Origin of the sequence: Magnetovibrio sp. PR-2, assembly GCF_036689815.1 — a bacterium.
Lineage (GTDB): Bacteria > Pseudomonadota > Alphaproteobacteria > Rhodospirillales > Magnetovibrionaceae > Magnetovibrio.
The window spans coordinates 224,481-339,196 of record NZ_JBAHUR010000001.1 but is presented as its reverse complement, the minus strand read 5'-3'; the positions used below and the strand labels follow the sequence as shown (position 1 = coordinate 339,196).

Genomic DNA, 114,716 nt, shown 5'->3' with positions numbered 1-114,716 from the left:
CTCAAGCTCAAAGATGTTTTCGTTGGTCAGCACATACAGCGGGGCCAGACCTTCAATCTCCGGCACAAACGCGCGCGATCCTGTAGAGATGATGATCTTTTTCGCATGCACAGTTTGGTCGTTGACGGCAACTGTGTTGGGACCTGTGAAGCGGCCCGCACCTTGGATGACGTTAACGCCTAAGCCTTCGAACCGCTCCACACTGTCGTGGGGGGCGATGCCCGCGATGACGTCGTGCACGTGCGCAAAGACCTGTTTGGCGTCAATTCCCACATCCCCCACATCAATGCCAAAGCGGCTGGCGTGACGGGCGTCTTGGGCGGCGTGGCCAGCGGCCAACAGGGCTTTGGACGGCACACAGCCATAGTTCAAACAATCGCCGCCCATTTTGCCCTTTTCAATGAGCACCACGTCGGCGCCCATTTGCACGGCACCCGCAGCGACCGACAAGCCCCCTGAACCTGCACCGATGATGCAAAGGTCACACTTCACCAAATTCGACATGCATCAATCCTTATTTTGAGACTTAAATTTACGGTGCAACACGGGCACCACCGACAATCCTGCCAAGGCCAAAATGGGCAACAACACTTGGGGTTCAAAAATCAGCCCCAAATCGGGCTCGGCCCCGCTTTCAAAGACCGATCCCAGCCCCGCACCCACAAACGCAAACACGAAGGTGCCGGGAATGATGCCCAAAAACGTCGCCGTGACGTATGTGGACAGTTTCACATCCAACAACGCCGGAACCAAATTCACCAGCCAGAACGGAAACGCCGGAACCAGGCGCAAAAACATCAAATAGTGAAACGCATTTTTCTGAAAGCCGTCTTCCATGCGCTTGAGATTCTCGCCCGCTTTGGCGCGAAACAGATCGGCAAAGGCATAGCGCGCGGCCAAGAAAATCGCCGTGGCACCGACCGTCGCCCCCACCACCGTGTACAGCCCGCCAAGCCAGCCACCGAACACAAAACCACCGGCCAATGTCAGCCACACCCCGCCCGGCAGTGAAAACCCCGTCACCACGATATAAAGCCCGACGTAAACCAAAACGGCGCCAAGGGCATTGTCTTGGGCAAACCCAACCAAATCCGTGCGGTGGCGGGACAAGGCTTCGAAGCTGAGGTATTCATGCCAGCCCTGGGCAAAAAACAACACCAATCCCGCCGCCACGACGGTGATCGGCAAGAAGCGCATCAGTTGAGATGGTGTTTGCTTAGGCATTGTTTTTTCTAAACTATTCACGGTGTCGAATTCCTTTTCAGCGACGATTTGGCTAAAAGTACATTCGATCAAGTTTCCCCATTGGTTACAAATATCGGCTCTAGCGGCCCAGTTTACCAGCCAAGCTTAGCCAAATCCCTGGAATGGGTGGAAAAAAACCCGGAAAAAAGCCACGGTTTGCGTTGACTTCCGGCCTGTGAGCCCATATACAACGCACCTTGAATTTTAGATAACGGAGAAGACACGTGAAACGCACGTATCAACCGAGCAAACTGATCCGCAAACGCCGTCACGGCTTCCGCGCCCGCATGTCGAGCGTCGGTGGCAAGCGCATCTTGGCCGCTCGTCGCGCCAAAGGCCGCAAACGCCTGTCCGCTTAATCCCGGAGACATGCAGCCCCGGATTGAGCGTCTGAAAAAGCGTCCCGAATTTCTTCGGGTTGCTGCGACGCGCAAGAAGTGGGCGACACCTGGGCTAATCCTCCAGGTCAAAAGCCACCCTGCGAACGGCCACCCTGTGGAAGGGGCGAACCGCACGGATGGCTTTTTGCGTGTGGGGTTTACGGTGAGCAAAAAGGTCGGCAATTCAGTCGAACGCAACCGCGCCAAGCGGAGACTTCGGGCCCTTGTTGCAGATATTATGCCCACCCACGCGCAAGCGGGCTTTGATCTGGTGATCATTGGACGACGCGCAACACTGACCCGGGCCTACACCAAGTTGGCCGGGGATTTGATCAAAGCTCTGGATAAAACCGGAGTGAGCGTCAAAGGAGAAGAGAGCACATGAACCCCGTCGCGTATATCCTACGTGCCTTGGTCAAGGGCTATCAGTTGGTGATCTCCCCGGTTTTGCCGGCGAGCTGCCGCTACTATCCCACGTGCTCCAGCTACACACTGCAAGCGATTGAGACCCACGGCGCGCTGAAAGGCGCCTGGATGGGGCTAAAACGTATTGGCCGGTGCCATCCGTGGAACGACGGCGGTTACGACCCCGTTCCCGGCACGCCTGAACATCAAGACCATCACAAACAGACACACCATACGCATACGCACAGCTCTTGTGGGTGTGCTCCAGACGCAAACGTCTGAATTGGGGATAAAAAGACATCATGGATAACCGCAATCTGATTTTGGCCGTCGTGCTTTCCGTCGCGATCTTGTTTGGGTTCGAGCTGATCTTCCCGTCCAAGCCCGTGCAAACCACGGCAGAGCAGACGCAACAAACCGTCGGCCAAGACCCGGCTTTGCCCACCGCGCCCCAAATGCCGTCCGCCACACCACAAGCTGCCCAAACCACGGGCCAAGCCGGCACCATGGCCGGTGCGGATATGCAGCTGATGGACAAGCTGAACACGGCTGAAGAACTGGTCAAACAAGGCGCGCGTGTTTCCATCACGTCCCCCAGCGTCACCGGCTCCATCGCGCTCAAGGGTGGGCGCATCGACGACTTGATCTTGAACACTTACAACGAGACCTTGGACGAAGGCAGTGCGAAAATCCGCTTGCTGACACCGCGCGGCACCATGGACAGCTACTACGCCGAATACGGTTGGGTGGGCACCAACATCAAAACGCCGAACAATGAGTCCGAATGGACTGCGGATCGCACCGTTTTGGATCCGGCCAACCCCGTAACGCTGAGCTGGAACAACGGCGAAGGCTTGACCTTCAAGCGCACCATCGCCATCGACAAAGACTACATGTTTACCATCACCCAGCGCGTTGAAAACAATTCTGGCGAAGCGGTGACCATGAGCCCCTACGGCCTGGTGACCCGCTGGGGCACGCCGGAAGTTTCGGGCCTGTATATCCTGCACGAAGGTCCTTTGGGCGTGTTCGAAGGCGTGTTGGAAGAATTCGATTACGACGATCTTGTCGACGACGGCACCCTGACGACCACCGGCGGCATCCGCAACCAAACCACCGGCGGTTGGATCGGGTTTACCGACAAATACTGGCTCACCGCGTTGGTTCCGGACCAAAAACAAACGGTCAACACCCGTATGTTCTATACCCAAACGGGCATGATCCAAAAATACCAAACAGACTTCGTCGGCCAGCAATTCGCCGTCGCCCCGGGTCAAACGGCTGAAGCCACCACGCATTTCTTCGCAGGCGCCAAACGTGTGACCTTGTTGGATCAATATGCCCAAGAACACGGCATCGTAAACTTCGATTTGGCCGTCGATTTCGGCATGTTCTACTTCCTCACCAAGCCGATCTTCCATGCTTTGCACTGGCTGCATGGCGTGTTGGGCAACTTCGGTGTGGCGATCTTGCTGCTGACCGTGGCGATCAAGTTGGTTTTGTTCCCGCTGGCGAACAAGTCCTACACCGCCATGAGCAAAATGAAGAAGCTGCAGCCTGAAATCAAAAAGATGCAGGAACGCTTCAAAGACGACAAGATGCGCCTGAACCAAGAAATGATGGCGCTCTACAAAAAAGAAAAAGCCAACCCGGCAGCGGGCTGTTTGCCGATCTTGGTGCAAATCCCGATCTTCTTTGCTTTATATAAAGTGCTGTTGGTCACCATCGAAATGCGCCATGCACCGTTCTTTGGCTGGATTCAGGATTTGTCCGCGAAAGACCCGGCCACCATTTTGACCGGCTTTGGTTTCTTCCCCTGGGACGTTCCGGTGATGCTGTCGCCCTTTGACATCGGCGTGTGGCCGATCATCATGGGCCTGACCATGTACATGCAGCAAAAGCTGAACCCCGCACCGACCGATCCGGTTCAGGCCAAGATCTTCATGTATCTGCCGTTCATCTTCACCTTCATGCTGGCGCAATTCTCTGCTGGTTTGGTGATCTACTGGGCCTGGAACAACGCCCTGTCGATCTTGCAGCAATGGGTGATCATGCGCCGCATGGGCGTGAAAGTCGGCGGCTGATTTGTCATGAGCGATATCGCACCGCTCCCCGTTGAAGACAGCTTTTCGCAAGACGAGCTGGAGCAAGGCCGCAAGGTCTTCGCGGGCGAGTGCACGTTCGTGTTGGGTGCGGCGGGCCTCAACCAAATCCCCGACACGACGCTTCCCGAAATCGCCTTTGCCGGGCGCTCCAACGTCGGCAAGTCGTCGCTGGTGAACGCGCTGACGGGGCGCAAGTCCTTGGCGCGCATGTCCCACACCCCGGGCCGCACGCAGCAGGTGAACTTCTTCGATTTGGCCGGGCGCATGTTGATGGCCGACCTGCCCGGCTACGGTTACGCCAAAGCACCCAAAGACGAAGTCAAAAAGTGGACGCGTTTGGTCAACAGCTACCTCAAAGGCCGTGCTCAGTTGATGCGCGTGTTGGTGCTAATCGACAGCCGCCACGGCATCAAAGACGTGGACCGCGACATTTTCAAAATGCTCGACACGGCAGCGGTGTCTTATCAGATCGTGCTGACCAAAATCGACAAGGTCAAAGCCGGTGAGCTGGAAAAACTGAAAACCAAAGTCCAGGCAGAGCTCTCCAAACACGTGGCGTCTCACCCCGTGATCCGCGCCACCAGCTCGGCCAAAAAAATCGGCATTGAAGAGCTGCGCGCGGACTTGGCGCGCATGGCTGTCTAAGACCCTGGTATAGAAACTCTATTTGAGATAATTTGAGCGCATTATGGCAGACGAAGCAAAAATGAAAATCGATCCCGAGGCCCCGCCCGAAGCTTGGCTCAAGCAAGCCAAGACCCTGTCGGAGGCCCTGCCCTACATGCGCCGTTACGCGGGTGAAACCCTCGTGGTGAAATACGGCGGCAACGCCATGGGCGATCCGGAATTGGCCAAGCTGTTTGCGCGCGACATCGTTTTGCTGCGCCAAGTCAGCGCCAACCCCATCGTGGTGCACGGCGGTGGTCCGCAAATCGCGGCCATGCTGGACAAGCTCAAAATCGAAAGCGAGTTCATCCAAGGCCTGCGCGTCACCGACAAAGCCACCGTGGACGTGGTGGAAATGGTCTTGGCGGGCTCCATCAACAAACAAATCGTGACCGAGATCAACGGCGCGGGCGGCTTCGCCGTGGGTCTGTCCGGCAAAGACGGCAACTTGATCCGCGCGGAAAAACTGCACCGCACGGTGAAAGACCCTGACAGCAGCATCGAACAGGTCATCGACCTCGGCTTGGTTGGGGAACCCAAATCCATCACCACCCACGTGCTGGACAACTTCGACGAAAGCGACATCACCCCGGTGATCGCCCCCATCGGTGTGGGCGACGAAGGTGAGACCTACAACATCAACGCCGACACCGCTGCGGGTGCCATCGCCGGGGCCATGGTCGCCAAACGTTTGTTGATGTTAACCGACATCAAAGGTGTGCTGGATCAAAACGGCAAGCTGATTGAACGCATGACCGCCATGCATGCGCGCGAACTGATCGAACAAGGTGTCATCAAAGGCGGCATGATCCCCAAGGTGGAAACGTGCCTCAACGCCATCGACGAAGGCGTCGAAGCCGCCGTCATCATCGACGGCCGCATCCCGCACGCATTGCTGCTGGAACTGTTCACCAAGCATGGTGCAGGGACGTTGATTACGCGGGACTAACCGCGCCTGATCGCAAATCTAAAAGCCCGGCTCATGGGATTGAGCCGGGCTTTTTCTTTTCGGCTGGGTGGTTGTTTGCGTTGCCCCCCCTCACCCTCCCCCCCTCTCCCTTGAGGGAGAGGGGGTAAGTCGGGGGCTAGGAATTTGGGACTGAGGTTCCCATATCTCTACACAGACAACGGAGCCCCACCCATGCCCACCTACACCAAAAACCCCGACGCCATTGCAAAGCTCACCGAAGAACAATACCGTGTGACACAAAAGAGCGGGACGGAGGCGCCGGGCTCGGGTGAATACCTCGACAACAAGCGTCCCGGCATCTATGTCGACATCGTTTCCGGCGAACCGTTGTTTTCGTCCATTGATAAATTCAACTCCGGGTGTGGCTGGCCAAGCTTTGCCAAACCCTTAGAGCCCAAGCATATTCAAGAGCTGCAGGATTTCTCCCACGCCATGAGCCGGGTTGAGGTGCGCTCCACCCACGCAGACAGCCACTTGGGCCATGTGTTCACCGACGGGCCGCGCGCCCTGGGCGGTTTGCGCTACTGCATCAATTCTGCGTCATTGCGCTTCATTGCGCTGGAGGACATGGAAGGCGAAGGCTACGGTGCGTACATCGACATGATCGCGGCTAGCTAAGAGCGGTTCTCAACACACTTGTAACCCCGCAGGAATAGCCCTAATATTCGTAGGACAAAAGACTGAGGGGGTCTAAATGAGTGTGTACCAAAAGGCTTTGGCCTTAAGTTTTGTGCTTTGGGCCGGGCTTGCGAGCCTTTCCGAAGTGAACGCCGCTGATACCAAAAAACCGCTGAGCTTGGGCTTTATGCCTTACCTTAACGCCGAGTTGTTGGTGGAAAAATACACGCCCTTAGCAAGCTATCTATCAACTAAACTGGGCCGTGACGTCAACATCCAGGTCGCCAAAAACTATGGCGATCACATCGCCGCCACGGGCGAAGACCAGCTCGACATTTCGTTTTTGGGCGGCAGTCCCTATGTCGTCATCGCTGAGAAATACGGTGTGAAGCCCTTGTTGGCGCGCTATGAATTCGACGGTAAGCCGACCTTTCGCGCGGTGATCTTTGTTTACAAAGACAGCCCGCTCAAAGACTTGGCCGCGCTGAAAGGCAAAACCATGGCGTTCGGCAGTGCCAAATCGACGCTCAGCACCCAAGTTCCGCTGTACATGCTGATGCAAGCGGGGGCGGGTTTGGATCAGTTGGCCAGTTACAAGCACCTGCGCAATCACTCCAATGTCGTATTGGGGGTTGAGATCGGCGACTTTGACGCCGGGGCCGTCGCCGAAGAAGTCTTTAACGAACACAAAGCCAACCCCGTTCGGGTGCTGGCCTATTCGCCCGATTTATCCACCCACGTGTTTGTGACGCGCGCCAACATGGAAGCTAACCTCAAAACCAAAATCGCCAAGGCGCTTCAGGATTTAAAAACCGAACCCGAAGGCAAAGAGATCTTGGCCGCCATCGGTCCAACGCTCACCGGCTTCGTTCCCGTTCAAGACAGCGACTACGATCTTCACCGCACCATTTTGAAGGAAGTCCTGCCCGTCCTGGAACCGTAAAACACAATGATCACCAACCTGCACAGGCAAAATCGCTTCGTCTTCGCCGTCATGATCGGCTTGCTGAGTGCTGTTGTGTCGTTAGCCAGCCTCAAGGTCTTTGAGCAGCAAAAAGACCTGTTGCTAGGTGAGATTGAAGAAGCGACCCATACCGAGCTGGAACTTCTGGGCGGTGTGTTGAGCGATGCCATGTTGCGCAACGACTATTCCGAAGGACGCCGGGTCCTCGCAGAATGGCCCATCAATCATCACGATGTCGCTGCGTTACGCGTGGTTATGGACAATGGGCGCACCTTTTTTTCATACGCTGCTGAAGAAGACGCCCAAGCCGTGCATGAAAAATCGAAATCGTTTCAATATGGACCGCGCACACTGACCATCACCTTGACGCACAATGCAAAAGGGTTGGCACAAACCCTCACCCAACTCAGCCGCAATTTGTTGTATTTGACGCTGCTGATCATTGCCCTGTTGAGCGCCATTTTATGGTTCATTTTGTTCCACTGGATGATCAAACCCATGGAACAAGAAATCGCCCATCAGACCAAAGCCTTGCGCACCGCCAAGGACAACTTGGAACAACAAGTCGCAGAGCGCACGCAGTCCCTGTCCACCGAGGTCGATATCCGCAAAAAGGCCGAGCTGTCTTTGCGCAAACTGGTGCGCATCGTCGACCAAAGCCCGATTATCGTATTCATCACCGACACCGAAGGCACCATCGAATACGTAAACCCCAAGTTCGAAGAGGTCACGGGTTACAGTGCCGCCGAAGCCGTCGGCCAAAAGCCCAGCTTGCTGAGATCCCCCGACACACCGCCCGAAGTTCATCAACAATTGTGGGAAACGATTTTGGCCGGACACGATTGGTCGAGCGAGATCAAAGACGTGTGCAAAGACGGGTCAGATTTTTGGGCCAGCGTGCACATTTCCCCCATTCGCAACGAACACGGCGAGATTTCTCATTTTGCAGCACTGCATGAAAACATCTCGGAACGCAAAATGGCCGAAGAAGCCATGCATGACGCCCGTCGCGCAGCGGAAATGGCCAACAACGCCAAGACCGAGTTGCTCGCCAACATGAGCCACGAGCTGCGCACACCGTTGAACGCCATCATCGGCTTTGCCGACACCATCAAGCACGAGTTCTTCGGACCCATCGACAATCCGCAATACAAGGAATACATCAGCTTCATCCATTCGTCCGGCTCGCACCTTTTGGAGCTGATCAACGACATCTTGGACGTCACGGCCATCGAAGCGGGCAAACTGAAGCTGCGCGAAGAAGAGGTCGATATCCGCGAAATCTGCGACACGTCATTGCAAATTGTCACCAACCGGGCCGTCAGCGAAGCCGTCGACATCCGCGGCATCGACAATGCCAGCTTGCCCCGGCTTTACGCCGACCCGTTGCGTTTGAAACAAGTGTTCATCAATCTTTTGTGCAATGCGGTGAAATTCACCCCAGAAGACGGAAACATATCTTGCCATGCAAAAGTTACCGAAAGTGGGGATATGGTGGTTTCCATTGTTGATTCCGGCATTGGCATGAGCGACAAAGAGCTTGCCAAGGCCATGGATAAATTCGGCCAAGTCGATTCCTCCCTCGCACGCAAACACGAAGGCACAGGCCTGGGCTTGCCGTTGACCAAGGGCTTGATCGAGCTGCACGACGGGGTTTTTGAAATCAGCAGTGAACCGGGTCAAGGCACACAAATCAACATGCGCTTCCCCGCTGCCCGCGTCTTAAGCCAAGACGAAGCTGCAAACGCTTAACGCATTTAGGGTGTGGCCGCCTGCTTCAAGACTTTGCCAACCATGTCATGGAGCGTATCGACCATCTTCTGCGCACCCGCAGGCGCCTTCCCGGTCATTTTGTCGCGCATCACGCGGGTCATGGCTTGCACGTGGTACTCCATGACTTGAAGGTGCACAGGGGCGATGGTTTCAGCGTGTTCGATAAAGCGGCACAAATCGTTACCGACCACCGTAATCAGCCAATAATCATAAGTCCCAGCTTGGCCTTTTAAATCATGGACGCGGCGAAACAACACAGCGCGTCTCGCTGAGTTGGTGGGCTCCGCCTTCAAGCTTTCAAGTTCTTGCCCAATGGCTTTCAACTCTTCGGGTAAGCGGCGCACAAACTCTTGACCAAGCTGTTGAACAATGTCGTCCAAGGCGTCGAAGTCTGGCTCCGTAATTTCCTCGTCTATTTTCAAGACCTTGTCTTGCAGCTTGTTCGGTGGCGTGATGAATTGAACGCCTTCAGATTTTCCCATTGTGGCCACCTCTTCGTACTCTGGCCTAATCTCCAGAGTGAATATTACCATACTCCACACAAGGTTATGACTCCTTGCTCTGGTGCAAAAGAATGGGATGCCCACACAAATGGTGCGGGAGGGCGTGTTCAGTCTTGCATGACCTTGGCGGCCATGGTGTGCAAGGTATTGATCATGCGCTGCCCACCATCCGGATTCTTGCCGGTCATGCGCTTGGTAAAGACCATTTTCATCGCTTCAACGTGATAGTGCATCAGTTTAAAATGGCGCGGCGTCATCACCTGGGAGTGTTCAATAAAACGGCACAGTTCATTGCTGATCACGGTGATCAGCCAATAATCGTAGGTCCCGGCTTGGCCCTTTAAATCATGCACCCGACGAAACAAGACGGCGCGCAAAACGGTGCTGGATTCGTCTTCTTTGAGTTTTGCGAGGTCTTGTTCAATGACGAAGATGTTTTGGGGCAGACGCCGCACGAAATCACGGCCAAGATCTTCGATCACGTCTGCTGCAGCGTCAAAATTCGGTCGAACACCGTCATCTGTCAGAACCTTGTCCTGAACCGTGGTCGGCGGTTTGATAAACGTCACGTCTGTAGCTTTGGTCATATGGGTAACCTCTTCTTTTCCGTCCAAGCCCCCAGCCTGAAACGCCCAGCAAAAACTCCCCGAATGACGCGCCCCATGCGTCTCCCACCTATACAACCCATGGATTGGTCATATCGTCAGCTATACCAACTATCATGAGTTTGTATCCGCGAAAATCGCACACATTGCGTATGCATACACAGACACACACCCCTTTAGATGCATTTTGTGTATAACTTGTATGGGTGACGGATATGTGACCGTAAGCGGTATTGTTATACTTATGAAGAAACTTTAGCGTGCGCGTTTGACGGCTCGTTTGGCCCCGCGTTTGGCATTCTTCTTTTGCTGCCCAGTCTTTTTTGCCCCGTGGTTTTTGGCGCTGGCCCCTTGGTTTTCGCTATGACCGTGTCCGCCGTGGCCCTTATCACCATGGCGCTTGCCGTCGGTGGGGCGATGCCCTTTGGCCTTTTTCGCTTTGGACTTCGGGGCCGATGCGCGCGGCGCTCCCCGTCCGCCCGGTCGTCCACCGCCCGCGCGGCGCTGTCCGCGCTTGGGCGGGTCTTCGTCGGGCTGGGCTATGGCTTCAGCATGGAAAATATGGCTGTCGTCTAAAGGCACGGCTTGGCGAATGGCAACTTCAATGTCGCGCAGATAGCCGCGTTCTTGGGCATCGCAAAATGAAATGGCTTCGCCCTGTTCACCACCACGCGCCGTGCGCCCAATGCGGTGCACGTAGCTTTCGGGTTCGTTGGGCAAATCGAAGTTGATGACGTGCGTCACACCATCCACATCAATGCCGCGCGCCGCGATGTCAGTCGCCACAAGCGCGCGCAGATTGCCGGCCTTAAACCCCTTGAGCACGCGCTGACGCGCACCTTGAGGCTTGTCGCCGTGGATCGCACCCGAACTGATGCCAGCCCGGTCCAAATGACGCGCGACCCGGTCCGCACCATGTTTGGTGCGGGTGAAGACCAACACCTTAGAATACGCCTCGTCGGCAAAGATATGGCTGAGCAGCGTGCGTTTTTTGTCTTTGGGTACCATCAGAACGCGCTGTTGCACACGTTCCGCCGTGGTGGCGGGCGGTGCGACTTCAACGCGTGCCGGGTTGTTCAACAAACCGTTGGCCAAAGACTGAACGTTGTCGGGCATGGTCGCCGAAAACAACAAGGTCTGGCGCTTGTCAGGAACGGCGGCGCAGACTTTTTTGACGTCGTTGACAAAACCCATGTCGAGCATGCGATCCGCTTCGTCCAAGACCAAGGTTTCGATCTTGTTGAGCCGCACCTTGTCTTGGTTCATCAAATCCAACAAACGCCCCGGTGTCGCCACGACGATCTGAGCGCCGGCGTTCAAAGCCTTGATGTGTTTGTTGATGGGCACACCGCCGAACACGACGATGGCGCGGACCTCGGTAAACCTTGCATAGCTTTCTATGCTTTCTTGGATCTGCAATGCCAATTCACGGGTCGGCGCCAAGATCAAAACCCGGGGTGTTTTGCGTGCGGGTAAGATGTTGGCTTTAACCAAGCGGTGCAAAATCGGCAACACGAACGCCGCCGTTTTACCCGTGCCCGTTTGCGCGATGCCCAACAGATCGCGCCCCTCCAACAAGGTCGGGATTGCTTGGGCTTGGATCGGCGAAGGTTCGGTGTAGCCGACTTTCGCCACCGCTTTGTGCACAGCCTCGATCAGGCCGAGGCTCTTAAAATCAGTCATTAAATAGATGTCCAAAAAAGCGTGAAGGGGCGCGGACCGTCGGTCCAGCGCCCCCACACTGAAAATGTGCGTCTGTTCTTAGTCCAAAGCGACCAAGTTGTCAGCAGCCATTTTGCCGTTGCGGCCTTCTTGCAGATCAAACTCGACCTTTTGGCCTTCGTTCAAGCCGCTCAAACCTGCTTTTTCAACAGCAGAGATGTGCACAAATGCATCTTTGGAGCCGTCTTCCGGCTCGATAAAACCATAACCTTTGGTGGCGTTGAACCACTTCACGGTGCCTTTTGCCATAATCAAAGTTCCTTTGACTTTAGTGTGTGGGCGCAGGCACGCTTTGCCTGTGCTCCGGTAACGTTCGCGATCGTCAGGAAGAACTTGTTGGACGATGAGTTCAGCAGGGCATTCAAGACAACGGGTAACGCGCTGGCACGATAGGCTTATTGTGGCGTTTCGGCAAGATAAAATGGGCTCGCGCTTACTTCCAATTGCGCCCGGTGGTAAAGGCCGGATTGGGGAACAGGTGGATGTGTTTCGCCATATTGAAGGATTTGGTGTTGGCGTCGGGCTTGCCAAACAAATACCCCTGGGCATAATCGACGCCACATTTGCGCACAAAATCGAGCCCTTTTTGGTCGTCGATCATCTCGGCGATGGTCTCGATCCCTAAGTTTTTGCACAGCGTCGCCATGCTTTCAAACAGGGCCTTACCGCGCGGCGCGCGTTGTGCGTCTTTGACCACCGGGCCGTCCAATTTCACCACATCAACTTCGAGCCGCATCAAATAACCAAAGCTCGCCGCGCCTGCGCCAAAATCGTCCAAGCAGACCGGATAGCCGTCTTTGCGTAAACGCTGGATGAAGTTGTTGGCTTGTTCTAAGTCTTCCATTTTGGCGGACTCGGTGATTTCGAACACCATTCGGCCTTTGGCCCATTGATTTTCGGCCATCAAATTGTGGAGCCGCTCCACATACCAATCCGACGCCACGGATTGACCGGAAATATTGACGGCAATGGACATCGGCGAGTTGCGCGGGATGGTGTTTAAGAACTCCAACCCTTTTTCCACCACAACCAAGTCGAACTCGGGAATGAGCCCGGTTTCTTCGGCCATGGTGATGATTTCAAAGGGTGAAACGCCTTCTTGGAAACGCGTCAGCGCTTCGTAGTGATGGATTTCACCGGTCTTCAGATTGACAATCGGGTGATAGACCAAACTGAACGCGCGGTTGGCAACCGTGTTTTTAAAGGTGGTGACCTTTTCCGCCGCTTCGTTCACCAACGTCGACAGGTTCGACGTTAGATCCTTCATATTCATGTGGCCAGAGCCTTCTTTAAACCGGTTGATGGCGTAAACCAAACCGTTGGCCATGTCTTCTTCGGAAATGTTGTCGGCGTCCACCTCCATGGTGGCAGCTTCGATGGCTACGCCCTTGGATGTCGGGTCGAATTGTTTGGTGACATCGGCCAGCTGGCTTTCCAACTCTTCGACGCTCAGATCATCCGCGTGCACAATGCCGAACTTGCCACCGTCCAGTTCCGCAGCACTGTCGCCGTCAACGGAACTGGCGCGCAAATACGTGCCCAAGACCTTGTCCAGCTCGGCGGCTTGTTCCGGGGTCATGCGGGCCTTCAGCTCGTCCAAGCCAGGCATGTTGATTAAAGTCAGCTGACTGTCGTCTTCGCCGTCTTTGAGCTTGCCGCCCAAAACGTTGGCGAAACTGTCGGCGTCATACAAATTGCTGTCGGTGTCTTTGGCCCCCCCGTGGGTCAAACCCGCACCCGTATTGCGGGCCACGCGCAGGGCCAAGAAATAGTGGCTGCCCAAGTCTTCCAGAAAATAGCCGGCAAAACCGAACGGCAAGCCGCCACCGTGTTGGCCTTTGAAGCGGATGTCCACGTCTTCGATGCGCCCTTGGCGCCGCGCGACACCCAAGAGCGAGCGCATCAAGCCCATATCATCCGCCCAGACAATGTCATCCAAGCCCTTGCCTTGCATTTGATCGGTGGTCATGCCCGTGATCGCTTGCCACGGTCCGCCCGCGAACACGATCTTTTCGTCCATGTCCACTTCCAAAAGGAAATCCGCCCAGCAAAACGCCAGCGCCACGAACCGATCCCGGTCCGTTTTCGCGTCAGCCGGATTGGTTGCCGGAGGCGGAGCAGTTGCAGCGGCTGCGTGTGACATATAGTCCCCAAGGCTAGTTTTTCTTGCCTTTAAGTTTAGATCGAAAGGCACAATGATTGCTACACATTAGCATATCAGATCATACGAATCCCTACGCAGTCTAGCCTAATACGAGATGTACATACTTATGAACTTATTCAAGGGAAAAGGCCTTGCGTGTTGTATTGGCTCAGCGTCTAATGCGCTCCATGACTGACGACACGCCCTCCCTTCCCGGCGCAAGCAATTTGCGCCACACCCCGACCTGGGTTTTTGACCTGGACAACACGCTCTATCACGGCGTGCACGGTCTGTTCGAACAAATCGACGTGCGTATGCGTCAATATTTGTCGAAATTCTTAGACGTTGACGAAGACGAAGCCTACCGGGTGCAAAAAAGCTACTTCCGTGAATATGGCACCACACTTCGCGGCATGATGGTCAATTACAAGATGGATCCAAAGCCCTATTTGAACTTTGTGCACGACATCGACATCACCGCCATTCCGCCCAATCCAGCGCTGGACGCGGTGCTGAAAACATTGCCTGGACGCAAACTCATTTTCACCAATGCCGATCTCGCACATGCTGAGCGTGTTCTAACCCGGTTGGGGATAACGGACCATTTCGACGGTGTGTTTGACATCAAAGACGCCGATTTCGTGCCCAAACCGGAACCCGAAGTCTATGACCGCCTGGTGGGACGTTTCGATTTCGACCCCACCCAAGCCGTCATGGTCGAAGACATCGCGCGCAATTTAAAGCCCGCGCGCGCCCTGGGCATGACCACGGTCTGGGTGCGCCCGGTGACCGAATGCGACATCTGTAAAGAAGACCCCGAAGGCGACCACGTGGACATTGAAACCGACGATCTGGTGGGTTGGCTGGAAAGCCTGTAAAACCGGATTCAAATTAAGGCCTTGGGCGGCTTTACAGGCCAGTTCCCACACCTTATGTTGCACCAGACCTTCCCCCCCATATTTTTGTGCAAAATATAGAGTGAGCAATCATGAGCTACACCGATTTGGAAAACACCATCAACACCGCCTGGGATGACCGCGACAACGTCGGCCTGGACACCCAGGGCGAAGTACGCGAAGCCGTTGAACAATCCATGGAACTGCTGGACAGCGGCAAAGCCCGTGTGGCCGAACGCGTTTCCGTTGGCGATTGGAAAGTGAACCAATGGCTGAAAAAAGCCGTTCTGTTGTCGTTCCGCTTGAACGACATGGGCTTGATCGAAAACGGCCCCGGCGGCGCGCACTGGTTCGACAAAGTGGACAGCAAATTCAAAGGCTGGGACGACGCACGGTTCCGCGAAGCGGGCATCCGCGCCGTTCCCAACTGTGTCGCGCGCCGCGGCGCTTACATTGCGCCCGGCGTCGTGCTGATGCCAAGCTTCGTGAACTTAGGCGCCTATGTGGACAGCGGCACCATGGTTGACGGCTGGGCCACGGTGGGCTCTTGCGCCCAAATCGGCAAAGACGTGCACCTGTCCGGCGGTGCCGGTATCGGTGGCGTTCTCGAACCCCTGCAAGCCAACCCGACCATCATTGAAGACAACTGCTTCATCGGTGCACGCGCCGAAGTGGCCGAAGGCGTCATCGTCGAAGAAGGTTCTGTGCTGGGCATGGGTGTTTACATCTCCGCCTCCACCAAAGTTGTGGATCGCGAAACCGGCGAAATTTTCTATGGTCGCGTGCCGAGCTACTCAGTCGTGGTTGCGGGCTCCATGCCCAGCCACCGCACCATGCCCACGGGCGAGCCTGCGCCGAACCTGTACTGCGCCGTGATCGTCAAACGCGTGGACGAAAAAACCCGCGCCAAAACCGGCATCAACGAGTTGCTGCGCGACTAAGTTCAGGAGCGCCCTTGAGGTGGCACAGATCGATCCCATCGAACTCACCCAAGCGCTGATCCAGCGCCCCTCCGTCACGCCTGAAAATGCAGGCGCGTTGGAGGTGTTGGAGGGTGCGTTGAAACCTTTGGGCTTCGTCTGTCACCGCTTGGCCTATTCCGACACCGACACACCCGACGTAGACAATCTTTATGCCCGTTTAGGCACGGACGGCCCGAACCTGTGTTTTGCAGGACACACGGACGTGGTGCCCGTCGGCGACGAGGCCGCATGGACCTATCCCCCGTTTGGGGCCGAAATCCACGACGGTGTGCTCTATGGGCGCGGCGCGGTGGATATGAAGACGGCCATAGCTTGCTTTGTATCTGCCACAGCAGAGTTTTTGGACGAAAAGGTCGACGGCTTTGCGGGCTCGATTTCTTACCTGATCACAGGCGACGAAGAAGGCCCGGCCATCAATGGCACCGTCAAGGTTTTGGACTGGATGGTGCAAAATGGCGAAACCATCGATGCCTGCATCGTGGGCGAGCCGTCCAACACCACTGTGGTGGGTGAGACCATCAAAATCGGGCGGCGCGGATCGCTCAACGGCTGGATCGTTCAAAACGGATCCCAAGGCCACGTGGCCTATCCGCAGCACGCCGACAACCCCGCGCCGAAGCTGGTGAAACTGTTGAACGCCTTAATTGACGCGCCCTTGGACACCGGAACAGAACACTTCCAGCCGTCAAACTTGGAAGTGACCTCCATCGACATTGGCAATGAGGCGGTCAACATCATTCCCAATACCGCCAAGGCCCAGTTCAACGTGCGCTTCAATGACACGTACACGCCCGACAGCCTAAAGGCGGAAATCCAGCGCCGTTTGGACGGGGCGGGCGATAACTTCGACATTGAGATGCGCGCCAGCGGCGAAAGCTTTTTAACCCCGCCGGGAAAACTGTCAGACGTCATGAGTGCCGCCGCCACCAAAATCACCGGGCTCACACCAGAGCTCAGCACCTCGGGCGGCACATCGGATGCGCGCTTTATCAAAGATCATTGTGCAGTCGCTGAGTTTGGCTTGCTCAACCAAACCGCCCACAAGGTCGACGAGCACATCGCCACCGCCGACATCTTGAAGCTCACCGACATATATTACGAGATGATCAAAGGCTTTTTTGCGGGGCAATCGTAATGCTCAGTGCGCGCGAAGCCGTTCTCTCCATTGCCGGCGCTTGGCGTCTGGCCAAGCTCGACGCGCAAGGCCGTTATTTTTTCAGTGCCACAGTCGACAGTTTTTGGAACTCGTATTGGGTCGCCGCCCTGGTGTTCCCGCTGCACCTTTTGGACATGGTGCTGCAGTTCAATGAGCATGGGGCAGAGCTTGATCCCATACGCTTTTACAGCGTCGAAGTCATTGCCTACGCCATGGTCTGGTTCGCGTTTCCTTTGGCCATGTTTTTCATCACCGGATGGATTGGCAAACAACACCGCTTTTTGCGCTTTGTCATTGCATCGAACTGGACCGCTTTGATCGTGTCGGTGGTTTTAATCCCCGTGCAATTGTCCGTGTCTTTGGGATTGGTGGAAGGTGGTGTGCTGTCGTTTATGTTGGCCGCCGCATTGGTCTACGCCTTTACGGTCGGCTGGTTCGTTGCGCGCTATACGCTCAACTTAGGGGGATTGGCGGCCGTCGGCGTGGTGATCTTGGATTGGTTTATGTATTTCATCATCCAAGGTTTTGCCGGGACCTTAATGTAAGAGGCTCAAAAAAGACCGCCCAGCCAGCTCAAAAACGCGGCTGCGCCGATGATGCTCATCAACACAGGTGAGGTCACAATCCCCACCATGGCCAAAAGCAGCGACGTCAGGCCGAGGCCGATGTGACCCGCAAACACGGCAATCAGTCCCAAAATTAAAGACAGCGGCGCAAAAATAAAACCGCCGGGAACAAACGGCAGAACGCTTAACACCCCAAAGCCCACAGCAAATAGCCCCAAAAGCGGCAACTCTTTTTCTGGGAGAGCTGCGGAAGGGCTGCCGTCAGGTGCTGCAGCTTCGGCCACAGGCTCCGCCGAGGGCTTGGTTTTCAATGTCATCAAGGTCTTATCATCGGTCATGGCCCAATAATAAGCATGGATTGCGGGCCCTGCCAACACACATGCGTTCCTCACATAATTAATGAGGTATGCCAATGATTTACTGTACATTCATGTGAATGAAAAACGTTGCGCAATACGATTTTGTGGGTTGTTTCCCAACAAGCAATCCCGCTATCATCGGGGTGGGTAGGAGTAAAAAGAATTGTGGGCAAGCGCCAGACCACGGTCTGGTTGTGCGTGTCCACACAATAATGAACAGAACACACCCTTAAGGGAGGGGCTACCCATGACCAGTGTGGAGCTGAAGGCCGACCACTTAGAGCTGGCCGTAGACAACGAATCTACACCAACTGACGATTCACTAGACCAAGCAGAACTCGACGCCATGACCGAACAAGGTGATGTGTTCGGCACCATGGCCGCGCGCCAAATCGCAGGCGTATGGGGCGAGCTTGCCGAAATATCGCTCGATCTCGACGAAATCACCAATGCTGTCAGCGGCAAAACCGATCATCTCAACCAATTGCGCGACGAAATGGGTGAACTGCACACCTCAAACTCACAAATTGGCGAGCTGGCGACAACGGCGAACAACATCGCCAACGAAGCAACCGATAGCACGGCGGACACCACCCGCACGGTGCAAGACAGCACGATTTCCATCAAAAGCTTGATCGAATCGGTCTCGGGCATCTCCAGCCGCTTGGATGCGCTGACCCATGCCTTGGAACGCGTTTCGGGCGTGGCGGCGAACATCGAAGCCATCGCCAAGCAGACCAACCTGTTGGCCTTGAACGCAACCATCGAAGCCGCACGCGCTGGTGCGGCGGGCAAAGGTTTTGCCGTTGTTGCTGGTGAAGTGAAGAACCTATCGAAACAAACCAGCGATGCGACCACGGACATCACAGAAACCGTGGCCGAGCTGCGCACCCAAATCGACATGTTGTCACGCGATAGCTCCGACAGTATCGACAAGGCCGATCAAGCCAACAACGATACGATCAAAATCGCTAACGCTATGGACGATCTGCAGACCATCTTCGATTTGCTGAAAACCCACGTGGGCAACATTCACGAATCGTCCCAAACCAACATCAACGTCTGCACACATGTGTCCGAAAGCCTGGGCAGTTTCTCCGAAGACGTGATTGAAGAAAGCAGACGCTTGGACACCGCCAACGGCCACGTGTCGCAACTGTTGGAGCTCAGCGAAGATCTGATCGAACAGGTGGTCGAGGAAGGCATCGAAATTGAAGACACGCCGTTCATCACCGCTGTTCGCGATACCGCCAAACAAATCGGAGCGTTGTTCGAAGACGCGGTGCGGGGTGGCCAAATCACCATGCAAGACCTGTTCGACGAAAACTACGTCCCCATCCCGGGCGTGGAGCCGCAACAGGTCATGGGTAAAATGGTGAACTTGACCGACAGCATCTTGCCCCCGGTGCAAGAGCCGTTGCTAAAGCTCGACCCCAAGGTGACGTTCTGTGCTGCGGTGGACCGCAACGGTTATTTGCCGACCCACAACGCCCAATATTCCAAACCGCCGTCGGACGATCCGGTGTGGAATATGGCCAATTGCCGCAACCGCCGTGTGTTCAACGACCCCACGGGTCTGGGCGCCGGTCAAAACGCCACCAAGCCGTTCTTGCTGAAAACCTACAAGCGCGACATGGGCGGCGGGGTCACGGCTGTGATGAAGGACTGCTCAGCCCCCATCACCGTCAACGGCCAACACTGGGGCGGCTTTCGTATGGGCTATAAAGCGTAGAGCTAGCTTTCCCGAGGCTCAAACCCAACACGCACGAAGTATAACCCGTCCGCCGGAGCCGTTTGGCCTCCGGCGGAGCGGTCTTTGGCCTCCAGCGCCCGTTTGACATCTACGGACGTCCATCTGCCGCGACCGACCTCGCGCAAGGTGCCGACCATGTTGCGCACTTGGTGGTGCAAAAATGACCGGGCGCGGGCTTTGATGTGAATTTCGTCCCCCGCAGCCCGCGTAACCGAAAGTTCGTCCAGGGTCTTCAACGGACTGTCCGCCTGGCACATGGTGGCGCGAAAGGTGGTGAAGTCGTGACGCCCGACCAAGACCTGGGCGGCTTCGTGCATGGCTTGAGCATCGAGCGGCGTGGGCACCCACCAAACGTGCCCCTCCTCAACCGCCGGGCGCGCGCGGCGGTTCAAGATGCGATAGAGGTATTCACGCTCTGTCGCACTGAAGCGCGCATGGAAATCTTCATCGACAATTTCGCACGCCACAATCGCCACCGGGTGCGGCTTCATATGATAATTCAGCGCACCTTGCACGGCGTCCGCACTCAGGTCGTCACGCTCCAAATCGAAGTGCGCCACTTGGCCATAGCTGTGCACGCCCGCATCCGTGCGCCCCGAACACTGCACATGGGCGCTTTCGTGGGCGAATTTGGGAATAGCTTCTTCCACGACTTGTTGCACGCCCAAACCATTGTCTTGGCGTTGCCAGCCCACATAGGGACCGCCATCGTATTCAACTGTTAAACGATATCGAACCATGACGCCTTTTTAGAGCGAGATTTTTTAAATGTCATTCGATAACCGTATTTTATCAAATATGGCCTTTATATTGCTAAGCACACCAAACAGGCGTAAAACACCACTGTGCTTCACTTGTCGGCCCCCCGGTCATCCGAAAAACCTCAAACAATATGGGGCCGGGGCGGTATAGGAAACGTAATGTCGGACAGCCTGCAAAAAGATCTCGATGCGCTGCACATTATGCCATTGAGCATTGTGCCCTTCGAAACGAAGACGCTGAAACGCGCGCGCATGATCAAAAACGCGCGGCTGCATTCCATGATTGAGCTGTTTCGCGATGAAGACGCTGGCAGCGGGCAGATGACTGTGGACTCCGCCGCGCGCCAACTGCGCGAAGAATTCAATGCCCCGCCCACCGACATCACCATGCTGCGCAAACTGTCGCGCATGCCGTCATACGACGTCTACAGCTTGCGTGTTGCGCTGCGCGAACAAGAAATCCCCGTGAACGACATTTCAGCTTTGCGTCTGTCGCCGGAAAAAAGCAAAGAGCTGGGCGGTTACATGAAGGACTTTACCTTCCCGCTGATCAGCGAAATTTACGGCAGCGGCGACGTGAACGTTCAAGACTTCGACGACTTGCTCAACCTGTTTCGCAATCCCGACATCAAAATGGCGCGCGAAAAATTGGACATGATGGCCAAGCGCCTCGACATCGATTTGATGGAGCTGCCGCGCTTTTTGGAAGACTACGGCGATATCTTCCTGTCTTTGGCGTATTACAAAAACACCCTCGACACCACCGCGCCGATTACACGGAACTTTCTCGACAGCATGTCCGCCATCCGCTCCAACTGGGAGCTTAAAAACGATCTAAACCTGATGAAAACCTGCGACATGCTGGAAAAAACCTTCACAGGACTGAGCGCGCACTTGAAACGTTTGTTCGATGAATTTGACAGTTCCACCAAAGATTTCTGGAGTGATGTGTCCGCCGAACGATTCCGTCAAGTTGAAGCCCTGATCGAAAGCTACCACACCACCATCGGCGGGGTGCTGTGCGCGCTGTCCGTGAAAATGAGCGCGTGGCACGAACTGTTCCCCAAACCCAACACCGGCGGGCCGGTAAAGCGTTCGGAATTCATCATGCTGGAAATGCGCCAAGGCATCGACGACGTGCGCCGCATTCTCAAAGACGCACAAGACAAAAAACCCACGACCATCACCCGCGCGTCAAAATTCAAAACTTATATGCAAGGCCAAGAAGAACGCGCGGCCGCTGCGCGTGGTGTGAAAACGCCAACCATCGGCGAGGACGTGCCCGATGCCGATCGCTTCTGATTGAAACGTTCGGCGAGTCATCTTTTATCGTATGAAGCACTTGTTTTCGCCTACCTTCGCCTTGCAAATACGCTTATACTTTGCCTATGGAATTTAACTGGGACGACAGCTTTAAGACCGGCGACGACACCATCGACGCCCAGCACCGCATGATCTTCGATGCGGCGAACATGTTCGTCGACGCCATTCACCAAAGCAAAGAAACCGCGATCTTGGAACAAGCCTTCGATCTGTTGATGAAATACACCCAGACCCACTTCGCTGATGAAGAAGCCTTTTATGTGAAGACTGGCTCCACCTTGTTGGACGAGCAAACCGAACAGCACAAAAGCCTGTTGGACGAGCTCAACAAAATCTGGGCCGAAAAGGAAGCCGGGTCTCAATTCGCCGGACAGGCCCTGTCGGTGTGGATGGAGCGCCGCTTGATCCCGCACATCATCAACAACGACACCGCTGCCCAAAAAGCACGCGGCTGATAAATCGCAATACTTGTGCTATAATCAGACTTGGGCACTCATATGGTGCGATGGATGGAGGGCTAAGTGATGCGTATTGGCTTGCTCCTTGCCGTTTCGATGAGCTTACTATTGTGGGGCGTCTCTGTTCGCGCCCAGTCCGCCAAACCAGCCATGGTCATCGGCGCTTTATCCGCACCGCCGTATGTGTTTTTGGACGATCAATCCAACCCTAAGGGCATTTTGGTCGAAAAAATTACCCGGGCTTTGGACCGCCTTGGCATCAAACCCGTCTTTGAAATCAACAACTGGTCGCGCGCCTTCCGCCGGGTCAAAAACGGTGACATCGACGCCATTATCCCAGCCCTCAAAAGCCCGGACCGCGAAGCCTATTTGGTCTACCCCAAAAACCCCATCGCTCTTTTTAATATGATGATGGCGAAGCATGTGAGCGATCCGCGCCAAACGGTCGAATTAAACGATATCAACGGTCTCACCGTCGGGCGTATTCGCGGGGCCCGTGTCACCCCAGCGTTCGACGAAGCCCTGCAGGCCCAAAAGTTCGACCTGGCAGAACGGGCAACCTTTGGCCAGCTGGCCTTGGGCGTGGCTCATCAGCGTTTGGATTACGCCGTCGGGCCGGAATTGATGCTGATGTGGGGGGCCGGAGAACGTGGCGTGCTGCGCAATCTGTCCTTTCTTGAACCCTCACTGGGACAAGGCCCGGTCTATCTGGCGATTTCAAAACATTCGCAGTTTGTGCTGAAGGTCGAAGAAATTTCCGAGAGCATCCACGATGTTGAAGAGAGCTCTGCCTTCAAAGAAGCCCTGCGTCCCTACAGCACATTTTTGCATTTAGATCTTTTTGAAAAGCTCAATCAGGCCTCTAAGGTGCACAAGCATTCGCCCGCCGCTGATTAATCCAGAAGCTCGCCAGCCTGGGTCGGCTTACCGCGCAGATACGCACCGGCGTCCATGGCACTTTTGCCGGCAGGCTGAACGTGGGTGAGCTCCAAAGCCCCTTTGCCACACGCCACCGACAAACCACCGATCACCGATCCGGGTGCGCCTGTGCCGTCCACCACGTCGGCCCTCCCCACGCGCACACGCTGGCCGTCGCGTTCGAACCAGGCCAGCGGATACAACGCGCGCACTTGGCGGTCGAGCTCAACAGCAGGTCGGCTCCAATCCATGCGGGTTTCAGCCTTGTCGATTTTTTTGGCATAGGTCACGCCGTCTTCGGGTTGCGGCGTCGGCTTAATTCTGTCCAGCGTCGCCAAAGTTTCAACCATCAACTGAGCACCCATCGCCGATAAAGCATCGTGCAGCATTTGCGCGTTGGTGGTCTCGTCTATCGCCAGTTTGCCGACCATCATCATGTCACCCGTGTCCAGGCCTTCGTCCATCTGCATGATGGTGACGCCACTTTCAGGGTCGCCAGCTTCAATGGCGCGCTGGATCGGCGCAGCCCCACGCCAACGCGGCAGCAAGCTTGCATGGATGTTGAAGCACCCCAACTTGGGCGCGTCCAAAATCGCTTTGGGCAAAATCAGGCCATACGCAACAACGACCGCCGCATCGGCCTCAAGGGCTGCAAACGCGGCCTGTTCGTCTTCACCTTTGAGCGACACAGGGGTGCGCACGTCAATGCCTTTGCTCTCAGCAAACGCATGCACAGGGGTGGGTTTGAGCTTTTGCCCCCGGCCCGCTTTGCGCGGCGGTTGGCTGTAAACGCACACCACGTCGTGGCCCGCGTTCAACAAAGCGTCCAAGGCCGGAACGGAAAAGTCCGGCGTGCCCATGAATATCAATCGCATGCTATCTTCCCCGCCCAGCTCCGTTTTAGACCGTTGCCGGTTTGCCTTTGCGCGCCTTTTGCAACTTGCGCAAAATCATGTTGCGTTTCAGCCCCGACAAGTGATCCACAAACAATGTGCCGTCTAAGTGGTCCATTTCGTGCTGCACACAAATGCCCATGATCTCATCTGCTTCCAGCTCGCGAATTTCGCCCTCTTTGTCCAGATAGCGCACCCGCACGACCAAGGGACGCACCACTTCGGCGTATTGTTCGGGCAGGGACAAACAGCCTTCTTCGCGCAGCTCTTCTTCGTCAGACGCCCAGACGATTTCGGGGTTGGCCATGCAGATGGGCTGCGGGTCTTCATCTTCCTTGGCGGTGTCCATTACCAGCACGCGTTTGGACACGCCCACTTGCGGGGCGGCCAAGCCGATGCCGCGCGCGCTGTACATGGTTTCCAACATATCGTCCATCAGCTGACGGATTTCGGCGTCCACCGCTTCGACGGGTTTGGCCTTTGTTTTCAAGACGGGATTGGGGGCGACCAATATGGGCAAGATAGCCATGTAACTTAACCTCGGGCTCAAACGAATAGTGTGTGCGAGAAGGACTTAAGGCCCCAGCCTTAAAAGGTCAAGAAATCTTAGCGTTTGAGGCGTATAATGCACACAGACTCCAAGGGCACGACTGCCCTGAATTCAAGCCCATTGATCCGTTCACGGGGAGCTGAAGACAATCGTATGCGCGCCTTGTTGCATTATCTCGTCACCATGGTGGTTATTCCCGTTTATGGAATCCGGGTCTGCCCCTTCATTGAATCCCTAACACCCTTAGAAGTCGCTCTACCCATCGTCGCGGTGCTCGCGGCCCAATTGATGGTGCGCAAACCTTTGGTCGCGGCTTTGGTGGACAGCGCACCGCTCAAATACCAAGTGAACCGCCTGTTTTGGCTGGAATTGGCCCTGTTCGCCACCAGCGCCATTTTGATCATGGCCTACAATGAATTTGCTTACGGCTTCCCGTTTTTGGAAAGCGGACTTAAGGTTTTGTTCGGCGTCACGGGATTGGGCTTTTTTGCAGCCTCCGACTTAGCGCTAGAGCGCGAACGCCACGTCGCCGCCGAAATTGAAGCGCAACACAAAGACATCGACGTGGATGACGACTACTTCCCGCTCACCAGCAAAGTGGCATTGTTCGCCTCTGTCTCCATCACCGTGTTGGTGGGTGTGTTCATGCTTTTGGTGGTTAAGGACTTAGATTGGATTGTGCACAACGCCGACGCCGTGGGTTTGAGAGAAGCACAGATTTCCGTTCTCAAAGAGTTTGGCTTCGTACTGATCGTGGTTTTGCCCCATACGCTCAACATCATTCGGTCCTATGCGCGCAACCTGCACGGCCTGCTCAATCAGCAGACCAGCGTGCTCACCCGTGTGACTTTGGGCGATTACGACAACCGCATCCCCGTTGCCAGCAATGACGAGTTCGGCGTCATGGCGCAGCACACCAACACCATGGTGGACCGCATCAAGGACCACACCCAAGAACTTGCGCGCACCCGCGACGTGACCATTTTGTCGCTGGCAAGTTTGGCCGAGACCCGCGACAACGAAACCGGCGCGCACATTTTGCGCACCCAGCGCTACGTGCGCGCCTTGGCGGTGCAGCTCAAAGACCATCCCCGCTTCAAAGACCAACTGGACGACGAAAGCATTGATCTGTTGTACAAATCCGCACCGCTGCATGACGTCGGTAAAGTGGGCATTCCCGACAGTATTTTGCTCAAACCCGGCAAGCACACGGATGAAGAATTTGAGATCATGAAAACCCATGCCCAGTTGGGCGCGGACGCTTTGGCGGTCGCCGAAAACGAACTGGGCTCAAACTCGTTTTTGCGCTATGCCCGCGAAATTGCCGTGACACACCACGAAAAGTGGGATGGATCGGGCTATCCCAACGGCTTGAAGGGCGACGGTATCCCCATGTCCGGCCGCTTGATGGCCGTCGCTGACGTGTATGACGCGCTGATTTCCAAGCGGGTCTACAAGCCGGCGTTTTCTCACGACAAAGCCATGGGCATTATCCGCGACGGCAAGGGCGCGCACTTCGACCCCGACATCGTCGACGCCTTGGACGCGGTGGAGGCCGAATTCCAAGACATCGCCGCCCAGTTTACTGACCACGCCCAAGCCGCCGAGTAGTTAGCGCGGCCCCATGACGGCGGCCAAAACGGCGGGCGCTTCCACGTGGTTAAATGCAGCCACATCATTCACGGACATGTTCAAATCATTGGCGTCCAGACCCGCAGCTTCCAGGCGGGCTTGGACGTCGCTATCCGACACGTTCAACACGGCGCCAATAGCACTCACGGAGGCGTCTATAGATTTATGCGCATAGGCCTTCATCGGATTGCCGCCACTGGGGGCCAACAAGGCACTGCCGACAAACACAGCCGTGACCAAAGCACCCGTTGCCAACCACACCCGTGCGCGCGGTTTTTGCAACTGTTTGCCGAGCGCCTTCATGTGGCGCGTCATATGCAGAGCGGCAGCCGCGACCATAACAAGACCCAGCCATTCATGCATGCCCATCACATATTGGGTGCCCAAATGAAAAAAGACCATCACCCCCGTCACCCCGACAATCACGAAGGTGATCGCGGTCAAAACGGTGGCGTGTTTGTATTGAAGGGCATAGAGCCAGCCTGTGTTGGCTGACGATGGCGACAGGGTTGGGGCTTGGGTGTTCATGGGGAAGGTCCTCTGACAAATCATGTGATTTGAAAGATGGTAAGCGACCCATGTATCTGGTGTATGTCTCAGACAGCTGTTTTATGTAACAGAACGTAACGTGCACATTGGACTTTCGAAGCCGGATCAGGCACTGTTTGGCTATGGATTCGCAAATTGTCATCGACACCAATCTCTTGATCGCTGTGGGCTGCCTGGTGGTGGCTTTGGGTGTGGTGTGGGCCATGGTCTCGTCCAAGCGCAACAGCCAACACGCCGATTTGTTCGACCGCATCGTTTTGCATCAAGCCGAGCTCACCGGACGGCTCCAAGCCATGGGCGAAACCCAGACCGGTCTGTCGCGCACGTTGGAAGACCGTTTGGACAGCGTCAACAAGCGCCTAGGCGACGGGCTCACCGAACACAGCCAACGCACCGGCGATGTCATCAAACAAGTCCACGAACGTTTGGCGGTGATCGATGCGGCACAAAAAAACTTGAACGAACTTTCCGATCAAATGGTTGGTCTGCAAGACATCCTGTCCAACAAACAAACCCGCGGTGCGTTTGGTGAAATTCAGCTGAACGATTTGGTCACCGATGTTTTGCCCCCGTCGGCTTATGAATTTCAAGCGACACTCTCCAACAAAAAGCGCGCGGACTGTTTGTTGAAACTGCCCAACCCGCCGGGACCCATCGTCATCGATTCCAAGTTTCCCCTTGAAAGTTTCTTGGCTTTAAAAAACGCGGAAACTGATGAAGACCGCAAGCGCGCCCTGTCCGCCTTTGGCACCGACATCTTGAAGCACGTCAAAGACATTGCGGACAAATACATCGTGCCCGGCGAAACGGCGGAAAGTGCGTTGATGTTTTTGCCAAGCGAAGCCGTCTATGCCGAGCTGCATGCATCTCTCCCCGATGTGGTTGAAAAATCTTATCGCGCGCGGGTGTGGATCGTGTCGCCCACCACCATGATGGCGACGCTCAACACCGTGCGCGCCGTTTTGAAAGACGCCCAGATGCGCGAACAAGCGGGGCTTATTCAAAACGAAGTGCGCAAACTGATGCGCAATGTGGAGCTGATGGATGAGCGTGTCTTGAAGCTGCGCAAAAACTTTGATACCGCAAACAAAACCATTGGCGACATCGAAACCTCATCCACGCGCATCAAAGGTGATATCGACCGCGTCGATCGCATTCAACTGGGTGAAGAAACGTCGGCCGAAGAGCTCCAGCCCCCCACCCCCGCCAAACAAACGGCGGCCAACCGCAATACGGCCAAGCCTGAAATTGAAGACCGCGACGACAGCATAGAAAACTTCATCTCAGAATCCGATCTGTTCACCACGTAAGGACCCACACATGAGCGCGCCCGAACCTCAACCAACCGACACCGAAGGCCTGCATCCCGAGGCCCCCCGTCAGGGTTCTCCGTGGAAGTGGATGCTCTTGATGATGGCAGTCTTGGTGGTGCTGACCACGTATTCCATGTGGGGTAAAGAAAAGATCTCGATCAAAGCCAATGTGGTCGTGCCCGAACTGACCCCTCTGCAACAGGCGGGTCGGGCGGACTTTGCCAAACTCTGTCAGGACTGCCATGGCGCGGATGGCTCTGGCGGGTCACGCAAAGGACAGCCGCTTATTCACCCCATGTATCGCGAAAACGTCTTCCCCGACTACGTTTTCAAAAAAGCGCTGCGCGATGGAAAACGCGAAAAAAACTGGCGCTTTGGGGAAATGCCCCCGACCAAAGGCATCACTGAGCCGCAAATCGACAACATCGTGTCGTTCGTGCGGGCCGTACAAAACGCCAGCGGCATCGACTAAATCCTCCAATTTCCCACACGCTACGCCCAAAAAGCGACCGCGCCACCCCCGGGCATGGGGTGACGCGGTCATGGGCAGAACACCTTCCGGAGGGGTGTTGAGGTGGAAGGCGTTCAAGGTTCAACTTTTCCCAGACCCCCCGGAATGGGAGAAAGTTGAGGGAACGGGGATGCAGCATGCGCCACATCCATCTATGGTTGTACCACAAAAATGCATGTACGCAAAACAATAATCGCCTATAAAGCCTAACTGAGAAAAACTCACTACCGATAGTTTAGCAGATCAGACCGGTTTTCTGGCCTTCAAGGCCGTGGAAAGCGTGCCTTCGTCCAGGTAGTCCAGCTCTCCGCCCACGGGCACACCATGGGCAAGTCCGGACACGCGCACATTTGCCCCGTCGAGACGTTCCGCGATGTAGTGCGCAGTGGTTTGCCCGTCTACGGTCGCATTGGTGGCCAAGATGACTTCCGTCACACCTTCGTGTTTGGCGCGTTCGATCAATTGGCCAACGCGCAGGTCTTCCGGGCCGACACCGTCGAGCGCGGAAAGCGTGCCGCCCAAGACGTGATAAAGCCCCTGAAAGCCCACCACGCGTTCCATCGCCCACAAATCGCCGATTTCCTCCACAACACAAATCTGGCTGCGGTCGCGTTTGGGGCCGGTGCAAATGGTGCAGGGATCAATGGTGTCAATGTTGCCGCACACCGAACAGGTTTTCACACTGTCCGCCGTTTCCGACAAGGCACGGGCCAAGGGCTCCATCAACGATTCGCGCCGTTTGATCAGATGCAACGCCGCGCGCCGGGCCGAACGCGGCCCCAACCCCGGCAGTTTCGCCAAAAGGCCGATTAACGCATCAATGGAACCGGGTCCGGACATGGACGTGTCCTTTGGATCAGAACGGCAGTTTGAAACCCGGCGGCAAGGGCAGACCGCCGGTCATTTCCTGCATCTTTTCTTGCTTGAAGGCGTCGATTTTGGCTTTTGCGTCGTTGAACGCAGCGGTGACCAAATCGGCCAGCAATTCAGGGTCTTCGGGGTCAATCATGGACGGATCGATGGAGATCCCTTGGATATCGAACTTGCCGTTCAAGCGAACCGTGATCATCCCACCGCCCGATTGTCCTTCGGCGACAAAGTGTTCCATTTCTTCTTGCAGTTCGGTCATGCGGCTCTGCATTTGTTGAGCCTGCTTCATCATCGCACCGAGGTTTTTCATGGTCTCTCCACCGTAAATCGCGTTATCCACAGAAGGCCGCGCAAGAGGCCTGGAATCTGTCTCAGCCAGTGTATACCATCTCCCTCATGCAACACCAAAGCTTGTTCGTCTTCGATATTGAAACTGTGCCCGACACCGATTGCGTGCCCAATCTGGTGGACCGCGACATTGGCCCAGACGTGGCCGAGCGCCGCGAAGCGCTGGAGCAATACCACCTCGACGCCACGGGAGGCAAAAACGCCTTCCCGCGCCAGCCCTTTCACAAAGTCGTCGCCGTAAGCTTCTTATCCGCCGAGATCGAGCGCGATGGGCGTTATGAGAACTATTACCTCAAAGAAATCCGCTCCGGCGGCGGCGCAGACAGCCCCGAGCACGACCTGGTCGGCGGCTTTTACCAGTTCATCGACCGCAAGCGCCCGCGTTTGGTGAGTTATAACGGACGCGGGTTCGACCTGCCCGTGCTGCGCCACCGCGCCATGGTCTGCGGCATCACCGCAGGTGTGTTTCACGACACCACCAACAAGTGGGACAATTACACCTCTCGCTACGCATTGGACTGGCATTGTGATTTGCAAGAAGCTCTGACGGATTTTGGCGCGGCGTCCAGGGGCCTCAAACTCAACGAAGTCTGCTCCGTCTTGGGCTTTCCCGGCAAGTTCGGCGTAGACGGCTCCAAAGTTGCGCCCATGTATGACGAAGGGCGCGTGGACGAAATCCGCGATTATTGCGAAACGGATGTCTTAAACACTTACCTGGTCTATCTGCGCTATCAACTGACGCGCGGCCAAATGAACAAAGAGGGCTACAACCGCGCTGTCGCGGATGTGATCTCACTCATCGAAGCTGAACAAAAAGACCGCCCGCACTTGGGCGAATTCCTAGCGCATTGGGGCGAAGTTTCGGGTAATCAGTTCTTGCTGGGCTGAACCGATTTTTGTGCCTTCGAATTCCTGTTGGCATTCCAAGAAAATACGGTTCGGGCATTCGGCACAGATGGATTTATCCAGCTTTTGATAAATCGCGTGAATAGCTGCGGTTTTGCCTTGGAAGAAATGGTTTTCGTCAATGTCGTCCAAGCAGCCGAATTTTTCCATCACATCCCACAGTGGCAACTGCGCGTTGATGATGTAAAGCCCACCGCCCATTTCCGCGCGTTTGCGCGCTTCGTCCACGAACGCTTCGCCGCCTTGCAAATCCACAAAGCGGATGGCTTGGGCGATGATCGCCAAGTGCTTTTGGTCCGGTGAGCTGGTGCGGTAGAGATCAAACGTGTCTTCCACCCGCGTCACATTGCCGAAGAATATCGAGCCGTCAATTTGCGCCATGCGCACCTGGGGGCATTCCGGCAAGCTGGGGTCGGCCCGGAACACGCGCTTGGCGAGGCTATTGTCCGGCGCTTGGCGGCGAATGGTAGGTTTGGAGACCCGCTCCAAATACATCAACAAGGACAAAAGCACCCCGGCGAAGATGGCAAGCTCCAACTCCAAGAACAAAGCCGAGAAAAACGTCACCAACAACACCGCACTTTCGCGCCCCGACGCGACCAAGATGTGCTTGATCTGTTTGAAGTCGATCAAGCCCCATGCGACGATGAACAACAAGCCCGCCATCACCGCCTTGGGCAGGTACTGCGCCCAGGGGGCCACAAACAGCACCACGGCCATCAACATGAGACCGCCAAAAATCGCGGCCAGCGGCGTGCGTGCACCGGCTTCGTAGTTCAGACCCGAACGGTTGAACGAGCCGGTGGCGACATAGCCGGAAAAGAAACTGCCAAACAAGTTCGACAAACCTTGGCCGATAAATTCTTGGCTGCCCTGAATGCGGTAACCGCCGCGCGCGGCCAAGGAGCGCCCGATGCTGGCGGCTTCGGTCAAGGCAAACAACGTCACGGCCACAGCGGTGGGGGCTAAGTTTTTGATGTTTTCAATGTTGAGATCCGGGGCCGACAAGGGCGGCAAGGACGCAGGCAACGCTCCGATGGTGGTGATGCCCGTCACGTCTTGGCCCAAACGGAAGTTTAAGAACACACCGATGGCGGAGCCAAACAACATGGACACAATCAAATACGGAATTTTCGGGAAATACTTTTTGGTCAAAACCCCCGACAGCACCGTCGCCAAGGCCACGCCCGTAACATAAAAATTGATGTTTCCGATCTGCTCATAAAACGCGAACAAAATGTCATGCAGGTGTCCGCCGGACGGCATTTCGACACCAAAAAAGTTTTTCAACTGCTTGGCCGCAATCAAACACGCCGCACCCGCCGTAAACCCAACGATGACCGAGTGCGAAATGAAGTTCACCAACGCACCCATGCGGGCGAGGCCCAAGGCCAACTCAAAGATGCCGACCATAAACGTGAGGGTCAGCGCCAGCGCCACATACTGTTCGGTGCCGGGTTCGGCATAAACCGAAAGGGCTGAAAACAACACGATGGACGCTGCTGTGGTGGGCCCGGAAACCAAGTGCTTGGACGAGCCGAACAAAGCCGCCAAAATCGCCGGAATCATACCGGCATAAAGGCCATACTGCGGCGGCATACCCGCAATCACGGCAAAGGCCACACCTTGGGGCAGCATCACCAACGCGCCCGTTAAACCTGCAATCAGGTCGAACTTAACATCTTCACGGGTGACTTGCGGACCCCACTTCATAAATGGGGTGAAGGATTGCCACGGAATGGCGTTGAATAAGGCTTTGTTCATGGCGTGCAGCTTCTACGTCTCAGTCGACGCAAGCTGAAAAGCGCGGTTAGCAGACGGGTTCGCAACCGACACAGTCGAGCGAAGACGAGAACCACCGCCGCAAAAGAGCTCGCGACGTCAAATTATTGGTTTTGTTGGTCTCAGTAAGACATTGGGGGGTGCTGCGGAAAAATCTTTAGGCACCTTGCTGTTGTCTGGCCCCTGTATAGTCCTCAAGCTCAAAAACGTCCAGCCCACAAGTGCAATGCAGATATGTTCAAAACGCATAGGCAATCGGCGGAGAGAGCCGGACCAGAAATCGTAGGGATGCTTCATCACAAAACGGCCCAATGCTCGTCATATCTACACTCCAAACAGCACAAAGAAAGAAGGTAAAGATATGGCTTCCATCACCGTTACATCCGTCACTGGTCTCGGCCAACCCGATATTTATACTGGGCTTGAAGCCCAGGGCACGGGTACGGCCGACAAAACCCTCACGGTCCATTATAAGACTCAATCCGGCGCTATGTCGGCAGACAAGTCCCCAAAAGTAAACTCGGACGGATCGTGGTCCGTGAAGTTCAATGGTGAGTTCTCCGCAGGAACCGAAGTCAAAGTCATCGCCAAACTGGGCGACACGGAGGCATCAAAAACGGTGACCCTGCCGAAAGCTTCAGGTTGAAGCTCAGTCTACGTCAAGTGGCCCATCCACCTCTTCGTCCTCCAACGGACGAGTAAGCGGCGGGATGTCGGCGCTTAAATCTTCGACGCTGGAAATTTCCGCGCCGGGGAAGGCTTCCAAAACGGCTTGGACCAAGGGATCCTCTGCGGCTTCGGCCTTTTCGGCAGCGACGGCGGCGTCTTGTTGTTGGGTGAGGGTCGGTGCACCCGGCGCGCGTGAAATGCTCACCACCCAACGGCTCGACGTGTGATCGTTCAGCATCTTGGTCAAACGCTGGGCCAAGTCGGGCAGCGCATGGTCGGCGGGGCGGTATTCGATTTTGCCCGGTTGAAAACTCACCAAGTGCAGGTTGGAAATCAGGTTGGCGTGCAAGATCATCTCGCCCACCTTTTCCGCCAAGTCCACCACTTGGTCATAGGTCTGCGGGTTGGGCAGCTCCAGCTCCGACACGCTGAGGGGCTGGGGTTGGGTTTGGGCGTTCACAGCTGGGCCCGTGTTTGCATTGGCGCTCATGGTCGGGCCGTGGGTGGCACCGCTGGGCATGGATTGCGAACTTTGGGCAGACGTGCTCGCTCCACCTGGCGCAGGCGCGCCACCACCACCGGGTCCGGGACTCGGTGCCTGAGAAGCAGGGGGCGCGTTTTTCAATTGTTTTAGCGCATCCGCCGGGCTCGGCAATTCCAACCCATACATCAAGCGCACCAAAATCATTTCCGCCGCCTGCAAGGCGCTCGGCGCTGCGCGCACTTCGCCCAAACCTTTAAGCAACATTTGCCACGCGCGGGTCAATGCCGCCATGGTCAGGCCGCCCGACATTTCCAGGCCCCGGGTGCGCTCCATTTCCGGAACGCCGGGGGCTTCGGCCGCGGTGGGCGTGACTTTGATGCGTGTCAGCCAGTGGACCAGTTCCAACATGTCTTCCAACACTTGGGCCGGGTCGGCGCCGCTGTCGTACTGAGACGCAAGTTGATCCAGCGCACCCGGGGCATCGCCCTTCATCACCGTGTCCAAAAGATCGAACGTGCGGGCGCGATCGGCCAAGCCCAACATGTCGCGCACTTGGTCTTCGCCGACTTCACCGGCGGTGTGCGCAATGGCTTGATCCAACAAAGACAGGCCGTCACGGACCGAGCCGTCGGCGGCACGCGCAATCAGGCTCAACGCGCCTTCGGTCACCGTGGCACCTTCTTTTTCGACGATGCCTTTGAAGTGGTTCGCCAACGTTTCCATATCGATGCGGCGCAAATCGAAGCGCTGACAGCGTGACAGCACCGTCACCGGGACTTTGCGAATTTCGGTGGTAGCGAAGATGAACTTCACATGCTCCGGCGGCTCTTCCAAGGTTTTGAGCAACGCGTTAAACGCGTTTTTGGACAGCATGTGGACTTCGTCAATGATGTAGACTTTGTAGCGCGCCGACACCGGTTTGTAGCGAACACCTTCAATGATTTCGCGAATGTCGTCCACGCCCGTGCGCGACGCCGCGTCCATTTCCATCACGTCGACGTGGCGGTCTTCGGCAATGGCGGTGCAGTTTTCGCACACACCACACGGGTCTGCGGTCTCGCCCCCTTGACCGTCGGGGCCGATGCAGTTGAGCGCGCGCGCAATGATCCTGGCCGTGGTGGTTTTGCCCACACCGCGCACACCGGTCAGCATGAACGCGTGCGCCAAGCGCCCCGTTTGGATCGCATTGGTGAGCGTGCGCACCAGAGCTTCTTGGCCGATCAACGTGTTAAAATCTGTGGGGCGGTATTTGCGGGCTAAGACCCGGTATTCATCGCTTGAAGCCTCGGCAACGCCTGTTGTCTGTTCGTCTGACATGTTGCGGATCCGGCTCCAGATACATGAAGAGGTGGGAGACCAGCAAGCGACCCGAAGAAAAACTCGTTACGGCTGCTTCCTTCCGGACCTGACCGGGTTGGCGAGGGCTTCGTCCGCGCCGATCTCCCGCGCGGAGTATACCAAGGGGCCTGCCAACTGCAAAGCCTAACAAAGCCTTTAATTAGAACTTGTTATAAGAAAGCTTGGGGATAACCGCCCAAACACGGATCAATTCAGAGACTGACCGACGCGCGGTTCAATGATGTGAAACACCCCATCGGTGAGCTGAGCAGGCGGGATCATGGGGAAGCGGCTGTTGGCAACTTCATAGCGCCCTTCCCACACCGGAACGAAGCGGAACGTCACGGTGGAACGCGCCATCACGCGCACACCGTTCACACAGGCACCGGCAGGGGTCTTGTCGTCCATCTGAATGGTGTCGAGCGCCACGCCTTGTTTCAAAAAATCCGGAGCCCAAATGCTGTGATTTTCGCGGTCCAGGTTGCGCACACGCAGGATATACGGACGGTTGGTTTCGACATACAGAACCATTGGGCGCAGCTCGCCGTTCACGAACTTGGCGTCCAACGTGGTCGCATTGTCCCAGTCGGCTTCCGCCACGACATCTTCACGGTCGCTCAAACAGCTTTGCATCGGCGCACCAACCGATTGTGTCATGTACGTCATGCAGCCTGAAAGCAACGTGGAGGCACCCAAAACCGCGCCCAAAACCGCAAAGCGGCGGGCGGTTCGGCTCAATACAGTTGAGGCCAAGGTTTTTTGGTTCGAAAGCACAGAGTACCCCACATTCGTTAGGCGCGAATCGCACATTACCAAATGTCGCGGAACCATCCAACACAAAGGTGCGAATTTGTTAACCATAATTCACAATTGCCGCGCGATATGTGGATAACTCACACGGACAAAATAATTTGAATGATTATAAATATTTAAGAGCTGCCTTTGCGCGCCGCAATCAAACGCAGCGCTTCACAGCCTTTGTTGTGCAGGTCTTCCATATTGCCGTCTTGAAGCATATGCGCCTTCATATCCAAAAGCGCACCCAACAACGTGGCATCATCGAGATTGTTAAAGCCGGTCATCCGCAAGAGCCTGGTCGGATCGGCGGCGGGGGCCTTACCTTGGAACCCCAATTTTTCGCTAGAGCGTTTGAGCATGTCTTCTATCCCACTGATGTCGCGTACAACGCGCTTATTAAGTTACACAATTATGCATTGATCGGGCAAGTTTAGGCAAGAGGCCTAAGCCGCCACGTTGGCACGATAACTTGACGCCGGATACGTGCCCATGATTTTCAGCGAGCTGGTGAAATGTTTCAGTTCGTCAAACGCCAATTGCATGGGCTTTTCGTCCGGATGGCCTTCAACTTCCGCATAAAATTGCGCCGCTTGGAAGCTGCCGTCGATGATGTAGCTTTCCAACTTGGTCATGTTGACCCCGTTGGTCGCGAACCCACCCAACGCCTTGTAAAGGGCCGCGGGGATGCTTTGCACCCGAAACACAAAGCTGGTCATCACGATGCCTTCGCCCAAGGGCTGGGTTTGCGGCGCGCCCGCCATGATCAAGAAACGAGTGGTGTTGTGTTCAGCGTCTTCAATATTGGCGCGCAGGTCTTCCAGATCGTAAATCTCTCCCGCCAGTTTCGACGCAATGGCACCTTTGGACGGGTCGGATTGTTGACTGATCATGTGCGCAGCCCCGGCCGTGTCGGCGTGCACCGTTGGGGTGAGGCCCAGTTCTTTAATGATGCCGCGACATTGGTTCAGCGCATGCACGTGGCTGTGCACTTCTTTAAGATCTTCGATCTTTGCGCCTTTGATGGCCAACAGGTGGTGATCGATGCGTTGGAAGTGCTCGCCGATGATGTGCAGGTTGGAGCCCGGCAACAGATGGTGAATATCCGCCACGCGCCCTGCGACTGAATTGTCGATGGGAATCATCGCCAGACGCGCCCGTCCGTCGTGCACGGCGGCAAACGCGTCTTCGAAGCTGTAGCACGCCAAGGTGTCCATTTCGGGAAAAACCTCGCGGCACGCCATATCGGAATTGGCGCCGGGTTCACCCTGAAAGGCTATGGTGTTGTTTGGCATGTTAAGCTCCCAAAATCGCGCGGGCGCGGTCTAAATCTTCTGGAGTATCAACGCCGAAGGGAACCGTGTCAACGCGCGCGGCGTCAATGCGCATACCGCTTTCGAGCGCGCGCAGTTGTTCCAACCGCTCGCGCTGTTCCAACACACCGGGCGAGAGTGAAACAAACCGTTCCAGCGCGGCGCGGCGATACGCATAAATCCCAATGTGGTGATACAGCGGGCCGTCGCCGGACGGCGTGGTCGCACGGGAAAAATACAGCGCCCGGCCCACATCTTCTGCGTCTTTGAAACCCACCACGGCCTTGACCACGTTGGGGTTAGTTTTTTCGTCCTCGTCAACGATCTCAGCCACCAAGGTGGCAATATCCACATCCGGATCCGCCAAGGGCTTGACCGCTGCCTGAACCACTTCCGGGTCCAAGACCGGAAGGTCGCCTTGCAAATTGACGATGGCGTCATACTCGCCTTTGGGATCGACCGATTGCAACGCTTCGAAGATGCGGTCGGAGCCGGACGGGTGACCCGGATCGGTCAGCACCGCTTGGCCGCCCGCCTGTTCCACGGCCTCTTTAATCTCAGGCTCCGCGCACGCCACCACGACCGGGCCGATGTCGGCTTCTTCGGCACGTTTGAGGACCTGCACAATCATCGGCAGCCCGGCGATATCGGCCAGCGGCTTGCCGGGCAAGCGCATGGACGCCATGCGGGCGGGAATGATGACGATTGGTCTCAGGGGGGGATTAAGCTGGGTTAAGCTCATGTTCAGGCCTCAAAGGATAGGGTTTGACGTCTTAAAGACCACATCCCCGATGATGGTTCAAGACCTTGCTTTATAAGGCTTTGATCGTTGCGGGGGGAAGGTCGCACGTGTATGGTCTGCAAAGACCTTTTGAACCGCGTAACGTCTCAATAATAAATAGGTTTCAAATGTTGAAAAATATTGTGGGCGCATTGGCCCTGACGGTTTTTGTTTTTGTCGCTGTGAACCTTGTCGGCGATCTGGCTTTCCCGCCGCAGTCCTCTTCTCCCAGCGTTGCTGAAAAAGCCCCCGAACCCGTGCCCGCACCCGAGCCCCAAGCTGAGCCTGAAGAAACGGTTCAAGCTGAGCCCGCACCCGAGCCAGCCCCAGAGCCAGCCCGAGAGCCAGCCCGAGAGCCCGTTGTCGCAACAGACCCTGAGCCCGCACCTAAAGCCATGGTCGAAGCCGCCCCTGAACCTGTGGCAGAAGTGGTTGCCGCCGTCACCGGCGATGTCGACAAGGGCAAAAAGACCTTTCGGCGCAAATGCAAGACGTGCCACACCTCCGACAAGGGCGCGCGCAACATGACCGGGCCGAACTTGTTCAACATCGTCGGGCGCGACAAAGGCAAAGTCGAAGGTTTCCGCTATTCCAAAACGCTTTCTCTCATGGGCGGCACTTGGACCGAAGCCGATATCCTCAGCTTCATCGCTTCGCCGCGCACGTACGTCACCGACACCAAAATGGCATTTGCGGGTCTGAAAAAAGAAAAAGACCGCCAAGACGTTTTGGCCTATTTGAAATCGTTAAAGGACGAATAGACCGATGACGGATTACACAGCCTTCGCCGATCTTGCCCAACGTCTGGCCGACGCGGCCAAGCCGGAGATTATGGACCGCTTTCGCACCGGGATTGCCGTGGACGCCAAGTCCGACGCCTCACCCGTGACCGAAGCCGACCGCATGGCCGAAAAAGTCATGCGCGCGCTGATCAATGAGACCTACCCCGATCACGGCATTTTGGGCGAAGAATATGGCGACGAAAATTTGGACGCCGAGTTTGTCTGGGTCTTGGACCCCATCGACGGCACCAATTCCTTTGTCACTGGAAAGCCTTTGTTCGGCAGCCTGATTGCGCTGTGTCACCACGGCGTTCCGGTGGTCGGCGTCATCGACGCCCACGCAGCAAACGAGCGCTGGGTCGGCTGCAAAGGCCAGCCGTCCACCCACAACGGTGCGGTTTGCACCGTGCGCGCCTGCGCCGCCTTGGACAAAGCGTGGCTCTACACCACCACACCCGAACTGTTCGAAGGCGACAATGAAACGGCGTTTAACGCACTGGCGAAAACGGTTTGGCGCCGGGTCTACGGCGGCGATTGTTATGCCTATGGCCTGTTGTCGTCGGGCCATGTGGATTTGATCTGTGAAGTCCAGCTGGGTACCTACGATTACGCCGCCCTTGTCCCCGTCATCGAAGGGGCGGGCGGCATCATCACCGACTGGTCGGGCGCAAGCCTCACCATGGACAGTGACGGGCGTGTCTTGGCGGCGGGCGACAAAGCGCTGCACGCAAAGGGGTTGAAGATAATCAAACCGTTTGCCTGATGCCATACAAACACCATCTTTTTTGAAGATATAAAAGCTGAAAACACATACACGACTGCACACTGGGGAGAAAACTGTTGAGCTTGAAATCCGTCTTATTGGCCGTCGGCACGGCTGTGGCTCTCTCCATCCCCAGCCTCGCGCTGAGTGCCGACGTCTCACCCACCCACGCCATCGCCATGCACGGCGAGCCCAAGTACGGCCCGGACTTCAAACATTTCGACTACGTCAATCCAACCGCCCCCAAAGGCGGCACCTTGCGCCGCGCAGGCTTTGGCAGCTTTGACAACTTCAATGCCTTCATCCCCAAGGGCGAAACGGCAGATGGCGTCGGTATGCTGTATGACAGTTTGCTGACCTCTTCGGCGGACGAAGCGTTCACGGAATATGGGCTGTTGGCCAAATCCGTCGAAGTGCCCCAGGACCGTAGCTGGATCACCTTTCATCTGCGCCCCGAAGCCAAATGGCACGACGGCAAATCCATCACCGCCGAAGACGTGAAATGGACTTTCGACACACTGATCGCCAAAGGTGCGCCGCTGTACAAGTTCTATTACAAGGACGTCGAAAAGGTCGAAATCCTGGACCCGCTTTCGGTGAAGTTCACCTTTTCCACCAATGAAAACCGTGAGCTGCCGTTGATCATCGGCCAGATGGCGGTGCTGCCCAAACACTATTGGGATACGCGCGATTTCACCAAAACCACGTTGGAGCCGCCCTTGGGCTCCGGCGCATATAAGATCGGTAAGTTTGAAACGGGACGCTCCATCGAATATGACCGGGTTGAGAACTATTGGGGCAAAGACTTGCCCGTCAACGTTGGCACCAACAACTTCGACCATCACCGCTACGACTACTTCCGCGACGGCAACATTCAGGTTGAAGCGTTGAAGGGCGGCGCGGTGGATTTTCGCTTGGAAAACATTTCGAAAACCTGGGCCACGGCTTACGACATTCCGGCGGTTGAACAAGGCCAGTTGGTCAAAGAAGAAGTCCATCACAATCGCCCCCAAGGCATGCAGGCGTTCATCTTCAACACGCGCCGCACGAAGTTCCAAGATGCCCGTGTGCGCCGCGCGCTGGGTTATGCGTTTGATTTTGAATGGGCCAACAAGAACCTGTTCTACGGCCAATATACCCGCACGCGCAGCTATTTCGACAACTCCGAGCTCGCCGCAACGGGCCTGCCCAGTGAAGACGAGCTGAAACTATTGGAGCCCTTGCGCGGTCAAATCCCCGACGCCGTGTTCACCGAAGTTTACAATCCCCCCGCCACCAAAGGCGATGGCCGCATTCGCACGAACTTGAAAGAAGCCGACCGTCTGTTGAAAGAAGCGGGCTGGGTCATTCAAGGCAAGGACCGTGTGAACACAAAGACAGGCGAAAAGCTGGAAGCTGAAATCATTTTGGTGCAGCCGACGTTTGAACGCATCGTTTTACCGTTTGCCAAAAACTTAAAACGTCTTGGCATCACCTTGAATGTACGCACCATCGACCCGCCCCAATACATCCAACGCATGCGCAGTTTTGATTTTGACATCATGGTGTCCAGTTGGGGCCAATCAGATTCGCCCGGCAACGAGCAGTTGGGCTATTGGGGCAGCGCTGCCGCGGACACTGCTGGCAGCCGCAACTACATCGGCATCAAAAGTGATGCCATCGACAACTTAGTCGCAAAGATCATCGCCGCGCCCACACGCGAAGATTTGATCACCCGTGTGCGTGCGCTCGACCGGGTATTGCAACACGGCCATTATGTCATTGCGCATTGGCACATCGCCTATGACCGCTTGGTCTATTGGAACAAGTTTTCCCGCCCCGACGTCACCCCGCAAAAAGGCGTGCAAATCGGGGCGTGGTGGTATGACGAAGCCAAAGCCGCCACGTTAAAAGCCCAAGGGAAGTAGTCAGCACACCCATGTTCAACTACATCCTCCGCCGCTTAGCCCTGGTGATCCCGACCTTGTTCGGGATCATGGTGCTGAACTTCGCCATTGTGCAAATCGCACCCGGCGGTCCGGTGGAACAAATGATCGCGCAAATCCAAGGCCTCGACGTCGGGGCCACAGCCCGCATCACCGGATCGGGCAGCGGTGACGCCAGCGCAGGCGGGGGGGCGTCGAAGTCCCAACCTTCCAGCTCCAGCGGCGGACAAACCAAGTACCGGGGTGCTCAAGGGCTCGACCCGGAATTCGTCAAAGAGATCGAAAAGATGTACGGCTTTGACAAGCCCGCGCACGAACGCTTTTGGATGATGTTAAAGAACTACGTCGTATTTGATTTCGGGGACAGCTATTTTCGCGACCGCGCCGTCATTGATTTGGTCATCGATAAAATGCCGGTGTCCATTTCGTTGGGCCTGTGGACGACATTGTTGGTCTATATGATATCCATCCCGCTGGGCATCATGAAGGCGGTCAAAGACGGTTCGCGCTTCGACATTGCCACGTCCAGTGTGGTCATCGTCGGCAATGCCATCCCCAGCTTTCTGTTCGCCATCTTATTGGTGATCTTGTTCGCAGGCGGGCGATATTTCGATTGGTTCCCACTGAGGGGCATTGTGTCGGACAATTGGGATGAGCTCACGACCTGGGGCCAGATCACGGATTATCTGTGGCACATGGTTCTGCCCGTGGGTGCCATGGTGATCGGTGGGTTTGCCAGCCTCACCATGCTCACCAAGAACTCGTACCTGGAAGAAATCAACAAACAATACGTCATGACCGCGCGCGCCAAGGGGCTTAAAGAAAACCAAGTCATGTACCGCCACGTGTTTCGCAACGCCATGTTGATTGTCGTCGCGGGCTTTCCCAGTGCGTTCATCGGCATTCTGTTTACGGGTTCGTTGTTGATTGAGATCATCTTCTCTTTAGATGGTCTTGGGCTGTTGGGCTATGAGGCGGTGATCAAACGCGACTACCCCGTCATGTTCGGCACCATGTATGTGTTCACGCTATTGGGCCTGATTTTGGGCATCTTGGGTGATGTGATGTATCACATCATTGATCCGCGCATCGACTTTGAAACGGTGGAGCGCTGACATGGTGAAGCTCTCCCCGCTCAACCAGCGCCGTTTGCAAAACTTCAAAGCCAACAAGCGCGGGCTGTGGTCCTTTTGGATTTTTATGGTGATGTTTTTGGGCTCGCTGTTTGCCGAGCTGATCGCCAACGACCGTCCCATTTTAGTGAGTTTCCAAGACGAGCTGTATGTTCCCATCTTGGTCGAATACCCCGAAACCACCTTTGGCGGATTTTTGGAAACGCCCACGGATTATTCCGATCTGGACGTGCAAGACATGATCACCGAAGAGGGCTGGATCGTTTGGCCGCTCATTCGCTTTTCCTATGACACGGTCAACTATGCCCTAACCTCCCCAGCACCCAGCGCGCCGGACGCCGTCAATTGGCTCGGCACCGACGACCAAGGCCGAGATGTGGCTGCACGCTTGATCTACGGCTTTCGCATTTCCGTCCTGTTTGGCCTGACGCTGACCATTCTCAGTTCCATCATCGGCGTGGCTGCAGGAGCAACGCAAGGATACTTCGGTGGGCTGGTAGATTTGCTCGCCCAACGCGCCATCGAAATTTGGGCCGGATTGCCGATGATGTTTTTGCTGATCATCTTGGCCAGTGTGGTACAACCGAACTTCTGGTGGCTGTTGGGCCTGATGTTGCTGTTCAGTTGGACCAGCTTGGTCGGTGTGGTGCGGGCTGAATTTTTGAAAACACGAAACTTCGATTACGTGCGTGCCGCGCGGGCCTTAGGCGTCAGCAATCGCACCATCATGTTTCGCCACATTCTGCCCAACGCCTTGGTTGCGACGATCACCTTCTTGCCGTTTATCCTGTCGGGCTCTGTCACCATTTTAACCGGGCTCGACTTTTTGGGCTTCGGCCTGCCTGCGGGCTCCCCGTCTTTGGGCGAGCTGCTCAACCAAGGCAAAGCCAACCTGCACGCGCCGTGGCTGGGCATCACTGCGTTTTTGGTGCTGTCTGTCATGTTGACCCTTTTGGTCTTTATTGGTGAAGCTGTACGCGACGCCTTGGACCCCAGAAAGGTGTTTCGCGCATGAGCAAGCTTCTGGAGGTCAAAGACTTATCCGTCACCTTTGGCGAAGGCCCGCGCGCCGTTGAAGCCGTGCGCGGTGTGTCCTTCCATGTGGAGCGGGGCGAGACCGTGGCATTGGTCGGCGAAAGTGGCTCGGGTAAATCGGTGTCGGCTCTGTCCATCATGAAGCTGCTGCCCTATCCGTTAGCCAAGCATCCGTCGGGCTCCGTCAAGTTTAAGGGGGAAGAGCTGATGGACGCGCCCGACGGCGTGATGCGCGCTTTACGTGGCTCTGACATTTCCATGGTGTTTCAAGAACCGCTCACCAGCCTCAACCCGCTGCATCCCGTCGGCAACCAAATCGCCGAAATGATCACCACACACCAGCCCTTGACCAAAGCACAAGTCCAGGCCCGTGTGGAAGAGCTGATGGACGTGGTTGGCCTCAGCGCACAAATCCCACGTTTGAAGAATCTACCCCACGAATTTTCAGGGGGACAGCAACAACGCATCATGATCGCCATGGCCTTGGCGAACGAGCCGGACCTGTTGATCGCAGACGAACCCACCACGGCGGTGGACGTCACCATTCAAGCCCAGCTGTTAAAACTTCTGGCCGATCTGCAAAAGAAAATGGGCTTGGGCATTTTGTTCATCACCCATGATTTGGGCATCGTGCGCCGCATTGCGGACCGGGCTTATGTGATGCAAGGCGGTGAATTGGTTGAAAGCGGTGACACCGCATCCGTCTTCGACAATCCCCAGCACCCCTACACCCAGCGCCTGTTGGCGTCCGAGCCCAAAGGCCGTCCCGACCCGGTGGTCGCAGGTGCGGCCGAAGTGTTGCGCGCCGACGACATCAAGGTCTGGTTCCCCATCCAAAAAGGCTTCATCCGGCGCACCGTGGGACACGTCAAAGCTGTGGACGGCATCGACGTTTCTGTGCGCCGAGGGCACACGCTGGGCATCGTCGGCGAAAGTGGTTCAGGGAAATCCACATTGGCGCGTGCGTTGTTGCGCTTGGAACGCTCCAACGGTGTGATCCGGTTTAAGGACCAAGAGATCCAAAATCTTGACGGCAAGGCATTGCAGCCCCTGCGCGCCGACCTTCAAATCGTCTTCCAAGACCCGTTCGGATCGCTCAGCCCGCGCATGTCGGTGGCACAAATCATCGGTGAAGGTTTGTTGGTGCACGACCCGGCCAGTACCGAAAAGACGCGCCGACAAACCGTCGCAGAGGTGTTGGAAGAGGTGGGTTTAAGTGCCGACATGATGGATCGCTACCCCCATGAATTTTCCGGGGGGCAACGCCAACGCATTTCCATCGCACGTGCCTTGGTCTTGAAACCCGACGTGATTGCCTTGGACGAACCCACCAGCGCCCTAGACGTTTCGGTGCAAGCCCAAATCGTCGATCTGTTGCGCGACTTACAAAAGAAACATGAGCTCACATATGTGTTCATCAGCCACGACCTCAAAGTCGTGCGGGCCTTGGCCCACGATGTGATGGTTATGCAAAAAGGCAAAGTGGTTGAATATGGTTCGGCCCAACACATCTTCGACAACCCACGCGTGGCCTACACCCGCGCGCTGATGAACGCCGCGTTCAACCTGGATGCCGACGACAGTGGTGTGGTTGGCATATGACGGTTGTTTTAATTCGCCCCGATGCCCACGCGACTTGGGCCAAAGCGTTGCGCCGCCATGCACCGGAATTCGACATTGTGGTTTGGGGGCAAGACGAAGTTGAAGTTACCCAAGTCGAATACGCCTTGGTGTGGAAGCCGGAAGCGGGGCTACTCACCAGCTTCCCCAACCTCAAAGGCATTTATAATTTAGGCGCGGGGGTAGATGCCCTGTTGACTGACGCAACCTTCCCCAAACACATCCCGCTTGCGCGTTTGGTCGACCCCAAGCTTTCCTCCGGCATGGTCGAATACGTGGTGCATTGGGTTTTGCACTTTCACAGAGATTTTCATCGCTACGGCCAACAACAGACTTGGCGCCCCCATGATCAGGCCGATACGGCAAAACGTGCCGTGGGCATTTTGGGTCTGGGTGAACTGGGCCAAGACTGTGCACATGCTTTGTTGATGTTGGGTTTTGAAAACGTGGCCGGCTGGAGCCGCTCGCAGAAAGAACTGCCCGGCATTCAAAGTTTTGCAGGTGTTGAAGAGCTTGATGCTTTTCTGGAACGCACAGAGATTCTGATTAACCTGCTGCCCTATACCGACGACACACATCATATATTAAAAAGTGACACCTTTGATAAGCTGCCCAATGGATCTTATTTCATCAACGCTGGACGCGGGGAGACGGTGAACGAGTCCGGCCTGATTGCGTGTTTGCAAAACGAATACATCCGCGCGGCGGCCCTAGACGTGTTCGAAACAGAACCGTTGCCCGAAAACCACGCGTTTTGGACCATGCCCAACGTCACCGTAACGCCGCACATCGCATCCGTCACCGACCCCAACTCCGCCGCACAAATCATCGCCGAAGGTTTGCGTGCCTGGGATGATGGGCAGACGCCCGACAACTTGGTGGATATCCAACAGGGGTATTGATCTACTTCAACTTCCGCCGGGCCGTCTTCGGGATCACGCGGGCACGTTTTTCGACTTGTTCCACGACCAAGGCCGCAATGTCTTTACCGGTGGTTTTTTCGATGCCTTCCAAGCCGGGCGATGAGTTGACTTCCAACACCTTCGGCCCGGCGTCGGAGCGCAGCAAGTCTACGCCGCAAAGCTCCAGCCCCATCACCTTCGCTGCTTTCACGGCTGTGGCGCGTTCTTCTTTGGTGAGGCGCACTTTCACGGCCTTGCCGCCACGATGGAGGTTGGAGCGATACTCACCCTCTTCGGCAATGCGTTTCATCGCACCCACGACTTTGCCGCCAACCACCAAACAGCGCACATCTTCGCCACCGGCTTCTTTGATGAATTCCTGAACCAAGATGTTTGCGCCCAGGCCTTGGAACGCACCGATGACGGACTCGGCGGCTTTTTTGGTTTCGGCCAACACCACACCGCGCCCTTGCGTGCCTTCCAACAACTTCACCACCAAGGGTGCGCCGTCGACGAATTTGATCAATTCGTTGGTGACTTTCGGAGAGCGCGCAAAACCGGTATTGGGCATACCCACACCGCTGCGCGCTAAAAGTTGATGGGCGAACAACTTATCGCGTGAAGCCCCAATAGCGTTGGAGGCATTTAAGCAATACACCCCCATGGCTTCGAACTGGCGCACAACAGCCATGCCGTAAAAGGTCACGGACGCGCCGACCCGGGGAATGATGGCATCGAAGCCTTCCAGCGCACGGCCGTCAATGTGAACTTCCGGATTGTGTTGCGTGATGTTCATGTAGCACTGGGTGGTGTTGATGATCTCCACCATGTGGTTGCGTTCCGCAGCCGCCTCAGCCAAACGCTGTGTCGAGTAATTGTTGGGCTCACGCGATAAAATGCCGATCTTTAAATTCTGCCGCCGAGTGGGCGATTTGGGAAAGTCCGCATACACGCCCTCTTCCATTTCGCCCTGCACGAACGATGCGTTGGGATCGACGATCATGTCATCGGTCAGCGCACTTCGTCCAAACAACATGCGGTACTGCATGGTTTCACGGTTCGTCAGTGAAATATCGATGGGCCACGTTTGCCCACCGATGGAGACCGGCGTGCGAATAACATAACGCAGTTCCGTTTCGCCGTTGGAACTGGTGACTTGGCGCTGGTCCACCAATTCTGCCGAACAGAACACTTCGATGTCTTGGTTGCCCGGCACCGGATGAATGCCAAAGCGCACACGGCGTTTGCTTTCGGGGCCGTAGGGTTCAACCACAAACGCATGCAGCGCAGATGTGCGCGCGCCGGTGTCGACCTTGGCGCAAATGGCGGGCAGGCCCAACTCGGGAAGGGCCAACCATTCCTCCCACCCGACAACAAGCTTGTCCGGGGCGAGGTCCTGAATGTCATCGCTCATGACGGACATCCTCTCAATATTTAATTGTGCTGTAACAACTCTTCCATCGTCGCACGGGCCGAATTGAGACGTGGGGTCCAAAGCCCCCGGTCCATCGCTTCCATGAGACGTTCAATCATCTCTTTAAGCGCATCTGGATTGTTTTGCATCAAAAAATTTTTGACAATTTCGTCATCTAAATACGCTTGGAACACCGCATCGAAGTGATGATCCTTCACACAATGCGCTGTCGCCGCGAACGACACCAAATAATCCACCGTCGCCGCCATTTCAAAGGCACCCTTATAACCGTGGCGCATGACGCCTGCGATCCATTTGGGGTTGACCACGCGCGCGCGCACCACGCGGCCGATTTCATCTTCCAGCGTTCGGGCCTTGGGCGTTTCGGGGCGGGAGTTGTCCACGTGCCAAGTGGCGGGTTGAGCACCGGACAGAACCCTGACCGCTGCCGTAATGCCGCCTTCGAATTGATAATAGTCGTCACTGTCCAGCAAATCATGTTCGCGGTTGTCTTGGTTTTGCACCACGGCTTCGACGGATTTCAGACGCGTTTCAAACAGGCCGTGATGGGCCTCGCCTTCAGCACCAGAGCCATAGGCATACCCACCCCAAGCCACATAAGCCTTGGCGAGGTCGGCTTCCGTCTCCCAGCCTTTTTCATCCATTAAAGCCTGCAACCCAGCACCGTAGGCACCGGGCATGGAGCCATAGACACGAAAGCCTGCGCGGCGATTCGCTTCTTCGGCGTCTACGCCAGAAGCCACCAGCTCAGATTGTTCGTCTTTCATGCGCTGCGCCAGAGGGTTTTGGGAGGCGGGCTCATCCAATGCCCCAACCGCGCGCACGGCACTGTCGAACAAGTCGATGAGACCGGGAAAGGCGTCCCTGAAAAAGCCGGAGATGCGCAGCGTCACATCCACGCGCGGACGCCCCAAAACATCGGCGGGCATCACCTCAAACCCCGTCACCCGACGGCTCGCCGCGTCCCAGGTGGGCTGGACACCCATTAAGGCGAGGGCTTGTGCAATATCGTCACCGCCCGTGCGCATGTTGGACGTGCCCCACGCGGTCAAGGCCATGGTCTTGGGCCATTCACCGTGGGCTTGCACGTGTGCGTCCAAGAGGATCGACGCCGATTTCCACCCCAGCGTCCAAGCCGCAGGTGTAGGCACCGCACGCGTATCGACGCTGTAGAAGTTTCGTCCCGTCGGCAAAACTTCGGGGCGACCACGCGTCGGCGCACCACTGGGGGCGGGCTCGACAAACTTGCCTTCCAGACCGCGAACGATGCCATCCAGTTCCGCTTGCCCGCAGGCTTCGACAGCCGGGCGAATGCGCTCTTCGATCTCGGTCAAAACCGCATCGGTACGATCCCAAGTCCGTTTGGCTTTGCGTGTGCCTTTGATGATGTCGAGCGCCAAAGCTTCCAAACGCTCCACCGTATCGCCGTTCGTGCGCCAAGGCCCTTCGCCTGTGAGGACATCTAGTTGAGGCCCAAGCCAGGGCGGACCCATGTCGCAATCGAGCGGATCAAAACCCAACTCTAAATCGTCGGCCAGCGCGCGGATCAAGGACACGTCCTTGTCTTGAGGACCACGCGGCACCCGCACCAAGGCGACCAGAAGGGCGTGCAACAAATCGTCTGTTGGGCTTTCGCCGAAGATATGCAGTCCATCGCGAATTTGCATTTCTTTGAGCTCGCACAAATACGCATCCAGCGTGGCGAGCCGCTCGTCTTCACTTTGGCCGTCCTTCATACCCGCGTCTTGGGCCAAGCCCGTCACGTGACACAAATCCAAAATGTCTTGTTTGAGAATTTTCGTGCGGCGCGGGTCAGACCCTGCGGCTTCGAAATATTCGTCCACCAGCTGTTCCAAGTCTTTCAGGGGCCCATAGCTTTCCGCACGGCTCAGCGGTGGGGTCAAGTGATCGATGATCACCGCACCGGCGCGGCGCTTGGCTTGCGTACCTTCGCCGGGGTCGTTGACGATAAACGGATAGAGATGCGGCAGTGGGCCCAAGGCGACTTCGGGGAAATCGTCCGCGCCCAATGCCAACGCGCGCCCCGGCAACCATTCCAAGTTGCCGTGCTTGCCAAAATGAATGATGGCGTCGGCGTCGAAGTCTTCACGCATCCACGCATAAAACGCCAAGTAGCCATGCGGCGGCACCAAGTCCGGATCGTGGTAGGTTTTTTCCGGATTGATGTTGTAGCCACGCGCGGGCTGCAAACCCACCGCGACCTCACCGCACAAGAACGCGGGGATGGCAAAGTCACCGTCTGCGCGCACGAACGGATCGTTTTCGGGGGCACCCCATTGGTCGGTGATGCGTTTCTTAACGCTGTCTGGGAGATCATCAAAGAAGTCTTGATAGTCTTTCATCGCCAATGTGAGGTCCGCCGTCTCAAGATTTTTGTGCGCGTTGGTCGGCCCGGCCTTCATGCGTTCGACCAAGTCATTGCCGTCTGCAGGAATGTCTTCAACGTCAAAACCTGCCTCTGCCATGGCACGCAAGGTGTTGACCACACCCGCAGGCGTGTCGAGCCCCACGCCATTGCCCAGGCGGGCATCACGGTTGGGATAGTTTGCCAACACGATGCCCACGCGCTTGGACCAATTTTCTTGGGTGCGCAGCCACGACCAGCGTTTGGCCAGCTCCGCGATAAAGGCGATGCGATCCAGTTCTGGCTTATAGCTCACCAGATCGCACTGGGTCGCGTCGTCGCGTTCGGACAAATCTTTGAACGAGGCCGCACGGGTTAATATCCGCCCGTCCACTTCGGGCAAGGCCACATTCATGGCAATGTCGCGCGGGCCCAGCCCCCAGGTGTTGTCCACCCAACTTTCACGATTGCCGCCCGACAGAACCACTTGCAATACGGGGACATCAAAATGGTCCCATGGTGTGGCGACGTGTTCCGATCCCGGAGACGACGCGGCAAAGCCCGTGGTGTTGAGCACGCAGCCCATAGAATACAAATCGTCGGTATAGGCCCCGTCCAAAAGCTCGGTCACCGTCGCTTGACTGATGGGGTCTTTTAACGACGCCACATACAGGGGCACAGGGTTCACGCCTGCGTCTTGCAGGGCATACACCAGTTCGTCAATCACGTCTAAGTTGGAGCTGAGAAACAACGCACGATAAAAGATGATGGGCACCAAGGGTTCGCCATCGCGCCAGTCTTCCCACTTGATGTCCGACAACGCCACCCCGCCTTTTTTCGGCCAATAGAGACCCGCCGGCAAAACTGGGCGCGGTTCGGCGTAGTCGATGTCAAAGCCGACGACCTTCGCCGCACACGCCAAAAAGTCTTGAGCGTTATCGGGCCCGCCGAGGCTTAGGTACTGCCACAAACGGTGTGCGTTTTCGCCGTCCAACGTCGACAGGCTGGCAAGCTCCGCATCCGGCTGATCGTCACCGGGCAAAAACGCCACGGGGATGTTTTTGGCTTTGCAGGCGGACGCCACTTCATCAACACCGTACGTCCAATAGCCGCGCCCACCCAACACCCGCACCACCACAAGCTTCGCATGACGCACGACGTCGTCCACATACAGGTCCACGGACATGTTGTGGCCCAGGTGCAGCATGTTGGCGAGGCGCAACGTCGGAAACCCGTCCAGGCCTGCACTCACCGAACGGTTGGCCAGCGCAAGGGCAGAGATTTCCGTGTCCGCTGCTGTGATAACAACAATGTCACCGGGGCTCTGGCCCAGATCAATGGCTTCCGATCCGTCTTGAATGGCTCCGGGTTGGGCGGCGAGAAGGTGCATCAGGCAGCGCTTTCTTGGATCTCACCGGACAACGCCGCCGTAATTGCCACCTGATCCAACCCCGCTTGTCCAATCACCACCAAGCGACCTTGGCGGTCTTCACCGTCGGCCCAGGGGCGGTCGAAGTAGCGGGTGAAGCGCGTGCCCACACCTTGCACCACGTGGCGCATGGGTTTTCCGGTAACGTCGACGAACCCTTTGATGCGCAGAATGTCGTGAGCTTTAACCAGCTCGATCAACTGTGCTTCCAACTGTTCCGGATCGGCTTGGGTGGGCACGTCAACAATGAAGCTTTCGAAATCGTCATGGCTATGGTCATGATGATGGTGGTGATCATCGTCGTGGTCGTGATCGTGATGATCATCAGGTTCATGACGCGACGGGCGGGCGTCCAGATCATCTTCGGCGCCTGCGTCCAGGCCCAGCAATACATCCACGCCCACATTGCCGTGGGACGTGGCCACCACATGCACACCGGGGCGGAGTTTTTGTTTGAGCTTTTCGATCAACGCTTCGGCTTTGTCTTCGCCCAACACATCGGCCTTGTTCATCAGCACCATGTCGGCGGCCAACAGTTGGTCGTGGAACAAATCGTCCAGCGGGTTTTCATGGCCTAAGCTTTCGTCTTCTTTGCGCTGTTGTTCCAACGCGTCCATGTCCGACGCAAACTGACCGTCTGCCAAGGCCGGGCCGTCCACGACAGACACCACGCCGTCCACCGTCACGCGGGTTTTGATCTCCGGCCAGTTGAACGCGCGGATCAGCGGTTTAGGCAAAGCAAGACCCGACGTCTCAATGACAATGTGATCGGGGGCGTCTTCGCGTTCCACCAAAGCTTCCATGACCGGCAAGAAGTCGTCGGCCACCGTGCAGCAAATGCAGCCGTTGGCCAGCTCCACCACATCGTCTTCGTTGCAACCTTCAATGCCACAGCCATTGACGATTTGGCGATCAATCCCCAAATCGCCAAATTCGTTGATGATCAGCGCAATTTTTTTACCACCCGCATTTTCCAGCATGTGACGGATCAGCGTGGTTTTGCCGGCACCTAAAAATCCGGTGATGACGGTGGCGGGAATTTTCGACAATGCAGCCATGGGAAGTCCTTTATTGATTTTTCAGCTCTTGGGGCAATCCGGCGACCACCAAGACCACACGGTTCGCCTGTGCAGCCGTTATTTGGTTCACAAAACCCAGCGCGTCAACAAAAGATCGCGCCACCGGGTTCATGGAGATCACGCCCAGGCCCACTTCGTCGGACACCACGATGACGGGATCGGGGTGTTTGCGCATGGCTTGGGCGATGATTTCCGCCTCAACCACCGGGCTTTTTTGGGCATGCAGCATGTTGGACACCCACATGCCGAGGCTGTCGATCAGCACGGGCTTGCCGCTATGCAGTTTTTTGGCTTGGGTGAGTGCGTGCACCAGATCAAGCGGCTCTTCCACTGTCACCCAGCCTTCGCCGCGCCGCTCTTGATGGGCTTCGATGCGTTCCGCCATTTCCGGGTCCGACGCATGGCCCGTCGCCAAATACACCGCACCGTTCGCCAGCAAGCTTTCCGCGTAGGCACTTTTGCCGGAACGTTGTCCGCCGAGAATAAGGGTGAGGTTCGCAAGCATCGGTTATCCTTTCTTTGAGCCCAGAGACTATCAAATCTGGTTCAACGCCACCACCCGCCAGCTGCCGCCGCGCATGGTTCTCAGCCCTGACGAAATGTGGTCCAGCCGCGTTAAAGACGTGTTTTGCACATCCAGGGCCAAGGCTTGCTCTGCCGACAAGCCCAAGGCATGGGCCACAGCACCACGGATCGATCCCGCGTGCGCCACACAAATGATGTCGCGCCCGGCGTATTCGTCGAGCAGTTCTTCCAGGCGCACGCCGACCCGCGCGCACACGCTGGCGAAACTTTCGGACTTATAATCGTCCGACGGTGGCGGTGCGGTGGTCGCGGGTGCGTCCCAAAAGGCGGCTGACTGGTCTTCGGGCAATGCGCCTATGTCATCCCACGTCAAATTGGTCCAGGCCCCAAACGCCTGTTCGGCAAAGTCTGCATCCGCTTTGGGATTTTTACGCTCCGCCCCGGCGTCTTGCAAAGCCTCGGCGGTTTGTTTGGTGCGCGACAGGTGCGACGTGATCCAGTGCGCGCCTTTCGGCAGTTTCCCAGCCAAGCGGTCAAACGATGCTTTGTCGCTGACATCCGCAGGCACATCCATTTGCCCCGACAAGCGTTTGTGCTCCGCCCCCACCACGGGGGCATGGCGCACGAACCACCAGCGCGTGATCACCGCATCGCTCATGTGTAAAACACCGTGCGAAAGGCCACGGCAAGCCCAGCCAAAACGGCAGCCTCGATCAATTGTTCCGTGGCCCCCAGCACGTCTCCGGTAAAACCGCCGATTTGGCGTTTGGCAGTCCAGCCCATGACCACGGCCACAGCCGCTGCTAAAATGCTCGCCAACAGACCGGGCCAAAGACCCAGAGTCAACAACACCACCAACACCCCGATGATCGCCGTGACGATTGCGTCGTCGCGCGTGGGAATGCCCGCCGCCGTGCCCAAGCCGCCTTCGCGCGCCGGGGTCATCAACGACATCATTAAGGGTAATGCCGCACGGCTCAACACATGGGCACCAACCAGCGCCCCGGCGGCCAAGCCCGGGCCGTTGAAGCTGCCCAGTGTGGTCACCTTAAAGCCCACCACCAAAATCAGCGTCAACACTCCGTAGGTGCCGATGTAGCTGTCTTTCATAATCTCGAGCTTTTTGGCGATGGAGCGCCCGCCGCCAAAGCCGTCGGCGACGTCAGCCAAACCGTCTTCGTGCAGCGCCCCGGTGATGAGTGCCGCGACCATCAATCCCAAAACAGCGGACGCCATGGGGTGCAGGCCCAGCTGTGCCCCGGCCCACACCGCGCTGCCGGCGAAGGCCCCCACAAACAGGCCGACAAACGGCCACGTCTGCACGGTGTCTGACAGCGGGATCATGCCCAACCCTTTGTCTTTCGGGTCCACGCCGACGACTTCGCCGGGCATGGGCTTGTTCCACCAACTGGGCAGCGGCACGCGGGTCAAAAACATCCACGCCACGGTGAAACGGTTCACCCACAGGCGGAAAAACGACAAAGAGGGCCCACCCCTGTGCAGGTCGTCAGAGTTGGATTTATCGGCGGATTTGCTCATGGTGCACTCATTTTCGATGACGGCGAGGTCTCACACAGTGTATATATGTTTTCCAACCATAAATCTAAGCCTTTGCGCCCATATTGCGAGCCCCTACCATGACCAAAATGCCGGATATTATTTCCCTCGACGACGTGCGTCAGATCCTCAGCGACCTGCCCGGGCCGGACCTAGAAGCCGCCGCAGCCGCCAAAGCGCACGAGCCGAAACTGACCAAGCCTGAAGGCTCCTTGGGCCGGTTGGAGCAGCTGTCCGCTTGGGTCGCTGCCTGGCAAGGCCGCTATCCGCCGCGCATGCAAACCCCCAACGCCCACGTCTTTGCGGGCAACCACGGCGTGGTCAAACAGGGCGTGTCGGCGTATCCGTCCGACGTCACGGCGCAAATGGTCGCAAACTTTGAAAACGGCGGGGCTGCCGTCAACCAGATGTGTGAAGCGCTGGGCGTGGGCCTGTGTGTCGAATCCATGGATTTAGACAACCCGGTGCAGGATTTTACCGAAAACCCAGCCATGGGCGACGCCGAATGCGCCGCCGCCATCCAATTCGGCATGAAGGTCGTTGACGAAGCCTCCGACGTTGTGTGCTTGGGCGAAATGGGCATCGGCAACACCACCGCAGCCTCTGCCATATGTTTTGCCCTGTACGGCGGCAATGCGCTGAGCTGGGCGGGACCGGGCACAGGCCTGGACAAGGTCGGCATCGGCAAAAAGGCCGAAGTGCTCAACATCGGCATCAAAAACTACAAAGGCCATATGCAAGACGGCCTGGATGCGCTGCGCTTGTTTGGCGGTCGTGAAATGGCGGCCATCACCGGTGCGGTCATCGGTGCGCGCTTGAAACAAGTTCCGGTTCTGCTGGACGGGTTCGTGTCCACCGCGTCGGCTGCGGTTTTGCACAGCCTCAACAAACGCGCGTTGGACCACTGCAAAGTCGGCCACGTCAGCCAAGAGCCCGGGCACAAAGTGCTGCTCGAAAAGCTCGGCAAAAATGCGGTTTTGGATCAGAACATGCGCTTGGGCGAAGCCACCGGAGCAGTCCTGGCCGTCAGCATGCTCAAAGCCGCCATCGCGTGCCACACCGGCATGGCGACATTTGGTGAAGCGGGTGTGAGTGCGAAAGGCTCGGATTAGTTAAAAAGCCTAAAATTGCCTCTAGACAACCCATCATTGGATTTAAGAGTTAATTTTCTGACATTCGTAAAGTAGGTGCAATGATCGTCAGCAATGCTGGATGTACCACTCAACTCTTTACCGTTTGGATCATTAAATACTGCTGTGGCCAATAAGGTCGAGGTCCCCTTCAAAAGCTTGACTTTACAAATTCGGACGATAAATGGTCGACCGCCAACAATGACATCCTGGGACGCCCCGTTTTCAATCCGAAATTCATGTTGCTTTCCGATGAGTGATTCTGCTTTTGCAAAACTCGGTGCGATTAGCGCCAAGGTGAATGCCAGCATGATATGCTTAATCATGTACGACCTCCTGACAAGGATTGGATTGTTGCTAAGAGCTCGAATATACACCCATGATTGAACTTTGTTATAAAAAATCTCGACATTGGGGTATAAGCGTAGGTCCTAAAAACTACTCCCCTTGGCTCATCAACAGTCCTTTGATGCGCGCTTGTTTCATCATGTAGAGAAAAAACGCTGTGGCAGAGCTGAGCAGCACGGCGTTTAAGCCCACGGCCCAGGCGAAGTGCATCCACGAAAATGTGCCTTCAAACAGAACTTGGCGCATGCCTTCAAAGGTGTGTGCACTGGGCAGCGACAGAGCCACCCATTGCAGCCACTGGGGCAGCGCGTCCACTGGGTAATAAATTGCACTGATGGGGGCCAGCAAGAATATGCCTAACCAACACAGGCTCTCTGCCCCCAATCCAAAGCGCAAGATCAAGCCCGCCACGGTGATGCCGATGATCGAGCCGAACACCAACAGGTTCGCAAAAAACGCAATCAGCGGGATGCCCAGTTCAAACACCCACACGTCGTAAAGCGGCATGGCGAGGAAGGCGGCCGGCGTGACGGAAATCAGGGTGCGCACCAAGCTCATCAAAATCAGCGCGGTAATCAATTCAGCGTCGCGCAAGGGGCTGACGAACAACTGGGCCAAATTGCGCGACCACATTTCTTCGATGAACGGCAACGACACGCCCAAGTTCGCGCGGAACAAAACATCCCACAGCAACACCGCTGAAATCAAAACGCCCGCGGCTTCGGCAACCCAAGATGAGTGGCCCATGAAGAACTTGGTGACAAACCCCCACAAGATCATTTGGATCAACGGCCAATAGGCGAGCTCCAGCAATCTGGGCCACGAACGGCGCAGGACATAGAGGTGACGCAGCATCACCGCCAAAATGCGACGAGCGGAAAAGGCCGTTTGCGGCATGCACACATCACTGTGAATTTGATGCTGGTGTTCGGGGCTCACTGGGCCGCCTCCTTCCCTCGCGCGATGTCTAAGAACACCTGTTCCAAGTTTTCGCGGCCATGGCGTTGGATCAGGTCTTGGGGGGCGCCTTGATCGACGATTTTGCCGCCGCGCATCATCAACACATTATCAGCCAAGCGTTCGACCTCACCCATGTTGTGACTGGCGAGCAAAATGGTCGCTCCGGTTTTTTCGCGGTAACGTTCCAGATACGTCCTCACCCAATCACCCGTGTCGGGGTCCAGCGAGGCGGTGGGTTCATCCATCAACATCAGGTCCGGCGCATTCAGCAACGACTTCGCCAACGCCACCCGCGTCTTTTGCCCGGCGGACAATTCGCCGAACGGGCGGTTTTGAAACCCTGTCAGTTCCAAGTCTTCGCTGAGCTCCGCAATGCGGGCTTTGACGTCTTTAATGCCATACAAGTGTGCATAGACGGTCAGGTTTTCCCACACCTTCAAGCGGCGCGGCAGGTCCACATACGGGCTGGAAAAATTGATTCGTCCCAACACCTTGTGGCGTTCAGACGGCATCTCCGCGCCCAGCACTTTGACCGAGCCTTGGGTGGGGCTGAGCAATCCCAACAGCATGGAAATGGTCGTGGTTTTGCCCGCACCGTTGCCGCCCAGCAACGCCACCGTCTGGCCCGGCTCGACACGAAACGAAATGCCTTCGACGGCGTGCACCTCGCCAAACGTTTTGTAGAGGTCTTGGACGTCGATGATGGGTTGGGAGGTCTCTGCCATAAGCTTTTAAGTCGTCGTATCCCGTTCGATGCGGTGTTTGATCTTCAACAGTTGGCGACGGCGTTCGTCTTCTGCAATCAAATGTTCGACGTAGTGGCCTTGGAACATGTTGATGCCAACGGAGCGGCCAAAGTCCACGGCCTCGCGGTTGTCGCAGCGTGCCAGAATCACGCGGGTGCGCCCCGCTTCCTGCACCATGTCGCGCATTTGTTTACGCATCGCCGAGCCGCCGTCGATCAGTTCGGAGTTCCACATGACTTTGAAATAATCCACACCCAAACGTTCGCGGTTGATCATGGACATATTTTGATGCGTCAAACCGTCCAAGCAAATGCGATAGCCTTTTTCCTGGCAGTATTCACGCACGAACAAAAACGCGCCTAAGTCTGCGAAGATATCGATCTTTTGCAGCTCCAAAACCATAGAACCGCGCCGCGCCGCCGAAATGCCGTCGTCAAACGCGATGAAGTCTTGGCTCATAAGCGTCGAGACATTGACGTTAAAACTGATATCGCCCGTGATGGAAAAACGATCCGTTTTCGACAAAAGGGACAGGATGCGACGGTCCAGGCTTTCCGTCAGATATTGAAACAGCCAACGATTGGACGTCAGGTTGATGCCCGGCATCATGGTTTCACGCAAATCCATGATGGAAATGTAGAGCTCTGAAAAAATCGGTTCGGGCACCAATTTTTTGCTGACACCGCAGACAAATTGGCGGCGCACCAAGCTGGTCAAATCGGTGCGTTGCAAAGCTTTCACGGCGCGGCCCAAAATTTCCGGGCTCAGCGCATCGCCGTGGTCTTGGCGCGCTTTGAGCGATGCGCGCACGTTGGAGCGAGTGGAGGGGCGTTTTTCCTCCGCCCCTTCGTCGCTCATCTCGCGCACCATTTTGATCAGATCGTCATAGCCCGTTTCCACATCGAACCAGTTGATGAACGCCGAGTCGGAGCGGTCCTTTTCATCGAACAGCGGGTCGTCGGAAAACAGGAACTTGACCTTTTGCACCGTGTCTTGAACGCGGGTGTTGACTTCGCCCTTGTAGATGAAAAACAGATCCATGTTTTTCAGCTCAAACAGCTGCCCGGCAAGCTCCGACACCAAACCTTCGAAACTGTTGGTCGCGGCGCGCACATGGTGTTCGCGCCGGTTGGCCGGCATCAGGGCTGACAAATTGATCCGCACCGCCTTGCGGCCTTCGCGGCGGTTTTCCAAACGGCGCAGATATTCCAACAACAACTGTTCTTGGGTGCGCCGGTGCATGTGAGAAGAGGCCGAGCCCGATTGTGTCGCCATCAGCGCCGACCCTCCAACTTGCGTGTGCGTGCTCGCGTCAATCCCATCCGATCAACCCCTTGCTGACCATGGCGTCGACGACTTTGTCGATGAAGTGCCCTTGATAACGCCGGATGCCCATCTGCAAACCCCAGCCCACACCTTCTTCTGTGTCCACGCGGGACAACACCACGCCGCCTGGAGGCATTTTGGCGACCACTTCGCGGATTTGCTTGGTTTGTTCAGAGCCCAAACCGCCCTTCAATTCCTGACCCCAGGTGATCTTGATCATATCTGCCCCCAAAAGGGACGGATCGAAAAAATGCAACGTCAACGGATTGAGCCCGTCGATCATCACCTGATAGCCGTTGTCCTGCAACCAATCGCGCACTTCGGCGTAGGCCCCCATGTCGGCGAACACGTCGATGATTTGAATTTCGACAATCACCTTGTCGGTGTTGTCACCCACCAACCCATGGAAGTTTTGGAACGGGCGGGTCATGATGGTGGAGATGTTCAAATTCACACTGACGGGAACGTCCATGTTGGAAAAGTCCAGGCGAGACATCACTTCCAACACGCGCGCATCAATCGTTTCAGACAAAAACTGAAACAGCCAATGGCTGGAAAAGATGTTGATGTCCGCCGCGATGCGCTGACGCAACTCTTCCATGGCGATATAGTGTTCACGATACGCCAGTTTTTGTTTTTTACCTGCCGTGACTTCGACGGCCGGTTGGCGGTGCACCAAATCACCGACGCGCACCTCCAACAATTTTTGCAAAATCTTTTGCAGTTTGTCGGGCAACAACGGCTCGCCCTGCATGGCTTTGGACGCCCGCCCTGTGGTGATATTTTGCGACAGCTCCGCTTCCACTTCGGAGATATGCTCCATCGCTTCTTGAATAGCAGCGACGAAATCTTTGAGATCGTTCGGCTGGGTCAGGTCGTACCACGTTGAAAAACGGTCTTCGGCGGAACCGTCTTCGGTATCGGTCAGCGGGTCTTCGTTGAACATGGCGCGCACGCGAAAAACCACGTCGTCCACATCGTCGATGGGCGTGTTGCGGCACAACAGCACAATATCCGAATTTACGAATTCAAAGCCCTGAACGTCTTGGTTTGACACCAAGCTGTCCACAGCGCGGCTGACCATGCGCAAAAAGTGCGGTTGGCGGTTGGACGGGCGCAATTCGGACAAGTGGAGATGCACCGCAAAGACACCGGACATGATGTTGCGCATGCGCTCTAAGACATCCAAAAGCCTTTTTTCTTGGCTTACGGGCTTGCCTTGTTCTTCGCCCCCAATGTAAGCCGCTGAATATTCCGCCATTTCGGCCCCAGTCTCCGAATAAAAAGTCGATTCTGCCATGGTACGGATATGTGGTTAATAGGCAATGACCGATTATACTCTCATATGAGGTTCGAACGGTTCCAGAAGACCTTGAGTGTTCGGCGCGAATCCCCACATACTGCGCATTATGGATATCGAAACGCCCCAAACCAGCCTTTCACAGTCCCCGAGCATCCCGCCGGGGACACGCGTATATGCTGTCGGCGATATCCACGGGCGTTCGGATCTCTTGGATCAGTTGCTGCAAACCATTGCAAAAGATAGCGTTTCTGCACCCGATGAAGTGCATTTGGTGTTTTTGGGGGACTACGTTGATCGCGGACCTGACAGCAAACGCGTGTTGGAACGTTTTGTCGGGCTCAAACGCGAACGCCCGTTTATCGATTTCGAAATCCATATTCTCAAAGGCAATCACGAAGTCCTGATGGAAACGTTTTTAAATGGCGACGACGGCGATATTTGGTTCAATGCGGGCGGATTGGCCACGTTGGTGAGCTACGACGTGCCTTATTTGCCCAAAGATGGGCCGATGATGCGCGAATCACTCGCCTACGCCTTGCCCAAATCCCACAAAAAGCTGCTGAGCAAGATGGAGAACATCCACTGTGTCGGCGATTATGCCTTCGTTCATGCCGGCGTGCGCCCCGGTGTGCCCATCGATCAACAAGACCCCGACGATCTGACGTGGATCCGCCGTGTGTTTTTGGACTCAGAAGAAGATTTCGGCAAAATGGTGGTGCACGGCCACACGCCGGTTGCGGTTCCGGACGTCTTGCCCAACCGCATTGCCATCGACACCAAGGCGTGGTGTTCAAACACCTTAACGGCGATTGTTTTAGAAGGCGAAAGCCAGCGCTTTCTGTCCACCTAATCAAGGCTTTGATTGACGCACCCTGCCAAAGCCCATTAAAAGTCGTAAAACCCATTCTTTAGCCCGGAACAGCGACATGACCCTCACCGATTTGATCGAACGTCTGAGCAGTGCGCGCATTTTGTGCGTCGGCGATGTGATGCTGGACCGTTACGTCTCGGGTGCGGTGGAACGCATTTCCCCCGAAGCTCCCATCCCCGTTTTGCGCATTGAACGCGAAACTGCCATGTTGGGCGGTGCGGGCAATGTGATTTCCAACATTGCAGCCCTTGGTGGCGGCGGTCGATTTTTGGCTGTGGCCGGCAACGACACAGCCGGGCGCGAAGTTGAACATTTGCTGACACAACTGGGCAACGTCACACCCCATATACTCACCGATGCAGACCGCCCGACGACCCTAAAAACCCGGTTTGTTGCGGGCACGCAGCAGCTGATCCGCGCCGACGCGGAAAAAACCGGGGCGTTGTCTGACGACTTGGAAGTCCAGCTGTTAAACGCCACCGCCACCATCGAAGACGGCATCGGCGCGGTGGTTCTGTCTGATTACGGCAAAGGCATGTTAAGCGATGCGGCCATCGCGCACATCATTCAAGCCGCCAAAGCCCAAGGCGTTCGTGTGATTGTCGATCCCAAAGGCAGCGACTACACCCGCTACACCGGCGCGGACCTGATCACGCCCAACAAAAAAGAGCTCAAAGACGCCACCAACATGGCCGTGGACACCGACGCAGACGTCATTTCGGCGTGCAACCACTTGATCGAAACGTGCGCCATCGGCGGCGTGCTCGCCACCCGCAGTGGTGAAGGCATGACGTTGGTATCCGCCCAATTGGACGCACCGCATCATTTGGGGGCCCAAGCCCGCGAAGTCTTCGACGTGTCGGGCGCAGGCGATACGGTTGTGGCGACTTTGTCCCTAGCCTTAGCCGCCGGGGCCGACATGGTCGACGCTGCCCGACTGGCCAATGTGGCCGCAGGCATCGTCGTCGCCAAAGTCGGCACCGCGACCGTAAGCACACAAGACCTGTTGCGCGCCCTGCATCAACAAGACATCAACAAAGCCGAAGCCAAATTGTTGGATTTGGGCGACGCCGAAGATGTGCGCGATCGCTGGCGCGCCCAAGGTCACGCTGTGGGCTTTACCAATGGCTGCTTCGATTTGTTGCATCCGGGTCATATCTCGCTTCTGACCCAAGCGCGCGGCGCGTGCGACAAGCTGGTGGTGGGGTTGAATTCCGACAGTTCGGTGCGCATGCTCAAAGGCGAAACCCGCCCCGTGCAAACCGAAGCCGCCCGCGCAGCGGTGTTGGGCGCACTTTCGGTGGTGGACATGATTGTTTTGTTCAGCGATCAAACACCCATCACTTTGATCGAGACACTGAAACCCGACGTCTTGGTCAAGGGCGCGGACTACACCATCGAAACCGTGGTCGGCGCTGACATCGTACACAGCTATGGCGGTAAAGTCGTCTTGGCAGACTTGGTGGACGGACAAAGCACCACCAACACCATTGCCAAAATGGCGCAATAAGCCCACCTTCTGTCATCCCCCAGGTTTCTTGTTTTTAGGAGACGCGGTCCATGCGTCTGAACCCCCGCTCCTTGCAGATGTCGGCGTTGCTCACCGCTTTGGTGGCCATTGCACCGATTTCGACGGACATGTATTTGCCCGCCCTGCCCGCCATCGGCGAAGCGTTCGGGGCAAGTACGGCGGCGGTCCAGCTGACCCTAAGCTTTTACTTGGTCGGGTTTGCGGGCGCGCAATTGATTTTGGGGCCGCTGTCGGACCGCTATGGCCGCCGCCCGGTGTTGATCGGCGGAGCCAGTGTGTTTGTCTTCGCCTCCGCCGCATGTTATTTCGCCGCCGACATCAATTCCTTGATTGCCGCGCGCTTTTTTCAAGCCGTCGGGGCCTGCGCGGGCGGAGCCGTAGGCCGCGCGGCCGTGCGCGACATTTACGAAACCAAAGACGCCGCACGTTTGCTGGCGCACATGGGCACGGCCATGGCGGTGGCCCCCTTGGTCGCACCCTTGTTGGGGGGGCAGCTGACACACTATTTTGGTTGGGAAACCAACTTTGCCGCCTTAGGCCTGTTTGGGGCCATCGTGCTGGCGCTGAGCGTTACGGTCCTGCCCGAAACCAACACCCGGCCCGATCCGCTGGCTTTGTCGCCCCGGCGCATGATCGAAAACTACTTGTCCTTGGCGCGCCATCCGGATTTTCGCGCCTATACCCTCACCAACGCGTTTAGCTTCGGCGGCTTGTTTGCGTTTATTTCCGGCGCAAGCTTCGTGTTGATCGGCACGTTTGGGCTGACCCCACAAACCTTCGGGTTTGCCTTTGCAGCACCTGTCATAGGTTACATGATCGGAACACAGGTCGGCGCGCGTATGGCCAAGTCGCACTCCGTCGATGAAGTTGTGAAGTTCGGCAGTTTTTTGGGGGTCATTGCAGGCTTGATCGGTCTGGTGCTCACAGCCGTGCAGCCGGCCTTGTGGACCGTCATCATCCCCATGTTCGGCTTTTCCGCTTCGGTGGGGATTGTCATGCCCAACTCCATGGCCGGGTCTATCGGACCGTTCCCACACATGGCGGGTGCCGCGTCAGCGCTGATGGGTTTTACGCAAATGGGTATGGCGGCCGGTATGGGCGCGCTTGTAGGCTTGGTGCACGATGGAACGGCGTTGCCGACCATGGCGGTGATCGCGCTTAGCGGCGCACTCAGTTACATCTATTCGCGCCAGATCCGGTTAGTCGCCGAAGATTGAGCCAAAAATTCCTTTAATGAATTCTTCCACCGGGTTTTGTTTTTTGATGGATCCCTCATCACCATCGCGGTCCGTCACGCGCCCTGCGGGCAAAGGCCGTGCGGGAGAATTCGCCAAGGCCTGAGTCATGAAATCGCGCCACAGCCGGGCCGGCAAGCCGCCGCCCGTGACCCGCTTCATCGGCGCGCCATTGTCGTTACCCATCCACACACCCGTGATGAGGTCCGGCGTATAGCCCACGAACCAGGCGTCGCGATAGCCTTGCGACGTGCCCGTTTTGCCCGCCGCCGGGCGCTTGATGCGCGCCCCCTTGCCGGTGCCGTGCTCGGCGCGAATGACGCTCGATAGCATGGTATTCATTGCCCCCGCATAACCTTTGGGGATCACCCGCCCAGGCCCGCCACCGCTGCGCACATAAATAGGCGTGCCGTCGGCGTCTTGGATTTCCGAAATGCCATAAGGCCACAGCCCAAATCCACCCGTGGCGAACGGGCCGTAAGCGGCGGTCATTTCCAACACGCTCAGCTCACTCACGCCCAAGGCCATAGAGGGCTCGGTCGTGAGGTTTGCGGTGATGCCCAATTGGCGTGCCGTGGCTTCGACATGCTCGCGCCCGGCCTTTTCCGATACTTTCACCGCGACGGTGTTGATGGAGCGCGCCATGGCTTCGCTTAAGCTCATAGAGCCCAAAAATTCCTGCTTGAAGTTCTTCGGCGACCAGCCGTCAATGGTGATGGGCTCGTCCGTCATGCGACTGTCTGGCGCCAGACCCGCATCAAAGCCCGCCAAAAACACCACAGGCTTAAAGGCCGAGCCCGGTTGGCGCTTGGCCTGAACCGCACGGTTGAATTTTGACGTTTTATAATTTGCCCCACCAATCATGGCTTTCACCGCGCCGTCCGGCGACAGCGCCACCAAGGCCACTTGCGACACATCGCGCTGGGCAGCATGACCGCCCTTCGCCATGAGTTTTTTCACCAGCCGTTCCGCCGCGCGCTGCATGCGGTGATCGATGGTAACGATAATGTTCACATCCCGGTCCAACGTCACATAATCGCCCGCTTGGTCCAACACCCAGTCGACAAAATAATGCGCCATGGGTTGGCTGCGTTTGCGTTTATAAGTCCACCAGGTTTTGGGCGGCTGGATGCGTTTGCGGTCCTCTGCGGACAAATAGCCCGCCGCCACCATGTTGGACAACACCACGGCGGTGCGCTGTTTCGACAGCTTCGGTTTCAACATGGGATTGTACTTGTTGGGACCTTTGAGCATCCCCGCCAACAGTGCCGACTGATAAGGCGTGAGCCGCGTCGCGGGCACCTTGAAATAGAACCGGGCCGCCGCGTCCACGCCGTATGTGCCTTGACCGAAATAGACCCGGTTCAAATAAATCGTGAGGATTTCGTCCTTAGTAAATTTCGCTTCCAACCAGAGCGACAGCACGACTTCCTGAAGTTTGCGTTTAATGGTGCGCTTGGGCGTCAAAAACAAGTTTTTCGCCGCTTGTTGGGTCAGGGTCGAGCCCCCTTGGCGAATGCCGCCCGCCTTGATGTTCACCCACATGGCGCGTGCGATGCCGATGGGGTCAATGCCGAAGTGATCGTAAAAACGTCGGTCCTCGGTCGATAAAATCGCGTGGGGAAGCTCGGGCGGCACGTCTTCCAACAATACCGGCTCACCATACCGATCACCGCGCCGGGCCAGTTCCACACCCGAACGGGTCACGATGCGGATGTTGGGTTTGCGCGTGGCCGCTATGGCTTCGTCCACATCGGGCAAGTCCCACGCGATATAAACCGCGCCCACCGCCGTGAAAACGATGCCCCAAACCAAGGCCACCGCCCCCCAATAGGCCAAGCGTTTCCACCGTGGGCCTGAAGGGCGTTCGCCATCTTCGAAGAACTTGGCATCTTTTTTCTTTTGTCCGCTCATGGCTGTTTATATGCGCCATACACACTTAACAGGCCATAAATTTCTGCACGAATTTCACGCTTGTTCCTGGCGAACCATGCGCTGATAGACAAATCCCAAGGCGATTAACGATCCGCCCAGCGCCAAGAACAACAGCGCGCGATAGAGCAAATTCAACGTTTCCACGTCAAACAAGAACACTTTTATGGCGGTGACGCCCAACAGCCCCAACGCCACTTTGCTCAACACCGGCAAAATGCGCTGCAATCCATACCCCATCATTGCCCCGGCAAAAACCAACCACGCCACAGAATACGCATAAATTTCCGCGTCCACACTTGGGCCTTGGAACAGGGCCGAGCCATGAAACCGCTGACGCACACTCAAATTCACATAGGCGAACATCAACAGCCCTACAGCCAAACGCGTCCATCTTAAGCCCCCTTATATCCACCTCATCTCACGGATGACTTCAGATCAAAGAGGCGACAGCACCTCATAAATAAGTAAACGTTTATTATATGAAGAGCGTATCTCCTCATCGTCAAGGGCACGCGCAAACACACACCTCATGATGGCATGAAGTGTCGATCTGTCGGATATTTTGAGGTCAGGCGTTTAGATGCCCAACGCGTCGAGACAGGCGCCGGCCAGAGATGATGCGCGTGCCGACAAGGGGCCGCTCAACCGTCCATAAATTTTAAACGTGGCGGTTTGCAGCACAATGCCCATGACCCAAGCCGTACCTTCGGTCGGGTCGGGCAGGGTTTCGCCCTGGTCAATTCCCGCTTGAAGAACACCCATCACAACAGAAATCGGGCTGGCCATGTCATCGGTGACTTTGTCGAGTTGACCGTGCTGCACCAACAAGAGGAACCGAAACAAGGTTTCGTCTTCGTCATAGAAACGGCAGAAGCCTTGGACCATGGCTTCGATTTTCGCCGCCGTGGAGGATTCTTGGGCTTGCAGCGCGTCGAGCTCACCCGCGAAATGTTCGAAGTTGTCGGCGAACAGGCGCCAGACCAGGTCTTCTTTGCCGGAAAAATGGCGGTATATGGCCCCTTCGGTAATGTCCGAAGCCTTGGCAATGTCGCGCATGCCGCAACCGTCCACACCTTTTTCGACAAACAACGCCAAGGCCGCACGCTTGATATTCGCCTTGGTCTTTTCCCCGGAGCGCATTCTTATCCCCTAAATGAGTAAACTTTTGTTTACCCTACTCAGCTCAGCGTGCAAGTGCAAGCCTTCTGCGGGTTATAAAATCGTCGTCAGCACCCCACCGACGGCCCCTTTAACGGCGTCCAACATGGCATTGACGGCTTGTTCCACCATAATCATGGTCATGGCCGACATGGCGACCAACACGCTGATGGTGGAGATGCGCTGCATATCCATGAGGATTTTTCCCGCTTGGGCGTCATAACCCTGCGCCGGGTCCTTGGCGTTGGCGGTCACGTTGTTGGCGATGTCGGAGATTTGCTGTGCCATTTTTTTAAACTCGGTTTCGGCATACGTGGCGACCTCCGGCCAGTTGTCGCCAAACGAGGATGCCCCCGCATCCATCATGGAGAAAAAGACGTCTTCGACCGATACCTTCATTTCTTAAGTCCTTTTTTCTTCAAAGCTTCCAAAGACAAAACCGCGCGAACGGCTTGGTTGGAAATTTTAACTGCATCCGTCGCCGCCGCCTGGTTCAGGCCCTTCATGGTTTTTTCCAACAGCGCAATTTGATCCAATTGCGCGCGCACATTTTTCAACAAAATCACGCTACAGCCATCCCCCTTGGGATTGTAGTTCTTCATGGCCGCGCCCAAGGCGCTGGGTAATTTGTCCCCGAAGGTGGACACCGCAGCGTCTGACAAGGCACAGCCCTTGCCCGGGTCAGACGTTTCAGCGCGCATAATCAACCCACCCAAGGTGGCTTGTTGCTTAGCGAAAAACGGCAGGTCTTGTTTGTAGACGTATCCGGGTTGTTGTTTTTGCAAGACCTGCAACACCATGTGTTCTTGCAAATCCACAGCATACTGTGTAATGCCTTTGTCGATGGTCGCATCATAGGGCGACACCCATCCCGTGGCCGCGCACGCGCTTAAAATCAATACCGCCGTCAGGGATGCGAGACCCCCTCGTATCCGAATGTGCACCTTTCCTTGGGCCATTTGCTTCGCTCCTTGTGTCATTGCATTTTCAACCTCAATACAAGACGCAACTCACCCGCAGATTGTGAACACTGGATCACATTTACTATTTTGATACATGTTCAACGAGCATTAATATCTATAACACGCGCAAGTGTACAGCAATTAAAAGTTGCGATATGGTTTGTAGGACTATCTAGAGGGACGTGCCAACCCAAGGGAGGAATTGGTTCAATGCGACCGAAACTCGTTTTACTGATTGCGTGCGCAAGCACGCTCAGCGCCTGCCTACACAACACAGTCAACGAACCGGGGTTTGTTTCCAAAGAGTGGTTTAAACAAATCCGCGAACTTCAGGTTAATGTTGTGTTTCCACCGCGCGAAGACTTTCAAGTTGGCGACATTTACATCACGGAACCGCCTCAAACCGCGCAGCAGATCATTGCTGAGAAAGGCTATATGCCCATCAGCTTGCTTGGCGCACATGCAAACCTGAACACCGAACTGAAAAACTATTACACCAACCGCAGCAGCTATCCCTTATCCACCGGGGCTTCCGTCTCTCTTCCGGCGGGCGCCGAAGAAAACGCCAACCCGCCACCAGCCCTGGTCCCGCAAGCCAGCCTGTCGTGCACCGGTAATCCAGACAACTGCAACATATTCACTTCACCTGCGGCCCGCGACTTAAAACGGTTGCGGTTGGTTGCCTTCCCAGACTTCTTGAGCACCACCATTAACAAGGGCGACCTGTCAGTTCTGATCCCGACGGAAGCCTTCACGGGTCAATTGGGCAGTTTGTTTTCGCGCACCAAAAGCGTGACCCTCAAAATACCCGTCGCAGAATCCTTAAGCTTGCCTTTGTTGAACACGTTCCCAACACTCACCAACAAAAGCATCGAACTCTGCGAAGCCCTTAAGGGTCGCATGCCCATGCTGGTGGACGAAGGCCGGGTTCTTGACAATCCAGACGACAAAACCAAGCTCCCCATGAACCGCAAAATGTCCCTAAGCGAAAATGGTGACGTGAAAAACAAGTCTGACGGATTGTGGATGATCGGTGTCACGGAAGTGTTCTATACCCGATCCATCGACATTTCTGTCAACCTGGACACAACCAATGCCCTGGGTCTGGATCTCAGCGTCATCGATCCGCGCATCTTCAAGCAGCCCGAAACTGCACCAGCACCAGCACCAGAAGCAGAACCAGAGCCCGCCCCCCAACCCGCACCGGATGGCGGGGCGGATGGTGGCGCTGATGGCGGGGCGGGCACAGGTTCACAAGCAGCTCAAGACCCCGCGCCAGGGCAAGAGCAAGAGCAAGCCCCCCAACACCCTGGCAACCTAGATATCCTCTCGCAGATCGAAACGGCGAACACGCACTTGAGCACGATTATGGCGCGCACGTCTCCCGGTGCCGGTTTGCAGATTACCTCCGCAAGTTCCGGCCAAGTTGGCATGCGCCGCTCCTTCGCGCGGCCCATCGCCATCGGTTATCGGGGAATTTGGTTGAACGTGAGCAAAGACAAAGCGTCCGCACCATGCAAAGCAGCCGTCGCCGGACCCGTCGGTGGAAGCGGTGGGGAAGCCACACCAACCTTCACCTTCACCCACCCCGCCGTCACACAAACACAGCCGCAAAAGCCAGCCTCCCAGCCGGTTGTTCCGGTGATGCCTGCGCCAAAGAAATAATGCACGGATCAGCCCTGGACGTTATGTGACGTCCAGGGTTTAAACGTCCAGGTTCGCAACCTTCAGCGCGTTGTCTTGAATGAAGTCGCGGCGCGGTTCCACGTTGTCGCCCATGAGGGTCGAGAACACTTCGCCTGCGTCCTCAGAATGTTCGACCTTGACTTGCAACAAGATGCGCACGTTGGGATCCAACGTGGTTTCCCACAATTGGTCGGGGTTCATTTCACCCAAGCCTTTGTAGCGTTGGACCGCCAAGCCCTTGCGGCCCATTTCGGTGACACGGTCGATCAAATCCACAGGCCCCGTAATGACATGGTCCTTTTCTTTGGCCGTCAGCGTGCCGTGCTTCATGTAAGTCTTTTGCAGCGTGCCCGCCATTTCGTCTAGGCGCCGCGCTTCCGCACTTTTGATAACGGCAGCGTCCAACACGTGGGTTTCCGTGACACCGCGCAAGGTGCGCGACAGCTCCAGACCGCCGTCGTCCAGGACTTTTCCGTGCCAGCCGCGCTCCAATTCGTCTTCCATGGCGTCCAGGCGGTGGGCCAAGTATTCACCCACTTCATTTGCGTGCTCGGCATCGGTCAGCACTTGTGGATTGAGCGCGCCCAAGATGGCGGCTTGTTCCACCATTTGCAGCGGAACGTGCTTGGCGATGTCCATCAACAAACTGCGTGCGACCCGTGCCTCCTCGACCAGGGCGCGGAGATCTTGCCCAGCCACTTGGCTGCCGTCAAAGCCTGTAAACACCGTGCCTTCATCGACGGCCGTGTTGAACAGATAGTCTTCCAAGCTTTGATCGTCTTTCAAATAGACTTCCGAGTTGCCGCGCTTGACCCGGTACAGCGGCGGCTGTGCGATATACAAGAAGCCGCGGTCGATGAGTTCGGGCATTTGGCGGTAGAAGAACGTCAGCAACAGTGTGCGGATGTGGCTGCCGTCCACGTCAGCATCGGTCATAATGATGATTTTGTGGTAGCGGCATTTGTCCGCGTCGAAATCTTCGCGCCCGATGCCTGTGCCCATGGCGGCGATCAATGTGCCGATCTCCGCACTGCTCAACATTTTGTCGAAACGTGCGCGTTCCACGTTCAAGATTTTACCCTTCAACGGCAAGATCGCCTGGTTGGAGCGATCACGCCCTTGTTTGGCGGAGCCACCAGCTGAATCACCCTCGACAATAAACAGTTCAGAGTTCGCCGGATCGCGTTCTTGGCAATCGGCCAACTTGCCCGGCAACGACGTGATGTCCAACACACCCTTGCGCCGGGTCAGCTCGCGGGCCTTGCGCGCGGCTTCGCGTGCGGCGGCGGCTTCGACGATTTTGCCAATGACCTGTTTGGCCTCACCCGGGTGCTCTTCGAACCAACGGTCCAAGCCTTCGGACAGAACGCTTTCCACCACGGGGCGCACTTCGGAGCTGACCAATTTATCTTTGGTTTGGGACGAGAACTTGGGATCCGGCACTTTGACCGAGACCACGCACGTCAAGCCTTCGCGCGCGTCGTCGCCGGTCAGCGAGACCTTTTCTTTTTTCGCGATGCCCGAAGATTTCACATAGTTGTTGATGGTGCGCGTCAACGCACCGCGAAAGCCCGCCAAGTGCGTGCCGCCGTCGCGTTGGGGAATGTTGTTGGTGAAACAGAGCGTTTGTTCGTGATAGCTGTCGTTCCACTGCATGGACATTTCCACGCCGATGTCGTCTTTTTCACCCGTGACGGAAATGGTTTCGCCGATCAGGGCCGATTTAGCGCGGTCTAAGTATTTGACAAATTCGATCAAGCCGCCTTCGTAATGCAGGTCCACTTCTTTTTTGTCCACGTGGCGTTCGTCGGACAAGATCATGTGCACCCCGGAATTCAAAAACGCCAATTCACGCAGGCGGTGTTCCAAGGTGGCAAAATCGAAGTTGGTCATGGTGAACGTTGCGGCGGACGGGTGGAACGTCACGGCGGTGCCGGTATAAAACTTGCCATCGTCTAACACCGGGCTGTCGCCGACGACTTCCAAAGATTTCACCGTATCGCCATGTTCAAAGCGACACGTGTGTTCTTTGCCGTCGCGATGAATGGTGAGCTCCAACCAATCGGACAGAGCGTTGACCACCGACACGCCCACACCGTGCAAACCGCCGGAGACTTTATAGGAGTTGCTGTCGAACTTACCGCCCGCGTGCAGCTGGGTCATGATGACCTCTGCCGCCGACACGCCTTCTTCGGCGTGCATGTCCACCGGAATGCCGCGCCCGTTATCCGTGACGGTGACCGAACCGTCCGCGTTCAAGGCCACGGTGACCAGATCGCACCAACCACCCAACGCTTCGTCAATGCCGTTGTCCACCACCTCATAGACCATGTGGTGCAGGCCGGTACCGTCATCGGTGTCGCCGATGTACATGCCCGGACGCTTGCGCACGGCTTCCAGACCTTTCAAAACCTTAATGGAATCCGCATCATAATCGGCAGCGTTGCCATTTTCTTGTGTGTTTTGGTCTTCGGTTTGATCGTTCATTTTGGTCTCAATCAGGTTAAGGGCAGGGCGGAGCCATCCGCCACGGTGTAAAATTGGGCTTCGTTTGTAAGCGGGCTAAACAACCCCGCATCGGTTCCGGTGAACCACGCTTGACAGCCGAGCGCCAGGACTTCGCTAAATAAAGCTTCACGATGGTCTTGGTCTAAGTGTGCCGCGACCTCGTCCATCAGCAAAACGGGGACACGGCCTTCGTCGGACGCGCTCAGGCGTGCGGCGGCCAGAACCAAGCCCACCAACAACATTTTTTGCTCCCCCGTCGAACATTGCGACGCGGGCATAGACTTGGCCGCGTGGGTCACCAGCAAATCGGACTGGTGCGGCAGACGGCCTTCTAAGGCGCCACCCGCACCGCCCGCTTGGGCATCGCGGGTGCGTGAGGTTTTCAGCGCAGCGCGCAGGCGGTCTTCGACCTCCAAGGCGGGCAGTTCATGCACCCAGCCTTCGGCTAAACCATCGATGGCCAGTGCGCACGCCGGGAACAGGCTCGACGTTTCGGTGCAGGCGGCGGCCAAACGTTCGGCCACGTGCAAGCGCGCGGCCGCCACGGCCATGCCGCGGGTCGCCATGGTGTCTTCCAAAGCAGACAGCCAGGCATCGTCATTTTTGCCGTCCGCCAACAGCCGCGCGCGTTCGCGCAGGGCATGGTTATAGGACGTAATCCGTCCCGCATGGGCCGGATCAAACGCGAAGACCAAGCGGTCCAAAAAGCGGCGGCGTTCTTGAGAGCCGTCCAAAAACAAGCGATCCATTTGCGGCGTCAGCCAGTGCGCCGCGAAGTGCTGGCTCAAAACCGACTGGGCCTTTTGAGTTTCGCCGTCCACGTGCACCACGCGTTTAGCCCCTGTGTCCGCCTGCAGGCCCGTGCCGATTTTCACCGGGGCCACACCACCGGCGAGCTCTGCCGCGACAGCCCAGGGGCGGCCTTGGTCTTCGCCCGGTTCGCGCCGGCCCACGTCCAACAGTTTGGCCCGGCGCAGGCCTGAGCCCGGAATCAAGAACGACAACGCTTCCAACACATTGGTTTTGCCCGCACCGTTGGCGCCGGTCAAAACAACCGGATGAACCCCCGGTTCCAGACGGACATGGTCGTAACAGCGAAAGTTTGTCAGCGTCAATCGTGCGCAGGCCAGCCGTCCCGGGGTGCTGTCTTGAGCACCGCTTAAGGAATCATCTGGGCTATCGAAGCCAACCACGGCTTGATTCTGTGTCACGTTCGACGTTTGCCTTATTCGAGATGCGTCGCGCGATATCAGACGCGCATGGGCATCAGCACATAGAGTGCGTTTTCATCGCCGTCTTCACGAATGATGGTCGGCGATGCGGCGTCAGACAGCGACATGGTGATGTCGTCGCCTTCGAGTTGACGCATGATTTCTAAGAGATATGCGGAGTTAAAGCCGATCTCCAAACGCTCGCCGGCGTAATCGGTTTCCAGCTCGTCCGTCGCACTGCCGCTTTCGGGGCTGGAGGCCGACAAAACCAACGATCCGTTATCCAGCGTCAGCTTCACCGCACGGGATTTTTCGGTGGAGATGGCGGACACCCGGTCCACAGCCTCTGCAAACGGTTTGCGCGCGACCTTCATTTCTTTGTCGTTGCCCTGCGGAATGACGCGTTCGTAGTCGGGGAACGTGCCGTCGATCAGTTTCGACGTCAGCACCACGCCGTTAAACGCGAACTGAACCTTGGCTTCGGACAGCGACACCCGGATTTCGGCTTCGGTTTCTTCAATAAGCTTGTGCAGCTCGTTCACCGTTTTACGCGGCACGATCACGCCAGGCATGTCGCCCGCGCCGTCCGGCAGTTCCGCGTCGGAACTCGCCAGACGGTGACCGTCTGTCGCCACCGCGCGCAGCACCGGCTGGCCGTTTTCTTCTGCGGCGTGCAGGTAGATGCCGTTGAGGTAATAGCGGGTTTCTTCGGTGGAGATGGCAAAGCGGGTTTTGTCGATGAGCTCTTTCAGCTCAATGGCGGCCAAGCCGAAGTTCACGGGCAAATCGCCGCCGCTCATCACCGGGAAATCACCCGGCGCCAAGCACGACAGGGTAAAGCGTGAGCGGCCCGAGCGCAGAACCATTTGGCCGTCGCCGGACGTGGCGTCCAGTTCGACCTCGGCCCCGTCGGGAAGCTTGCGGACAATTTCGTAAAGCGTGTGCGCGGGCGCTGTGGTTTCGCCGGGCTCGGTCACTTGGGCGTCGGTGGCATCGACAATGTCCAAATCCATATCCGTGGCGTTGAGGCTGAGCTTGCCGTCGCCTGCGGTCATTTTCACGTTGGAGAGGATGGGAATGGTGTTTCGGCGTTCAACGACGTTTTGCACGTGGCCCAGGGATTTCAACAGGGCGGCTCTTTCGATGATCAGCTTCATATCTTGTCCAACTCAAACTTTCTACACAGGTTGCGCGCATCCACTTTCGCGCCCACAGACATCTGACGGGAAGACTTAGGATTTGTGCACCGAACGCCCGAAAATCAAGTTTCGGATAACGCACAAAAACGGATCGGAAATCGCCCCCGAATCCTCCCCTTAAAAAAGGTCGCCCATTATAGCAAAACACCCCCAAACCCGAAGCGATTTCTTAAAGCTAGCTGGGGTTGAATACAGGCGTAATATCAGATGGTTATGGGGGTCGAATTGCTGGCAATAGATAGCGGTTGAGCCAAGCCGTCAAAAAAGCATCATTTGGCGATTCGTGCGGCGTTTGCCAAGAGCTTACTTCAACACGTCGCTCCCGTGAAAACGGGAGCCCAGGGGCGGTGCAGCACAGTCTTCGTGTCGCCCTGGATTCCCGCTTTCGCGGGAATGACGTCACCGTTTCTAGTAATCAACACCTTCTTCGCCCAGAAAAGCGCGGATTTTTCCCCATAAATCATGGTATGGACCGAACACGTCCATTAAACGATCATTTTTGTATGCCTCATCTCTAAATCTTGAAAATGTATGTGTATAATACTTAAGGGCCGCCAACTGCTGGTCCGTCAAATTTTGATCTTCAGCACCAATCCCATTTGTCAGCAGATGATCAAAATAACTTATTGCGGAACTAACAGAATCTGGCCGTATTAATCCAAGCCCTAAGTCCATTGCAGGATCTTCAGTACTCGACTTAAGGTTAGGCATAACGTCCCCAATCACCTGAATATATTGGTCAAATAAATTTTCCCGTCGGCCTACACTCTCTGCAAATAATGTACTCGCTGCAATTTTATTGGCCTCCAGCATCGCCTTCGCAGATTTTAGCTGCATCTCGGCCTGATCTTCCAAGACACCACGCGTCAGCTTCATCTCTTTGCGCTGCAACTCTAATTCCTGACGCTGTAGGGCGAGCGTCCATATAAACCAGCCCAGCGCAACTGGTGCTACAAATCCAGCTAAAAAATCACCCCATTCATTGGCAGTACTGGGAACAACATTGAGGCAAAACAAACCGCTAATGAGGGCCACGATGTACAAAACGGTCAAAACAATTGCGTATTTCAAGACGGCCTCCTTAAGTGCGAATCGCACAACTATTATACGAACAAGCACCTAGGAAACCACACAAGAGAGTGGCCGTAGCATCACAACAAACTCCGTCGCTCCTGCGCAGGCAGGAGCCTATGGGCCTCTCAGAATCATGTCTCTAACGATCACTTTTGAGCACACGCCCATGGATTCCTGCCTTCGCAGGAATGACAATGTTTTCGGTGGTAGGCAGCAAAAACCCCTTTACCATTGTGTATATGCCAGTAAGCTAATGAAACACGCGGCCTCCCCGATACGCGCTTTAAGGAACAATGCATGAGTATCGGTTTTCCCCGCGAAGTTATGACACCCCACCGTAAAATCCCCCTAGACGTCCCCGAAGGCATGACGGCTGTTGAGTTTTTCAACTCCGCCGCCAACTTGCGCAATCTGGCGCTGGACAACGGGTTGATGCGCAGCCCCGAAGACTTTTTAATGTATCGCAAGGCCATTGGGCACAGTCTCGAATTCGACACGTCGGTGATCTTGGACACGTCCCAACGCATCCTCGATCCCCTGGGCCGTCCGGTGCGCCGCGATCAATTGTCTGATCGTGAAAGCCACGTGTTCAGCCGCATTTCGCGCACCATTATCGAATACATGGCCGAAATTTACCCAGACCCGGAAAAAAACCTGATCATGTGCGGCGAGGCGAGCCTGGACGCCACGTGGCCCTTGGCCAAACCCGGCGTGCCCACCATTCGCATGATCCACAATCACTTCATCGCGTTCGGCCAAGACCAGCTGCAAAACGCCCCTGCGGCCGATCCGGACAACCCAAACTTGACCGACGGCGGGCACCACAGCCTGTTCCTCTATCATTTAAGCGACGTGTACCGCAAATTCATGGGTGTGCTGGATCTGCAAATCTTGGAGCCCCTAGACCCCATGTGCGGTACGCTGAAAGCCACGGGCTATCCCCAGGGTCTTCCCAGCTGGCAAGTCAAAGGCGGGCTCAGCGGCATAGTCGAGGCCCAATTCTGGCGTGAATATGATGCTATCTTAAAAGGATTTCTTGATTTCTATCGTGCGTTTTTTGCCCTGGTTGCCAACCCCGGCGGCGGCGTTCCGCAAGATTTATACTTCCCGGGTCAAGTCGACAACGTGTTGATGTTCAACAACGATTTTCACCGCGTCGCCAAAGAAATCCGCGACCGCATCAAGATGGATCCGCAGTTTGCCAACGACATCCGCTGGCGCCCGGCTTACAAACAGGTGATATATCGCGACGACAGCGGCAACTACATCGTCACCATCAGCCAAAACTCCATCGGCAACGCGATTACGGAATTGCTCGGCATCGTGGTCAACCGCACCACGGATGAAGACGCTTACGGAGCCGCAGAACCCGCCCTCATGGACAAGCTCCACACCGTGCGCGACCGCATGGTCAAGGCAGGTTTGGGAGATCCTGTTGAGAATTAATAGTGTGCTATGAATAAGCAAAATGGGCGGGTCAAAAGCATTGACCCGCCCATTGTATATCTTCTCAGTTGAGGCTCTTTAGCCTTCCAACATACGCCGCAGCAACTCTACGTCTTCGGCGAAGGTGGCGTCGCGTTCGCGTAGCTCTTCGACTTTTTTCACCGCGTGCATCACGGTCGTGTGATCGCGACCACCGAACTTGCGCCCAATCTCAGGCAACGAACGGCTGGTGAGTTGCTTGGCCAGATACATGGCGACTTGGCGCGGGCGGGCGACGGAGCGGGCGCGACGGGCCGAGTGCATGTCCGACGTGCGGATGTTGAAGTGCGCCGCGACTTTTTTCTGGATTTCTTCGATGGTCACCCGGCGATCGTGTGCCCGGATCAAATCGTGCAAAACGTCTTGCGCGGTTTCCAACGAGATGTCGCGACCGACCAAAGAGGCATGCGCCGCAACGCGGTTCAAAGCGCCTTCGAGCTCACGCACGTTGGAGGTAATTTTGTGCGCCAAAAACTCCATGACTTTGGAGGGCACATCAACACCCATGCGTTCGGACTTGGTTTGCAAAATGCCCAAGCGCAATTCATAGGTGGTGGCGTGAATGTCGGCCACCAAACCGCAGTTTAGACGAGACTTCAGACGGTCTTCCATGCCTTCCAAATCGGACGGGGATTTATCCGCCGAAATCACGATCTGGCGACCTTGGTCCACCAGCGCGTTGAAGGTGTGGAAAAACTCTTCTTGGGTCGAGTCCTTGCCGGAAATGAATTGCACGTCGTCAATCATCAAAACGTCCACATTGCGGAACTGATCTTTGAAATCTACGGTGTTTTGTTCGCGCAGTGCCCGAATGAAGCGGTACATGAATTTTTCCGCTGACATGTAGATCACCGTGCGCGCCGGGTCTTGTTCGCGGATGTGCCAGGCGATGGCGTGCATCAAGTGGGTTTTGCCCAAGCCAACACCGCCGTACAAAAACAGCGGGTTGAACTGTGCGTTGGGGCTTTCGGCAACGCGCTTGGCGGCCGCGTACGCAAATTCGTTGGGTTTGCCCACGACGAAGTTGTCAAAGGTGTAGCGCGGATCGAGCGGCGCGGAAATGTCCAAGCTGCCCTCGTTCGCTGAACCCGCAGCCGGAGCCGCCGGGCGCGTTGTGGGCACATGAGGCGAGCCTTTGGGGCTTTGTGCCAATTGCGTCAGTGCAGGGTTGGTGTTTTCGGCGGCCGCGTCTTCCCGCTCTGCGGCAGCTTTTGCCGCTTTTTTTGCATCGTCTTGGCCGTATTCCGCTTGAACGAACACATCGACCTCTTTGATCGCGGCGTTCAGCGTGCTCCACAGCTCACCCAGACGGTCGGCGTAGTGTGCCTGCACCCAGTCCTTCATAAAACGGGTCGGTACGGAAATGCGCACCTGACCGTCGATTATTTCGCGCACGGTCATGGGCTTCAGCCAGCTTTGGAAAGCGGCTTCACCCACTTCACCGCGCAGGCTGGTTAGGACATCGTCCCATTGTTCGGCCACATGGGCGTCAACATTTGCGCCGTTCATCGTTGGGCCCCCCAGATCGACAGGACATCGGTCCCCGGTTGCGTTGGCCGCACGCAAAAATCTTTATTCGGCCATGCCGCCAACAAATTTATTAAACACATTTAGTCAGTGCCTCAAAAAAGAACGTTACCACCCAAAGGCGACCCATGAACTGTGCAGTGCTATGTACAGATCAAGTCACCAGACTGCCCACAAGAGGGTCAAGAGCTATAAATTTATTATTGTTGGTCGCAGAGGTTTTATTTAACCACACAAGTAAAACCCCCATCCCCTCCATCCTTTTTATTGTGCGGAGGGTTTAGAAAACAACAATCCAGACTTCATAAGCTGAATGAATATTTTCGACATTACTGGTGCAGTCGGTCCCTGCCCCGTGACGAGTTGGATACTAGAGGGCTGTGGGCGTGGATTCAAGCCGTCGGGGTGTAGATATTTAAAAAAAATGGGCTTGACTCATAGACCCCTATTCAATCCATGCCCGCTATCCACATGTGCACCAAAAACGGGGGAAAACTGGGATAAATCACACCCTTCACACGGATTATACAAAACCACCATATATGGGTATTTTAACGCTCGCCAAACCCCACATTCGGATTCACAAGCCATCCATAGGCCAATCAGACTAGCCTATGCATGAATACTTTACGCCGCCTTAAAAGACGCTTCAGTGCACTTCGTCACACCTTCGCAAACAGGGCGGAAATAGCTCTAAATTCAGTACAACTTTAAATCGAGCACTCCGTTCCAACAACACGCAAAAAACCGCACCGAAAAAGCGGTGCGGTTTTAAACTTTTGCGGACCGGGGTCCGACCGTCAAAGACGAAGCTTTGGGGCTTAGCCCAGAGTTAGCCCAAAGCTTTGATGCTTGCCGACAAACGCGAAACTTTGCGGGACATGGTGTTCTTGTGGAACACACCCAGTTGCGCGCCGCGCATCATTTCGGGCTCAGCAGCCTTCAATGCGGAAGCAGCAGTTTCTTTGTCACCAGCGATGATCGCGGCTTCCACCTTTTTGATGGCGGTGCGAATGCTGGAGCGACGCGCGCCGTTCACATCGGTGCGACGGGCGGTCTGACGGATACGCTTTTTAGCGGACTTGTGATTAGCCATTTTCTTTTTAACCTTTGCGTTGAACGCATGTTCGAACGGAAGCGCGGTTTATAAAGGGCTCCCGGGGTTCCGTCAAGCCTCTATGCAACAGTTTTTTGACGTTTTTTAAGTGGGTTTCGCCCTAGCGGTTTTCAAACTTTGGTTTGCGCTTTTCAATAAAGGCATTCATGCCCTCTTTTTGATCAAACGTAGCGAAGCACGAGTGGAACAAGCGTCGTTCATAGCGCACCCCTTCGTTCAGGGTGCTTTCAAAGGCACGGTTCACGGATTCTTTTGCCATCTTGACGGTCGAGCGTGAGAACGTCGCAATTTTGGCCGCCATTTCCATGGCTTGGGTCATCAAATCATCTTTCGGCACAATGCGCGCCACCAGACCGGCGCGCTCGGCTTCTTCCACGTCCATCATGCGGCCCGTCAGCACCATATCCATGGCTTTGGCCTTGCCCACGGCGCGGGTCAGGCGTTGCGTGCCGCCAATACCCGGCACAATACCCAGGGTAATTTCCGGCTGGCCAAATTTGGCCGTGTCGGACGCAATGATCAAATCGCACATCATCGCCATTTCACACCCGCCACCCAACGCGAAGCCGGACACGGCAGCAATGACGGGCTTATAACAGGTCGACAAGCGATCCCAAGGACCAGAGATAAAGTCACCCATATAAGCGTCGTTAAAGGATTTATCCGCCATCTCTTTAATATCAGCACCCGCAGCGAACGCCTTTTCAGAGCCCGTCAGAACAATCACGTGAATATCATCGTTCGCTTCAAACGCGTCCAGGGCATGGCCCATTTCCGTAATCATCTGTGAATTCAGCGCGTTCAGGGCCTCGGGCCGGTTAAACGTGATCAGGCCCACTTGGCCTTCAATATCGGTAAGGATGGTTTGGTATTCGCTCATATCAACAACAGCATCCATAGGATGGGTCCTTTTGGGTGTTCGGGTTGGGGGAGGTTTCATTTATTATTATTGTCGGCATTTATTCGTGTGGGGCCAAAACAAAGCGCACCGCCACGCTAGAGCCCTGGGTCTCTATGGTCAGTTTCAACACCTCACCCTCGCGCTTGAATTCTGTTAGGTCCAGGGCGGTCCAGCCCAACTGGGGCAGGGTGTCTTTATAAAAGGCTAAAACGGCGTCTTTGGAATAGGGCGCGTCCACGATCACTTCGGCAATGCGCCCCGCAGAGGTGGAAAACTGCACCGCGTCTGCGTGTTCGACCATGCCCTCCATCAAGGGCAAGTCTTCAATGGCTGTCGAAAACAGTGCATCGGCAGCCATCACAGGACTGCTGAGCAGCAGAGCCGTGGCCAAAGCGATGGGAAATAGCGATTTCAGCATCAAGACGCCTTTCGGGCGGGCTTTTAAAAGAATCAACGTTGTTTGCGCGGACAATAATAAGTGGACCGCCCCCCTTGTTCCAAGCGTTGAATGCCTTTTGTCTTGGAAATATCACAATCACAGCCCGGACACGCTTGGCCTTCACGGTCGTAAACCGCAAAATTGTGCTGGAAATAGCCCAGTTCTCCGTCCGTGGTACGATGGTCGCGCAAAGTCGACCCGCCTGCATGAATAGCTTCATCCAGAACGTTTTTAATTGCACGCACCAGTTTTTCCGCGCGCCCACCTTGAACCGTGCCTGCCTTGCGTTTGGGCGACAGGCCTGCGCGAAACAAACTTTCCGACGCATATATATTGCCGACACCGCACACCACCCGCGCATCCATGATGGCTTGTTTAATGCCTTGTGTTTTACCCTTAAGCCTCTCCGCCAAGACCGGGCCCGAAAATGAATTTCCGATAGGCTCAGGTCCGATGACCTTAATCAGCGGATGATCCTGAAGGTTCTCTGACCCGCACAAATCCATCAGTCCGAAGCGTCTGGGATCCGTAAAAACTATGACTGACCCATTAGTCAGTTCAAATTCAACGTGGTCGTGCTTGCCGGGTTTGGGCATGTCGTCACCCGGCGCATAGATCCGGACTCGCCCACTCATGCCCAAATGCCAAATGAGCGTTTCATCGCGGCTTGTATCGACTAGTAGATATTTCGAGCGACGGCCAACTTTCAAGATTTCTGTGCCTTCCAGCCGTTTGACCATGTTTTTGGGGAAGGGCCGGCGCAGATCGGGCCGGCGCACCTCAACACGCACGAAACCAGCCCCCTCCATCACGGGGGCGAGGCCTCTTTTCACGGTTTCGACTTCAGGAAGTTCGGGCATAATCAGAGCAGCTTACGAAGTCCTTTTATCCGCGTCCAGTTCGGAGTAATGTCCCCCCCATGAGCGATACAAACACACACGAACAGCCACAAACCGAAGCTGGGGAAACCACCCACTTCGGCTTCAAAACCGTGCGCGCGGAAGAAAAAGCCGACATGGTGCGCGGCGTGTTCGATTCCGTAGCGTCTAAATACGACATCATGAACGATCTCATGAGCATGGGTGTCCATCGCCTGTGGAAGAACCGTTTGATCGAAAAGCTACGCCCGCATGCGGGACAAAAGCTGTTAGACGTCGGCGGCGGCACCGGAGACATTGCCTTTAAATATATGAACAAAGGCGGGGACGATGTCACGGTTTACGACATCAACGATGAAATGCTGGCCGTCGGACGCGATCGCGCCATCGACAAGGGACTGCTGTCGGGCATCCAGTTCCAACAAGGCAACGCCGAAGAGCTGCCTTACGAAGACGCCACGTTCGACGCCTACACCATTGCCTTTTGCATCCGCAACGTCACCCATATCGACCGCGCCCTGTCAGAGGCGCGCCGGGTCTTAAAGCCGGGCGGACATTTTTTATGCCTGGAATTTTCCACGGTCCAGGTGCCGGGCCTTTCACACATTTACGACACCTATTCCTTTTCCTTGCTGCCGAAAATCGGTGAAATCGTCGCTGATGACCGGGAGTCTTATCAATATTTGGCCGAATCCATCCGCCGCTTCCCCAATCAAGAGACGTTTAAGTCCATGATTGAAGACGCTGGCCTGGATGTGGTGAGTTATGAAAACCTCACCGGCGGCATTGCCTGCATTCACAGCGCCTGGCGCACATAAGATCAATCCGGGGACCTTAATTGGAATCACTGCGTCATATTCTTCGTCTCTTGTCTATCGCGCGCACCTTGGCGCGCCACGATGCTTTGTTCATTTTGGAAGAACTCAAGCTCACCCCCGGCGTGGTGTTTTTCGCCAAACTGGTTTCCAGCCGCAAAGCCCCTGGCCGTCCGGGTGAACGCTTGGCCCGTGCGTTTCAAGACATGGGCCCAAGCTTCATCAAAGTCGGCCAAATGCTGTCGACCCGCTCGGACCTTTTGGGCGAAGAGGTGGCAGCCGACCTCTCCAAGCTGCAAGACAAGCTGCCGCCCTTTTCCGGCGAACTTGCAAAGCAAGCTATTGAAGGCGAATTCGGTCAGCCTATCAACGACTTGTTTGTCAGCTTTGACGAAGATGCCATAGCGGCTGCGTCCATCGCACAAGTTCATTTTGCGGTGACAAAACCCACCGCCGAAAAGCCCGGTGAAGAAGTTGCCGTCAAGGTGTTGCGCCCCGGCATCGAAAAGGCCTTCCAAGGCGATTTGGAACTGTTTTTTTGGGGCGCGCGCCTGTTGGAACGCACCCGCCCTGAAATGCGCCGCTTAAAACCTGTGGAATCCGTGCAAACCCTAGCCCGCTCGGTCGAAATGGAGATGGATTTGCGTTTCGAAGCCGCTGCGGCTGATGAAATGCGCGAAAACTTCGAAGGCAACACAGACGTCTTTATCCCCCGCATCGATTGGCTGCGCACCGGACAGCGCGTCATGTGCCAAGAGCGTGTTCACGGCATCCCCTACGGTGACATCGAGGCCATCAAAGCCCAAGGGCACGATACCCTCGAAATTCTGCGCAAAACGGCGGAAGCATTTTTTATTCAAGCGTTTCGCGACGGTTTTTTCCATGGCGACATGCACCCGGGCAACCTGTTTGTGCTGCCCGACGGCGCCATCGCCATTGTCGATTTTGGCATTATGGGCCGCTTGGACCGTCCCACCCGCATTCACTTGGCCGAATTGCTGATGGGCTTTTTAGGGCGCAATTATCGCCGGGCCGCCGAAGTCCATTTCGAAGCGGGTTGGATCCCTGCAGACCAGCCTGTCGACGAGTTTACGCAGGCCTGCCGTTCCATCGCTGAACCTATTTTGGACAAACCGCAAAACGAAATTTCCATCGCGCGCCTGCTGGGACAGCTGTTTCAAATCACCGAGACCTTCAACATGGAAACCCAGCCGCAATTGTTATTGCTGCAAAAAACCATGTTGGTGGCCGAAGGAACTGGACGGCGCTTGGCCCCTGACGCCAATATGTGGCTGATTGCACGCCCGCTGATCGAGGCTTGGATGCGCGCCAACCTCGGCCCCGAAGCACGTATCAAAGACGCTGCCGAACAGGGTTTAGACGCCCTCAAGCGCCTGCCAAAAATTGTACATGGCCTTGAACATGCTTTGAGCCAATTCGATGCCCATGGTTTGCGCCTGCACCCCGATACCGTCGATCAAATGCGTGGGCGCGGACGGCGGCGTGAACGTATGACGGGACCACTGATCTTATTACTAGCCATTGCTGTTGCAGCCCTCGGATTTGCTGCGCTTTAAGCCCCCCTTTCCCTTTTTTCATCAATTTGTAGCCAAATTGGCTAATTAACACTTGCGTTGTGGGTTTTACGCCACTACGTTTAATCACACCATTTTCTAGTAATTCGTCGAATTGTCTTTGGAATATCCACCGTGCTAAACGGAAAACGCGTCCTTCTCATCGTCACGGGCGGCATTGCTGCTTATAAGACTCCCGACCTTGTGCGCCAGCTGATTAAAGCGGGCGCAAAGGTGCGTTGCGTGATGACGTCGTCCGCCGAACAGTTCGTCACGCCCCTCACCCTCGCCAGTGTTTCGGGCGATAAAGTCTACACGGACTTGTTCTCGCTGACCGATGAACATGAGATGGGCCACATCAATTTGTCCCGCGAAGCCGATGTGCTTTTGGTTGCGCCGGCCACTGCCAACACCTTGGCGAAATTGGCCCATGGCATCGGTAACAATTTAGCCACCACATTGCTGCTGGCCACCGACAAACCCGTCATCGTCGCGCCCGCCATGAACGTGCGCATGTGGGAACACGACGCCACCCAAGACAACGCAGAACTGCTCAAAGCGCGTGGCGTAACGTTCATCGGTCCCGACGAAGGCGACATGGCGTGTGGAGAATGGGGCGAAGGGCGCATGGCTGAGCCTGCGACCATGGTTGACGCCCTTGACGTTTTTTTTGACGGGCACGCGCCGCTCAAAGGCAAAAAGGCCATTGTCACCTCTGGCCCGACCCGTGAAGCCATCGACCCGGTGCGTTTTATCGCCAATCACTCTTCCGGCAAACAAGGTCACGCCATTGCCGAGGCGCTGCGCGATTTAGGCGCAGACGTCACCTTGGTGTCCGGACCTGTGAGCTTATCTGAACCGGTCGGCATGACGGTTGTGAACGTTGAAAGTGCGCGCGACATGAAAGCCGCCGTGGACGCGGCTTTGCCCTCCGACATCGCCGTTTGTGCCGCTGCCGTCGCCGACTGGCGCGTGGACTCGCAAGCTGACCAAAAGCTTAAAAAGGATAATACGGGCATTCCGACCCTCAGCATGGTCGAAAACCCCGACATTTTGGCCGGTCTGTCCCAACCCGGACCGGACCGCCCCACGCTGGTGGTCGGCTTTGCCGCTGAAACCCAGACCGTGATTGAACACGCGCGCACCAAGCTCGCTAAAAAAGGCTGCGACTGGATTTGCGCCAATGACGTTTCACCAGCCAGCGGCACCTTTGGCGGCGACGCCAATACCGTACATTTGGTGAGCCGCACCGGTGTCGAAGACTGGCCCAGCCAATCTAAACGCGCGGTCGCGCGCCAGCTGGCCGAACGCATTGCTGCGCACATTTCCCCTGACACAAACGAACAGGCGCAAGGATAAACCATGAGCCGGATCGAAGTCGCCGTTCAGCACCTGGACCACGGCAAGGATTTGCCCTTACCTGCGCAGGCCACAGCGGGCGCGGCGGGTGTCGATCTGTTGGCGGCGATCTCCAACGATTTGGTGCTGGAACCCGGTGAACGCGCTTTGGTGCCCACGGGCATTTCCATCGCCTTGCCCGACGGCTTTGAAGCCCAAGTGCGGCCACGTTCGGGCCTCGCCAACAAACACGGAGTCACGGTGCTCAATACACCGGGCACCATTGACGCCGATTATCGCGGAGAAATCGGCGTCATTCTCATCAATCACGGAGCCCAGTCCTTCACCATTGAGCGCGGCATGCGAATCGCTCAAATGGTGGTGGCTCCGGTCATGTTCGTCGCATGGAAAAACGTCAATGAATTACAAGCCTCAGAACGGGGCGCAGGCGGCTTTGGGTCGACGGGGATAAATACCCCCACGTCCAACGACACACAGCCGTAACTCGCAAGTTATTTCGGGGAGTAACAGGGAACAATGCTGCGATTATCAAAAAAGATGCTGTTTGCCATAGAGGCGGTGCTCGATATCGCCTATCACGCAGGCAGCGAGCCGGTACAAAGCCGGGAAATTACCCGCCGCCAAGACATTCCGCGGCGGTATTTGGAACAAGCGCTGCAGCAGCTGGTGCGCGAAGACATCTTAATTGGTGTTCGCGGCCCACGCGGCGGTTATCGCTTGGCCCGTGAACGCCGACGCATTTCCATCGGCGATATCGTTCGTGCCGTGCGCAAAATGGAAACGGCAGACGATCCTTTACAAGAAACAACGGGTTCAGAACTGGGCGTCAAAGTGGTGCGGCCCTTGTGGTTGGAGATGCAAAACGAGGTGATGAAACAACTCGATCAAGTCTCCATCGACGACATGTGCAACCGTGCCCACAAATCCGGGATTGAAAGCGAAGGCCGCAAAAGCCTGGATTTCACCATTTAATCAGACAAATATACCAGATACCTCCCGAAAGAACCCTGGGGTTGTCCAACTGGTGAAACCACGCTACAAATTTTGCCTAAAGCACAGCGCATGAATGCATAAACATATAATTTTACGCTGGGCTGTTAGGGAAGGGCGAAGGACCATATGAGCAACAAACAAGACTCACAAGCCCCCGGCCGCGGGCGCGTCTATGACAGTATTTTAGACACCATCGGCGCCACGCCACTGATTAAACTCCAGCGCTTGGCGGACGCGGAGAATTGCAAGGCCATCATCATGGGCAAGTGCGAATTCTTCAATCCGTTAGCCTCCGTCAAAGATCGCATTGGCTTTGCCATGGTCGAAGACGCAGAAAAAGACGGGCGTATCAAGCCTGGCGACACGTTGGTTGAACCGACGTCCGGCAACACCGGCATCGCCTTGGCCTTCGTCTGCGCCGCCAAAGGATACCGCTTGATCCTCACCATGCCCGAAAGCATGTCTATTGAACGGCGCAAGATGTTGGCCTTTTTAGGTGCTGACATCGAACTCACCCCGGCGGCCCAAGGCATGAAAGGCGCCATTGACCGCGCCGAAGAACTGCACACAACCAAGGGCTATATGATGCTCCAGCAGTTCACCAACCCGTCCAACCCGTCCATTCACCGCTCCACCACGGCGGAAGAAATTTGGAACGACACCGACGGCGCTGTTGATGTGGTCGTCAGCGGTGTTGGCACCGGCGGAACGCTCACCGGCATCGGTGAAGTGCTCAAAGCGCGCAAACCCTCCGTGAAAATGATTGCGGTCGAGCCCGAAGACAGTGCCATCCTATCGGGCGGCGTCCCCGGCCCGCATAAAATCCAAGGCATCGGCGTTGGATTTGTCCCGGCTGTCCTCGATCGCGCCTTAATTGATGAAGTCGTGCAAATCGGCAATGAAACGGCCTTTTCTACGTCGCGCAAAGCGGCGCGCACCGAGGGTCTGCCCGTCGGCATTTCGTCCGGCGCCGCCTTGGCGACCGCGTTGGAAATTGGTATGCGCCCGGATATGGAAGGCAAAACCATCGTGGTTATCTTGCCATCCTTCGCAGAACGCTATCTTTCGACGCCGCTGTTCGAAGGTTTGGGCCAAGACTAACCCCATTTTTGCCCCCTCCGACGAAAGTCGGGGTGGGCGTTGTATTGAGTTTCCCGTACACTCATATCTGCAGCCTGTTCCTGAACTTAGCACTTGCCTTCCTTATGGAAGGTTACCATTAAAACAAAGTGTTAGAGGATATTTATCCTGATCCAGCGTGCACGGAACAGGACGATGTATTTAGGCTTAACGCCATAACTCAAATCAAAAATGCTTATTTGAGGCCACGATGGACTTTACGGAAGACCAAATTCAGCGCTACGCCCGCCATATTTTGCTGCCTCAAGTCGGCGGAGAGGGACAGGCCAAACTTTTAAACGCCAAGGTGTTGGTCATCGGTGCCGGCGGGCTGGGATCTCCGGTGTTGATGTATTTGGCGGCGGCCGGTGTCGGTACCATTGGCGTGGTCGACGATGACGTTGTCGACCTATCCAACCTGCAACGCCAAATCGTTCACACCACGGCAAGCATCGGCATGTCGAAGGTCGAAAGCGCCAAAGACGGTCTCAAAGCCCTCAACCCCGACGTCAATCTGATCATGCACAAAGAGCGCATCCATGCGGGCAACGCTCTGGACCTGATGAAAGACTACGACCTCGTCACGGATGGATCGGACAATTTCGCTACCCGTTTTTTGGTTAACGACGCTGCATATTTCAGCCGCATTCCCTTGGTTTCCGGTGCGATTCTGCGCTTTGACGGACAACTGTCCACGTTTAAAAATTTTCCCGGCGGGCACGAAGACGGTCCGTGTTATCGCTGTATCTTTCGCGAACCTCCACCCCCTGGCCAAATTCCAACCTGTGCGGACGCCGGGGTCTTGGGTGCGCTTTGCGGCTCCGTCGGGTCGCTCCAAACCACCGAAATTCTCAAAGAACTGCTTGGCATTGGCGACAGCATGTCCGGACAGCTTTTGGTTTATGACGCTCTGGCCACCGAAATGCGTAAAATTAAGGTCAAGCGCGACCCCGGTTGCCCGCTGTGCGGGGACAATCCCACCATTACGGATCTGTCCATCCATCAAAAGGATACGTGAGGCGCATGGCGGAAGTTTTGAACTCTGATCGTCCCGACAAACTGTCCGTCGTTGTCTTTTCCGGCGATTTCGACAAGGTGCACTATGCCCTGGTGATGGCGTCTGCAGCCGCAGCGACCGATACAGACGTGACCTTATTTTTCACCATGGAAGCGGCCCGCGCCCTGCTCGGCCCCGATGAAAATGGCGCGCCGGGCTGGACCAAGCAACCCACCACCGGACCGTTCGAAACGGGTCAAGACATGAACCAGGCCTTCCAAGACCGTTCCGTCGCCGAATTCGAAACTCTGTTACAAGCCTGCACTCAATTGGGTGTGCGCTTCATGGTGTGCGAGATGGGCCTGAAGGCTTTGGACTTGGATCGCAGCCAATTGCGCAGCGACATACAGTTTGAAATTGGTGGTGTGGTGACCTTCTTAAATGACGCCAGCCGCAACGGCGCCATGCTGTTCATTTAATTGCGAAAACTCTCATATATGTGATTATCAGGCCTCAATGCCCCAAAAAAGACCACCAAACCCCATTAATAATGCACAAGTGTGCCATTTTGAGCCCTGACCTTTAGAATGGCTCTAATTCTGGCCGCAAGGTCAAAACCAAAAACGGCGGCCCTTTGAGAGCCGCCGTTTTGTTTAGATATCCAACAAAACACGGTCGGGTGGGGAGTGCCCATCGGCAAAGGTCTTGATGTTGATCAGCACCTTGTCGCCCATATCGACGCGACCTTCACACGTGGCGGAGCCCATGTGGGGCAGCAGCGTCACGTTGTCGAGTTCCAGGAATTTAGGATTGATGGCCGGCTCGTTTTCATAAACGTCCAGACCCGCGCCCGCGATGTCTTCGTTTTTCAGCATGCGGATCAGAGCCGCTTCGTCGATGATCTCACCGCGTGCGGTGTTCACCACGTAGGCATGACGCTGAAGCAGTTTCAAACGCCGGGCGGACAGCAAGTGATAAGTCGCCGGGGTGTGCGGGCAGTTCACGGAAATAATGTCCATGCGCGCCAGCATCTGATCCAGACTTTCCCAGTACGTCGCTTCCAATTCGTTTTCCACATCTTCGTGGACCCGGTTGCGGTTGTGATAGTGAATGGACAAACCGAAGCCTTTGGCGCGTTTGGCAACGGCGCGGCCAATGCGGCCCATGCCGACGATGCCCAAACGCTTGCCGTGAATCCGATGACCCAACATCCACGTCGGTGCCCAACCGGCCCATTGACCGTCGCGCAGCTTGCGTTCACCCTCGAACAAGCGGCGCGGAACCGCCAACAGCAACGACATGGTCATATCGGCGGTATCTTCGGTCAACACATCGGGGGTATTGGTCACCATCACGCCCCGTTGACGCGCGGTGGCCAGATCGATGTGATCCACGCCCGTACCATAGTTTGCTATTAAACGAAATTGGTCGCCAGCTTGGGCCAAAACGCCTGCATTAATATCGTCGGTGACGGTTGGCACCAGGACGTCGCAGGTTTTGACTGCTTCAGCCAGTTGGTCCTGCGTCATCGGAACATCGTCGAGATTCAGTTGAACGTCGAACAGTTCCATCATCCGGGTTTCGACCGGATCCGGAAGTTTGCGTGTTACCACGACTTTGGGCTTTTGATTATTGCTCATTTATGCCCGCCCCTCTCAGGGCTCGCCTCTGTTAAACCTGGGGAAATGCGAGTTTAAACCCGCCCTCCCTTTGTGCCTACCAGCAAACTTAGACCCTGTCCAGATACAAGGTGCGTCGCGCCTCTGAAATTCGCACAGCAAATGTCGTGCGCCCTTTACCGTGTCTTAACTTACCTCAAGATAGGCTATTGCCTGTAAAACTTGGAGAGCGCCATGGGCAGTCCCGCAACACGCGACAAAATCGTTGAGATCGGTGACGATCTTTTACAACGCAGAGGCTTTAATGCCTTCAGTTACCAAGACATAGCGGACCAATTGGGCATCCGCAAAGCCAGTGTGCACTATCACTTTTCCAACAAATCCGATCTCGGCACGGCCTTGGCCGAACGCAACGCCAACTGGGCCTTACAGACCTTGCAGCACATCGACACCCTGCAGTTGACGCCCTGGCAGCAGTTCGATGCATTTTTGACGCCGTTCCTCGCGCGCATTCGAACCTGTGAACGCATGAGCCCGGGGGCTATGCTGGCGTCGGAGTTGGAAACCTTGCCGCAAACCGTTCAGGAACGGAATTTTGAATATTACTTGATCATCCACACCTGGCTCACGCGCGTGCTGAGCCTGGGCCGCAATTCAGGCGAGATGTATTTCGCAACGGACCCCGCGATCAAAGCCGATGCCGTCATCTCCATGTTAGAAGGCGCAGCTGTCCTTGCAAAAACCCGCAAAACTGCCGATTTTCTCGACCCTTTGATGGCCGACATTAAATCCGGCCTGGGTGCTTAAGAGGGGACCTAGTAGAAATGTCACGTCTCAATGCTTCGCTTCATATTGACCACGCGGCTCAAAAGAGTACAAGTATGCCCACCTCAACGACCGATGCGTGCTGCGCATCCCTGCGCCCCAAAGGATTTTCGTTTATGCGCCGTCTTTTTGCCGCAAGCCTTCTGAGCCTGATGCTCAGCGCACCCGTGGGCGACAGTGTTGCTCAGGTGTCCGGTTCCGGATTGCCCTTGCCGCGCTTTGTTTCTTTGCGCGCCGGCGAAGTGAATTTGCGCACCGGTCCGGGTGTTCAATACCCGGTAGATTGGGTTTACCGCAAATCAGGCCTTCCGCTCGAAGTTATTGCCGAATACAAAGCCTGGCGCAAGATTCGTGATTGGCAGGGCTCGCAAGGCTGGGTGCATCAAACCATGCTGTCGTCCAAACGCACATTTATTGTGACCGGCATCAGTCGCGATTTGCGCGCAAAACCATCGCAAAAATCAGCCCTGGTCGCACAGGTCCAGTCGAACGTGTCGGGCAACCTTTTGGCCTGCCCCGCGTCGATCACGTTTTGCAAAGTCGACGTCAGCGGTTTTGAAGGCTGGATGAACCGCGCCGACTTCTGGGGCTTGCTCAAAGGCGAAAGCTTCGAATAGAGCCAAAAGCCCGCGTTGCCTTCCAAGTCGCCGATCAACAGCCTATTCCCGCATATAACGTGAATACCATCACCTAACCTTTTGGTCAGGTATTTTATCGATGAGTATCAAGGCATTAATTTCGGCCATTCACAGATACTGACTTAATGACAGACAAACGTCCTTAAAATTGATTCTACCACTTGAAAATGAATAAAAATTCCATATAAGAATATCACATTGTCGTTTTTATTTTACTTTCACCTCAAGCCTCTGAAAAACTTGCAACAATAATGTTTTGATTTTCTGACAATAAGCGGTAATCCAAAATGCCCGACGTCGACCTCTTCACACAAGGGGGAACGCAACCCCGGTAGCCCCAAAGTCCTCATGGGGAAGGGGGATCACCCGCCCGCCCAATCACCGTCACCGATCCAACGCATCCGACTTTGAAGAAATTTGGCAAATTGGCACTATTCTCGGGTGGCGCAGCCTGGTTACTGACCCGGCCCGAAATCAAATAGAACCCTTTGCTTCACGCGGCTGCATGGGCCACAACGGCCTTGCTTGTCACAGGGTTTTTCACCAAGAACAAAGAAATTACCAAAAACGGGCTCATATTCGCCGCTAGACTCGTATGCATTGGACTTCTAGTGGGCCCAAACAAAGCAGATTCAGACCAACACGCTCTGAAGAGCTGTGCCTTAAGCCAAATCCCCAGCCAAAGCCTCACGCGCTGCTTCAGGCAATTTTGCCATGTGGCCGTAGCCGTCATGGCCAACGGCAAAGACAACGTCCGTACCGGCGACCTTAAAGGCTTCGGCCTGGGCATCGGTGAAAGGGAAGTGCAAGAACTGGATTGAAGACGCTTTGCCCTCTTCGGAGGTGCGCTCCACGTCGTCTTCGGGCACGGCCATGATCTTGTCACCGCCCACAGACAGGCTGATGGTTTTTTCGACACCACCCAGACCCGCTAAAAAGCGATTGCGGCGGTCTTCATCGTCGATTTCGAACATCAACGTGCACACCAGCTCGCGGCCCTTCGGAATCAAAGGGTTATAGGCGCGCAGCTCGTCTGCGATCTGCTCTTCCCCGCCTTGTTCGATGTGCAGCATCTCGTGAATTTGGTGCCACATGGTTTCATAATTTTCGAAGTACGCCGTCGCATCCGGGCCGATGTGCACACGGCGGTTTTTCTTCATTTGTGTCACAGCCTTACGACGCTCCACACGGACGGCAGCGTATTCGCCCATATCCATGATGTCGTCACGGGTGATTTCACAGGCTTCGCGAGTCATTGTCTGGTCTCCAATGGTGGTCTATAGGCCGTATGCGCGTTTTATAAGCCGTAGGCACGTTTATAAGCCGTAGGCACGGGCCAAAACTTGCACGGGGTGGCGCAGCGCTTTGCCTGCACCTTCCACTGATTTGTCTTTGCGTTCAAGCCCTTGCACGATTTGATCGCGCGCCAAGGGGCATTCGCTAACCACATATGCGCTGTCATGCTTTGCCGCATCACGGAACACCGCCGCGCCAACTTTCATGCCGACTTCGAAGTATTTGTTCGTAATGCCCCAGGTCCCACCGTGGCCCGAGCACCGCTCGATCACTTGGGTGGGGGTGTCCGGGATCAGTTTTAGCATCTCTTGAGCTTTGCGGCCCATATTCTGTGCCCTTGCATGGCAAGCTATGTGTGCCGTAACACCGCCCCCTAGCGCCGAAATCCCGTCGGCCAAACCTTCGCCATTGGCGATATCCACCACGTATTCTGTGATGTCGTAGGTCGCTTGGGACAGGCTCGTCACGTCGGCGTTGTCCGGGTCGATCAAAGGCCATTCAAATTTCAACATCAAAGCACAGCTGGCCACCGGAACGACGATGTCATAGCCATCGTCCACGTAAGGCTTCAGGCTCGCCGCGATGTTGGCGGCTTTGCCCGCGACGCGTTCAATGTCGCCTTGTTCCAGTTGCGGCATGCCACAGCATTCGGGGTAGACAATGGTCGCTTCGATGCCGTTTTTGGCCAGCACGGCACGGGCATCCAAAACGATGTCCGGGTCGTTGTATTCGCCAAAGCAGCTGGCGTAGATAACCGCCTTACGCTTGCCGTGTGCCGGAGCGGTCGTGTTGATCTCAACCGGTTCGTCTTTGGCGCGCTCTTGGCACGTTTTGGCGGAAAAAGTCGGCAATTGGGCGTCTTTGTGCACATCCATGGCCGTGGACATGATGGACCGGGTGAAGCCGTTGGAGCGTTTCGACGCCCAGTTCGCCAAGCCCGACAGCTTCACACCCATTTGCCCGTTTTTGTCGGTTTCGGTGAGCTTGTCTTGTTTGGGATTGGTGTTGCCTTGTTTAAATTGCAAAGCGCGCGCACGCAGCATCAGGTGCGGGAAGTCCAAATCCCATTCATGCGGCGGCACATAGGGGCATTTGGTCATAAAACACAAATCGCACAGGGTACATGCGTCAATCACTTGCCAATAATCGGCTTTGGCGACGCCGTCCACCTCACCCGTGTCCGATTCGTCAACCAAATCGAACAGGCGCGGGAAGCTGTCGCACAAATTAAAGCACCGCCGACAGCCGTGACACAGATCAAAAACCCGCTCCAGCTCGGCAAAAATTTTGTCTTCGTTTAAAAAATCCGCATCTCGCCAATTCAACGGATGGCGTTTCGGGGCGTCCAAGCTGCCTTCACGCATAGCTTCAGTCCTCTGAACGATGTCTTCTCAAAAATGTATTTTCGGGCAACAAAAACGCGGGGGACTTTGATGTCAAAGCCCCCCGCGCGTCATGTGTCTTCGTCAACCGAAGGACTGTAATTTAGTCCAGGTTTTCCAAAGCTTTTTGGAAACGGCCGGCGTGGGATTTTTCCGCTTTCGCCAGAGTTTCGAACCAATCGGCGATTTCGTCAAAGCCTTCGTCGCGTGCGGTTTTGGCCATACCCGGATACATGTCGGTGTATTCGTGGGTTTCGCCTTCGATCGCGGCTTTCAGGTTTTCGGACGTGCCACCGATGGGCAGACCCGTTGCGGGATCGCCGGTTTCTTCCAAGAATTCCAGATGACCATGGGCGTGGCCGGTTTCACCTTCGGCGGTGGAACGGAACACGGTGGCAACATCGTTATAACCTTCGATGTCAGCCTTTTGTGCGAAGTACAAATAGCGGCGGTTGGCTTGGGATTCGCCAGCGAATGCGGCTTTGAGATTATCTTCGGTTTTGCTGTCTTTCAAACCCATGAGGGGTGCCTCCTGTGAAACGTACGGATGTATACAAAAACGGTATTAGAGCGTAGCCAATATTGTGCTGCGGGCCATAACTATACGCTTTTGATAAAGAGGGTCAACAAAAAGATGGAGGCTTTCTAAAAAGCACTCCATCTAATTGATTATGTTGCATTTAAGATGCGCTTAAACGCACGACAACGTCGATGCCGGTGATCTTGGATCCTTCCGGCGCGTTGGGCAATTGCGCAAGGTGCAACTGACCACCGGGAATGTCTTCGAGCATGCCGGTGTCTTCGTGGAAGAAGTGACCGTGCTCAGACGTGGTGGTGTCAAAGTAAGACCGGGTCGGATCAACCACGATTTCGCGCAGCAATCCTGCCTCGGTGAATTGATGAAGCGTGTTGTAAACGGTGGCCAAGGACACGCGAATGGATGCTGCTTGTGCTTCGGCGTGAAGCATTTCGGCGGTCACGTGGCGCGGCCCATTTTCAAACAGCAGCTTAGCCAATGCCAAACGCTGACGCGTCGGACGCAGGCCTGCCCCGCGAAGCTGTTCGAGAACTTGTGCGTAAGGTCTCATGATATCTCCCTTGTTGAACTGGCAAAGCACCTTGCTACGTTGACCCCCCAGCCACGTAAGGATACCAAGACGCCTTTAGCCCCAATCCGTTAACGAGCAAATTTAGTTTATACTCATTGTAGACTAGTACACCACAAGATTATTCCTCAGACGAAACTGAAAAACAACACTCGCTTTAGGGTTTTTGACGGTTTTTGCGACTTTTTTACTGATTCCAGGGTGATTACACCCTTAATCACCCGTTTTAATGCGGTCCACCAGCTCTTTGACCGTCGGAATAAAGCCGTCTTTGTAGAACGGATCTTTTCCAAACATGTAAGCATTGTGGCCGGCAAACATCAAACTTTGGTCCAAATCGCCACCGTGCGCGGCACTTTGCAGCGCCTTTTGAATGCAAAACGATCGCGGATCGGCGCGTTTGCCGTTGGTGCCTTCTTCGTTGTCGGCCCAGTTGGAAAAGCGGCATTGGCTCAAGCAGCACATACATTCGGCCTGGCTTTTGAGAACCTTTTGCGATTTTTCCGGGGTGACAAACACCATGGTGTCGTCCGGCGTCTTCATGCCTTCGGATTGACCGGCAGCGATCCATTCCTGGGCGCGCGGCAGGTCGTCGGGTTTGACGTAGTGGATCCGTTGGCGCGGACCCAGCGGCAGTTCGGCGGTGAAGCCTTCGTGGCCGGGCTTGGCGCGGTATTCGATTTGACGCTGAGAACGTTCGAACAGGTCTTGCAAGAACGGGTTGCGCACGGCGGAAGAATAAAAACCCGTCGGGCTGAATTGGTTTAGATAGATGTCACCCTCTTCCAAATTCAGCAAGCGGTCTTTCCATTCTTGCATGATCGGGCTTTCTTGGGTCAGCAGCGGACGTGTGCCGAACTGGAACGCCACCGGGCCCAGTTCGGGATTGTCCATCCAATCTTCCCAGTCGCGCAGGAACCAAACGCCGCCCGCCATGACGATGGGCACGTTGTCCAAGCCGTATTTGTTCATGACTTTGCGCAGCTCGACACAGCGCTCATACGGGGCTTGGGGCTCCGTCGGGCTTTCGGCGTTGGACAAGCCGTTGTGACCGCCTGCCAGCCACGGGTCTTCGTAAACCACGCCGCCTAAAAACTCTGCGTAGTTTTTGTAAGACCGGCGCCACAGGGCGTTGAACGCGCGGCCCGAAGAGACGATCGGATAGTAGTTAATGCCGTATCCAGCCGCGATTTCAGCGACTTTGTAAGGCATGCCCGCACCACACGTGATGCCGTTGACCAGTTCGGCCACTTCATCCAAAACGCCGTGCAAGATCGGAATGGTGCCGCCCGCTTCCCACAACACGTTCATGTGGATGCGGCCTTCACCACCGGACACATCGCGCGCGATCTTCGCTTGTTCAATGCCGCCTTTGATGGCGTAATCTTTCAGCTCTTCAAAGCGTTCGCGGCGCGTTTTGCCGTGATAAATTTGCGGAATGTAGGTGCCGTCTTCGGCGTAGCTGTCGGGGTTCACGCACGAAAATGTGCCGATACCGCCGGCTTTCGCCCAGGCCCCCGCTGTGGTTCCGTTGGAGACAGCAACACCTTTGCCGCCTTCAACTAAAGGCAGGACGTCCTTGCCGGACATAGTGAATGAATTGAGCGTTTTCACGGGACCTCCGAGACACCGGACCCCTTCTTTTATGACTGGGGGGTCCTGACCAGCATAACCCAGTCGTGGGCGTTGTGCTGTTCAAATATGGTTATTTTACGGTCTCAAGTCATCCGGGGCGGCTCACCCGCCGCCCCGGAAACCTGAAGATGACCGATTAGTCTTTCTTTTCCGGCGTAATTTCTTCACCGGTGTCTTGATCGACAACTTTCATGGACAATTTGACTTTGCCACGATCGTCGATGCCGATCAGCTTGACCTTCACGTCCTGACCTTCTTTGAGAATGTCGGTAACTTTATCGACACGGTAGTTGGCCAGTTCGGAGATGTGCACCAAGCCGTCGCGCGGACCCATGAAGTTCACGAATGCGCCGAAGTCCATGATTTTCACGACTTTACCCGTGTAGATCACACCGACTTCCGGTTCGGCCACAATGCCTTTGATCCAGTTGATGGCTTTTTCCATCGCATCGCCGTCAACGGCCGCGACTTTAACCGTACCGTCGTCATCCAAATCGACTTTGGCGCCGGTCGTTTCGCAGATTTCGCGAATGACTTTGCCGCCCGCGCCGATAACGTCGCGGATTTTGTCTTTCTTGATTTGGAAGGTTTCGATTTGCGGTGCATTCGACGACACGGTTTCACGTGCGCCACCGATGGCTTTGGCCATTTCATCGAGGATGTGCAGACGACCGTCTTTGGCTTGGTCCAGTGCGGTTTCCATGATGTCTTTGGTGATGGACGTGATTTTGATGTCCATTTGCAAAGAGGTGATGCCTTCGGACGTACCTGCAACTTTAAAGTCCATGTCGCCCAAGTGATCTTCGTCGCCCAAGATGTCGGACAGAACCGCCACGCCTTGGTCTTCTTTGATCAAGCCCATGGCGATACCGGCCACCGGACGTTTGAGCGGAACACCTGCGTCCATCAAAGCCAATGCGCAAGAGCACACCGACGCCATGGAGCTAGAACCGTTGGATTCGGTGATTTCCGAAACCGCGCGGATGGTGTAGGGGAAGTCTTCTTTGGTCGGCATGACCGGGTGAATTGCCCGCCAAGCCAGTTTACCGTGGCCGACTTCGCGACGACCCGTGGCACCCATGCGCCCAGCTTCACCGACGGAGTACGGCGGGAAGTTATAGTGCAGCATGAAGTGATTGCGGTAAGACCCTTCCAACGCGTCGATGATTTGCTCATCAGACCCGGTGCCCAGGGTGGCAACGCCGATGGATTGGGTTTCACCACGGGTGAACAAGGCCGAACCGTGTGCACGGGGCAAGATGCCAACTTCGGAAACAATCGGACGAACCGTTTTGGTGTCGCGACCGTCGATGCGCACGCCGGTGTCCAGGATGGACAAACGCACGATCTTTTTCTCAACGGCTTTGAACGCATCGCCCAAAGTCGCAGCCAACAGCTCAGCGTCGAACTCACCGCTTTCGGTGATGGCGGTTTTTGCAGCGTCCTTAGCGACAGCCACGGCAGCTTGGCGGTCCAGCTTGTCGGAAATCTTGTAAGCGTCGCGCAGGCCGGCTTCCGCCAATTCTGCAACTTTCGCTTTGATTTCGTCGGTGCCTTCAGGGGCACAAGCCAATTCCATGGGTTCTTTGGCGCAGTGTTCGGCCAATTCGATGATGGCGTCGATGACGGGTTGGAAGCCTTCGTGACCGAAGTCGACCGCGCCCAACATGATCTCTTCCGACAGCTCAGACGCTTCGGATTCGACCATCAGAACGCCTTCTTTGGTGCCGGCAACAACCAGATCCAAAACCGAGTTTTCCATTTCGTCCATGGGCGGGTTCATGACGTATTCGCCGTCGATGTAACCCACACGTGCGCCACCGATGGGGCCCATGAACGGAGCACCCGAGATGCACAGAGCCGCCGAAGAACCGATCATCGCGACCATGTCCGGGGCGTTTTCCATGTCGTGTTGAACGACGGTACAGATCACTTGAACTTCGTTTTTGAAGCCTTTGGCGAACAACGGGCGGATCGGACGATCGATCAGACGCGACGTCAGGGTTTCGTGTTCGCTGGGACGCGCTTCACGTTTGAAGAAACCACCGGGGATACGGCCCGCGGAATAGGTTTTTTCTTGGTAGTGAACGGACAGCGGGAAAAAGTCGATACCCGGGCGCTCGGAATCCATGGCCACAACGGTGCACAACACTTTGGTTTCACCATAGCTCACCATGACGGCGCCGGAGGCTTGACGTGCAATCTTACCGGTTTCGAAAACCAGAGGACGTCCGCCCCATTCGATCTCTTTTCGGAATTCTTTGAACATACTTATGTTTCCTTACAAATCATCTGGCAGCCCATATTCAAACTGACTTCACATAGCCCAGGGGCCTGCCGTTCGGAGCATGCCTTTCGCTCCTTACCCCAAGCGGCCATCCGCCAGGAGCTTCATCCTTTTATCCGTCAAAGTGTTAAGATTTATCCCCCCAACAAACGGACAAAAAGTTCAACGGCCAGCCCGACTTTCGGGCTGGCCGTAAACGCTTTAGCGACGCAGGCCCAAGCGTTTGATCAGGTCTTCGTAACGCGCCTGGTTCTTCTTCTTGGTGTAGTCCAGAAGACGGCGGCGCTGACCAACCATGATCAACAGACCACGACGCGAGTGGTGATCTTTTTTATGCGTTTTGAGGTGATCGGTCAGGTTGTTGATGCGCTCGGTGAGGACAGCAACTTGAACCTCGGGGGAGCCGGTGTCGCCCGGCTTGGTCGCAAATTCAGTGATAAGCTCTTGCTTACGCTCTGCAGTAATCGACATCGTGTACTCCTGTTTTTATAAATTGAGAACACGGACCGGGCGGATATAACCGTTTTCGATCCGGGCCAAAGCGAGCGGCACATCTGCGTCCATCAACACAACCGTGTCACCTTCTTGCACGTCTCGATCCGTGCTGGACAGTGTCGGTTGGGCTTCGATGGCGTTGCCATGTCGCACCTTTTTGGCCAAATCTTCCGTGACGGCCAGCGCCGGGATGTCGTCCAGCGCGGTCACCAACGGAAGCACAGCTTCTTCGAGGCGCGCACTATGCCCTAAGCCTTCCAAGGAATCCAGTGAAATTGCGAGGTTTTCTGCGAATTTTCCCACCCTTGTGCGGCGCAAATCGGCGACATAGCCCACGGTCCCCAATTTGAGGGCAATGTCGCGTGCTAAGCTTCTGATATACGTGCCTTTTTGGCAATCCACATCGATGATTGCGAGGTCCGGTTCAGGCATTTCGACCAAGCGGATGGCATCGATGGTGACGCGGCGCGGTTTCATCTCCACCTCTTGGTCGGCGCGGGCCAGTTTATAGGCGCGCTGGCCGTCCACTTTAATGGCGGAATAGATCGGCGGGATTTGTTCGATTTCGCCTTCGAACTCCGGCAACACCGCCTGAATCTCTTCTGCCGTGGGGCGAACGTCGGAAGTTTCGACGATTTCGCCTTCCGCATCGTCCGTGGTGCGGGATTCTCCGAACTTGATCCAGCAGCAGTACGTTTTCGCACTGTCCACAACATAGGGCATGGCTTTGGTGGCTTCGCCTAAGGCGATGGGCAAAATTCCGGTGGCAAGCGGGTCCAAAGTGCCGCCGTGCCCAGCCTTTTGCGCGTTCAACAACCAACGCACCTTGCCCACCGCTTGCGATGAGCTCATGGCGTAGGGTTTGTCGAACACCACCCAGCCGTGAACCGGATTGCCTTTGCGTTTGCGGGGCATGGTTTAGCTATCACCCAATCCGTCGCTCCTGCGAAGGCAGGAGCCTATGGGCGCCAGTGGCCGGTTCAATAGGCCCATGGACCCCTGCCTTCGCAGGGGTGACGGACGAACGTTTGTGTTGTGCGAACTCTGCATCAACCGCTCAGTCCTCCTCATCATCATCGTGATGAAGATCTCTGGCCACATCGGGGCGGTGGAGAAGTTCGTCGATGTGGCCGGCCGTGTCGAAGGAGGTGTCGTGTTCAAAATGCAGCTGCGGTGCGTATTTCAAATTCACTTTGCGCACCACTTCATGACGCAGGAATTTACGCGCGCGCGACAAGGCACCGACCACTTCGGCCACCGCGTCCGGTTCGCCGCCGCCCAAGGGCGTGACAAAACACGTGGCGTTTTTCAAATCTGGACTGACGCGGACCTCGGTCACCGTCACCGGCGTGTTGGCAATGGCCGGGTCACGCAGCTCGCCGCGTTCCAAGATCCACGCAATGGCATGGCGCAGCTCTTCGCCCACGCGCAATTGGCGCTGGCTGGGGCCTTTGGCTGGATTGTGATGGCCGTGGCGGGACATGACAGTCGTCCTTATGAAAGAAGGTGATGGCGCGTTACTCTTCGAGTTGGCGCGCCACCTCGATCACATCGAAGCATTCGATGATATCACCTTCTTTGATGTCATCGTAGTTCGCAAAGGACATACCGCATTCCATGCCTTCTTTGACTTCCTTGGCATCGTCCTTGAAGCGCTTCAACTGGCTCAGCTCGCCTTCGTGGACAACCACGTCGTCACGCAGCAAACGAACCTTGGAGCCGCGTTTGACCATGCCCGACGTCACCATACAACCCGCAACTTTGCCGACTTTGGTGATGGAGAACACTTCGCGCACCTGAGCGTAGCCCAAGAACTCTTCTTTCAAGGTCGGGGCCAACATGCCCGACAGCGCGTTGCGCATATCGTCGGTGACATCGTAAATGATGGAATAATAACGAATGTCCACGCCGTCGCGTTTCGCCAAGTCGCGGGCTTGGGCGTTGGCACGCACGTTGAAGCCGATGATGAAACCGCCCGAAGCACGGGCCAAGATCACGTCGGATTCGTTGATGCCGCCGACCGCGCCGTGCAGCACTTGGGCTTTGACTTCGTCGGTACCCATTTTGTCCAAGGCCGCCGTGATGGCTTCCAAAGACCCGTGCACGTCGGCTTTGACCACGACGGGCAGCGTTGCGGCTTCGCCTTCTTTGATCTTTTCGAACATTTGTTCCAAAGACCCGCGGGCGGCCGCAGCGGCCTGAGCTTCGCGTTTTTTGCGTTGACGGTATTCGGTGACTTCGCGGGCACGGCCGTCATCTTCGACCACGACGACCATGTCGCCTGCGTCAGGCGTGCCGTTGAGACCCAGAATTTCCACCGGCATACCGGGAATAGCTTCTTCGATTTGTTGACCGTGGTCATCAACCAGTGCACGCACACGGCCCCATTCGGAACCGGCAACAAAGATGTCGCCTTTGCGCAGCGTACCGCGTTGGATCAAAGCCGTTGCGACCGAGCCGCGACCTTGTTCCATTTTGGCTTCGACAATGACGCCTTCAGCCGGACGGGTGGGGTTGGCTTTGAGATCCAAAATTTCGGACTGCAGCAAGATCGCTTCTTCCAGTTTTTCCAAACCGGTGCGCGCTTTTGCCGACACGTCCACAGCCAATACGTCGCCGCCCATTTCTTCGACCACGATGTCGTGTTGCAGCAGTTCGGTGCGCACTTTCATCGGATCGGCGTCAGGCTTGTCGCATTTGTTCACGGCCACAATGATCGGAACTTCGGCAGCCTTGGCGTGGTGAATGGCTTCAATGGTTTGCGGCATGACGCTGTCGTCTGCCGCCACCACCAAGATAACGATGTCGGTGACTTTGGCACCGCGGGCACGCATGTCGGTAAAGGCCGCGTGACCCGGCGTATCGACAAACGAGATTTTGTCGCCGCCCGCCAACGTCACCTGATAGGCGCCGATGTGCTGGGTAATACCGCCGGCTTCGCCGCCTGCCACGTCGGTGGTGCGCAAACTGTCCAACAAAGACGTTTTACCGTGATCAACGTGGCCCATCACGGTCACGACCGGAGGACGTTTGACCAAATCGGCGTCGCTATCGTCATCGCCGCTCAAGCCCGTTTCAACGTCGGATTCGGACACGCGTTTCAATTTGTGGCCAAATTCTTCAACCACCAGTTCCGCCGTATCGGCGTCGATGATTTGGTTGATGGTCGCCATCACGCCCATTTTCATGAGCTCGCGAATCACATCTACGCCGCGCTCGGCCATACGGTTGGCCAGCTCTTGGACCGAAATGGTTTCCGGCACAACAACCTCGCGCACGATCTTTTTGCCTTCGGCGCGGGCCTGTTGTTGTTGTTGTTTTTCTTTTTCGCGCTTGCGTTTGACTGACGCTAGCGAACGTTGACGCTCGCCGTCGTCTCCGGACAAGGCGCTGGAAATGGTGAGCTTGCCCGAACGACGGCGTTGATCGCCACGTCCACGGGTGGGCTGGTGTTTGGTGTCGGCACCCCCACCTTTTTTCTTGTCTTTTTTCTTGCCCTTTTTGGTGTCTTCTTTGATCGGAGGTTCAGCCGGACCTTTGGCTTTGGGCTGCGGTTTGGGCTTGGCCGGGGGCTTCGGCTCGGATTTGCCCTGGGGCTTGGGTTCCGGCTTCGCTCCCGCCTTGGGGGCTTCGGTCTCTTGCTTGGCCGTTTGCGCCGCGTCTTCGGCTTCGCGTTTGGCGGCCTCGGCAGCTTCCGCTTCTAGGCGCTTGGCTTCTTCGGCAGCGCGTTTTTCTTCTTCGACCTTGCGTTTCTTTTCTTCGACTTCGCGAACTTTGGCGTCTTCCAAAGCCTTCACGCGTTTTTGGTGTTCGCCGTCGGTGAGTTTGTCTTCAACCGGGCTAGAGGACGGAGCCGCAGGAGCGGGAGCCGCAGGCTTGGGCGCGACGTCTATAGGCGCAGCCGCCGGGGCTGCTGCCTTGGCGCCGCTGTCGCGTGCCATCTTGCCCGTGGCGTCTTGCGAGAACGTACGCTTCTTCTTGCGCTCCACCTGGACCATTTTGGAACGGCCATGCGAAAAGCTCTGTTTCACCGTGCCGGCTTCAACAGTCTTGTTCAGCTCCAACTTACCCGGTTTTTTCAGGGTCAGGGGCTTTTTACCGGTGTCGTTCGTATCGCTCATATCACTCCGTTTTCGGGCCTTGCCCGAATTGGCTTATTCGTCAACGCCGTCGTTTGGCTTCACGCCATCCAACGGCTCATCCAAGACTCCGGCCAGACGCCGGGTGTCTTGTAAAAAAATGCTCGCCATCTTGCCCTGTGCCATCAAGGCGTGAACCGCATTGTCGCGGCCCATGGCGCGGCCGAGTTCCTCGGCCGTAAACAGCGCAACCACCGGAACACCGGGGGCCAAGCGCGTAACCTTTTCGCGTCCGTCATCGCCGCCGTCTCGGGCTTCGATGAGCACGCCCGGCGCGCTTTGTTTCAAGCTGGCGCGGACTTTATCAAAGCCTTGCACCAAATCGCCTGAACGGCGCGCCAGTCCCACCCTGTCCAAACAGCGGTTTTTTAAAATCCGCTGTATGTCTTCGACCAAGGTTTCGGGAACCTTGGCTTGGGCTTTGGCCGCGCGAGCGAATAGCCCTTTGTTCGCGGCCGTTTTTACCATATCCAGCCGGGCGGACAACCATAAACCCCGACCCGGCAATTTACCGGCTGCATCAAAGACCACCTCTTGGTCCGGACCGATGACAAACCGCAGCAATTCAGATTGCGGTTTTGTCTCGCCCGACGCGATGCAGCATCGTTCTTTCGAAGCGCTCATGACAAGCCCTCCGACCGTCGTTACGCCTCTTCGCTCGCTTCAGCTTCAGCTTCGCCTTCTTCGTCGGCGAACCAGTGCGCGCGGGCTTCCATGATCAGCTCGTTGGCTTGATCTTCACCCATTTTCAACAGCGGCGGCAGCATTTCGACCAGCTCGTCACCGGCCAAGTCAGCCAGATCGTCGCGGTCTTTAACACCTTGTTCTGCAAGGGCGACAGCCATTTCGACCGACACGCCGGCAAGACCCAAAAGGTCTTCGGCAACGCCCAATTCGCGGCATTTTCCTGCCAGCTCTTCGTCGCGGCGTTCCAAATAGGTGCGGGCACGGGCGCGCAGCTCTTCGGCCACGTCGTCGTCGAAACCTTCGATGGTGGTCAGTTCTTCCATGGGAACGAACGCCACTTCTTCGATGCTGGTGAAGCCTTCGGTCACCAACAGGTGCGCGATCACATCGTCCACGTCCAACGCATCAATGATGAGCTGGGTGCGAGCTTGGAATTCGGCTTGGCGACGGTCAGATTCTTCCGCCTCGGTCAGAATGTCGATGTTCCAACCGGACAATTGTGAAGCCAAACGCACGTTTTGACCGCGGCGCCCAATGGCGAGAGACAATTGATCGTCCGGAACCACCACTTCGATGGTGTTCTTTTCTTCGTCCAACACCACTTTGACCACTTCGGCCGGGGCCAAGGCGTTCACAATAAAGGTCGCCGGATCTTCGGAGTGTTGAATGATATCGATTTTTTCGCCTTGCAGCTCACCCACAACGGCTTGAACGCGCGAACCGCGCATACCGATACACGGACCCACCGGATCGATGGAGCTGTCATTGGAGTGCACAGCGATTTTCGCACGGGACCCCGGATCGCGGGCAGCAGCCATGATCTGGATGACCCCGTCGTAGATTTCCGGAACTTCTTGGGCGAACAGTTTGACCATGAAGTCGGGGTGCGTGCGCGACAGGAAGATTTGCGGGCCGCGTTGTTCTTCACGCACGTCGGCGATGAAGGCGCGGACACGGTCGCCATTGTTGAAGTGTTCGCGCGGAATGGTTTCGTCGCGGCGCAACAGCGCTTCGCCACGGCCCATGTCGACGATGACGTTGCCAAACTCGATGCGCTTGACCACGCCGTTGACGATTTCGCCAATGCGGTCTTTGTATTCGTTGAACTGACGTTTGCGTTCAGCTTCGCGAACCTTTTGCACGATCACTTGTTTGGCGGTTTGTGCGGCGATGCGGCCAAAATCGATCGGTGGCAGCGGATCGACGATGAACTCACCCAGCTCAGCGTCTTCTTTTTTGCGCTTGGCCCGCGTGATCTGCAACTGCATGTTTTCGTTTTCGATCTCGGCGTCGTCGGCCACCACTTCGATGTAGCGCGCCAGGGTGATTTCACCCGTGGTGCGGTCGATGTGGGCGCGGATGTCGTGCTCGTGGCCGTATTTAGACCGCCCGGCGCGTTGGATGGCTTGTTCCATCGCTTCCAAGACTTCGTTGCGATCGATGCCCTTGTCGCGGGCGACCGTATCGGCAACGGTCAGAAGTTCTGGGCGCACATGCACGCCGGTGGTCTGCGGTGTCGTGTTCATTTTGTCTGCTCCGAAGTGACTGCTGCCATCAATTCGTCGGTCAGCAACAGTTTGGCTCGTTGAACGTCATCGAAGGGCAGAACGTAATTTTCACCTTCTGCGTCTTCCATCAAAATATTGTCCGTGTCATCCACGCCCAACAAACGCCCGCTAAAGCGTTTGCGGCCATCGATCCCCACCGACAGTTCGACCTTGGCGTCAAAACCGGCCCAGGTCTCAAAATCCTTAACACGTGTCAAAGGACGATCGATGCCGGGAGAACTGACTTCCAGGGCATATTCGCTGGCAATCGGGTCTTCCACATCCAAAATCGCGGAAATGGAGCGCGAAATTTTCGCACAGTCTTCCACATCAATTCCGGACCCATCGACGCGTTCAGCCATCACTTGCAGACGTGGGTGTTTAGAGCCCGTGAGCTGCACACGCACGATTTCAAAGCCCAAATCCTCAATGGTCGGGGCAATCAAGTCTTCGATGCGTTTGGCCAAATCCATCTGTTCGTATCGTCCTAATCGCGCGCCCCGCCGCCAAAATTCAGGAACTAAAAAAGGCGGGCCGCCGCTTGGCGCCCACCTCAATGTCTATCCTGTAGACAACGAGACTGTTAACTGAGCTGGTTTTTACACCCCTCGCCCCCAAAACGCAAGGGTTCTCATGCGTCTTATTTAAACGGCTTGAATTTCGGCAGATCTTTTTTGCGGCCCGCTTTGATGCCGCCCTTTTTGGGTTTGATCAAATATATTTTACCTTTACGCGCCAACACCGGGATCGCTTGCTTGCGCCGGGAAAAAACGCGGCGCTGCGTGGCGGAATAATCGACAAACACGTCGTATTCTTCCGGGTCCTTCTTGAACAAGATTTCATAGGCCTCGATGAACTGATCGATAAAGTCCTGTTCCACCAAATGCTGATTGGAGACCACCCAACACGTGTCTTCGAAGTGCCAATAATAGCTCAGCCCCAAAATCTCGCCGTCTTTGCCGATATACGGAAAAAACGGAAAGGCGCGGCACGACAGCGAGCGGTTGTCGCGTTCGCAATGCATCGCCCCTTTGCATTCCACCGCTTTGCATTGGTCGGACAGTTCATCGACGATGCCTTGGGTGTGCTCGTCATAGGGTTTGAACGCTTTCCACAAATCAGAGCGCGATTTCAACAACTTCCATTCCGCCACCTGCATGATGGGGATGGCATTGTCCACGTCGCAACACACCGGTGAGCCTTCGTTTAAGTGGGCACATTTTTCGCCGCAATTGACCTTCATCACGGGTGCGTCGAACAGATCGAAGATTTTAGAGAACGTTTTTTGGCTGGGCTGGGGCACGTTTTTTTTCGATTTTGTCATGCAGGGTTCATGATCGGCTCAAGCACGGTTTCGAGCCGTTCACTTAGCGATTTTGCGGAAAACGGTTTCACGATGAACCCATCCACCCCGAGGCGCAAGGCTTCGTCGACGACCTCTTGCTTGGCGATGGCGGTACACGCCAAAACGGGGATGGTGTTGATGTCAGGGTCGGACAACTTGCGCAGTTCGGCAATAAATTCAAATCCGTTCATCACCGGCATCTGCATATCCAAAATGATGATGTTGGGAGTTTGCACTTTCTTATGTAGCCGCTCTAGGGCGTCTTGACCATTGTCGGACGTGGCCAAAAAACGCACGCCCAGTTGGCGCAACACAATCTCGATCAGTTGGGCAATGGCCGGGTCGTCATCGACAACCAGAACTTTGGTGCGTCCCCAATCGAATTTATCCATCTTCAATCTCTGTATCGGTGGTCTTATCACGCCCTGTCGCCATGGTACCCACCCAAAGGGAGAAGGCAACCCGTTTCTCTCACATGGCCCGGATATCTCTAGTAAACGGGCTCGTCTTGGCCGATGCGCATGGTGTCCAACACCGTGCCCACACGTTCTTCGATCACTTGCAGAGAAAACGGCTTCACGATGAAACCGTTGACGCCGAGGCGCAAGGCTTCCTTCACCACGCCTTGTTTGGAGACCGTGGTGCACGCAATAATGGGGATGTCGTTGAGATCCACGTCGTCCAGGCCCCGCAATGCGGCGATAAATTCCAGCCCGTTCATTTGCGGCATTTGCATATCGCACAAAATCACATGGGGAATTTTCTGCTTTTTCTTGAGGTGGGTCATAGCCTCCACCCCGTTTAAGGCCTTGGCAATGTTGACCACGCCAAGCTGGCGCAAAACCTGTTCGATGAGCTTTTGAATCATCGGCTCGTCATCAATGATGAGCACGCCTGTGCGTTCCCATTCGAATCTATCCATCTCTCGTCTCTTGATTTTGTATGTTTTATTAACTGAGAGCAGTTAACCCGCAAAACCGTTTCAAATCAATGAACGCGGTTTACGGCGAAAGCGCAGATAAACCATGACGTCGCCTGCCAATGCTTTTTGCTCATAGCGGGTTTTGATCCAATTATCAGGGGGTGTGCGCCAATCGGCGGGTCCTTCACAGACCCACTCAAAATCGCGGTGCTTCAAGACCATGGCCAATGTCCAGCGCACATAGCCCATGTGGTCAGAAGCAAACAGCAATTCGCCATCGTCGTCCAGCAGTCGCGCCAAGTCGTCCAGCAAACGCGACTGGATCAAACGCCGTTTGTGGTGTTTGATTTTGGGCCAGGGGTCTGGAAACAAAATAAAAATCCGGCCCAAGCCGCCATCTTCGATATCGGGGAAAATGTCGCGGGCATCGTCGGGGTGGATGCGAATGTTTTGAATGTCGGCGTCATCAATTTTGCTGAGCAGCTTTGCCACGCCGTTGACAAAGGGCTCGCACCCGATCAGGCCGACGTCAGGATGCGCTTGGGCTTGCATGGCCAGGTGTTCGCCCGCACCGAAGCCGATTTCCATCCACATGGACTGGACGCCGGAGGCGAATTGAGCGGCGATGGGCTGGCCCGGCACAATTTTGATTTTGGGCAGAAGCTCCGCCATCAAACGCTCACGGCCGGGGCGGAGCTTTTTGCCCTGCCGCCGGCCGTAGGAACGCAGATATTCGGGTTCGCTTTTTTCGCTATCCGAAGTCATAAAAGTCGGGTCGCTTAGAGCGCCGCTTTAATTTTTTCAGCGATGTCGGTTTTCTCCCAAGAGAACCCGCCGTCGCCGTCCGGTTGACGACCGAAGTGGCCGTAAGCTGCGGTGCGCGCATAGATCGGGCGGTTGAGGCCCAAATGCGTACGGATGCCCTTCGGCGTGAGATCGACCAGATCTTGCAACACTTTGGCCAACTTGTCTTCGTCCGCTTGGCCGGTGCCGTGGGTGTCCACGTAAACCGACAACGGCTTGGAAATGCCGATGGCATAAGCCAACTGGATGGTGCATTTGTCCGCAACACCAGAAGCCACAACGTTTTTCGCCAAGTAGCGCGACACGTAAGCCGCCGAGCGGTCAACCTTGGTCGGATCTTTACCGGAGAACGCGCCGCCGCCGTGCGGAGCCGCGCCGCCGTAGGTGTCGACGATGATTTTGCGGCCCGTCAGACCACAGTCACCATCGGGACCACCGATGACAAATTTACCCGTCGGGTTGATGTACAGCTCGTCATCGGACGGCATCCAACCTTCAGGCAAAACGTGTTCGATGTGCGGTTTCACCAAAGCCGCCACGTCTTCGCGCGACAGGTTTTCAGCGTGTTGGGTGGAAACCACAACGGACGTACAGGTCACGGGCTTGCCGTTTTCGTATTTCAGTGTCACTTGGCTTTTGCTGTCGGGCAGGATGCCAACGTCCGCACCGGAGTGGCGTGCATCTGCCATGGAACGCAGAATTTCGTGCGACATAAAGATCGGAGCTGGCATCAAAACTTCGGTTTCGTTGCAAGCATAACCGAACATGATGCCTTGGTCGCCAGCACCTTCTTCGGTGTCGACACCGGTGCCCGCGTCCACACCTTGGGCGATGTCGACGGATTGGGCATGCAGGTGAACGGCCACGTCTGCGGTGTCCCAATGGAAACCGTCTTGTTCGTAGCCAATTTCTTTCACCGCGTCGCGCGCGATCTGTTCCATACGCTCTTTATCGACGTTGCCGTCTGCGTCCACCAAAGGTGCTGGGCCGCGCACTTCGCCGGCCAAAACAATGCGGTTGGTGGTGGTCAGCGTTTCGCACGCCACACGCGCTTCGGGGTCGGCAGCCAAAAAGGCATCGACGACACCGTCGGAAATGCGGTCACAGACTTTGTCCGGGTGACCTTCGGAAACGGATTCAGATGTAAAAAGGAAGTTTTCTTTTGCCACGGTTAATTATCCCCGTTCTAGCGTTGATCCTATGGATCCGGGGCGACTTGGCATTTGATTGGATTAGCCGGGTTCACCCACTTAGCCTTTTTTTACGTGGTGGCAAGCGATCCAAATCCATCCACGGCCCTTAGGTTGGAACCCAAGGCTTTGTTCATAAAAACAGGCGCCGAGAAATCTCAGCGCCCGCCCTTGTTACAGAGTTTTTACGCCAAACGCAATCAGTCTTCGTCACCGGCCGCCTGAGCGATGGATTTGGTGAGCTCAAAGACGCGTTTGCGCACTTTGGGGTCTTCGATTTTGTAGTAAGCCCGAACCAATTCCAACGTTTCACGGCGCGCCATCGGATCGTTGGTTTGCGCCGTTTCGATATCGTCTGCCTGGGACAAGCCCGCATAATCGCCACGGGTCTTTTGCACTTCGCCCGGCATTTCGTCGAAGAAGTAACTGACCGAAACGTCCAACACGTTAGACAGCTGGTACAGACGCGATGCGCCAATACGGTTGGCGCCGCGTTCGTACTTTTGGATCTGTTGAAACGTCAGACCGACAGCTTCGCCCAGTTTTTCCTGGCTAAGCCCTAAGAGCGTGCGGCGCTGGCGAAGACGTGCACCGACGTGAACGTCAACCGGACGCGGTGTGCCGAGAGGTGGGCGATCGGCTGAATTTGGGGCTGCGCGATTTGCTGCCATCTTTAGAGAATCCTTCTCATTCAAGTGGTCGTCATGTCTGTCGGACGAATGCAAATTATTATCACTTACATTGCCTGGCGCCGACAACTTTCTCTTACCCCCAGAGCGTGTGGCGGTCAAGGGGAAGAGCCGACATTTCGCACATTATATGGTATGTAAACCATAACAATTCAAGGCCACAGCTTTTGCTACGCATAGATGCTAAGAAGTCTGGGCTTTTCGACCTACCACGAGCCCCAGACCGAAGCACAAGAGGGACACAACAACCGCAACGGCATTGCCAAATCGCGTGTACAACCCCCGGCCCTCAACGGCAAGTGGCAAATTTCCGTCAACAAACCCTTTCTCGCCTAATGCGTGCATCTCCTGAACCCGTCCATACCCATCAACGATCCCCGAGATTCCGGTGAACGCGACCCGCACCGTCGGCAGGCCTTCTTCCACCGCGCGTAGGCGCGCACTGACAAAATGTTGATGCGGGCCCGCCGTCATGCCGTACCAAGCATCATTGGTCAGATTCAGCAGCCAGCTTGGGCGATCTGCATAATCAGCGACGGCGTGGGGAAAGATGATTTCATAACAAATCAAGGGACTGACGGGCGGCAGGCCAGGCAGCCGTAAACTGACCGGGCCCGTGCCCGGCGTAAAGGCCCCGACGCCTTGGGTGATTTTTTCCAACGGCAGCCAACTGGGCAAGGGCACGTATTCACCAAATGGCACCAAATGAAATTTATCATATGTTGCGTGCACTTGGCCTTCGCCGTTGATGGCCAGTAAGCTGTTGGTGACTTTGAACACCCCATTTGGCTGACCGTCTGGCAAAACACGCGGCGCGCCCAAAATTGTCAGGCCCTCAGGCGGGGTCGCGGCACCCACGACCTTGAGCCAATCGGGTGAGTTTTCAATGAAAAACGGTGCCGCCGTTTCCGCCCAGATGATGTGGGTTGGATGGGGCTGACCCGCCAACGGCTCGGCGAGGGCTAAGTCCAACTGTGCGCGCATATTGCGGGTTCTCAGTTCCGCTCGCCATTTTTCCGCTTGGGGAATATTGGGTTGAACCAAACGCAATCGCACCCCTTCGACAGACGCATCCGGCGCCCCGCTTAAACGGACCGCTCCCCCAATCCAAACGACCATCAGCAAGCCGCCTGCCAACAGCACCAACGGCTTTGACAATCGGTTGGGCTGTTCCTCTGCCAATGTCCCGACGGAGACCGCGGCCAAGGCCGTTATGAGGCTAAGACCATAAACGCCAACCACCCACGTGGCTTGTAAAGGCGCGTCATGAAATGCCCAAACGCTGCCCAACGGGTTCCACGGCAGCCCCGTCAAGATCCAGCCGCGCAGCCATTCCAACAGGGTCCAGCCGGACGCCATCACCAAGGCTTTCGCCGTTAAATCACCAGGGAGCCGGCGCACCAACACACTGCCAAGCGCGACAAACAGGCCCAAGCCAAACGCAAATCCCAAAATCGCAATGGGCATGAGCCAGGCAAACTTTTGGGCGTCAACCAACAGGGCAAACGACACCCAATAGAGCCCCGCCCCAAAATAGCCCGCGCCAAACCACCAGCCGATGGCAAAGGCCCGCCACGGGCTGGGCGCGTCTGCGGACAGCCACAGCAAGCCCACAAAAGCAGGCACCAAGACATAAATTTGATAGACCGGGGGCATAGCAAATACGGCGCCAAAGCCCAACACCAGGGCGATGAAACGCTGCGGCCAAATGCCCAAGGTTTGAAGCCGGACCCGCCACGCATATAATTTTTGAGACACGCCCCCCAACAAAGCTTAAGCCTCTTTCGCCGGAGGTGGGGTGGGGGCTTCTATGATGTCAGTGCCTTCAGCCGCATCCGCGCTGAGCCCGTCACCCAACAGATCTTTGGGGACACGTAAACGCAAGCGTTTGATGCGGCGCGGATCCACATCCAAGATTTCAAACTCCAGCCCGGTGTCGTGCTTCAACAATTCACCGCGCGACGGCACCCGGCCCGCGATGGAAAACACCAACCCGCCCAAAGTGTCGATTTCGTCATGTTCTTCTTCGTTAAACAGTTCAACGCTCAACGCGGCTTCGAAGTCTTCCAACAAGGTGCGCGCGCTGGCGTCCCAACTGCCGTCAAAGCGTTTTTCCAAAAACGGTTTTTCGTCTTGGTCAAATTCGTCTTCGATTTCGCCGACGATTTCTTCGACCAAGTCTTCGATGGTGAGCAAGCCGTCAATGCCGCCGAACTCATCAACCACCAACGCCATGTGCACGCGCTTGGCCCGCATTTCCAACAACAGCTCCAACACCTGCATGCTCGGGGCGACAAACAGCACCGGACGCACGATGGAGGACACGGAAAATTCCGTGTCGCGGCCTTTCCACGCCAAAACGTCTTTGACGTGCACGATGCCAAACGCGTCATCCAACGTTTCGCGGTAGAGCGGCATGCGCGAGTGGGCTTCTTCGGAGATGATTTCGATCAACGTTTCTAAGGTGGAATCGACTTTGATGGCGATGATGTCGGCACGCGGTACCATCACATCGGCGACGGTTTGGTCGCGCAGCTCCAAGATGTTGAGCAACAGTTGACGTTCGTCCGTATTCAGGGACGTTTCGCCGTCTTCCGTTTCTTCGATCAATTCTTCCAATTGGTCGCGCGCGGTTTCGCCGTTGCGCCCGCGCAACCAATCAAACAGGGAACCCAGGGTGAATTTGTCTCGCCGGACCTCCGTGGTCGCTTCGGAAGGATCCGGCTTGGTAGATGATGCTTCGTCGTTCATCGGCTTTCTTCGATAACCTCGACTTTAGGGGCGATCGGGATAGGGGCTTTTCACCCCCAACCCGTCTAAGATTTCAATTTCCAGCGGTTCCATCTCATCGGCTTGTGCATCGCTGACATGGTCGAAACCCAGCAAGTGCAGCATACCATGAACCACCAGATGACAAAAATGATCTGACAGGGGTTTGTCCAGCTCTTGGGCTTCTTGGGTCACGGTCTCAAACGCTATGGCAATATCGCCCAGCATCATCGGTGCGCCCATGGGCAGGTCGTCTGCGCTGGCGGGAAACGACAAAACATTGGTGGGCTTGTCTTGACCGCGCCAATCGCGGTTCAAGGCCTGTACGGCACCATCGTCGGTGAGCAATACGCTGATTTCCCACTCCGCTTCGTCTTCGTCTTCGCATTCGGCCGCCT

At 56.0% G+C, this 114,716-nt stretch carries 113 protein-coding genes and 1 other RNA gene (2 of these 114 cut by a window edge); 45 read left to right on the top strand and 69 right to left on the bottom strand.

Annotated features, from left to right (window positions below):
- Positions 1-504, bottom strand: partial view of a dihydrolipoyl dehydrogenase family protein gene (locus tag V5T82_RS01730; protein WP_332893851.1) — the start only. It extends 933 nt beyond the left edge of the window; only the first 504 of its 1,437 coding nucleotides appear in the window; the start codon lies at positions 502-504; the stop codon falls past the left edge of the window.
- A 3-nt stretch (positions 505-507) separates the two neighbouring features.
- The gene (locus V5T82_RS01725) at positions 508-1,224 is read right to left on the bottom strand and encodes a TVP38/TMEM64 family protein (protein WP_332893850.1); all 717 of its coding nucleotides are present in this window, start codon (positions 1,222-1,224) and stop codon (positions 508-510) included.
- A 245-nt stretch (positions 1,225-1,469) separates the two neighbouring features.
- On the opposite strand from V5T82_RS01725, the gene rpmH reads away from it, so the two are divergent.
- The 9 genes from rpmH to V5T82_RS01680 all read left to right on the top strand — a co-directional run bounded on the left by rpmH (position 1,470) and on the right by V5T82_RS01680 (position 9,105).
- Positions 1,470-1,604, top strand: a complete 135-nt coding sequence (gene rpmH / locus V5T82_RS01720) for a 50S ribosomal protein L34 (RefSeq protein ID WP_332893849.1) — start codon at positions 1,470-1,472, stop codon at positions 1,602-1,604.
- Between the two features lie 10 nt (positions 1,605-1,614).
- Positions 1,615-2,010: a ribonuclease P protein component gene (gene rnpA / locus V5T82_RS01715; RefSeq protein WP_332893848.1), complete on the top strand. Its 396-nt coding sequence runs from the start codon at positions 1,615-1,617 to the stop codon at positions 2,008-2,010.
- Positions 2,007-2,312 carry a membrane protein insertion efficiency factor YidD gene (gene yidD / locus V5T82_RS01710; protein WP_332893847.1) on the top strand — a complete coding sequence of 102 codons (306 nt, stop codon included), beginning with the start codon at positions 2,007-2,009 and terminating at the stop codon, positions 2,310-2,312. The genes rnpA and yidD overlap by 4 nt, the downstream gene beginning before the upstream one ends.
- A 20-nt stretch (positions 2,313-2,332) precedes the next feature.
- Complete coding sequence (gene yidC / locus V5T82_RS01705; protein ID WP_332893846.1) at positions 2,333-4,114, top strand: membrane protein insertase YidC; 1,782 nt, start codon at positions 2,333-2,335, stop codon at positions 4,112-4,114.
- A 6-nt stretch (positions 4,115-4,120) separates the two neighbouring features.
- Positions 4,121-4,780 carry a ribosome biogenesis GTP-binding protein YihA/YsxC gene (gene yihA, locus V5T82_RS01700; protein WP_332893845.1) on the top strand — a complete coding sequence of 220 codons (660 nt, stop codon included), beginning with the start codon at positions 4,121-4,123 and terminating at the stop codon, positions 4,778-4,780.
- A 43-nt stretch (positions 4,781-4,823) separates the two neighbouring features.
- The gene (argB, locus tag V5T82_RS01695; RefSeq protein ID WP_332893844.1) at positions 4,824-5,750 is read left to right on the top strand and encodes an acetylglutamate kinase; all 927 of its coding nucleotides are present in this window, start codon (positions 4,824-4,826) and stop codon (positions 5,748-5,750) included.
- A 192-nt stretch (positions 5,751-5,942) separates the two neighbouring features.
- Positions 5,943-6,389, top strand: coding sequence for a peptide-methionine (R)-S-oxide reductase MsrB (gene msrB / locus V5T82_RS01690; RefSeq protein ID WP_332893843.1), 447 nt, complete (start codon positions 5,943-5,945; stop codon positions 6,387-6,389).
- 76 nt (positions 6,390-6,465) lie between these two features.
- Complete coding sequence (phnD, locus tag V5T82_RS01685; protein WP_332893842.1) at positions 6,466-7,332, top strand: phosphate/phosphite/phosphonate ABC transporter substrate-binding protein; 867 nt, start codon at positions 6,466-6,468, stop codon at positions 7,330-7,332.
- Between the two features lie 6 nt (positions 7,333-7,338).
- Positions 7,339-9,105: a sensor histidine kinase gene (locus tag V5T82_RS01680; protein ID WP_332893841.1), complete on the top strand. Its 1,767-nt coding sequence runs from the start codon at positions 7,339-7,341 to the stop codon at positions 9,103-9,105.
- Between the two features lie 5 nt (positions 9,106-9,110).
- Here the strand turns inward: V5T82_RS01680 and V5T82_RS01675 are convergent, their stop codons facing one another.
- The 5 genes from V5T82_RS01675 to V5T82_RS01655 form a co-directional block, all read right to left on the bottom strand.
- Positions 9,111-9,608, bottom strand: coding sequence for a hypothetical protein (locus tag V5T82_RS01675; protein WP_332893840.1), 498 nt, complete (start codon positions 9,606-9,608; stop codon positions 9,111-9,113).
- Positions 9,609-9,736: 128 nt separating this feature from the next.
- Positions 9,737-10,216 carry a hypothetical protein gene (locus tag V5T82_RS01670; protein ID WP_332893839.1) on the bottom strand — a complete coding sequence of 160 codons (480 nt, stop codon included), beginning with the start codon at positions 10,214-10,216 and terminating at the stop codon, positions 9,737-9,739.
- 273 nt (positions 10,217-10,489) lie between these two features.
- Positions 10,490-11,917, bottom strand: coding sequence for a DEAD/DEAH box helicase (locus V5T82_RS01665; RefSeq protein WP_332893838.1), 1,428 nt, complete (start codon positions 11,915-11,917; stop codon positions 10,490-10,492).
- A gap of 78 nt (positions 11,918-11,995) precedes the next feature.
- Positions 11,996-12,205, bottom strand: coding sequence for a cold-shock protein (locus V5T82_RS01660; RefSeq protein ID WP_332893837.1), 210 nt, complete (start codon positions 12,203-12,205; stop codon positions 11,996-11,998).
- A gap of 184 nt (positions 12,206-12,389) precedes the next feature.
- The gene (locus V5T82_RS01655; protein WP_332893836.1) at positions 12,390-14,099 is read right to left on the bottom strand and encodes a sensor domain-containing phosphodiesterase; all 1,710 of its coding nucleotides are present in this window, start codon (positions 14,097-14,099) and stop codon (positions 12,390-12,392) included.
- Positions 14,100-14,251: 152 nt separating this feature from the next.
- On the opposite strand from V5T82_RS01655, the gene V5T82_RS01650 reads away from it, so the two are divergent.
- The 4 genes from V5T82_RS01650 to V5T82_RS01635 all read left to right on the top strand — a co-directional run bounded on the left by V5T82_RS01650 (position 14,252) and on the right by V5T82_RS01635 (position 17,679).
- Complete coding sequence (locus V5T82_RS01650) at positions 14,252-14,977, top strand: pyrimidine 5'-nucleotidase (protein ID WP_332893835.1); 726 nt, start codon at positions 14,252-14,254, stop codon at positions 14,975-14,977.
- Positions 14,978-15,087: 110 nt separating this feature from the next.
- The gene (dapD, locus tag V5T82_RS01645) at positions 15,088-15,936 is read left to right on the top strand and encodes a 2,3,4,5-tetrahydropyridine-2,6-dicarboxylate N-succinyltransferase (protein ID WP_332893834.1); all 849 of its coding nucleotides are present in this window, start codon (positions 15,088-15,090) and stop codon (positions 15,934-15,936) included.
- A gap of 19 nt (positions 15,937-15,955) precedes the next feature.
- Positions 15,956-17,113 carry a succinyl-diaminopimelate desuccinylase gene (gene dapE / locus V5T82_RS01640; RefSeq protein WP_332893833.1) on the top strand — a complete coding sequence of 386 codons (1,158 nt, stop codon included), beginning with the start codon at positions 15,956-15,958 and terminating at the stop codon, positions 17,111-17,113.
- Complete coding sequence (locus V5T82_RS01635) at positions 17,113-17,679, top strand: hypothetical protein (protein WP_332893832.1); 567 nt, start codon at positions 17,113-17,115, stop codon at positions 17,677-17,679. The genes dapE and V5T82_RS01635 overlap by 1 nt, the downstream gene beginning before the upstream one ends.
- A 5-nt stretch (positions 17,680-17,684) precedes the next feature.
- Here the strand turns inward: V5T82_RS01635 and V5T82_RS01630 are convergent, their stop codons facing one another.
- The gene (locus tag V5T82_RS01630) at positions 17,685-18,038 is read right to left on the bottom strand and encodes a hypothetical protein (RefSeq protein ID WP_332893831.1); all 354 of its coding nucleotides are present in this window, start codon (positions 18,036-18,038) and stop codon (positions 17,685-17,687) included.
- 268 nt (positions 18,039-18,306) lie between these two features.
- On the opposite strand from V5T82_RS01630, the gene V5T82_RS01625 reads away from it, so the two are divergent.
- A complete protein-coding gene (locus V5T82_RS01625; protein ID WP_332893830.1) occupies positions 18,307-19,791 on the top strand; it encodes a methyl-accepting chemotaxis protein in 1,485 nt (494 codons plus the stop codon).
- Positions 19,792-19,793: 2 nt separating this feature from the next.
- Here V5T82_RS01625 and truA read toward each other — a convergent pair whose 3' ends face one another.
- Positions 19,794-20,552, bottom strand: coding sequence for a tRNA pseudouridine(38-40) synthase TruA (truA, locus tag V5T82_RS01620; RefSeq protein WP_332893829.1), 759 nt, complete (start codon positions 20,550-20,552; stop codon positions 19,794-19,796).
- A 180-nt stretch (positions 20,553-20,732) separates the two neighbouring features.
- Between truA and V5T82_RS01615 the strand changes: the two genes are divergently transcribed.
- The 3 genes from V5T82_RS01615 (at position 20,733) to V5T82_RS01605 (ending at position 23,251) form a co-directional block, all read left to right on the top strand.
- Positions 20,733-21,875 carry a hypothetical protein gene (locus V5T82_RS01615; protein WP_332893828.1) on the top strand — a complete coding sequence of 381 codons (1,143 nt, stop codon included), beginning with the start codon at positions 20,733-20,735 and terminating at the stop codon, positions 21,873-21,875.
- An 86-nt stretch (positions 21,876-21,961) separates the two neighbouring features.
- Positions 21,962-22,351, top strand: coding sequence for a bacteriohemerythrin (locus V5T82_RS01610; RefSeq protein ID WP_332893827.1), 390 nt, complete (start codon positions 21,962-21,964; stop codon positions 22,349-22,351).
- Positions 22,352-22,450: 99 nt separating this feature from the next.
- On the top strand, positions 22,451-23,251 hold the full coding sequence (locus V5T82_RS01605) for a substrate-binding periplasmic protein (RefSeq protein WP_332893826.1): 801 nt from the start codon (positions 22,451-22,453) through the stop codon (positions 23,249-23,251).
- Here the strand turns inward: V5T82_RS01605 and fmt are convergent.
- On the bottom strand, positions 23,248-24,147 hold the full coding sequence (gene fmt / locus V5T82_RS01600; RefSeq protein WP_332893825.1) for a methionyl-tRNA formyltransferase: 900 nt from the start codon (positions 24,145-24,147) through the stop codon (positions 23,248-23,250). The two genes, V5T82_RS01605 and fmt, sit on opposite strands and share 4 nt — an antisense overlap.
- A 25-nt stretch (positions 24,148-24,172) precedes the next feature.
- Positions 24,173-24,694, bottom strand: a complete 522-nt coding sequence (def, locus tag V5T82_RS01595) for a peptide deformylase (RefSeq protein ID WP_332893824.1) — start codon at positions 24,692-24,694, stop codon at positions 24,173-24,175.
- 96 nt (positions 24,695-24,790) lie between these two features.
- Here def and V5T82_RS01590 point away from each other — a divergent pair, with 96 nt between their 5' ends.
- Positions 24,791-26,326, top strand: coding sequence for an HD domain-containing phosphohydrolase (locus tag V5T82_RS01590; RefSeq protein ID WP_332893823.1), 1,536 nt, complete (start codon positions 24,791-24,793; stop codon positions 26,324-26,326).
- Here the strand turns inward: V5T82_RS01590 and V5T82_RS01585 are convergent, their stop codons facing one another.
- Positions 26,327-26,875: a DUF4405 domain-containing protein gene (locus tag V5T82_RS01585; protein ID WP_332893822.1), complete on the bottom strand. Its 549-nt coding sequence runs from the start codon at positions 26,873-26,875 to the stop codon at positions 26,327-26,329. It abuts the gene before it with no gap.
- Positions 26,876-27,018: 143 nt separating this feature from the next.
- Between V5T82_RS01585 and V5T82_RS01580 the strand changes: the two genes are divergently transcribed.
- Positions 27,019-28,206, top strand: coding sequence for a DNA recombination protein RmuC (locus V5T82_RS01580; protein WP_332893821.1), 1,188 nt, complete (start codon positions 27,019-27,021; stop codon positions 28,204-28,206).
- A gap of 10 nt (positions 28,207-28,216) precedes the next feature.
- The gene (locus V5T82_RS01575; RefSeq protein WP_332893820.1) at positions 28,217-28,681 is read left to right on the top strand and encodes a c-type cytochrome; all 465 of its coding nucleotides are present in this window, start codon (positions 28,217-28,219) and stop codon (positions 28,679-28,681) included.
- Positions 28,682-28,963: 282 nt separating this feature from the next.
- On the opposite strand, the gene recR is transcribed toward V5T82_RS01575, so the two are convergent.
- A complete protein-coding gene (gene recR / locus V5T82_RS01570) occupies positions 28,964-29,560 on the bottom strand; it encodes a recombination mediator RecR (protein ID WP_332893819.1) in 597 nt (198 codons plus the stop codon).
- Between the two features lie 16 nt (positions 29,561-29,576).
- The gene (locus tag V5T82_RS01565) at positions 29,577-29,900 is read right to left on the bottom strand and encodes a YbaB/EbfC family nucleoid-associated protein (protein WP_332893818.1); all 324 of its coding nucleotides are present in this window, start codon (positions 29,898-29,900) and stop codon (positions 29,577-29,579) included.
- Positions 29,901-29,986: 86 nt separating this feature from the next.
- Here V5T82_RS01565 and V5T82_RS01560 point away from each other — a divergent pair, with 86 nt between their 5' ends.
- A complete protein-coding gene (locus V5T82_RS01560; protein ID WP_332893817.1) occupies positions 29,987-30,826 on the top strand; it encodes a 3'-5' exonuclease in 840 nt (279 codons plus the stop codon).
- Here V5T82_RS01560 and V5T82_RS01555 read toward each other — a convergent pair.
- Positions 30,779-32,608, bottom strand: a complete 1,830-nt coding sequence (locus V5T82_RS01555) for a SulP family inorganic anion transporter (protein ID WP_332893816.1) — start codon at positions 32,606-32,608, stop codon at positions 30,779-30,781. The genes V5T82_RS01560 and V5T82_RS01555 overlap by 48 nt on opposite strands.
- Positions 32,609-32,987: 379 nt before the next feature.
- On the opposite strand from V5T82_RS01555, the gene V5T82_RS01550 reads away from it, so the two are divergent.
- Complete coding sequence (locus V5T82_RS01550; RefSeq protein WP_332893815.1) at positions 32,988-33,272, top strand: hypothetical protein; 285 nt, start codon at positions 32,988-32,990, stop codon at positions 33,270-33,272.
- A 3-nt stretch (positions 33,273-33,275) separates the two neighbouring features.
- Here V5T82_RS01550 and V5T82_RS01545 read toward each other — a convergent pair whose 3' ends face one another.
- The 6 genes from V5T82_RS01545 to V5T82_RS01520 form a co-directional block, all read right to left on the bottom strand.
- A complete protein-coding gene (locus V5T82_RS01545; protein ID WP_332893814.1) occupies positions 33,276-35,096 on the bottom strand; it encodes a DNA polymerase III subunit gamma/tau in 1,821 nt (606 codons plus the stop codon).
- A gap of 30 nt (positions 35,097-35,126) precedes the next feature.
- An RNA gene (gene ffs, locus V5T82_RS01540) (signal recognition particle sRNA small type) lies at positions 35,127-35,224 on the bottom strand.
- 100 nt (positions 35,225-35,324) lie between these two features.
- The gene (locus V5T82_RS01535; RefSeq protein ID WP_332893813.1) at positions 35,325-35,891 is read right to left on the bottom strand and encodes a hypothetical protein; all 567 of its coding nucleotides are present in this window, start codon (positions 35,889-35,891) and stop codon (positions 35,325-35,327) included.
- A gap of 155 nt (positions 35,892-36,046) precedes the next feature.
- A complete protein-coding gene (locus V5T82_RS01530) occupies positions 36,047-36,274 on the bottom strand; it encodes a conjugal transfer protein TraD (RefSeq protein ID WP_332893812.1) in 228 nt (75 codons plus the stop codon).
- An 84-nt stretch (positions 36,275-36,358) separates the two neighbouring features.
- Positions 36,359-37,207, bottom strand: a complete 849-nt coding sequence (locus V5T82_RS01525; RefSeq protein ID WP_332893811.1) for a prephenate dehydratase — start codon at positions 37,205-37,207, stop codon at positions 36,359-36,361.
- A gap of 1 nt (position 37,208) precedes the next feature.
- Positions 37,209-37,967 (bottom strand): 3-deoxy-manno-octulosonate cytidylyltransferase, encoded by a 759-nt coding sequence (locus V5T82_RS01520; RefSeq protein WP_332893810.1) that lies wholly within the window; start codon positions 37,965-37,967, stop codon positions 37,209-37,211.
- A 167-nt stretch (positions 37,968-38,134) separates the two neighbouring features.
- Here V5T82_RS01520 and V5T82_RS01515 point away from each other — a divergent pair, with 167 nt between their 5' ends.
- The 7 genes from V5T82_RS01515 (at position 38,135) to V5T82_RS01485 (ending at position 46,166) form a co-directional block, all read left to right on the top strand.
- The gene (locus V5T82_RS01515; RefSeq protein ID WP_332893809.1) at positions 38,135-38,767 is read left to right on the top strand and encodes a c-type cytochrome; all 633 of its coding nucleotides are present in this window, start codon (positions 38,135-38,137) and stop codon (positions 38,765-38,767) included.
- 4 nt (positions 38,768-38,771) lie between these two features.
- Positions 38,772-39,551, top strand: a complete 780-nt coding sequence (hisN, locus tag V5T82_RS01510) for a histidinol-phosphatase (protein ID WP_332893808.1) — start codon at positions 38,772-38,774, stop codon at positions 39,549-39,551.
- A gap of 77 nt (positions 39,552-39,628) precedes the next feature.
- Positions 39,629-41,458, top strand: a complete 1,830-nt coding sequence (locus V5T82_RS01505; protein WP_332893807.1) for an extracellular solute-binding protein — start codon at positions 39,629-39,631, stop codon at positions 41,456-41,458.
- 11 nt (positions 41,459-41,469) lie between these two features.
- Complete coding sequence (locus tag V5T82_RS01500) at positions 41,470-42,591, top strand: microcin C ABC transporter permease YejB (protein ID WP_332893806.1); 1,122 nt, start codon at positions 41,470-41,472, stop codon at positions 42,589-42,591.
- A 1-nt stretch (position 42,592) separates the two neighbouring features.
- Positions 42,593-43,624, top strand: a complete 1,032-nt coding sequence (locus V5T82_RS01495; RefSeq protein WP_332893805.1) for an ABC transporter permease — start codon at positions 42,593-42,595, stop codon at positions 43,622-43,624.
- Positions 43,621-45,246: an ABC transporter ATP-binding protein gene (locus V5T82_RS01490; protein ID WP_332893804.1), complete on the top strand. Its 1,626-nt coding sequence runs from the start codon at positions 43,621-43,623 to the stop codon at positions 45,244-45,246. Before V5T82_RS01495 ends, V5T82_RS01490 begins: the two co-directional genes overlap by 4 nt.
- Complete coding sequence (locus V5T82_RS01485; protein WP_332893803.1) at positions 45,243-46,166, top strand: 2-hydroxyacid dehydrogenase; 924 nt, start codon at positions 45,243-45,245, stop codon at positions 46,164-46,166. Before V5T82_RS01490 ends, V5T82_RS01485 begins: the two co-directional genes overlap by 4 nt.
- A 1-nt stretch (position 46,167) precedes the next feature.
- Here the strand turns inward: V5T82_RS01485 and rimK are convergent, their stop codons facing one another.
- The 6 genes from rimK to cobS are packed head-to-tail and all read right to left on the bottom strand — an operon-like array spanning position 46,168 to position 54,538.
- Complete coding sequence (rimK, locus tag V5T82_RS01480; RefSeq protein ID WP_332893802.1) at positions 46,168-47,580, bottom strand: 30S ribosomal protein S6--L-glutamate ligase; 1,413 nt, start codon at positions 47,578-47,580, stop codon at positions 46,168-46,170.
- Positions 47,581-47,600: 20 nt separating this feature from the next.
- Positions 47,601-51,356, bottom strand: a complete 3,756-nt coding sequence (gene cobN / locus V5T82_RS01475; protein WP_332893801.1) for a cobaltochelatase subunit CobN — start codon at positions 51,354-51,356, stop codon at positions 47,601-47,603.
- Positions 51,356-52,453, bottom strand: coding sequence for a cobalamin biosynthesis protein CobW (cobW, locus tag V5T82_RS01470; RefSeq protein ID WP_332893800.1), 1,098 nt, complete (start codon positions 52,451-52,453; stop codon positions 51,356-51,358). The genes cobN and cobW overlap by 1 nt, the downstream gene beginning before the upstream one ends.
- A 10-nt stretch (positions 52,454-52,463) precedes the next feature.
- Positions 52,464-52,979 carry a bifunctional adenosylcobinamide kinase/adenosylcobinamide-phosphate guanylyltransferase gene (cobU, locus tag V5T82_RS01465; protein ID WP_332893799.1) on the bottom strand — a complete coding sequence of 172 codons (516 nt, stop codon included), beginning with the start codon at positions 52,977-52,979 and terminating at the stop codon, positions 52,464-52,466.
- Positions 52,980-53,009: 30 nt separating this feature from the next.
- Positions 53,010-53,657, bottom strand: a complete 648-nt coding sequence (locus V5T82_RS01460) for a histidine phosphatase family protein (RefSeq protein ID WP_332893798.1) — start codon at positions 53,655-53,657, stop codon at positions 53,010-53,012.
- Entirely contained in the window at positions 53,654-54,538 is an 885-nt protein-coding gene (gene cobS / locus V5T82_RS01455) for an adenosylcobinamide-GDP ribazoletransferase (RefSeq protein ID WP_332893797.1), read from the bottom strand. Before cobS ends, V5T82_RS01460 begins: the two co-directional genes overlap by 4 nt.
- Before the next feature lie 98 nt (positions 54,539-54,636).
- Between cobS and cobT the strand changes: the two genes are divergently transcribed.
- Complete coding sequence (gene cobT, locus V5T82_RS01450; RefSeq protein WP_332893796.1) at positions 54,637-55,668, top strand: nicotinate-nucleotide--dimethylbenzimidazole phosphoribosyltransferase; 1,032 nt, start codon at positions 54,637-54,639, stop codon at positions 55,666-55,668.
- Here the strand turns inward: cobT and V5T82_RS01445 are convergent.
- The 5 genes from V5T82_RS01445 to V5T82_RS01425 form a co-directional block, all read right to left on the bottom strand.
- Positions 55,665-56,012, bottom strand: a complete 348-nt coding sequence (locus V5T82_RS01445; RefSeq protein WP_332893795.1) for a hypothetical protein — start codon at positions 56,010-56,012, stop codon at positions 55,665-55,667. The genes cobT and V5T82_RS01445 overlap by 4 nt on opposite strands.
- 112 nt (positions 56,013-56,124) lie before the next feature.
- Positions 56,125-56,973: an ABC transporter permease gene (locus V5T82_RS01440; RefSeq protein ID WP_332893794.1), complete on the bottom strand. Its 849-nt coding sequence runs from the start codon at positions 56,971-56,973 to the stop codon at positions 56,125-56,127.
- Positions 56,970-57,719 carry an ABC transporter ATP-binding protein gene (locus V5T82_RS01435; RefSeq protein WP_332893793.1) on the bottom strand — a complete coding sequence of 250 codons (750 nt, stop codon included), beginning with the start codon at positions 57,717-57,719 and terminating at the stop codon, positions 56,970-56,972. The genes V5T82_RS01440 and V5T82_RS01435 overlap by 4 nt, the downstream gene beginning before the upstream one ends.
- 6 nt (positions 57,720-57,725) lie before the next feature.
- Positions 57,726-59,015: an EAL domain-containing protein gene (locus V5T82_RS01430; RefSeq protein ID WP_332893792.1), complete on the bottom strand. Its 1,290-nt coding sequence runs from the start codon at positions 59,013-59,015 to the stop codon at positions 57,726-57,728.
- Between the two features lie 37 nt (positions 59,016-59,052).
- Positions 59,053-60,327, bottom strand: a complete 1,275-nt coding sequence (locus V5T82_RS01425; RefSeq protein ID WP_332893791.1) for an EAL domain-containing protein — start codon at positions 60,325-60,327, stop codon at positions 59,053-59,055.
- 115 nt (positions 60,328-60,442) lie between these two features.
- Here V5T82_RS01425 and V5T82_RS01420 point away from each other — a divergent pair, with 115 nt between their 5' ends.
- From V5T82_RS01420 to V5T82_RS01410, 3 genes are all read left to right on the top strand, one after another.
- Positions 60,443-61,219: a metallophosphoesterase family protein gene (locus V5T82_RS01420; RefSeq protein ID WP_332893790.1), complete on the top strand. Its 777-nt coding sequence runs from the start codon at positions 60,443-60,445 to the stop codon at positions 61,217-61,219.
- 76 nt (positions 61,220-61,295) lie between these two features.
- On the top strand, positions 61,296-62,750 hold the full coding sequence (gene rfaE1 / locus V5T82_RS01415) for a D-glycero-beta-D-manno-heptose-7-phosphate kinase (RefSeq protein WP_332893789.1): 1,455 nt from the start codon (positions 61,296-61,298) through the stop codon (positions 62,748-62,750).
- 50 nt (positions 62,751-62,800) lie between these two features.
- On the top strand, positions 62,801-63,988 hold the full coding sequence (locus V5T82_RS01410) for a multidrug effflux MFS transporter (RefSeq protein WP_332893788.1): 1,188 nt from the start codon (positions 62,801-62,803) through the stop codon (positions 63,986-63,988).
- On the opposite strand, the gene V5T82_RS01405 is transcribed toward V5T82_RS01410, so the two are convergent.
- The 5 genes from V5T82_RS01405 to V5T82_RS01385 form a co-directional block, all read right to left on the bottom strand.
- On the bottom strand, positions 63,971-65,920 hold the full coding sequence (locus V5T82_RS01405) for a transglycosylase domain-containing protein (protein WP_332893787.1): 1,950 nt from the start codon (positions 65,918-65,920) through the stop codon (positions 63,971-63,973). The two genes, V5T82_RS01410 and V5T82_RS01405, sit on opposite strands and share 18 nt — an antisense overlap.
- 54 nt (positions 65,921-65,974) lie before the next feature.
- A complete protein-coding gene (locus V5T82_RS01400; protein WP_332893786.1) occupies positions 65,975-66,322 on the bottom strand; it encodes a DUF2339 domain-containing protein in 348 nt (115 codons plus the stop codon).
- Between the two features lie 195 nt (positions 66,323-66,517).
- Positions 66,518-67,081, bottom strand: coding sequence for a TetR/AcrR family transcriptional regulator (locus V5T82_RS01395; RefSeq protein ID WP_332893785.1), 564 nt, complete (start codon positions 67,079-67,081; stop codon positions 66,518-66,520).
- 72 nt (positions 67,082-67,153) lie between these two features.
- Positions 67,154-67,498 (bottom strand): hypothetical protein, encoded by a 345-nt coding sequence (locus V5T82_RS01390; protein ID WP_332893784.1) that lies wholly within the window; start codon positions 67,496-67,498, stop codon positions 67,154-67,156.
- Positions 67,495-68,058, bottom strand: a complete 564-nt coding sequence (locus V5T82_RS01385) for a hypothetical protein (protein WP_332893783.1) — start codon at positions 68,056-68,058, stop codon at positions 67,495-67,497. Before V5T82_RS01385 ends, V5T82_RS01390 begins: the two co-directional genes overlap by 4 nt.
- A gap of 213 nt (positions 68,059-68,271) precedes the next feature.
- Between V5T82_RS01385 and V5T82_RS01380 the strand changes: the two genes are divergently transcribed.
- Complete coding sequence (locus V5T82_RS01380) at positions 68,272-69,726, top strand: hypothetical protein (RefSeq protein WP_332893782.1); 1,455 nt, start codon at positions 68,272-68,274, stop codon at positions 69,724-69,726.
- Between the two features lie 39 nt (positions 69,727-69,765).
- On the opposite strand, the gene gyrB is transcribed toward V5T82_RS01380, so the two are convergent.
- The 4 genes from gyrB to V5T82_RS01360 all read right to left on the bottom strand — a co-directional run bounded on the left by gyrB (position 69,766) and on the right by V5T82_RS01360 (position 75,736).
- On the bottom strand, positions 69,766-72,234 hold the full coding sequence (gene gyrB, locus V5T82_RS01375) for a DNA topoisomerase (ATP-hydrolyzing) subunit B (protein WP_332893781.1): 2,469 nt from the start codon (positions 72,232-72,234) through the stop codon (positions 69,766-69,768).
- A gap of 11 nt (positions 72,235-72,245) precedes the next feature.
- On the bottom strand, positions 72,246-73,466 hold the full coding sequence (gene recF, locus V5T82_RS01370) for a DNA replication/repair protein RecF (RefSeq protein WP_332893780.1): 1,221 nt from the start codon (positions 73,464-73,466) through the stop codon (positions 72,246-72,248).
- Between the two features lie 38 nt (positions 73,467-73,504).
- Positions 73,505-74,623 (bottom strand): DNA polymerase III subunit beta, encoded by a 1,119-nt coding sequence (gene dnaN, locus V5T82_RS01365; protein WP_332893779.1) that lies wholly within the window; start codon positions 74,621-74,623, stop codon positions 73,505-73,507.
- A gap of 450 nt (positions 74,624-75,073) precedes the next feature.
- Complete coding sequence (locus V5T82_RS01360; RefSeq protein ID WP_332893778.1) at positions 75,074-75,736, bottom strand: hypothetical protein; 663 nt, start codon at positions 75,734-75,736, stop codon at positions 75,074-75,076.
- A gap of 300 nt (positions 75,737-76,036) precedes the next feature.
- Here V5T82_RS01360 and V5T82_RS01355 point away from each other — a divergent pair, with 300 nt between their 5' ends.
- Complete coding sequence (locus V5T82_RS01355; RefSeq protein ID WP_332893777.1) at positions 76,037-77,185, top strand: hypothetical protein; 1,149 nt, start codon at positions 76,037-76,039, stop codon at positions 77,183-77,185.
- A 78-nt stretch (positions 77,186-77,263) separates the two neighbouring features.
- On the opposite strand, the gene dnaA is transcribed toward V5T82_RS01355, so the two are convergent.
- The 5 genes from dnaA to mutM all read right to left on the bottom strand — a co-directional run bounded on the left by dnaA (position 77,264) and on the right by mutM (position 82,068).
- Positions 77,264-78,733: a chromosomal replication initiator protein DnaA gene (gene dnaA / locus V5T82_RS01350; protein ID WP_332893776.1), complete on the bottom strand. Its 1,470-nt coding sequence runs from the start codon at positions 78,731-78,733 to the stop codon at positions 77,264-77,266.
- A gap of 850 nt (positions 78,734-79,583) precedes the next feature.
- Positions 79,584-79,847: a 30S ribosomal protein S20 gene (gene rpsT, locus V5T82_RS01345; RefSeq protein WP_332893775.1), complete on the bottom strand. Its 264-nt coding sequence runs from the start codon at positions 79,845-79,847 to the stop codon at positions 79,584-79,586.
- A gap of 121 nt (positions 79,848-79,968) precedes the next feature.
- Positions 79,969-80,766 (bottom strand): enoyl-CoA hydratase, encoded by a 798-nt coding sequence (locus tag V5T82_RS01340; RefSeq protein ID WP_332893774.1) that lies wholly within the window; start codon positions 80,764-80,766, stop codon positions 79,969-79,971.
- Between the two features lie 61 nt (positions 80,767-80,827).
- Positions 80,828-81,187, bottom strand: a complete 360-nt coding sequence (locus V5T82_RS01335; RefSeq protein ID WP_332893773.1) for a hypothetical protein — start codon at positions 81,185-81,187, stop codon at positions 80,828-80,830.
- A 32-nt stretch (positions 81,188-81,219) separates the two neighbouring features.
- Entirely contained in the window at positions 81,220-82,068 is an 849-nt protein-coding gene (gene mutM / locus V5T82_RS01330) for a bifunctional DNA-formamidopyrimidine glycosylase/DNA-(apurinic or apyrimidinic site) lyase (RefSeq protein WP_332893772.1), read from the bottom strand.
- A 59-nt stretch (positions 82,069-82,127) separates the two neighbouring features.
- Between mutM and ubiE the strand changes: the two genes are divergently transcribed.
- The 8 genes from ubiE to V5T82_RS01290 all read left to right on the top strand — a co-directional run bounded on the left by ubiE (position 82,128) and on the right by V5T82_RS01290 (position 89,422).
- On the top strand, positions 82,128-82,904 hold the full coding sequence (gene ubiE / locus V5T82_RS01325) for a bifunctional demethylmenaquinone methyltransferase/2-methoxy-6-polyprenyl-1,4-benzoquinol methylase UbiE (RefSeq protein WP_332893771.1): 777 nt from the start codon (positions 82,128-82,130) through the stop codon (positions 82,902-82,904).
- A gap of 20 nt (positions 82,905-82,924) precedes the next feature.
- Entirely contained in the window at positions 82,925-84,478 is a 1,554-nt protein-coding gene (gene ubiB, locus V5T82_RS01320) for a 2-polyprenylphenol 6-hydroxylase (protein WP_332893770.1), read from the top strand.
- Positions 84,479-84,610: 132 nt separating this feature from the next.
- Positions 84,611-85,834: a bifunctional phosphopantothenoylcysteine decarboxylase/phosphopantothenate--cysteine ligase CoaBC gene (coaBC, locus tag V5T82_RS01315; protein ID WP_332893769.1), complete on the top strand. Its 1,224-nt coding sequence runs from the start codon at positions 84,611-84,613 to the stop codon at positions 85,832-85,834.
- 3 nt (positions 85,835-85,837) lie between these two features.
- Positions 85,838-86,317, top strand: coding sequence for a dUTP diphosphatase (dut, locus tag V5T82_RS01310; RefSeq protein WP_332893768.1), 480 nt, complete (start codon positions 85,838-85,840; stop codon positions 86,315-86,317).
- Positions 86,318-86,350: 33 nt separating this feature from the next.
- Complete coding sequence (locus V5T82_RS01305) at positions 86,351-86,806, top strand: RrF2 family transcriptional regulator (RefSeq protein WP_332893767.1); 456 nt, start codon at positions 86,351-86,353, stop codon at positions 86,804-86,806.
- Between the two features lie 147 nt (positions 86,807-86,953).
- The gene (cysK, locus tag V5T82_RS01300; protein WP_332893766.1) at positions 86,954-87,928 is read left to right on the top strand and encodes a cysteine synthase A; all 975 of its coding nucleotides are present in this window, start codon (positions 86,954-86,956) and stop codon (positions 87,926-87,928) included.
- Between the two features lie 229 nt (positions 87,929-88,157).
- Positions 88,158-88,964, top strand: coding sequence for a HesA/MoeB/ThiF family protein (locus V5T82_RS01295; RefSeq protein WP_332893765.1), 807 nt, complete (start codon positions 88,158-88,160; stop codon positions 88,962-88,964).
- A 5-nt stretch (positions 88,965-88,969) separates the two neighbouring features.
- The gene (locus V5T82_RS01290) at positions 88,970-89,422 is read left to right on the top strand and encodes a DsrE/DsrF/DrsH-like family protein (protein ID WP_332893764.1); all 453 of its coding nucleotides are present in this window, start codon (positions 88,970-88,972) and stop codon (positions 89,420-89,422) included.
- Positions 89,423-89,596: 174 nt separating this feature from the next.
- Here V5T82_RS01290 and V5T82_RS01285 read toward each other — a convergent pair whose 3' ends face one another.
- Positions 89,597-90,583 carry a 2-hydroxyacid dehydrogenase gene (locus tag V5T82_RS01285; protein ID WP_332893763.1) on the bottom strand — a complete coding sequence of 329 codons (987 nt, stop codon included), beginning with the start codon at positions 90,581-90,583 and terminating at the stop codon, positions 89,597-89,599.
- A gap of 213 nt (positions 90,584-90,796) precedes the next feature.
- On the opposite strand from V5T82_RS01285, the gene V5T82_RS01280 reads away from it, so the two are divergent.
- Complete coding sequence (locus V5T82_RS01280) at positions 90,797-91,369, top strand: TetR/AcrR family transcriptional regulator (protein WP_332893762.1); 573 nt, start codon at positions 90,797-90,799, stop codon at positions 91,367-91,369.
- A 74-nt stretch (positions 91,370-91,443) separates the two neighbouring features.
- The gene (locus V5T82_RS01275) at positions 91,444-92,004 is read left to right on the top strand and encodes an SH3 domain-containing protein (protein ID WP_332893761.1); all 561 of its coding nucleotides are present in this window, start codon (positions 91,444-91,446) and stop codon (positions 92,002-92,004) included.
- A 683-nt stretch (positions 92,005-92,687) separates the two neighbouring features.
- On the opposite strand, the gene V5T82_RS01270 is transcribed toward V5T82_RS01275, so the two are convergent.
- From V5T82_RS01270 to ybeY, 22 genes are all read right to left on the bottom strand, one after another.
- Complete coding sequence (locus V5T82_RS01270) at positions 92,688-93,281, bottom strand: DUF3501 family protein (protein WP_332893760.1); 594 nt, start codon at positions 93,279-93,281, stop codon at positions 92,688-92,690.
- 60 nt (positions 93,282-93,341) lie between these two features.
- Positions 93,342-94,685 carry a (Fe-S)-binding protein gene (locus V5T82_RS01265; RefSeq protein ID WP_332893759.1) on the bottom strand — a complete coding sequence of 448 codons (1,344 nt, stop codon included), beginning with the start codon at positions 94,683-94,685 and terminating at the stop codon, positions 93,342-93,344.
- 121 nt (positions 94,686-94,806) lie between these two features.
- Complete coding sequence (locus V5T82_RS01260; RefSeq protein WP_332893758.1) at positions 94,807-95,223, bottom strand: rubrerythrin family protein; 417 nt, start codon at positions 95,221-95,223, stop codon at positions 94,807-94,809.
- A 160-nt stretch (positions 95,224-95,383) separates the two neighbouring features.
- Positions 95,384-95,791 carry an iron response transcriptional regulator IrrA gene (gene irrA / locus V5T82_RS01255; protein WP_332893757.1) on the bottom strand — a complete coding sequence of 136 codons (408 nt, stop codon included), beginning with the start codon at positions 95,789-95,791 and terminating at the stop codon, positions 95,384-95,386.
- A gap of 231 nt (positions 95,792-96,022) precedes the next feature.
- Positions 96,023-97,423 (bottom strand): NAD(P)H-dependent flavin oxidoreductase, encoded by a 1,401-nt coding sequence (locus V5T82_RS01250; protein ID WP_442917060.1) that lies wholly within the window; start codon positions 97,421-97,423, stop codon positions 96,023-96,025.
- Between the two features lie 157 nt (positions 97,424-97,580).
- Entirely contained in the window at positions 97,581-99,719 is a 2,139-nt protein-coding gene (pnp, locus tag V5T82_RS01245) for a polyribonucleotide nucleotidyltransferase (protein ID WP_332893983.1), read from the bottom strand.
- A 213-nt stretch (positions 99,720-99,932) separates the two neighbouring features.
- Positions 99,933-100,202 carry a 30S ribosomal protein S15 gene (gene rpsO, locus V5T82_RS01240; protein ID WP_332893756.1) on the bottom strand — a complete coding sequence of 90 codons (270 nt, stop codon included), beginning with the start codon at positions 100,200-100,202 and terminating at the stop codon, positions 99,933-99,935.
- A gap of 15 nt (positions 100,203-100,217) precedes the next feature.
- Complete coding sequence (truB, locus tag V5T82_RS01235; protein WP_332893755.1) at positions 100,218-101,141, bottom strand: tRNA pseudouridine(55) synthase TruB; 924 nt, start codon at positions 101,139-101,141, stop codon at positions 100,218-100,220.
- Positions 101,142-101,283: 142 nt separating this feature from the next.
- Positions 101,284-101,709, bottom strand: coding sequence for a 30S ribosome-binding factor RbfA (gene rbfA / locus V5T82_RS01230; RefSeq protein WP_332893754.1), 426 nt, complete (start codon positions 101,707-101,709; stop codon positions 101,284-101,286).
- A gap of 34 nt (positions 101,710-101,743) precedes the next feature.
- Positions 101,744-104,347 (bottom strand): translation initiation factor IF-2, encoded by a 2,604-nt coding sequence (gene infB / locus V5T82_RS01225; protein ID WP_332893753.1) that lies wholly within the window; start codon positions 104,345-104,347, stop codon positions 101,744-101,746.
- 33 nt (positions 104,348-104,380) lie between these two features.
- Positions 104,381-104,989, bottom strand: a complete 609-nt coding sequence (locus V5T82_RS01220) for an RNA-binding protein (RefSeq protein WP_332893752.1) — start codon at positions 104,987-104,989, stop codon at positions 104,381-104,383.
- Positions 104,990-105,009: 20 nt separating this feature from the next.
- A complete protein-coding gene (gene nusA, locus V5T82_RS01215; protein ID WP_332893751.1) occupies positions 105,010-106,578 on the bottom strand; it encodes a transcription termination factor NusA in 1,569 nt (522 codons plus the stop codon).
- Positions 106,575-107,072, bottom strand: a complete 498-nt coding sequence (rimP, locus tag V5T82_RS01210; RefSeq protein ID WP_332893750.1) for a ribosome maturation factor RimP — start codon at positions 107,070-107,072, stop codon at positions 106,575-106,577. Before rimP ends, nusA begins: the two co-directional genes overlap by 4 nt.
- Before the next feature lie 167 nt (positions 107,073-107,239).
- Positions 107,240-107,923: a hypothetical protein gene (locus tag V5T82_RS01205; RefSeq protein ID WP_332893749.1), complete on the bottom strand. Its 684-nt coding sequence runs from the start codon at positions 107,921-107,923 to the stop codon at positions 107,240-107,242.
- The gene (locus V5T82_RS01200) at positions 107,920-108,336 is read right to left on the bottom strand and encodes a response regulator (protein WP_332893748.1); all 417 of its coding nucleotides are present in this window, start codon (positions 108,334-108,336) and stop codon (positions 107,920-107,922) included. Before V5T82_RS01200 ends, V5T82_RS01205 begins: the two co-directional genes overlap by 4 nt.
- Positions 108,337-108,434: 98 nt before the next feature.
- Positions 108,435-108,866: a response regulator gene (locus tag V5T82_RS01195; protein WP_332893747.1), complete on the bottom strand. Its 432-nt coding sequence runs from the start codon at positions 108,864-108,866 to the stop codon at positions 108,435-108,437.
- 60 nt (positions 108,867-108,926) lie between these two features.
- Positions 108,927-109,631, bottom strand: a complete 705-nt coding sequence (trmB, locus tag V5T82_RS01190; RefSeq protein WP_332893746.1) for a tRNA (guanosine(46)-N7)-methyltransferase TrmB — start codon at positions 109,629-109,631, stop codon at positions 108,927-108,929.
- A 14-nt stretch (positions 109,632-109,645) separates the two neighbouring features.
- On the bottom strand, positions 109,646-110,839 hold the full coding sequence (metK, locus tag V5T82_RS01185) for a methionine adenosyltransferase (RefSeq protein ID WP_332893745.1): 1,194 nt from the start codon (positions 110,837-110,839) through the stop codon (positions 109,646-109,648).
- A 221-nt stretch (positions 110,840-111,060) separates the two neighbouring features.
- Complete coding sequence (locus V5T82_RS01180) at positions 111,061-111,531, bottom strand: helix-turn-helix domain-containing protein (protein WP_332893744.1); 471 nt, start codon at positions 111,529-111,531, stop codon at positions 111,061-111,063.
- Between the two features lie 201 nt (positions 111,532-111,732).
- Positions 111,733-113,307, bottom strand: a complete 1,575-nt coding sequence (gene lnt / locus V5T82_RS01175; protein ID WP_332893743.1) for an apolipoprotein N-acyltransferase — start codon at positions 113,305-113,307, stop codon at positions 111,733-111,735.
- A gap of 15 nt (positions 113,308-113,322) precedes the next feature.
- A complete protein-coding gene (locus V5T82_RS01170; RefSeq protein WP_332893742.1) occupies positions 113,323-114,300 on the bottom strand; it encodes a hemolysin family protein in 978 nt (325 codons plus the stop codon).
- Between the two features lie 24 nt (positions 114,301-114,324).
- Positions 114,325-114,716, bottom strand: the 3' portion of a protein-coding gene (gene ybeY / locus V5T82_RS01165) for an rRNA maturation RNase YbeY (protein WP_332893741.1). Its footprint extends 121 nt past the window's final position; 392 of the gene's 513 nt are visible here — the last part of the coding sequence; its start codon lies beyond the right edge, outside the window; it ends in the stop codon at positions 114,325-114,327.

Coding starts and splice junctions, on each gene's coding strand:
- V5T82_RS01725 (WP_332893850.1), bottom strand. CDS start 1,224: ATGCCTAAGCAAACACCATCTCAACTGATGCGCTTCTTGCCGATCACC.
- rnpA (WP_332893848.1), top strand. CDS start 1,615: ATGCAGCCCCGGATTGAGCGTCTGAAAAAGCGTCCCGAATTTCTTCGG.
- yidD (WP_332893847.1), top strand. CDS start 2,007: ATGAACCCCGTCGCGTATATCCTACGTGCCTTGGTCAAGGGCTATCAG.
- yidC (WP_332893846.1), top strand. CDS start 2,333: ATGGATAACCGCAATCTGATTTTGGCCGTCGTGCTTTCCGTCGCGATC.
- yihA (WP_332893845.1), top strand. CDS start 4,121: ATGAGCGATATCGCACCGCTCCCCGTTGAAGACAGCTTTTCGCAAGAC.
- argB (WP_332893844.1), top strand. CDS start 4,824: ATGGCAGACGAAGCAAAAATGAAAATCGATCCCGAGGCCCCGCCCGAA.
- msrB (WP_332893843.1), top strand. CDS start 5,943: ATGCCCACCTACACCAAAAACCCCGACGCCATTGCAAAGCTCACCGAA.
- phnD (WP_332893842.1), top strand. CDS start 6,466: ATGAGTGTGTACCAAAAGGCTTTGGCCTTAAGTTTTGTGCTTTGGGCC.
- V5T82_RS01680 (WP_332893841.1), top strand. CDS start 7,339: ATGATCACCAACCTGCACAGGCAAAATCGCTTCGTCTTCGCCGTCATG.
- V5T82_RS01675 (WP_332893840.1), bottom strand. CDS start 9,608: ATGGGAAAATCTGAAGGCGTTCAATTCATCACGCCACCGAACAAGCTG.
- V5T82_RS01670 (WP_332893839.1), bottom strand. CDS start 10,216: ATGACCAAAGCTACAGACGTGACGTTTATCAAACCGCCGACCACGGTT.
- V5T82_RS01665 (WP_332893838.1), bottom strand. CDS start 11,917: ATGACTGATTTTAAGAGCCTCGGCCTGATCGAGGCTGTGCACAAAGCG.
- V5T82_RS01660 (WP_332893837.1), bottom strand. CDS start 12,205: ATGGCAAAAGGCACCGTGAAGTGGTTCAACGCCACCAAAGGTTATGGT.
- V5T82_RS01655 (WP_332893836.1), bottom strand. CDS start 14,099: ATGTCACACGCAGCCGCTGCAACTGCTCCGCCTCCGGCAACCAATCCG.
- dapD (WP_332893834.1), top strand. CDS start 15,088: ATGAGCTACACCGATTTGGAAAACACCATCAACACCGCCTGGGATGAC.
- V5T82_RS01635 (WP_332893832.1), top strand. CDS start 17,113: ATGCTCAGTGCGCGCGAAGCCGTTCTCTCCATTGCCGGCGCTTGGCGT.
- V5T82_RS01630 (WP_332893831.1), bottom strand. CDS start 18,038: ATGACCGATGATAAGACCTTGATGACATTGAAAACCAAGCCCTCGGCG.
- V5T82_RS01625 (WP_332893830.1), top strand. CDS start 18,307: ATGACCAGTGTGGAGCTGAAGGCCGACCACTTAGAGCTGGCCGTAGAC.
- truA (WP_332893829.1), bottom strand. CDS start 20,552: ATGGTTCGATATCGTTTAACAGTTGAATACGATGGCGGTCCCTATGTG.
- V5T82_RS01615 (WP_332893828.1), top strand. CDS start 20,733: ATGTCGGACAGCCTGCAAAAAGATCTCGATGCGCTGCACATTATGCCA.
- V5T82_RS01610 (WP_332893827.1), top strand. CDS start 21,962: ATGGAATTTAACTGGGACGACAGCTTTAAGACCGGCGACGACACCATC.
- V5T82_RS01605 (WP_332893826.1), top strand. CDS start 22,451: ATGAGCTTACTATTGTGGGGCGTCTCTGTTCGCGCCCAGTCCGCCAAA.
- fmt (WP_332893825.1), bottom strand. CDS start 24,147: ATGCGATTGATATTCATGGGCACGCCGGACTTTTCCGTTCCGGCCTTG.
- def (WP_332893824.1), bottom strand. CDS start 24,694: ATGGCTATCTTGCCCATATTGGTCGCCCCCAATCCCGTCTTGAAAACA.
- V5T82_RS01590 (WP_332893823.1), top strand. CDS start 24,791: ATGCACACAGACTCCAAGGGCACGACTGCCCTGAATTCAAGCCCATTG.
- V5T82_RS01585 (WP_332893822.1), bottom strand. CDS start 26,875: ATGAACACCCAAGCCCCAACCCTGTCGCCATCGTCAGCCAACACAGGC.
- V5T82_RS01580 (WP_332893821.1), top strand. CDS start 27,019: ATGGATTCGCAAATTGTCATCGACACCAATCTCTTGATCGCTGTGGGC.
- V5T82_RS01575 (WP_332893820.1), top strand. CDS start 28,217: ATGAGCGCGCCCGAACCTCAACCAACCGACACCGAAGGCCTGCATCCC.
- recR (WP_332893819.1), bottom strand. CDS start 29,560: ATGTCCGGACCCGGTTCCATTGATGCGTTAATCGGCCTTTTGGCGAAA.
- V5T82_RS01565 (WP_332893818.1), bottom strand. CDS start 29,900: ATGAAAAACCTCGGTGCGATGATGAAGCAGGCTCAACAAATGCAGAGC.
- V5T82_RS01560 (WP_332893817.1), top strand. CDS start 29,987: ATGCAACACCAAAGCTTGTTCGTCTTCGATATTGAAACTGTGCCCGAC.
- V5T82_RS01555 (WP_332893816.1), bottom strand. CDS start 32,608: ATGAACAAAGCCTTATTCAACGCCATTCCGTGGCAATCCTTCACCCCA.
- V5T82_RS01550 (WP_332893815.1), top strand. CDS start 32,988: ATGGCTTCCATCACCGTTACATCCGTCACTGGTCTCGGCCAACCCGAT.
- V5T82_RS01545 (WP_332893814.1), bottom strand. CDS start 35,096: ATGTCAGACGAACAGACAACAGGCGTTGCCGAGGCTTCAAGCGATGAA.
- V5T82_RS01530 (WP_332893812.1), bottom strand. CDS start 36,274: ATGCTCAAACGCTCTAGCGAAAAATTGGGGTTCCAAGGTAAGGCCCCC.
- V5T82_RS01525 (WP_332893811.1), bottom strand. CDS start 37,207: ATGCCAAACAACACCATAGCCTTTCAGGGTGAACCCGGCGCCAATTCC.
- V5T82_RS01520 (WP_332893810.1), bottom strand. CDS start 37,967: ATGAGCTTAACCCAGCTTAATCCCCCCCTGAGACCAATCGTCATCATT.
- V5T82_RS01515 (WP_332893809.1), top strand. CDS start 38,135: ATGTTGAAAAATATTGTGGGCGCATTGGCCCTGACGGTTTTTGTTTTT.
- hisN (WP_332893808.1), top strand. CDS start 38,772: ATGACGGATTACACAGCCTTCGCCGATCTTGCCCAACGTCTGGCCGAC.
- V5T82_RS01500 (WP_332893806.1), top strand. CDS start 41,470: ATGTTCAACTACATCCTCCGCCGCTTAGCCCTGGTGATCCCGACCTTG.
- V5T82_RS01495 (WP_332893805.1), top strand. CDS start 42,593: ATGGTGAAGCTCTCCCCGCTCAACCAGCGCCGTTTGCAAAACTTCAAA.
- V5T82_RS01490 (WP_332893804.1), top strand. CDS start 43,621: ATGAGCAAGCTTCTGGAGGTCAAAGACTTATCCGTCACCTTTGGCGAA.
- V5T82_RS01485 (WP_332893803.1), top strand. CDS start 45,243: ATGACGGTTGTTTTAATTCGCCCCGATGCCCACGCGACTTGGGCCAAA.
- rimK (WP_332893802.1), bottom strand. CDS start 47,580: ATGAGCGATGACATTCAGGACCTCGCCCCGGACAAGCTTGTTGTCGGG.
- cobN (WP_332893801.1), bottom strand. CDS start 51,356: ATGCACCTTCTCGCCGCCCAACCCGGAGCCATTCAAGACGGATCGGAA.
- cobW (WP_332893800.1), bottom strand. CDS start 52,453: ATGGCTGCATTGTCGAAAATTCCCGCCACCGTCATCACCGGATTTTTA.
- cobU (WP_332893799.1), bottom strand. CDS start 52,979: ATGCTTGCGAACCTCACCCTTATTCTCGGCGGACAACGTTCCGGCAAA.
- V5T82_RS01460 (WP_332893798.1), bottom strand. CDS start 53,657: ATGAGCGATGCGGTGATCACGCGCTGGTGGTTCGTGCGCCATGCCCCC.
- cobS (WP_332893797.1), bottom strand. CDS start 54,538: ATGAGCAAATCCGCCGATAAATCCAACTCTGACGACCTGCACAGGGGT.
- cobT (WP_332893796.1), top strand. CDS start 54,637: ATGACCAAAATGCCGGATATTATTTCCCTCGACGACGTGCGTCAGATC.
- V5T82_RS01445 (WP_332893795.1), bottom strand. CDS start 56,012: ATGATTAAGCATATCATGCTGGCATTCACCTTGGCGCTAATCGCACCG.
- V5T82_RS01435 (WP_332893793.1), bottom strand. CDS start 57,719: ATGGCAGAGACCTCCCAACCCATCATCGACGTCCAAGACCTCTACAAA.
- V5T82_RS01430 (WP_332893792.1), bottom strand. CDS start 59,015: ATGGCGACACAATCGGGCTCGGCCTCTTCTCACATGCACCGGCGCACC.
- V5T82_RS01425 (WP_332893791.1), bottom strand. CDS start 60,327: ATGGCGGAATATTCAGCGGCTTACATTGGGGGCGAAGAACAAGGCAAG.
- rfaE1 (WP_332893789.1), top strand. CDS start 61,296: ATGACCCTCACCGATTTGATCGAACGTCTGAGCAGTGCGCGCATTTTG.
- V5T82_RS01410 (WP_332893788.1), top strand. CDS start 62,801: ATGCGTCTGAACCCCCGCTCCTTGCAGATGTCGGCGTTGCTCACCGCT.
- V5T82_RS01405 (WP_332893787.1), bottom strand. CDS start 65,920: ATGAGCGGACAAAAGAAAAAAGATGCCAAGTTCTTCGAAGATGGCGAA.
- V5T82_RS01395 (WP_332893785.1), bottom strand. CDS start 67,081: ATGCGCTCCGGGGAAAAGACCAAGGCGAATATCAAGCGTGCGGCCTTG.
- V5T82_RS01390 (WP_332893784.1), bottom strand. CDS start 67,498: ATGAAGGTATCGGTCGAAGACGTCTTTTTCTCCATGATGGATGCGGGG.
- V5T82_RS01385 (WP_332893783.1), bottom strand. CDS start 68,058: ATGGCCCAAGGAAAGGTGCACATTCGGATACGAGGGGGTCTCGCATCC.
- V5T82_RS01380 (WP_332893782.1), top strand. CDS start 68,272: ATGCGACCGAAACTCGTTTTACTGATTGCGTGCGCAAGCACGCTCAGC.
- gyrB (WP_332893781.1), bottom strand. CDS start 72,234: ATGAACGATCAAACCGAAGACCAAAACACACAAGAAAATGGCAACGCT.
- dnaN (WP_332893779.1), bottom strand. CDS start 74,623: ATGAAGCTGATCATCGAAAGAGCCGCCCTGTTGAAATCCCTGGGCCAC.
- V5T82_RS01355 (WP_332893777.1), top strand. CDS start 76,037: ATGAGTATCGGTTTTCCCCGCGAAGTTATGACACCCCACCGTAAAATC.
- dnaA (WP_332893776.1), bottom strand. CDS start 78,733: ATGAACGGCGCAAATGTTGACGCCCATGTGGCCGAACAATGGGACGAT.
- rpsT (WP_332893775.1), bottom strand. CDS start 79,847: ATGGCTAATCACAAGTCCGCTAAAAAGCGTATCCGTCAGACCGCCCGT.
- V5T82_RS01340 (WP_332893774.1), bottom strand. CDS start 80,766: ATGGATGCTGTTGTTGATATGAGCGAATACCAAACCATCCTTACCGAT.
- V5T82_RS01335 (WP_332893773.1), bottom strand. CDS start 81,187: ATGCTGAAATCGCTATTTCCCATCGCTTTGGCCACGGCTCTGCTGCTC.
- mutM (WP_332893772.1), bottom strand. CDS start 82,068: ATGCCCGAACTTCCTGAAGTCGAAACCGTGAAAAGAGGCCTCGCCCCC.
- ubiE (WP_332893771.1), top strand. CDS start 82,128: ATGAGCGATACAAACACACACGAACAGCCACAAACCGAAGCTGGGGAA.
- dut (WP_332893768.1), top strand. CDS start 85,838: ATGAGCCGGATCGAAGTCGCCGTTCAGCACCTGGACCACGGCAAGGAT.
- V5T82_RS01305 (WP_332893767.1), top strand. CDS start 86,351: ATGCTGCGATTATCAAAAAAGATGCTGTTTGCCATAGAGGCGGTGCTC.
- cysK (WP_332893766.1), top strand. CDS start 86,954: ATGAGCAACAAACAAGACTCACAAGCCCCCGGCCGCGGGCGCGTCTAT.
- V5T82_RS01295 (WP_332893765.1), top strand. CDS start 88,158: ATGGACTTTACGGAAGACCAAATTCAGCGCTACGCCCGCCATATTTTG.
- V5T82_RS01290 (WP_332893764.1), top strand. CDS start 88,970: ATGGCGGAAGTTTTGAACTCTGATCGTCCCGACAAACTGTCCGTCGTT.
- V5T82_RS01285 (WP_332893763.1), bottom strand. CDS start 90,583: ATGAGCAATAATCAAAAGCCCAAAGTCGTGGTAACACGCAAACTTCCG.
- V5T82_RS01280 (WP_332893762.1), top strand. CDS start 90,797: ATGGGCAGTCCCGCAACACGCGACAAAATCGTTGAGATCGGTGACGAT.
- V5T82_RS01275 (WP_332893761.1), top strand. CDS start 91,444: ATGCCCACCTCAACGACCGATGCGTGCTGCGCATCCCTGCGCCCCAAA.
- V5T82_RS01270 (WP_332893760.1), bottom strand. CDS start 93,281: ATGACTCGCGAAGCCTGTGAAATCACCCGTGACGACATCATGGATATG.
- V5T82_RS01265 (WP_332893759.1), bottom strand. CDS start 94,685: ATGCGTGAAGGCAGCTTGGACGCCCCGAAACGCCATCCGTTGAATTGG.
- V5T82_RS01260 (WP_332893758.1), bottom strand. CDS start 95,223: ATGGGTTTGAAAGACAGCAAAACCGAAGATAATCTCAAAGCCGCATTC.
- irrA (WP_332893757.1), bottom strand. CDS start 95,791: ATGAGACCTTACGCACAAGTTCTCGAACAGCTTCGCGGGGCAGGCCTG.
- rpsO (WP_332893756.1), bottom strand. CDS start 100,202: ATGTCGATTACTGCAGAGCGTAAGCAAGAGCTTATCACTGAATTTGCG.
- truB (WP_332893755.1), bottom strand. CDS start 101,141: ATGCCCCGCAAACGCAAAGGCAATCCGGTTCACGGCTGGGTGGTGTTC.
- rbfA (WP_332893754.1), bottom strand. CDS start 101,709: ATGTCCCGCCACGGCCATCACAATCCAGCCAAAGGCCCCAGCCAGCGC.
- infB (WP_332893753.1), bottom strand. CDS start 104,347: ATGAGCGATACGAACGACACCGGTAAAAAGCCCCTGACCCTGAAAAAA.
- V5T82_RS01220 (WP_332893752.1), bottom strand. CDS start 104,989: ATGAGCGCTTCGAAAGAACGATGCTGCATCGCGTCGGGCGAGACAAAA.
- nusA (WP_332893751.1), bottom strand. CDS start 106,578: ATGAACACGACACCGCAGACCACCGGCGTGCATGTGCGCCCAGAACTT.
- rimP (WP_332893750.1), bottom strand. CDS start 107,072: ATGGATTTGGCCAAACGCATCGAAGACTTGATTGCCCCGACCATTGAG.
- V5T82_RS01205 (WP_332893749.1), bottom strand. CDS start 107,923: ATGACAAAATCGAAAAAAAACGTGCCCCAGCCCAGCCAAAAAACGTTC.
- V5T82_RS01200 (WP_332893748.1), bottom strand. CDS start 108,336: ATGGATAAATTCGATTGGGGACGCACCAAAGTTCTGGTTGTCGATGAC.
- V5T82_RS01195 (WP_332893747.1), bottom strand. CDS start 108,866: ATGGATAGATTCGAATGGGAACGCACAGGCGTGCTCATCATTGATGAC.
- trmB (WP_332893746.1), bottom strand. CDS start 109,631: ATGACTTCGGATAGCGAAAAAAGCGAACCCGAATATCTGCGTTCCTAC.
- V5T82_RS01180 (WP_332893744.1), bottom strand. CDS start 111,531: ATGGCAGCAAATCGCGCAGCCCCAAATTCAGCCGATCGCCCACCTCTC.
- V5T82_RS01170 (WP_332893742.1), bottom strand. CDS start 114,300: ATGAACGACGAAGCATCATCTACCAAGCCGGATCCTTCCGAAGCGACC.